Source organism: Flavobacterium sp. 21.1 (assembly GCF_057801535.1).
Genome location: NZ_JBYNXA010000004.1, coordinates 288,358 through 403,700, shown reverse-complemented (window position 1 = coordinate 403,700; position 115,343 = coordinate 288,358). Strand labels below are relative to the sequence as shown.

General features: G+C 39.4%; 106 protein-coding genes and 3 tRNA genes (1 of these 109 running past the window's edge). 55 read left to right on the top strand and 54 right to left on the bottom strand.

Annotated elements, in window-relative coordinates:
• The first annotated feature begins 110 nt into the window (after nucleotides 1-110).
• A complete protein-coding gene (meaB, locus tag AC3E9U_RS11235) occupies nucleotides 111-1,211 on the top strand; it encodes a methylmalonyl Co-A mutase-associated GTPase MeaB (RefSeq protein WP_488747001.1) in 1,101 nt (366 codons plus the stop codon).
• Nucleotides 1,212-1,287: 76 nt separating this feature from the next.
• Here the strand turns inward: meaB and AC3E9U_RS11230 are convergent, their stop codons facing one another.
• Nucleotides 1,288-1,515, bottom strand: coding sequence for a hypothetical protein (locus tag AC3E9U_RS11230; protein ID WP_488747000.1), 228 nt, complete (start codon nucleotides 1,513-1,515; stop codon nucleotides 1,288-1,290).
• Between the two features lie 153 nt (nucleotides 1,516-1,668).
• Nucleotides 1,669-3,048 carry an MATE family efflux transporter gene (locus tag AC3E9U_RS11225; protein ID WP_488746999.1) on the bottom strand — a complete coding sequence of 460 codons (1,380 nt, stop codon included), beginning with the start codon at nucleotides 3,046-3,048 and terminating at the stop codon, nucleotides 1,669-1,671.
• Between the two features lie 217 nt (nucleotides 3,049-3,265).
• Between AC3E9U_RS11225 and AC3E9U_RS11220 the strand changes: the two genes are divergently transcribed.
• Nucleotides 3,266-3,835: a hypothetical protein gene (locus tag AC3E9U_RS11220; protein ID WP_488746998.1), complete on the top strand. Its 570-nt coding sequence runs from the start codon at nucleotides 3,266-3,268 to the stop codon at nucleotides 3,833-3,835.
• A 9-nt stretch (nucleotides 3,836-3,844) separates the two neighbouring features.
• Here AC3E9U_RS11220 and AC3E9U_RS11215 read toward each other — a convergent pair whose 3' ends face one another.
• The gene (locus AC3E9U_RS11215; RefSeq protein WP_488746997.1) at nucleotides 3,845-4,720 is read right to left on the bottom strand and encodes a PPK2 family polyphosphate kinase; all 876 of its coding nucleotides are present in this window, start codon (nucleotides 4,718-4,720) and stop codon (nucleotides 3,845-3,847) included.
• Nucleotides 4,721-4,782: 62 nt separating this feature from the next.
• Here AC3E9U_RS11215 and AC3E9U_RS11210 point away from each other — a divergent pair, with 62 nt between their 5' ends.
• Complete coding sequence (locus tag AC3E9U_RS11210) at nucleotides 4,783-5,619, top strand: DUF6929 family protein (protein WP_488746996.1); 837 nt, start codon at nucleotides 4,783-4,785, stop codon at nucleotides 5,617-5,619.
• A 227-nt stretch (nucleotides 5,620-5,846) separates the two neighbouring features.
• Complete coding sequence (locus tag AC3E9U_RS11205; RefSeq protein ID WP_488746995.1) at nucleotides 5,847-6,335, top strand: YybH family protein; 489 nt, start codon at nucleotides 5,847-5,849, stop codon at nucleotides 6,333-6,335.
• Nucleotides 6,336-6,409: 74 nt separating this feature from the next.
• Here AC3E9U_RS11205 and AC3E9U_RS11200 read toward each other — a convergent pair whose 3' ends face one another.
• Both AC3E9U_RS11200 and AC3E9U_RS11195 read right to left on the bottom strand, forming a co-directional pair.
• Nucleotides 6,410-7,570, bottom strand: a complete 1,161-nt coding sequence (locus tag AC3E9U_RS11200; RefSeq protein WP_488746994.1) for a hypothetical protein — start codon at nucleotides 7,568-7,570, stop codon at nucleotides 6,410-6,412.
• A 254-nt stretch (nucleotides 7,571-7,824) separates the two neighbouring features.
• Nucleotides 7,825-11,307, bottom strand: coding sequence for a T9SS type A sorting domain-containing protein (locus tag AC3E9U_RS11195; protein WP_488746993.1), 3,483 nt, complete (start codon nucleotides 11,305-11,307; stop codon nucleotides 7,825-7,827).
• 562 nt (nucleotides 11,308-11,869) lie between these two features.
• Here AC3E9U_RS11195 and AC3E9U_RS11190 point away from each other — a divergent pair.
• Genes AC3E9U_RS11190 through AC3E9U_RS11180 form a run of 3 tightly spaced genes read left to right on the top strand, consistent with a single transcriptional unit; the run spans nucleotide 11,870 to nucleotide 15,503 of the window.
• Nucleotides 11,870-12,370: an RNA polymerase sigma factor gene (locus AC3E9U_RS11190; RefSeq protein WP_488746992.1), complete on the top strand. Its 501-nt coding sequence runs from the start codon at nucleotides 11,870-11,872 to the stop codon at nucleotides 12,368-12,370.
• A gap of 2 nt (nucleotides 12,371-12,372) precedes the next feature.
• Nucleotides 12,373-13,290: a hypothetical protein gene (locus AC3E9U_RS11185; RefSeq protein WP_488746991.1), complete on the top strand. Its 918-nt coding sequence runs from the start codon at nucleotides 12,373-12,375 to the stop codon at nucleotides 13,288-13,290.
• A 32-nt stretch (nucleotides 13,291-13,322) separates the two neighbouring features.
• Nucleotides 13,323-15,503, top strand: coding sequence for a vWA domain-containing protein (locus AC3E9U_RS11180; RefSeq protein ID WP_488746990.1), 2,181 nt, complete (start codon nucleotides 13,323-13,325; stop codon nucleotides 15,501-15,503).
• A gap of 64 nt (nucleotides 15,504-15,567) precedes the next feature.
• Here the strand turns inward: AC3E9U_RS11180 and AC3E9U_RS11175 are convergent, their stop codons facing one another.
• On the bottom strand, nucleotides 15,568-17,202 hold the full coding sequence (locus AC3E9U_RS11175) for an ABC-F family ATP-binding cassette domain-containing protein (protein WP_488746989.1): 1,635 nt from the start codon (nucleotides 17,200-17,202) through the stop codon (nucleotides 15,568-15,570).
• A 198-nt stretch (nucleotides 17,203-17,400) separates the two neighbouring features.
• Here AC3E9U_RS11175 and AC3E9U_RS11170 point away from each other — a divergent pair, with 198 nt between their 5' ends.
• Together AC3E9U_RS11170 and AC3E9U_RS11165 are read left to right on the top strand one after the other, a co-directional pair.
• On the top strand, nucleotides 17,401-18,555 hold the full coding sequence (locus AC3E9U_RS11170; RefSeq protein WP_488746988.1) for a DmpA family aminopeptidase: 1,155 nt from the start codon (nucleotides 17,401-17,403) through the stop codon (nucleotides 18,553-18,555).
• Between the two features lie 55 nt (nucleotides 18,556-18,610).
• On the top strand, nucleotides 18,611-19,048 hold the full coding sequence (locus AC3E9U_RS11165; protein WP_488746987.1) for an SRPBCC family protein: 438 nt from the start codon (nucleotides 18,611-18,613) through the stop codon (nucleotides 19,046-19,048).
• Between the two features lie 123 nt (nucleotides 19,049-19,171).
• Here the strand turns inward: AC3E9U_RS11165 and trxB are convergent, their stop codons facing one another.
• Nucleotides 19,172-20,155 carry a thioredoxin-disulfide reductase gene (trxB, locus tag AC3E9U_RS11160; RefSeq protein ID WP_488746986.1) on the bottom strand — a complete coding sequence of 328 codons (984 nt, stop codon included), beginning with the start codon at nucleotides 20,153-20,155 and terminating at the stop codon, nucleotides 19,172-19,174.
• A gap of 165 nt (nucleotides 20,156-20,320) precedes the next feature.
• On the opposite strand from trxB, the gene AC3E9U_RS11155 reads away from it, so the two are divergent.
• A tRNA-Pro gene (locus AC3E9U_RS11155) sits at nucleotides 20,321-20,395 on the top strand.
• A 339-nt stretch (nucleotides 20,396-20,734) separates the two neighbouring features.
• Here the strand turns inward: AC3E9U_RS11155 and AC3E9U_RS11150 are convergent.
• Nucleotides 20,735-22,351: an NAD-dependent malic enzyme gene (locus tag AC3E9U_RS11150; RefSeq protein WP_488746985.1), complete on the bottom strand. Its 1,617-nt coding sequence runs from the start codon at nucleotides 22,349-22,351 to the stop codon at nucleotides 20,735-20,737.
• Nucleotides 22,352-22,764: 413 nt separating this feature from the next.
• Here AC3E9U_RS11150 and udk point away from each other — a divergent pair, with 413 nt between their 5' ends.
• The 5 genes from udk (at nucleotide 22,765) to AC3E9U_RS11125 (ending at nucleotide 27,876) form a co-directional block, all read left to right on the top strand.
• The gene (gene udk, locus AC3E9U_RS11145; RefSeq protein ID WP_488746984.1) at nucleotides 22,765-23,373 is read left to right on the top strand and encodes a uridine kinase; all 609 of its coding nucleotides are present in this window, start codon (nucleotides 22,765-22,767) and stop codon (nucleotides 23,371-23,373) included.
• Between the two features lie 18 nt (nucleotides 23,374-23,391).
• Complete coding sequence (locus tag AC3E9U_RS11140) at nucleotides 23,392-23,733, top strand: FtsB family cell division protein (RefSeq protein ID WP_488746983.1); 342 nt, start codon at nucleotides 23,392-23,394, stop codon at nucleotides 23,731-23,733.
• Between the two features lie 15 nt (nucleotides 23,734-23,748).
• Nucleotides 23,749-25,113, top strand: a complete 1,365-nt coding sequence (locus AC3E9U_RS11135; RefSeq protein ID WP_488746982.1) for a methylmalonyl-CoA mutase subunit beta — start codon at nucleotides 23,749-23,751, stop codon at nucleotides 25,111-25,113.
• 239 nt (nucleotides 25,114-25,352) lie between these two features.
• Nucleotides 25,353-27,476, top strand: a complete 2,124-nt coding sequence (gene scpA, locus AC3E9U_RS11130; RefSeq protein ID WP_488746981.1) for a methylmalonyl-CoA mutase — start codon at nucleotides 25,353-25,355, stop codon at nucleotides 27,474-27,476.
• Nucleotides 27,477-27,489: 13 nt separating this feature from the next.
• On the top strand, nucleotides 27,490-27,876 hold the full coding sequence (locus AC3E9U_RS11125; protein WP_488746980.1) for a hypothetical protein: 387 nt from the start codon (nucleotides 27,490-27,492) through the stop codon (nucleotides 27,874-27,876).
• Here the strand turns inward: AC3E9U_RS11125 and AC3E9U_RS11120 are convergent.
• From AC3E9U_RS11120 to AC3E9U_RS11095, 6 genes are all read right to left on the bottom strand, one after another.
• A complete protein-coding gene (locus AC3E9U_RS11120) occupies nucleotides 27,873-28,034 on the bottom strand; it encodes a hypothetical protein (RefSeq protein WP_488746979.1) in 162 nt (53 codons plus the stop codon). The genes AC3E9U_RS11125 and AC3E9U_RS11120 overlap by 4 nt on opposite strands.
• A 119-nt stretch (nucleotides 28,035-28,153) precedes the next feature.
• A complete protein-coding gene (locus AC3E9U_RS11115; protein ID WP_488746978.1) occupies nucleotides 28,154-28,699 on the bottom strand; it encodes a 3'-5' exonuclease in 546 nt (181 codons plus the stop codon).
• A gap of 42 nt (nucleotides 28,700-28,741) precedes the next feature.
• Nucleotides 28,742-29,296 (bottom strand): hypothetical protein, encoded by a 555-nt coding sequence (locus tag AC3E9U_RS11110; RefSeq protein ID WP_488746977.1) that lies wholly within the window; start codon nucleotides 29,294-29,296, stop codon nucleotides 28,742-28,744.
• A 10-nt stretch (nucleotides 29,297-29,306) separates the two neighbouring features.
• Nucleotides 29,307-30,014, bottom strand: coding sequence for a peptide chain release factor H (gene prfH, locus AC3E9U_RS11105; RefSeq protein WP_488746976.1), 708 nt, complete (start codon nucleotides 30,012-30,014; stop codon nucleotides 29,307-29,309).
• Nucleotide 30,015: 1 nt separating this feature from the next.
• A complete protein-coding gene (locus tag AC3E9U_RS11100) occupies nucleotides 30,016-31,407 on the bottom strand; it encodes an RtcB family protein (RefSeq protein ID WP_488746975.1) in 1,392 nt (463 codons plus the stop codon).
• 820 nt (nucleotides 31,408-32,227) lie between these two features.
• On the bottom strand, nucleotides 32,228-33,811 hold the full coding sequence (locus AC3E9U_RS11095) for an arylsulfatase (RefSeq protein WP_488746974.1): 1,584 nt from the start codon (nucleotides 33,809-33,811) through the stop codon (nucleotides 32,228-32,230).
• Between the two features lie 446 nt (nucleotides 33,812-34,257).
• On the opposite strand from AC3E9U_RS11095, the gene AC3E9U_RS11090 reads away from it, so the two are divergent.
• Nucleotides 34,258-34,788, top strand: coding sequence for a GNAT family N-acetyltransferase (locus AC3E9U_RS11090; protein ID WP_488746973.1), 531 nt, complete (start codon nucleotides 34,258-34,260; stop codon nucleotides 34,786-34,788).
• A 126-nt stretch (nucleotides 34,789-34,914) separates the two neighbouring features.
• Here AC3E9U_RS11090 and AC3E9U_RS11085 read toward each other — a convergent pair whose 3' ends face one another.
• Both AC3E9U_RS11085 and AC3E9U_RS11080 read right to left on the bottom strand, forming a co-directional pair.
• Nucleotides 34,915-35,727, bottom strand: coding sequence for a class I SAM-dependent methyltransferase (locus tag AC3E9U_RS11085; protein ID WP_488746972.1), 813 nt, complete (start codon nucleotides 35,725-35,727; stop codon nucleotides 34,915-34,917).
• A gap of 149 nt (nucleotides 35,728-35,876) precedes the next feature.
• Nucleotides 35,877-36,197 (bottom strand): panthothenate synthetase, encoded by a 321-nt coding sequence (locus AC3E9U_RS11080; protein ID WP_488746971.1) that lies wholly within the window; start codon nucleotides 36,195-36,197, stop codon nucleotides 35,877-35,879.
• A gap of 145 nt (nucleotides 36,198-36,342) precedes the next feature.
• Here AC3E9U_RS11080 and AC3E9U_RS11075 point away from each other — a divergent pair, with 145 nt between their 5' ends.
• Nucleotides 36,343-37,470, top strand: coding sequence for a methionine aminotransferase (locus AC3E9U_RS11075; protein WP_488746970.1), 1,128 nt, complete (start codon nucleotides 36,343-36,345; stop codon nucleotides 37,468-37,470).
• Between the two features lie 52 nt (nucleotides 37,471-37,522).
• Here AC3E9U_RS11075 and AC3E9U_RS11070 read toward each other — a convergent pair whose 3' ends face one another.
• Nucleotides 37,523-40,531 carry a DUF2135 domain-containing protein gene (locus AC3E9U_RS11070; protein ID WP_488746969.1) on the bottom strand — a complete coding sequence of 1,003 codons (3,009 nt, stop codon included), beginning with the start codon at nucleotides 40,529-40,531 and terminating at the stop codon, nucleotides 37,523-37,525.
• A 206-nt stretch (nucleotides 40,532-40,737) separates the two neighbouring features.
• Between AC3E9U_RS11070 and AC3E9U_RS11065 the strand changes: the two genes are divergently transcribed.
• The 8 genes from AC3E9U_RS11065 to AC3E9U_RS11030 all read left to right on the top strand — a co-directional run bounded on the left by AC3E9U_RS11065 (nucleotide 40,738) and on the right by AC3E9U_RS11030 (nucleotide 47,893).
• Nucleotides 40,738-41,247: an SRPBCC family protein gene (locus tag AC3E9U_RS11065; protein ID WP_488746968.1), complete on the top strand. Its 510-nt coding sequence runs from the start codon at nucleotides 40,738-40,740 to the stop codon at nucleotides 41,245-41,247.
• 59 nt (nucleotides 41,248-41,306) lie between these two features.
• Entirely contained in the window at nucleotides 41,307-42,188 is an 882-nt protein-coding gene (locus AC3E9U_RS11060) for an SDR family oxidoreductase (RefSeq protein ID WP_488746967.1), read from the top strand.
• Nucleotides 42,189-42,510: 322 nt separating this feature from the next.
• Complete coding sequence (locus AC3E9U_RS11055; protein ID WP_488746966.1) at nucleotides 42,511-43,278, top strand: ParA family protein; 768 nt, start codon at nucleotides 42,511-42,513, stop codon at nucleotides 43,276-43,278.
• Between the two features lie 6 nt (nucleotides 43,279-43,284).
• Complete coding sequence (locus tag AC3E9U_RS11050; RefSeq protein WP_488746965.1) at nucleotides 43,285-44,184, top strand: ParB/RepB/Spo0J family partition protein; 900 nt, start codon at nucleotides 43,285-43,287, stop codon at nucleotides 44,182-44,184.
• Nucleotides 44,184-44,756: a DUF5683 domain-containing protein gene (locus AC3E9U_RS11045; protein ID WP_488746964.1), complete on the top strand. Its 573-nt coding sequence runs from the start codon at nucleotides 44,184-44,186 to the stop codon at nucleotides 44,754-44,756. Before AC3E9U_RS11050 ends, AC3E9U_RS11045 begins: the two co-directional genes overlap by 1 nt.
• Nucleotides 44,757-44,766: 10 nt before the next feature.
• Complete coding sequence (gene dapB / locus AC3E9U_RS11040) at nucleotides 44,767-45,468, top strand: 4-hydroxy-tetrahydrodipicolinate reductase (protein WP_488746963.1); 702 nt, start codon at nucleotides 44,767-44,769, stop codon at nucleotides 45,466-45,468.
• 42 nt (nucleotides 45,469-45,510) lie between these two features.
• Nucleotides 45,511-47,205: a signal peptidase I gene (gene lepB, locus AC3E9U_RS11035; RefSeq protein ID WP_488746962.1), complete on the top strand. Its 1,695-nt coding sequence runs from the start codon at nucleotides 45,511-45,513 to the stop codon at nucleotides 47,203-47,205.
• A 76-nt stretch (nucleotides 47,206-47,281) separates the two neighbouring features.
• Complete coding sequence (locus tag AC3E9U_RS11030) at nucleotides 47,282-47,893, top strand: WbqC family protein (RefSeq protein ID WP_488746961.1); 612 nt, start codon at nucleotides 47,282-47,284, stop codon at nucleotides 47,891-47,893.
• Here the strand turns inward: AC3E9U_RS11030 and AC3E9U_RS11025 are convergent, their stop codons facing one another.
• From AC3E9U_RS11025 to AC3E9U_RS11000, 6 genes are all read right to left on the bottom strand, one after another.
• Nucleotides 47,894-48,931: an endonuclease/exonuclease/phosphatase family protein gene (locus tag AC3E9U_RS11025; RefSeq protein ID WP_488746960.1), complete on the bottom strand. Its 1,038-nt coding sequence runs from the start codon at nucleotides 48,929-48,931 to the stop codon at nucleotides 47,894-47,896.
• A gap of 39 nt (nucleotides 48,932-48,970) precedes the next feature.
• Complete coding sequence (locus AC3E9U_RS11020) at nucleotides 48,971-49,843, bottom strand: rhomboid family intramembrane serine protease (RefSeq protein WP_488746959.1); 873 nt, start codon at nucleotides 49,841-49,843, stop codon at nucleotides 48,971-48,973.
• Nucleotides 49,844-49,887: 44 nt separating this feature from the next.
• Nucleotides 49,888-50,640 (bottom strand): rhomboid family intramembrane serine protease, encoded by a 753-nt coding sequence (locus AC3E9U_RS11015; RefSeq protein ID WP_488746958.1) that lies wholly within the window; start codon nucleotides 50,638-50,640, stop codon nucleotides 49,888-49,890.
• Nucleotides 50,637-52,529, bottom strand: a complete 1,893-nt coding sequence (gene mutL / locus AC3E9U_RS11010; protein ID WP_488746957.1) for a DNA mismatch repair endonuclease MutL — start codon at nucleotides 52,527-52,529, stop codon at nucleotides 50,637-50,639. The genes AC3E9U_RS11015 and mutL overlap by 4 nt, the downstream gene beginning before the upstream one ends.
• 189 nt (nucleotides 52,530-52,718) lie before the next feature.
• Entirely contained in the window at nucleotides 52,719-53,213 is a 495-nt protein-coding gene (gene ribH / locus AC3E9U_RS11005; RefSeq protein WP_488746956.1) for a 6,7-dimethyl-8-ribityllumazine synthase, read from the bottom strand.
• Between the two features lie 101 nt (nucleotides 53,214-53,314).
• Nucleotides 53,315-54,106, bottom strand: coding sequence for a tetratricopeptide repeat protein (locus AC3E9U_RS11000; protein WP_488746955.1), 792 nt, complete (start codon nucleotides 54,104-54,106; stop codon nucleotides 53,315-53,317).
• 136 nt (nucleotides 54,107-54,242) lie between these two features.
• Here AC3E9U_RS11000 and recF point away from each other — a divergent pair, with 136 nt between their 5' ends.
• The 7 genes from recF (at nucleotide 54,243) to AC3E9U_RS10965 (ending at nucleotide 60,563) form a co-directional block, all read left to right on the top strand.
• Nucleotides 54,243-55,322: a DNA replication/repair protein RecF gene (gene recF, locus AC3E9U_RS10995; RefSeq protein ID WP_488746954.1), complete on the top strand. Its 1,080-nt coding sequence runs from the start codon at nucleotides 54,243-54,245 to the stop codon at nucleotides 55,320-55,322.
• A gap of 26 nt (nucleotides 55,323-55,348) precedes the next feature.
• Nucleotides 55,349-56,044 (top strand): thioredoxin domain-containing protein, encoded by a 696-nt coding sequence (locus tag AC3E9U_RS10990; RefSeq protein WP_488746953.1) that lies wholly within the window; start codon nucleotides 55,349-55,351, stop codon nucleotides 56,042-56,044.
• A gap of 20 nt (nucleotides 56,045-56,064) precedes the next feature.
• Nucleotides 56,065-57,078, top strand: a complete 1,014-nt coding sequence (murB, locus tag AC3E9U_RS10985) for a UDP-N-acetylmuramate dehydrogenase (RefSeq protein WP_488746952.1) — start codon at nucleotides 56,065-56,067, stop codon at nucleotides 57,076-57,078.
• A gap of 78 nt (nucleotides 57,079-57,156) precedes the next feature.
• Nucleotides 57,157-57,780, top strand: a complete 624-nt coding sequence (locus tag AC3E9U_RS10980; RefSeq protein ID WP_488746951.1) for an FMN-binding negative transcriptional regulator — start codon at nucleotides 57,157-57,159, stop codon at nucleotides 57,778-57,780.
• A 127-nt stretch (nucleotides 57,781-57,907) separates the two neighbouring features.
• Nucleotides 57,908-59,014, top strand: a complete 1,107-nt coding sequence (locus AC3E9U_RS10975; RefSeq protein ID WP_488746950.1) for a glycosyltransferase — start codon at nucleotides 57,908-57,910, stop codon at nucleotides 59,012-59,014.
• Nucleotides 59,015-59,052: 38 nt separating this feature from the next.
• The gene (locus tag AC3E9U_RS10970) at nucleotides 59,053-59,571 is read left to right on the top strand and encodes an RNA polymerase sigma factor (protein ID WP_488747157.1); all 519 of its coding nucleotides are present in this window, start codon (nucleotides 59,053-59,055) and stop codon (nucleotides 59,569-59,571) included.
• A 167-nt stretch (nucleotides 59,572-59,738) separates the two neighbouring features.
• Nucleotides 59,739-60,563, top strand: a complete 825-nt coding sequence (locus AC3E9U_RS10965; RefSeq protein ID WP_488746949.1) for an energy transducer TonB — start codon at nucleotides 59,739-59,741, stop codon at nucleotides 60,561-60,563.
• 29 nt (nucleotides 60,564-60,592) lie between these two features.
• Here the strand turns inward: AC3E9U_RS10965 and nhaA are convergent, their stop codons facing one another.
• Nucleotides 60,593-61,753 carry a Na+/H+ antiporter NhaA gene (gene nhaA / locus AC3E9U_RS10960; RefSeq protein ID WP_488746948.1) on the bottom strand — a complete coding sequence of 387 codons (1,161 nt, stop codon included), beginning with the start codon at nucleotides 61,751-61,753 and terminating at the stop codon, nucleotides 60,593-60,595.
• A 154-nt stretch (nucleotides 61,754-61,907) separates the two neighbouring features.
• On the opposite strand from nhaA, the gene lipA reads away from it, so the two are divergent.
• Genes lipA through AC3E9U_RS10945 form a run of 3 tightly spaced genes read left to right on the top strand, consistent with a single transcriptional unit; the run spans nucleotide 61,908 to nucleotide 66,038 of the window.
• A complete protein-coding gene (gene lipA, locus AC3E9U_RS10955) occupies nucleotides 61,908-62,780 on the top strand; it encodes a lipoyl synthase (RefSeq protein ID WP_488746947.1) in 873 nt (290 codons plus the stop codon).
• 31 nt (nucleotides 62,781-62,811) lie between these two features.
• Nucleotides 62,812-63,810, top strand: a complete 999-nt coding sequence (gene gap / locus AC3E9U_RS10950; RefSeq protein WP_488746946.1) for a type I glyceraldehyde-3-phosphate dehydrogenase — start codon at nucleotides 62,812-62,814, stop codon at nucleotides 63,808-63,810.
• Nucleotides 63,811-63,842: 32 nt separating this feature from the next.
• Nucleotides 63,843-66,038 carry a tetratricopeptide repeat-containing hybrid sensor histidine kinase/response regulator gene (locus tag AC3E9U_RS10945; RefSeq protein WP_488746945.1) on the top strand — a complete coding sequence of 732 codons (2,196 nt, stop codon included), beginning with the start codon at nucleotides 63,843-63,845 and terminating at the stop codon, nucleotides 66,036-66,038.
• Here the strand turns inward: AC3E9U_RS10945 and AC3E9U_RS10940 are convergent.
• Nucleotides 66,025-66,837 carry a purine-nucleoside phosphorylase gene (locus tag AC3E9U_RS10940; RefSeq protein ID WP_488746944.1) on the bottom strand — a complete coding sequence of 271 codons (813 nt, stop codon included), beginning with the start codon at nucleotides 66,835-66,837 and terminating at the stop codon, nucleotides 66,025-66,027. The genes AC3E9U_RS10945 and AC3E9U_RS10940 overlap by 14 nt on opposite strands.
• Nucleotides 66,809-67,834 (bottom strand): tetraacyldisaccharide 4'-kinase, encoded by a 1,026-nt coding sequence (gene lpxK, locus AC3E9U_RS10935; RefSeq protein WP_488746943.1) that lies wholly within the window; start codon nucleotides 67,832-67,834, stop codon nucleotides 66,809-66,811. Before lpxK ends, AC3E9U_RS10940 begins: the two co-directional genes overlap by 29 nt.
• Before the next feature lie 82 nt (nucleotides 67,835-67,916).
• Between lpxK and AC3E9U_RS10930 the strand changes: the two genes are divergently transcribed.
• The 3 genes from AC3E9U_RS10930 to AC3E9U_RS10920 are packed head-to-tail and all read left to right on the top strand — an operon-like array spanning nucleotide 67,917 to nucleotide 70,682.
• Nucleotides 67,917-69,011 carry a Nif3-like dinuclear metal center hexameric protein gene (locus AC3E9U_RS10930; RefSeq protein ID WP_488746942.1) on the top strand — a complete coding sequence of 365 codons (1,095 nt, stop codon included), beginning with the start codon at nucleotides 67,917-67,919 and terminating at the stop codon, nucleotides 69,009-69,011.
• A 3-nt stretch (nucleotides 69,012-69,014) separates the two neighbouring features.
• Complete coding sequence (locus AC3E9U_RS10925) at nucleotides 69,015-69,794, top strand: zinc ribbon domain-containing protein (protein WP_488746941.1); 780 nt, start codon at nucleotides 69,015-69,017, stop codon at nucleotides 69,792-69,794.
• A 33-nt stretch (nucleotides 69,795-69,827) separates the two neighbouring features.
• A complete protein-coding gene (locus tag AC3E9U_RS10920; RefSeq protein WP_488746940.1) occupies nucleotides 69,828-70,682 on the top strand; it encodes an alpha/beta hydrolase in 855 nt (284 codons plus the stop codon).
• Nucleotides 70,683-70,684: 2 nt separating this feature from the next.
• On the opposite strand, the gene AC3E9U_RS10915 is transcribed toward AC3E9U_RS10920, so the two are convergent.
• Nucleotides 70,685-72,244 carry a S8/S53 family peptidase gene (locus tag AC3E9U_RS10915; RefSeq protein WP_488746939.1) on the bottom strand — a complete coding sequence of 520 codons (1,560 nt, stop codon included), beginning with the start codon at nucleotides 72,242-72,244 and terminating at the stop codon, nucleotides 70,685-70,687.
• A 195-nt stretch (nucleotides 72,245-72,439) separates the two neighbouring features.
• Here AC3E9U_RS10915 and rluF point away from each other — a divergent pair, with 195 nt between their 5' ends.
• The 6 genes from rluF to AC3E9U_RS10885 all read left to right on the top strand — a co-directional run bounded on the left by rluF (nucleotide 72,440) and on the right by AC3E9U_RS10885 (nucleotide 77,717).
• Nucleotides 72,440-73,261 carry a 23S rRNA pseudouridine(2604) synthase RluF gene (gene rluF, locus AC3E9U_RS10910; protein WP_488746938.1) on the top strand — a complete coding sequence of 274 codons (822 nt, stop codon included), beginning with the start codon at nucleotides 72,440-72,442 and terminating at the stop codon, nucleotides 73,259-73,261.
• 176 nt (nucleotides 73,262-73,437) lie between these two features.
• Nucleotides 73,438-74,217 (top strand): hypothetical protein, encoded by a 780-nt coding sequence (locus AC3E9U_RS10905; protein WP_488746937.1) that lies wholly within the window; start codon nucleotides 73,438-73,440, stop codon nucleotides 74,215-74,217.
• A gap of 549 nt (nucleotides 74,218-74,766) precedes the next feature.
• Nucleotides 74,767-74,985 (top strand): helix-turn-helix domain-containing protein, encoded by a 219-nt coding sequence (locus AC3E9U_RS10900; RefSeq protein ID WP_488746936.1) that lies wholly within the window; start codon nucleotides 74,767-74,769, stop codon nucleotides 74,983-74,985.
• Between the two features lie 151 nt (nucleotides 74,986-75,136).
• Nucleotides 75,137-75,946, top strand: a complete 810-nt coding sequence (locus tag AC3E9U_RS10895) for a hypothetical protein (RefSeq protein WP_488746935.1) — start codon at nucleotides 75,137-75,139, stop codon at nucleotides 75,944-75,946.
• 16 nt (nucleotides 75,947-75,962) lie between these two features.
• Nucleotides 75,963-76,805, top strand: a complete 843-nt coding sequence (locus AC3E9U_RS10890; RefSeq protein WP_488746934.1) for a hypothetical protein — start codon at nucleotides 75,963-75,965, stop codon at nucleotides 76,803-76,805.
• 78 nt (nucleotides 76,806-76,883) lie between these two features.
• Nucleotides 76,884-77,717, top strand: a complete 834-nt coding sequence (locus AC3E9U_RS10885) for a hypothetical protein (protein WP_488746933.1) — start codon at nucleotides 76,884-76,886, stop codon at nucleotides 77,715-77,717.
• 45 nt (nucleotides 77,718-77,762) lie between these two features.
• On the opposite strand, the gene AC3E9U_RS10880 is transcribed toward AC3E9U_RS10885, so the two are convergent.
• From AC3E9U_RS10880 to argS, 10 genes are all read right to left on the bottom strand, one after another.
• Nucleotides 77,763-78,254 (bottom strand): GNAT family N-acetyltransferase, encoded by a 492-nt coding sequence (locus AC3E9U_RS10880; RefSeq protein ID WP_488746932.1) that lies wholly within the window; start codon nucleotides 78,252-78,254, stop codon nucleotides 77,763-77,765.
• The gene (locus tag AC3E9U_RS10875) at nucleotides 78,255-79,136 is read right to left on the bottom strand and encodes a bifunctional 5,10-methylenetetrahydrofolate dehydrogenase/5,10-methenyltetrahydrofolate cyclohydrolase (protein ID WP_488746931.1); all 882 of its coding nucleotides are present in this window, start codon (nucleotides 79,134-79,136) and stop codon (nucleotides 78,255-78,257) included.
• A 63-nt stretch (nucleotides 79,137-79,199) separates the two neighbouring features.
• On the bottom strand, nucleotides 79,200-80,537 hold the full coding sequence (gene ffh / locus AC3E9U_RS10870; protein WP_488746930.1) for a signal recognition particle protein: 1,338 nt from the start codon (nucleotides 80,535-80,537) through the stop codon (nucleotides 79,200-79,202).
• A 122-nt stretch (nucleotides 80,538-80,659) separates the two neighbouring features.
• Entirely contained in the window at nucleotides 80,660-81,124 is a 465-nt protein-coding gene (locus AC3E9U_RS10865) for a hypothetical protein (RefSeq protein ID WP_488746929.1), read from the bottom strand.
• 195 nt (nucleotides 81,125-81,319) lie between these two features.
• The gene (locus AC3E9U_RS10860; protein WP_488746928.1) at nucleotides 81,320-81,511 is read right to left on the bottom strand and encodes a hypothetical protein; all 192 of its coding nucleotides are present in this window, start codon (nucleotides 81,509-81,511) and stop codon (nucleotides 81,320-81,322) included.
• Between the two features lie 69 nt (nucleotides 81,512-81,580).
• Nucleotides 81,581-81,916, bottom strand: coding sequence for a hypothetical protein (locus AC3E9U_RS10855; protein ID WP_488746927.1), 336 nt, complete (start codon nucleotides 81,914-81,916; stop codon nucleotides 81,581-81,583).
• Between the two features lie 64 nt (nucleotides 81,917-81,980).
• Nucleotides 81,981-83,666: an MBOAT family O-acyltransferase gene (locus tag AC3E9U_RS10850; protein ID WP_488746926.1), complete on the bottom strand. Its 1,686-nt coding sequence runs from the start codon at nucleotides 83,664-83,666 to the stop codon at nucleotides 81,981-81,983.
• A 4-nt stretch (nucleotides 83,667-83,670) separates the two neighbouring features.
• Nucleotides 83,671-85,092, bottom strand: a complete 1,422-nt coding sequence (locus tag AC3E9U_RS10845) for a GDSL-type esterase/lipase family protein (protein WP_488746925.1) — start codon at nucleotides 85,090-85,092, stop codon at nucleotides 83,671-83,673.
• Nucleotides 85,082-86,533 carry an SGNH/GDSL hydrolase family protein gene (locus AC3E9U_RS10840; RefSeq protein ID WP_488746924.1) on the bottom strand — a complete coding sequence of 484 codons (1,452 nt, stop codon included), beginning with the start codon at nucleotides 86,531-86,533 and terminating at the stop codon, nucleotides 85,082-85,084. Before AC3E9U_RS10840 ends, AC3E9U_RS10845 begins: the two co-directional genes overlap by 11 nt.
• A 113-nt stretch (nucleotides 86,534-86,646) precedes the next feature.
• On the bottom strand, nucleotides 86,647-88,422 hold the full coding sequence (argS, locus tag AC3E9U_RS10835) for an arginine--tRNA ligase (protein WP_488746923.1): 1,776 nt from the start codon (nucleotides 88,420-88,422) through the stop codon (nucleotides 86,647-86,649).
• 248 nt (nucleotides 88,423-88,670) lie between these two features.
• Between argS and AC3E9U_RS10830 the strand changes: the two genes are divergently transcribed.
• Nucleotides 88,671-91,163: a TonB-dependent receptor gene (locus tag AC3E9U_RS10830; RefSeq protein ID WP_488746922.1), complete on the top strand. Its 2,493-nt coding sequence runs from the start codon at nucleotides 88,671-88,673 to the stop codon at nucleotides 91,161-91,163.
• Between the two features lie 73 nt (nucleotides 91,164-91,236).
• On the opposite strand, the gene AC3E9U_RS10825 is transcribed toward AC3E9U_RS10830, so the two are convergent.
• Nucleotides 91,237-91,902 (bottom strand): sterol desaturase family protein, encoded by a 666-nt coding sequence (locus AC3E9U_RS10825; protein WP_488746921.1) that lies wholly within the window; start codon nucleotides 91,900-91,902, stop codon nucleotides 91,237-91,239.
• A 90-nt stretch (nucleotides 91,903-91,992) separates the two neighbouring features.
• Nucleotides 91,993-93,003: a 3-oxoacyl-ACP synthase III family protein gene (locus AC3E9U_RS10820; protein ID WP_488746920.1), complete on the bottom strand. Its 1,011-nt coding sequence runs from the start codon at nucleotides 93,001-93,003 to the stop codon at nucleotides 91,993-91,995.
• A gap of 187 nt (nucleotides 93,004-93,190) precedes the next feature.
• Between AC3E9U_RS10820 and AC3E9U_RS10815 the strand changes: the two genes are divergently transcribed.
• Nucleotides 93,191-95,605 carry a S9 family peptidase gene (locus AC3E9U_RS10815; RefSeq protein WP_488746919.1) on the top strand — a complete coding sequence of 805 codons (2,415 nt, stop codon included), beginning with the start codon at nucleotides 93,191-93,193 and terminating at the stop codon, nucleotides 95,603-95,605.
• 44 nt (nucleotides 95,606-95,649) lie between these two features.
• Here AC3E9U_RS10815 and AC3E9U_RS10810 read toward each other — a convergent pair whose 3' ends face one another.
• On the bottom strand, nucleotides 95,650-96,036 hold the full coding sequence (locus AC3E9U_RS10810) for a hypothetical protein (protein WP_488746918.1): 387 nt from the start codon (nucleotides 96,034-96,036) through the stop codon (nucleotides 95,650-95,652).
• Between the two features lie 2 nt (nucleotides 96,037-96,038).
• Nucleotides 96,039-96,983 carry an ABC transporter ATP-binding protein gene (locus AC3E9U_RS10805; RefSeq protein WP_488746917.1) on the bottom strand — a complete coding sequence of 315 codons (945 nt, stop codon included), beginning with the start codon at nucleotides 96,981-96,983 and terminating at the stop codon, nucleotides 96,039-96,041.
• Nucleotides 96,984-97,127: 144 nt separating this feature from the next.
• On the opposite strand from AC3E9U_RS10805, the gene AC3E9U_RS10800 reads away from it, so the two are divergent.
• Nucleotides 97,128-97,757, top strand: a complete 630-nt coding sequence (locus AC3E9U_RS10800) for a hypothetical protein (protein ID WP_488746916.1) — start codon at nucleotides 97,128-97,130, stop codon at nucleotides 97,755-97,757.
• 73 nt (nucleotides 97,758-97,830) lie between these two features.
• Here the strand turns inward: AC3E9U_RS10800 and AC3E9U_RS10795 are convergent, their stop codons facing one another.
• Together AC3E9U_RS10795 and AC3E9U_RS10790 are read right to left on the bottom strand one after the other, a co-directional pair.
• Nucleotides 97,831-98,517: a YiaD family glycine zipper/OmpA-like lipoprotein gene (locus AC3E9U_RS10795; RefSeq protein WP_488746915.1), complete on the bottom strand. Its 687-nt coding sequence runs from the start codon at nucleotides 98,515-98,517 to the stop codon at nucleotides 97,831-97,833.
• 18 nt (nucleotides 98,518-98,535) lie between these two features.
• On the bottom strand, nucleotides 98,536-99,042 hold the full coding sequence (locus AC3E9U_RS10790; protein ID WP_488746914.1) for a hypothetical protein: 507 nt from the start codon (nucleotides 99,040-99,042) through the stop codon (nucleotides 98,536-98,538).
• Nucleotides 99,043-99,198: 156 nt separating this feature from the next.
• Here AC3E9U_RS10790 and htpG point away from each other — a divergent pair, with 156 nt between their 5' ends.
• On the top strand, nucleotides 99,199-101,079 hold the full coding sequence (gene htpG / locus AC3E9U_RS10785) for a molecular chaperone HtpG (protein WP_488746913.1): 1,881 nt from the start codon (nucleotides 99,199-99,201) through the stop codon (nucleotides 101,077-101,079).
• Between the two features lie 36 nt (nucleotides 101,080-101,115).
• Here the strand turns inward: htpG and AC3E9U_RS10780 are convergent, their stop codons facing one another.
• Nucleotides 101,116-101,703 carry a murein L,D-transpeptidase catalytic domain-containing protein gene (locus AC3E9U_RS10780; protein WP_488746912.1) on the bottom strand — a complete coding sequence of 196 codons (588 nt, stop codon included), beginning with the start codon at nucleotides 101,701-101,703 and terminating at the stop codon, nucleotides 101,116-101,118.
• Between the two features lie 190 nt (nucleotides 101,704-101,893).
• Between AC3E9U_RS10780 and AC3E9U_RS10775 the strand changes: the two genes are divergently transcribed.
• The 5 genes from AC3E9U_RS10775 (at nucleotide 101,894) to AC3E9U_RS10755 (ending at nucleotide 106,740) form a co-directional block, all read left to right on the top strand.
• Nucleotides 101,894-102,787 (top strand): EamA family transporter, encoded by an 894-nt coding sequence (locus tag AC3E9U_RS10775; protein WP_488746911.1) that lies wholly within the window; start codon nucleotides 101,894-101,896, stop codon nucleotides 102,785-102,787.
• Between the two features lie 62 nt (nucleotides 102,788-102,849).
• Complete coding sequence (locus AC3E9U_RS10770) at nucleotides 102,850-103,449, top strand: alpha-ketoglutarate-dependent dioxygenase AlkB family protein (protein WP_488746910.1); 600 nt, start codon at nucleotides 102,850-102,852, stop codon at nucleotides 103,447-103,449.
• 151 nt (nucleotides 103,450-103,600) lie between these two features.
• Nucleotides 103,601-103,882, top strand: a complete 282-nt coding sequence (locus AC3E9U_RS10765) for a TIGR03643 family protein (protein ID WP_488746909.1) — start codon at nucleotides 103,601-103,603, stop codon at nucleotides 103,880-103,882.
• Nucleotides 103,883-103,978: 96 nt separating this feature from the next.
• On the top strand, nucleotides 103,979-105,838 hold the full coding sequence (locus AC3E9U_RS10760) for a M61 family metallopeptidase (RefSeq protein ID WP_488746908.1): 1,860 nt from the start codon (nucleotides 103,979-103,981) through the stop codon (nucleotides 105,836-105,838).
• Between the two features lie 179 nt (nucleotides 105,839-106,017).
• Nucleotides 106,018-106,740 (top strand): DUF4369 domain-containing protein, encoded by a 723-nt coding sequence (locus AC3E9U_RS10755; protein WP_488746907.1) that lies wholly within the window; start codon nucleotides 106,018-106,020, stop codon nucleotides 106,738-106,740.
• Between the two features lie 103 nt (nucleotides 106,741-106,843).
• On the opposite strand, the gene AC3E9U_RS10750 is transcribed toward AC3E9U_RS10755, so the two are convergent.
• The 7 genes from AC3E9U_RS10750 to idi form a co-directional block, all read right to left on the bottom strand.
• Nucleotides 106,844-106,917, bottom strand: a tRNA-Thr gene (locus AC3E9U_RS10750).
• Nucleotides 106,918-106,976: 59 nt separating this feature from the next.
• A tRNA-Thr gene (locus AC3E9U_RS10745) sits at nucleotides 106,977-107,050 on the bottom strand.
• 79 nt (nucleotides 107,051-107,129) lie between these two features.
• Entirely contained in the window at nucleotides 107,130-107,396 is a 267-nt protein-coding gene (locus AC3E9U_RS10740; protein ID WP_325202424.1) for a hypothetical protein, read from the bottom strand.
• A 55-nt stretch (nucleotides 107,397-107,451) separates the two neighbouring features.
• The gene (locus AC3E9U_RS10735) at nucleotides 107,452-108,423 is read right to left on the bottom strand and encodes a type I phosphomannose isomerase catalytic subunit (RefSeq protein WP_488746906.1); all 972 of its coding nucleotides are present in this window, start codon (nucleotides 108,421-108,423) and stop codon (nucleotides 107,452-107,454) included.
• Nucleotides 108,424-108,882 carry a peroxiredoxin gene (locus tag AC3E9U_RS10730; RefSeq protein WP_488746905.1) on the bottom strand — a complete coding sequence of 153 codons (459 nt, stop codon included), beginning with the start codon at nucleotides 108,880-108,882 and terminating at the stop codon, nucleotides 108,424-108,426.
• Nucleotides 108,882-109,292: a 6-pyruvoyl trahydropterin synthase family protein gene (locus AC3E9U_RS10725; RefSeq protein ID WP_488746904.1), complete on the bottom strand. Its 411-nt coding sequence runs from the start codon at nucleotides 109,290-109,292 to the stop codon at nucleotides 108,882-108,884. Before AC3E9U_RS10725 ends, AC3E9U_RS10730 begins: the two co-directional genes overlap by 1 nt.
• 35 nt (nucleotides 109,293-109,327) lie before the next feature.
• Complete coding sequence (gene idi / locus AC3E9U_RS10720; RefSeq protein WP_488747156.1) at nucleotides 109,328-109,855, bottom strand: isopentenyl-diphosphate Delta-isomerase; 528 nt, start codon at nucleotides 109,853-109,855, stop codon at nucleotides 109,328-109,330.
• Between the two features lie 110 nt (nucleotides 109,856-109,965).
• Here idi and AC3E9U_RS10715 point away from each other — a divergent pair, with 110 nt between their 5' ends.
• The gene (locus AC3E9U_RS10715; protein ID WP_488746903.1) at nucleotides 109,966-110,340 is read left to right on the top strand and encodes a VOC family protein; all 375 of its coding nucleotides are present in this window, start codon (nucleotides 109,966-109,968) and stop codon (nucleotides 110,338-110,340) included.
• 16 nt (nucleotides 110,341-110,356) lie between these two features.
• Here AC3E9U_RS10715 and AC3E9U_RS10710 read toward each other — a convergent pair whose 3' ends face one another.
• Nucleotides 110,357-111,919: an NAD(P)/FAD-dependent oxidoreductase gene (locus tag AC3E9U_RS10710; RefSeq protein WP_488746902.1), complete on the bottom strand. Its 1,563-nt coding sequence runs from the start codon at nucleotides 111,917-111,919 to the stop codon at nucleotides 110,357-110,359.
• A gap of 59 nt (nucleotides 111,920-111,978) precedes the next feature.
• Nucleotides 111,979-113,505, bottom strand: a complete 1,527-nt coding sequence (locus AC3E9U_RS10705) for a T9SS type A sorting domain-containing protein (RefSeq protein WP_488746901.1) — start codon at nucleotides 113,503-113,505, stop codon at nucleotides 111,979-111,981.
• A gap of 49 nt (nucleotides 113,506-113,554) precedes the next feature.
• On the opposite strand from AC3E9U_RS10705, the gene AC3E9U_RS10700 reads away from it, so the two are divergent.
• Nucleotides 113,555-113,791 (top strand): hypothetical protein, encoded by a 237-nt coding sequence (locus AC3E9U_RS10700; RefSeq protein WP_488746900.1) that lies wholly within the window; start codon nucleotides 113,555-113,557, stop codon nucleotides 113,789-113,791.
• A gap of 151 nt (nucleotides 113,792-113,942) precedes the next feature.
• On the opposite strand, the gene recQ is transcribed toward AC3E9U_RS10700, so the two are convergent.
• Nucleotides 113,943-115,343, bottom strand: partial view of a DNA helicase RecQ gene (recQ, locus tag AC3E9U_RS10695; RefSeq protein ID WP_488746899.1) — the 3' portion only. Its footprint extends 795 nt past the window's final position; 1,401 of the gene's 2,196 nt are visible here — the last part of the coding sequence; its start codon lies off the right edge, out of view; the stop codon is at nucleotides 113,943-113,945.

The window sequence follows — 115,343 nt, the reverse complement described above, 5'->3', positions numbered from 1 at the left end:
TTGTCTCTCTTTAAAATTGTAAAAAACAGTCACAGTAACTATCCATAAAATATACAATGTTTGAATATCCTTGAACATTGTGCACTTTTTCCTTAATTTTACTGCATTAATTGATTCCTGTGGCACTTAAAAAAACACATCCTTCGGCTTTAAAAGAAAATGACGGCATCGAACAACCGGAAAGCATCAGTGCTTCTTCTGTGGAGCATATTCAGCAATTCCGCAGAAAGCAACCGTCGGCCGAAGAATTGATCACCAACATACTGAAAAGCGATAAAGTAGCCTTGAGCCGTGCAATTACGTTAGTCGAAAGCACCAGTGCCGCGCATCTTGAAAAAGCTAATGAAGTCATCAAGGGCTGCTTGCCTCATGCCAATAATTCATTGCGAATTGGGATCACCGGTGTGCCTGGCGTTGGTAAAAGTACGTTTATCGAAGCCTTTGGAAAATACCTGACGTCTATCGGAAAGAAAGTCGCTGTTTTGGCGGTCGATCCCAGTAGTTCCATTTCGCATGGTAGTATTTTAGGCGATAAAACCCGTATGGAAGAACTGGTGAAGGATGAAAATGCTTATATCCGTCCGAGTGCTTCGGGTGAAAGTTTGGGTGGTGTGGCGCGAAAAACCCGTGAAGCCATTATCCTGTGTGAAGCCTGCGGATTTGATACTATCCTGATTGAAACCGTTGGTGTTGGGCAGAGCGAAACGGCGGTGCACAGTATGGTGGATTTCTTTTTACTTCTCAATCTGGCCGGAGCCGGTGATGAATTACAGGGTATCAAACGAGGTATCATGGAAATGGCCGATGCGATTGTGATCAACAAAGCGGATGGTGATAACATCAAGCGTGCCCGACTGGCGAAGGTCGATTTTAACCGTGCTTTACACCTCTTCCCTTTGAAAAGTTCGGGTTGGTCTCCGAAAGCGAATACCTGCAGTGCTTTGACAAATGAAGGCATTTCAGAGGTTTGGGAGACGATTACAGAGTATTTTACGTTAACAAAAGAAAACGGGTATTTTGATATAAGACGAAAAGACCAAAGTCATTATTGGATGCTGGAAACCATCAACGAGCAGCTGAAACTGAATTTCTACAATCATCCCGAAATCGAAAAACTGTTGGAGTCCACTAAAAAAGCGGTGCAGGATCATGAGATTTCGCCGTTTGCTGCTGCGCAGTTGCTTTTGAACGCTTATAAGAAGGGTCAGTGATCAGATAGCAGTTGGCAGAATGCACTTTATTAGACTGAAATCTGCTTTCTGAAATCTGCATTCTGCCATCTGGAAACTACTCTTCGTAACGTTTCATCTCCCTATCGTAAAACTCACCGGCCTGATTGATTAGTCTTTCCATTTCCGCTTCGATTTCCTCCTCTTCTTCTTCGTCTAATTCCTCTAAGAATTCAATTTCATCATCTTTTAAATTGATGACAAAACGAGGATAATCTAAGTGTATGATAAAAATATCGTCCGGGAAATCAGTGTTGTCTGCTAATACGAATTTTGGTAATTCCATATGTTTTGATTTTTTGATTATTTGAGAATTTGGTAATGTGACAATTTGAGGATTTGGTTATTTGATTATTGTTCAGCAAAGAAACGAATAAACAAATAAACTTTAAAAAACTCCTCTTCTAAAATGCTAAAACTTCCAATTACATCGAAATCGCTATCCGTGATTTTTCAATATCAGTTTATTGGACAACATGTTAAAACGGATGTACAAAAATAGGGCTGCCGAGGTTAATCCTGCTAAAAGTCCGATCCAGATTCCTACCGCTTTGAGTTCCGTATATAATCCGAGGTAAATTGAAATCGGAAACCCGATGATCCAATACGAAACAAAAGTAATATACATTGGTATTTTCACATCCTGTAAACCCCGTAAAGCCCCCAAAACCACAACTTGAACACCATCTGAAATCTGGAATATGGCCGCAATGATTATTAATTGGGAAGCGATGGAAATCACTTCCGCATTGTCTTTTAAATGGGCTAAATCGTGGGCATTCATAAACATTTCCGGTAAAAACTGATGGAATACCACGAAAATAAGGGCGAAAATCACCTGAACAATGATCGCCAGTAAAAATATCGAACGCGCTACGATTCGCAATCCTACAAAATCCTGCGATCCTTTAAAATTACCCACACGGACCATACCCGCTACACCAAATCCGGATACGAACATAAACGTAAACGTTGCTAAACTCAGTGCAATCTGATTTGCCGCCTGACTCGTTGTACCGACAACGCCTGAAAGCCAGACAGCTCCGGTGAACAAGGCTACTTCAAAGAACATCTGCATGGATGACGGTAAACCAAGATTCACAATTTTGTTTACAATATCCTTACGAAGTTCATCAAACGAAAACTGATGGAAGTAGGTCTGAAATCTCGCTTTATGTTTTAAAGAGAAATGAATGAAAATCAGCATCACGAAACGCGAAATCACCGTTCCGTACGCCGCGCCCAGCATTCCTAACTTTGGGAAGAACCAAAGTCCGTAAATCAGAACCACATTTAAAAACACATGGACGATGTTACAAAGCAGATTGGCCCACATGGCGACTTTCGTTTCCGATTTTCCGTCTGCAAATTGTTTATACCCCTGAAAAATGATCAACGGAATCAATGAAAAGGCAACGATATCCAAAAACGGTTTTGCCATTTCCACAACAGCTGCCGGCTGGCCCATATAGACAATCAGCGGTTTTGAAAAATAGATTATCGAGAATAATGCAATTCCTAAAATCGAACACAAAACCAGTCCGTGATGGAAAATAGTACGTTCTTTATCAACGTTTTTTTCACCGTCTGCTTCTGCAACCAAAGGCGTAATGGCCGTAGAAAATCCGATTCCGATCGACATGGCGATAAATACGAAACTGTTTGCCAAAGAAGCTGCTGCCAATTCCGTCGGGCCTAATTTTCCGACCATGATATTATCAACAATCCCCACTAAAGTATGGCCCAGCATCCCGAGAATAATTGGATAAGCCAACTTTAAATTATTAGAGAACTCCTTGGTGTAAACAGACAAACGCATTTTTTAAATTTTGCGCAAAGGTAAGGACTAGATTTTCGGAAAATGTTATCGAAAATTAAAAATTTAACTGATTTTTGATTTTTACGTAAAAATTTAAAAGTCAAAGCAATACGGTCGTCCAATTGGAAACTTCAACTATTTTAACATTTGCCAGTAAACTAAAAACCGGAATTTGCTGTTTTCATACTGAAAAATTAACCCCAAAAAATATTTCAGCATGAGAAATTTTCCCAAAATTCAAAATCTGCTTTTTATCTTTTTATTGCTTCTATTGACAATCGAAACAAAAGCACAAAATCAAGATGAAGAACCCCTAAACCCGCAATATCTGCGTCATTGGCGTCTTGGGTTCGGACTCAACGGCGGCATCCCCATCAGTGGAGACGGCTACAATTTCAGTTTAGGTGCAGACGCCAGATTGCAGTATGACATCACCACCAAAACGTCATTAGCTTTTACCAGCGGTTACAATCACTTATTCCGCCCCGGGAAAGATTCCGGTTTCATTCCTGCCAAATTAGGTTTTAAATCATTTTTAGGTAATCAGTATTATGTATTGGGGGAAGTCGGCGGCGCCTTTGGAGTCACGAAAGAATTAGGAAACTCTTTCTTATGGGCACCGGGAATGGGAATAGCCACCAAACACATCGACATCAGTCTGCGCTATGAAAACTACAATCAGTTTGATCTGGGACAAATTTCGTTGCGATTGGCCTATGGATACAGCTATAAAAAAATGAACAATCTTAAAAAGAAAAACGCTAAAAATAAAAAAACGCCTAAATAGGCGTTTTTTTTATTTCTTCAACTGATCCCGAAACATTGCGAAATTGGCTTTTACTTTTTCGTCGAGTTGCGGTTCTTTGATGTCGGTATACTGTTTCATTTCTTCCCAGATGATCTTCGCTACCATATAACGGGCCATTTCCTTATCATCAGAAGGAATCACGTACCAGGGCGCATGTGGTTTTGAGGTTTTATTGATCGCTTCTTCGTAAAATTTCATATAATCACCCCAACGTTCGCGCTCTTTCAGGTCGCCGGGAGAAAATTTCCAATGATGTTCCTCCTGCTCCAATCTTCTTAAGAGACGTTTGCGTTGTTCTTCTTTGCTCATGTGAAAATAGAACTTCAGGACGATGGTTCCGTTTTGCGTGATGTGTTTCTCGAAATTATTGATCTGCTCAAAGCGGTTTTCCCAAAATTCAGGCGTAATGTCTTCGACTTTTTCAATATCCGGCAGGTTTTCGTTTAAAATATATTCCGGATGAACGCGGGTCACTAAAACGTTTTCATAATGGGTACGGTTAAAAACCGCAAATTTCCCTTTTTCAGGTAAAGCCAGATAATGACGCCATAAATAATCGTGCTCCAGTTCCGTGGAATTCGGCGTTTTAAAACTATGCACTACTACACCGCGCGGATTGAATTCCTTAAAAACCTCGCGAATCAGGCTGTCTTTGCCCGAGGTATCCATTCCCTGCAGGCAGATCAGCACTCCATATCGGTTGTGGGCGTACATCGCGTCCTGCAGCTCGCTCAATTTGGCCTGGACTTTATCGAGCTTCTCTTCTTTTTCTTCATCGTCGATATGGGTCTGCAATACCGTCGGAAAATCATTGATTTGAAAAGGAACGGTAATTTTAAAATTGTCAGGATTAAATATTGCCATGCTTTTTTGGGTTTATGTACGTAAATATAATTATTTTTAGGAGCTTTTCCTAAAATCACAACATGCACAAATTCACATTAGAACTTCTGTTTCAAATCATAGGGATCGGTTCAGCTTCCGGACTTATCTATAAAAACGACTATTTATTCATCATTGGTGACAACAGCAGTTACCTGTACGAATACCAAATGACAAACAAGGAATTGGAGCGTCATCCGTTAACGGAGAATCCATCGGAAGCCATTCCCAAAAAAGACAAACCCGATTTCGAAGCCGTTACGGAATATGATGGAAAGATTTATGTTTTCGGTTCCGGATCCACGGCAAACAGAAACAAGATGGTGACGATGGACGCCCAATCAAAGAAAATCATCGCTACAACAGACTTGAGCGATCTGTATCTTGGCATGCAAACCTTTGCCGAACTACCTGAAAATGATCTCAACATTGAAGGCGCTGTTTACAATGGTACGGATTGGTTTTTGTTTAATCGAGGGAATGGTAGTAAAGGAAAAAACATCATTTTCACAGTTCAGGGAAAGAATCTTACTGAAGAGTTCAACATCATTGTAACCGAATTTAAACTCCCTAAAATAAAAGGAATACGGTCAAGTTTTACCGATGCTATTTTGGTCAAGGACAAAATCTATTTTTTAGCTACCGCAGAAAACACTACTTCTACCTACAAAGACGGAGAAGTTTTGGGCAATTTCATAGGTTGCATCGATTCGCAGAAAATGAAAATCGATTTCACTAAAAAAATTACCGAAACCCATAAATTTGAAGGTTTGGCACTCTGTCAGGAAACCGATAAAGACATTACATTTCTTCTTTGCGAGGACAATGACACGGGCGAATTAAAAACGTCGGTTCACAAACTGGTTCTGAAAAAAAACTGATTTTTAAAAAATATAAAAAAGGGGCTGCTTAATAAAGGGTCCCTTTTCTGTTCTTGCCTCTTCCTCCTTGTTTCTTTCTTCTCTTACTTTTCCTTTTCCCTTCATTCTCTATTCTCTTTCCTACACCAACACTTTAGCGGTATTAAATAAAATATTATATAATTTTTACTACAAACTGACTGATATTCTGATTTTTATAGTAACTTTAAGTGTTAAATCCTCTACTTATGAAAAACAAGACCATTAAAGGAGTGTTATTAGGAAGTATGCTAACCTTAATGTTTTCCTGTAATACCAAAAAAGAAGAAACCGCAGCACCGGTGGTTGACAAAGAACAAATCAAGAAAGAAATACAGGCAAAAGAAGATGAATTTGCCGCAACGTATAATGCCGGGGAACTTAAAGACATCGGTTATTATGCCGACGATGCGACAACTTTTTTTCAGAACAGACCTCCTTTAGTAGGTAAGCCCGCTATCGTAGATTTTTTAAAATCAGATTTAAAGGCTGGCAGTACTAACAAAATCTCATTTCAAACCAACGATGTTTTTGTATCCAACGACGGAAATCAGGTTGTGGAAGTTGGTTCCTATAAAGTAGTCGACTCAACTGACACCACTGTAAACAGCGGAAATTACATGAGCTTATTTGAAAAAAGAGACGGCAAATATGTATGTGTAAGAGACATGAGCGCTTCTGAAATGCCTTTAAAATAGCGATTACAAAGTAGGATAAATAAAAAGTGGGAGGCAATTGTTCTCCCACTTTTTATTTACGATATACCTTCAGATTATCTTCTGCGACCGCCACCGCCACCGCCTCGCATTCCGCCACCGCCACCGCCGCTAAAACCGCCGCCGCCATAGCTGCCGCTGCTTCTTGTGCGTCCTGAGCTCATATTACTCGATGATGGTCGGGATGAACCGGAAGACTGGCGTGTTGATGGTGATGCCCCTCCCATCGAAGAACGGTCTGATGTTCCTGCAGACGGACGGCTGGAACTTCTATCGGAAGTCCCGGCAGAAGGTCGATTGCCCCCCCGATCAGAAGTTCCGGCAGAAGGGCGATTGCCACCTCTATCATTAGTTCCAGCAGATGGACGATTGCCCCCTCGATCATTGGTTCCCGCTGAGGCGCGATTACCGGCCCTGTCACTTACTCCTTCGCTGTTTCGGTAACTTCCGTCACGGTTGTGTTGGGTCACTCTATTGGATGTATTTCTGTTACTGTTATAGTTATTAAAATTATTATTATTGATTACAACATTCGAATTGTGATAATACCCACCGTGATGATGGTGATAGTGATTGTTGGCGTAAATTCCCCAAGCCATTACTCTAAATGCAGCAAAATAAGGGGGATAATATCCGTAATAATAAGGCGGATAATAGGGCACATAGGCTGGCGAATAGACGTATTGCACGACTGGAGCCTGTTCAACCACCACGACGGTTGTTTGCTGTGCCTGCTGCTGTTCTTTTGTTGCGGGCTCTGCTCCTGTATAGCCGGGATTCGGTGTTTCTTTACCTTTGGGCTCCACAATATAATTCTTGCCGTATAACGCCTCGTCTCCGACAATCTGCATTGTAACCTTCCCTTCTTTATCTTTATCCAATAAAATTACGGCCACATCCTGTGTTTCGGATTCGCTGACAGCAACCTGAAGTATAAATGAAAAGGACTTATCTTTTTGTTTTGTAACTACTTTTATGAAATCTACTTTTTTATCCAGATCCAGATCCAGATTATTGATTTTGGTTTTTTCTTCGTTCAGGGATTTCTCAAAACCCTCAATGGTTTTTGATTTTTGAAAAAGATCTAAAACCGCATAAAGATCCAATCCGTCTCCCGGCAATCCCAAACTTTCCCCGCCTTCTTTATCCTGCGGATAAACGGATATACTCAGAAGACCAATCACAAAAAGAATGAATATGTGTTTCCAGTTTTTCATAAATAATCTGTTTTGGTTATGACTTATTTTTTTAAAGTTACAAAAAATACCTTAAACCTACTGAAAAACAGATACTTATTATTCTTCTATTTCTTACAAACCACAATAAAACGATAATAAGTACTTTTTTACAGTTATATAGCACTCCACAAATAATCCGCTACCATTCAACAAGCTACAGATAAACCATATTAAAAAGAAAACCCCCAGACAAATAGAATGTCTGAGGGTCTCCAAGTTACGTAATAAGGCTATTAGTTCACAATTAACTTCTTAACGTCAACCTGTTTTCCTTTTTGAATTTTAACCATATAAACACCTGTTTTTAAGTTGTTTTGGTTAAATTCGACAAAATTATCGTCTGCAGTTTTTTCTGCTACTTTTTGTCCTAAAATATCGAAAACAACAATTTCTGATCCGATTAAATCGTCTCCTACCACTGTAAAGTGTCCGTTAGATGGATTTGGATATACGTTGATTTCTTTTTTAGAAACGATATCATCAGTAGAAAGTAGTGTATTCACAGAGAAACTGTAATCAACTCCACCACCAAAATCAGGATTCAGTGTTTTAATAACAGTATTGGAAGCATCCAAAATTTTGATATAGCCCGTTCCCTGAGAGCTATTTGCCCACCACGATAATCCGTCTTTACCGGTATCATTCAGTCTCAAATGATAACAACCATTAGTTACCTGAGGCGACTGATATGTATAGGTGTAAGTCGTATTCGCGGTTGAAAAAGTTTTTGTATCAACTACGGCTCCACTGGAATTATAAAGCGTATAACTGTTCTGGAACGGTTGATTATTCGTTCTCAGTTGTATTTTAAATACAGATGGCATCACATCCGGTAAGCTGAATTTCGAAACTACCTGATTATTTCTGGCGTAACCATCAGCACCACCATTAGCAGCCGTAATTTTTACATTAAACTTGTTGTTTGTACTGTTAACCCCTACGGTCCACAAGTTATTTATTGGCAAAAGCACATCGGTAGAAGCCATAGAAGCTAACGAACCTGTCCAAGTGTACGTTTGATGTGCGGCAGCATTGTTAATCCAATACTCGATCGCAACAGACGTTAAAGTTGTGGCACCTGTATTTTTAAGGGTCACAATCGGTCTTTCACACATTGGGTTGATTCTTGAAAACTCAGTATTTGAGTTATTTGGCGCTTTTACCTGATCAATAGCAGCGTCTACTGTAAAGTTAGGTGCTCCATATCCCACAATTTGGTGTGTTACAATATAATTATAAGTACCTGAAGCATTAGAAGGGTTCGAAGTTCTATAGTCAAATGCCATTGTACTTCCTGCAGTAACGTTTGGAGTCAGGTCTTGCTCTTTCAATGTTGTTCTTTGTCCCGGACACCATCCCTGTCTGTCGTAAACCCATGTTCCTCCTTGTGGGTAAACTGGATTTTCAGAACAACTTGTTGAAATTGCCCAGTTATATCTCTCCACATTATTCAATAATATCTTGTGATAAACCTGACCTCCATTGGCCTGAAATTCACCTTCATTACCGTGACCAGTAATCGACGATTTCAGTTTAAACGAAGTTGCAGAAGGACTGAACTGATAGTTGTTTGTTGTAAATTTTGAACCATTGATGATATTCGCAATACTAACATTCCCCATACGGTACTGTCCTTGCCATACCTGATCGTACTGTACCACATTTCTTGGAGGTGTTCCTACGATAAATAAAAACTCCAAATCCATTTCTTCCTGCCACTTACCGCCGTTAACCACTAATTGCTTGTTCCCTTTTAGCAATTTCACGTAGTCAGACATGTCAAAGTACCATGATTTTCCGTTCGGACCTAAGTCCAATCCGTTACCATAAGGTGAAACAAACGACATAATCTCATTATAGAAAGGATATCTTTTGTAATAATCCAAATCTACTATAGCCAAAGTCCCTTCCGGTGTAACGGGAAGTGTGGTTACTAATGCACCCGTGTCCCCATTATAAACGTTTTCTGCAGTAGTATCAAACATGAAAGTCGTAGCCACTGTATTGATAACGTCATTTCTCATAGGCATTATACCTTCCATAGAAGTGATCGAATAACTTTTAACCGTTTTTTTGCTTCGCGGATAAGAAAAACGCGCTACCACATCAGTAACTGTTTGGTTGTAAGTTCCACGGTAAAAAGTAATATTTGGTAAAACAGAAGATTCTGTAAAAGTCGTTGTTAACTGATCCCCTCTTTCATAATCCCAGTTTAGGTTTGTTCCTTGAGATACTACTGCATTTTTAGTATCAGTTACAGTCTGCCCAGTCAGTTCATCTAATTTATAGTATGCCACTAAGCTCGAGTAGTTAGGGTGTGTATTATCGATTGTCTTATTTTTCCAGGCTGTTACAGTTGCTGCAGATAATTCTGTATTCCAAACGGATAATTCTCTGATACGACCCATGTAGTTATTATTATATACAGGAGTATATAATCTACCCAAAACAAAGTTCATGATGTTCATCACTTTTGTTTTGCCTGTACCGGTATGCCACAAAACACCATTTAAATAAATGTTCATCACACCAGTGGTAGTATTTTTAGTAAAAGTCCAATGATTCCAAACGTCTTTAATTACACTGGCTGAACCGTATGCTTTTTGTAGCCTGTCGAAAGTAGTTCCCACATAACCGCAATCAAAATAAACATCCGAATTCCAAGGCATGTGAATATTTAACTGTCGCTCATCGGTATTATTATTTGAATAACCATAAATAATACTGTTACTTACTGGCATTGCGCTATCTCCTTTAGTCCAGAAACTCACTGTTACCTGACTGTTGATCGTGTTGAAAAATTGCGTACCAATATCAACATATCCCCCACCGGCAACATTAATTGCAGCAATATTACTTGCCGTAAGCACTCTGTTTTCAGGATTTGTGAATCCTAAGAAGTCAATATTGGTTCCGTTTGTCCCGTTAGTAAAGGACATTTCGATAATGATATTGCTGGTTCCGTTCCAGTTAAACGGTGTATGAAACTGAATTCTGTTAGCACCGTTCACGAAAGTATAATCCCTGAAATACACATCGGTAAAACCTGTAAAGTCAAGTGCACTTGCCTGCATACTTGTGGCGGCGCTGCTCTTCATTTTTATTTTCAGGAATTTCGCAAGTCCTCCGGTATTAGATACATTCAGACTGATGGCATTAATATTACCCGCAGTAAATCCGGCAGCCGTTAATTGAGCTGCAGTAATAAGCATTTGTGATCTACCACTTTTCAGGTTAGTTTTAACCAAATTTGACATCAAAACACTTCCGGTCCCAACTTGGTATGCATTTTCAGAAATTGTAGAGTTCAACACCACATTCTTCTGAGTAAAATCGTAATGATCATAGGTTTGCTGAGAGGTGTAAGGGAAAGAAGTTCCTGTGAAACCTGTGATTGTGTAGTTAGGCTGTTTGAAAAGCACTTTTTCGATTTTCGAACTATCGCCAATAAACGTATTAACCGAGTAGTCCCATTCACCACAACCCGTCACACCGTCTTCCGGTCCATTTCTTACCGTTGCGTTTCGGCAACGAAGGTTGTATTTAAGAATGATTTTTTCAAAAGTCAAACTCGGGTTGTTCGGAAAACCAATCAGTGTATCCCGGCTAATGCTGTTGTGATTAAAAGCCTGCACCCTGATCGTGTCCCCAACACTTTGGGCACACATCAGATTCGCCTGAACCACAATGAATAAAAACAGTAATAATTTCTTCATAAATTAAACGATGTTAGTTGCTTTTTGATTTTGCATCAATATTAACAAAAAACAAGGTTTAAATTTTTCGAAACTACCTGAAAAACAGCATAGTTACACTTATTTAACAAAAAAACATGCAGCCGTTTTTTAACATAAAAAAAAGTTAGAATATCGATTTTAATTCACAAAAAAAATCTATTTTTTTAACATTTTTACACTTTTTTTCGTACAATTACGAATATTACAACAAAGTGATAGGTGATTTTTTTCCCGTAAATAATACATTACGTCCCAGAATTTAGAAAAAAAGAAGTCCGACAGCAAAAAACTATCGGTCAATTTTAACTATTTTAGACTGTTTATCTAGTAGCTCTCTTTTTCAATTTCCTTCAAACTTTCTATCTTCTGAATTCTTCCATTTTACTTAGACTCCACTCCATATTTCTTACAGCATTACACCCCCTGCAAAATAATTTCTTAAAAAAACAGTATCTTTTCCAACCTTTTCCCTTTTTTAGTCCTCTTTACCTATAAAGACCTTATTGTGATAGACGAAAAAATTTTAATTGCCTGTAAAAAAATGCACCGGGATGCCCAGCATAAGGTGTATGAGTTGATGGCACCCAAACTTTATCGCACCTGCAAACGGTATCTGAAAAAAGAGGAAGAAATAGAAGAGGTATTGGCCGATGCTTTCTACACTATCTTCACTAAAATGGAGCAACTGAAAGAATTAGGCGCATTTGAAGCTTGGGCCAGAAAAATTACCGTGAACCATTGCCTGCATCAACTTAAGCGCAATGTAAATTTTAATTTATATCTGGAGGACACAAAACTTGCACAGCAACCGGAAACCACAGCTGAAACCCAATTAGAAGAAGAAGACTTACTCAAATTGGTACAGCAACTTCCTGAAGGTTGTCAGGCTATTTTCAATCTTTTTGTTATTGAGGGCTATGGGCATAAAGAAATTGCCGAAATGCTCCAAATTTCAGAAGGCACCTCGAAATCACAATTGAATGTGGCTAAAACCAAATTGAAGGAATTAGTCAGCCGTCTTTATTACCAACAAGCACGTTAATCATGGAACAGGATAAATTATTCAATCAAATAAAAAAAGCTGCTGAAAATACTGAGCATAAAGACTTTCCGGCAATGGATAAGGTATGGATGCGTGTGGAAGATAAACTCGACCATACAATGCTGCAAAAACAAAAGAGTCGTTGGAAAAAAATTGCGGTTGGTGCCACAGTTTTGCTAACGGTAACTACAGGCTATCTTTTCTTCAAATGGAATACACCTGATAGTACGGAAAAAGAAACTATCGTTATAAAAGATTCATTGATCAAAACACCTTTAGATAAGGAAGCAACAGAAATCAACACACTTCACCCTACTACTATTAAACCTGAAGCAGAGCAACTTCCTGAAGAGAAAAAGATCATGGAAACAGCAACTGTCCGTGGTACCAATAGTCCGCGCGAAGCAATTAGCACGGTTACCACTACGGAAGCCCCTATTATACCTGAAAATCGAATAGAGATGGACAATTCGGGAAAATTAACAAAACCTAATACCGATAGCAAAACCATTTCCGTAAGTCCGAAGCAAAGTACGGCGGCTGGTTCACGAAAAGATCCGGATTTCTCAAATCTCCCTACCAAATCTGTACAACAAAAAGAGAATCCGTTGGTTGTAATTGACGGCAAAGCGGTAAAAAGTAAAACGCTTTCGAACATGAAGGATACCGATGTGGAATCTGTGGTGATTTTGGACAATCCTTTGTATATCATAAACGGAAGTTATTATACGGAACAGCAACTTTTCGGCCCTAACCCAACGAGTCCTTACTCGCCGCTGGACAAACAGGATATTGAAAACCTTACTGTACTGCAGAATGAAAAAGCTACTGCCATTTATGGCGAAAAGGGAAAAAACGGAGTCGTCATCATAACCACAAAAAACGGAAAACCGGCCAATCTTTCCGAGAAAAAGAAATAGCATTCCACATTTAATTTAAAAAAATCAGTATCATGGAAAAAATTAAAACATTTTCATTAGGCATCGCTATGCTTATAAGTTTCCTTGCTTTTGGACAGGAAAAAACGATTACAGGTAACGTTACAGAAGGAGGATTACCGCTGCCGGGCGTATCGGTCACGATAAAGAAAACAACACGTACTACCCAAACCGACAAGGATGGTAACTACAGCATTAAAGCAAAAACCGGAGAAATTTTAGTTTTCTCTTTTATCGGAATGAAAGACCAGTCAATTACGGTTGGCGTTTCAAACACTATCAATGTACAGATGATTGCCGAAACTACTACACTTGAAAGTGTTGTGGTTACATCTGTTGGTATTAAGAAAAGACAGGATCAGATCACGTCTTCTAACCAAGTGGTAAAAGCAAAAGAATTAACCCAGTCAGCCAATCCCAATGTGGTCCAGTCTTTAGCCGGTAAAGTTTCAGGATTACAAATTAACACAGTTAATAATGGGGTCAACAGTACAACCCGTATTGTTTTAAGAGGCAACCGCTCTATATCTGGAAACAATCAGGCCTTGATAGTTGTTAACGACCAGATTGTATCAGCCCAAACCCTTCAAAGTTTAAATCCGAAGTACGTCAAATCCACCAAAGTACTGAAATCGGCTCAAGGCGCGGCCTTATATGGCGACCTGGGCGTAAATGGGGTTATCGTTGTGAAAACCTTTAGAAATTTATCTAAAAAAGATCAGAAGGAATTGGAGGAACTTTTAAAAGCAGACAAGGAGAATCAGCAAACCATTCCTCCCGTTGTTGAACCTGACAATGAAGACTACGAATCTTTTACAGAAAATCCGTTTACCAGTCCGGTTACTGAAGCTTTATCGACTTTTTCCATTGATGTGGACAATGCTTCGTATACCAATATTCGCCGTTTTATAAACAACGGACAAAAAGTACCTAAAGATGCTGTTCGTGTGGAAGAAATGATCAATTTTTTCAAATACAGTTATCCGCAGCCGAAAAGCGAGCATCCGTTTTCGATCAATACAGAATACAGCGAGTGCCCCTGGAACGAAAATCATAAACTACTAAAAATTGGTTTACAAGGCAAAAACATCCCTACGGAAGCCCTACCCGCATCCAATTTGGTTTTTCTGATCGATGTTTCCGGATCAATGAGCGACCAAAACAAATTACCACTGTTGAAAGAATCCATGAAAGTATTAATAAACCAATTACGAAAAGAAGATAAAGTTGCCATGGTGGTTTATGCCGGAGCTGCAGGACTGGTCTTGCCTCCTACCAGCGGAGCGGAAAAGCAAACGATTATTGATGCCTTGGACAAATTACAAGCGGGCGGAAGTACGGCGGGCGGCGCCGGAATAGAGTTGGCCTATAAAACAGCTCAGGAGCATTTCATTAAAGGCGGAAATAATCGTGTAATTCTGGCAACGGACGGTGATTTTAATGTGGGTGCCTCATCGGATAAAGACATGGAAACACTTATCGAAGAAAAAAGAAAATCCGGGGTTTTCCTGACTTGTTTAGGCTACGGAATGGGCAATTACAAAGACAGCAAAATGGAAACGCTTGCGGATAAAGGCAACGGAAACTATGCTTATATCGATACCATTCAGGAAGCCAACCGTTTTTTGGGCAAAGAGTTTAAAGGAAATTTGTATGCCATAGCCAAAGATGTAAAAATCCAAATCGAATTCAATCCGAAGCACGTACAAAACTATCGCTTAATAGGTTACGAAAACCGAAAACTAAATGCCGAAGATTTCGTTAATGATGCTATCGACGCAGGAGAATTAGGAAGCGGACACACGGTAACGGCTTTGTATGAAATCATTCCAACGGGCGTAAAAGATGAATTCAACAAGGAAACCGCCGAATTAAAATACAGTAAAACACTTGTAGATTCAGACAAATATGCTGCCGAGTTGGCTACGGTAAAATTCCGATACAAAAAACCGGATGGTGAGAAAAGCACTGAAATAGTTCAGGTAATTGAAAACCAAGCCAACGCAATAAGCACTGCTTCCTCAGATTTTAAATTTGGCGCAGCCGTGGCATGGTTCGGGTTGAAACTGAGAGATTCCAAACTGGTATCCAAAAAAGCAACTTCTGATATAAAATCACTGGCTCTACAAGGAAAATTGAATGATATCGAGGGCTATCGGGCCGAGTTTATCAGATTAATAGAAGCGGTGAATTAGTTAAGGTAATTCACTAAATAAAAAAACCCGATAATTGTAATCGGGTTTTTTTATTGTTTTTATTTTATTTCTCAATCTCTTTCAAACTTTCCATCTTCTTGTGCGCTAAGAAACCTTTGATGTCTTCAAAATGCTCTTTCACACGTTTGTGTCCGAATTCGAACACTTTTTCTGCCAATCCGTCAAGGAAATCACGATCGTGGGAAACCAGAATCAATGTTCCGTCGAAATCCCTTAAAGCATCTTTGATGATATCTTTGGTTTTCATATCCAAGTGATTGGTCGGCTCATCCAGAATAAGAACATTCACAGGCTCCAACAACAATTTAATCATTGCCAAACGCGTTTTTTCTCCTCCGGAAAGCACTTTTACTTTCTTCTGAATATCATCACCTTTAAACATGAACGCTCCTAACAAATCTTTGATTTTTGTACGCACATCGCCTACTGCAATCTGATCAATGGTATCAAAAATAGACAGATCTCCGTCCAATAAAGAAGCTTGGTTCTGTGCAAAGTACCCGATTTGAGCATTATGCCCAATCTCTAATTTTCCGCCATTGAAATCAATCTCCTTCATGATAGCTTTGATCATGGTCGATTTTCCTTCACCGTTTTTACCAACAAATGCCACTTTTTGTCCGCGCTCGATCACCATACTCGCACTGTTGAACACCACATGATCTCCGTATGATTTTGATAACTCTTCAACCACAACAGGATATTGACCCGAACGAGGTGATGGCGGGAATTTTAGTTTAAGAGCCGACGTATCTAATTCGTCTACCTCAACAAGAACTAATTTTTCCAACATACGCACACGTGATTGCACTTGCTCCGTTTTTGAAAAAGTTCCTCTAAAACGCTCAATAAATGCCTGATTATCCGCAATAAATTTCTGCTGTTCGTCGTAGGCTTTCTGTTGGTGAATTCTTCGGTCTTGTCTTAAAACCAGATAATCAGAATACTTAGCTTTGTAATCATATATACGTCCCATTGTCACTTCAATGGTACGGTTCGTAATACTGTCAACGAAAGCACGGTCGTGGGAAATTACCATTACCGCTTTCGCCTGATTGATTAAGAAATCCTCCAACCACTGAATACTTTCCATATCCAGGTGATTCGTCGGCTCATCCAGTAAAATCAGATCCGGTTTTTTCAAAAGGATTTTCGCTAATTCAATACGCATTCTCCATCCTCCTGAAAACTCGGAGGTCGAACGGTTGAAATCTTCTCTTTCAAACCCTAAACCTTTCAGTACTTTCTCTACCTCAGCTTCGTAATTTACTTCTTCAATCGAATAATATTTCTCGCTCAACTCGGAAACACGCTCGATCAGTTTCATGTAATCGTCGCTTTCATAATCGGTACGGATGGTTAACTGCTCGTTGATGTTGTCAATCTCAGCCTTCATGTTCAACACATCAGCGAAAGCTTTTGATGTTTCCTCCATCACCGTACAATCATCTGCAGTTAACAAATGCTGAGGTAAGTAGGCAATTACCGCATCGCTTGGCGCCGAAATCCCACCACGGGTAGGTTTGTTTTCGCCGGCCACTATTTTTAAAAGTGTAGATTTTCCTGCACCATTTTTACCCATAAGGGCAATTTTATCATTTTCATTAATGGCAAAAGTCACCTCACTGAATAATGTGGTTCCTCCAAATTCTACGGCGATATCGTTTACTGTAATCATTGCTTCGTTTTGAAAGTTGAAATTCGTTTCATTTTTTGAAGCGGCAAAGATAACTGAATTTGAACACACTGCAATTTCAAAAGCATTTTCTTAACAGGACTTTCGCTTTCTTTTCGTTACATTGTAAGAATTAACAAACTTTTATCAATAAGGCTTCAATTTTTTAATTAAAATTGCTTGACATATCAAACATTTAAGATGAAACGATTTTTTATGACCTCAGCGCTTTTGCTATCCCTTATAGCGAATGCACAAACAAAACCCAGAGCAAGAGATTTAGGAGTTCCGTTTGATGGTACGACCGGAAAGAACAATGCTATTACCGATGTTCCCGGAATTGAAGTCGGCTACAAAACAATAATCGAAGGAGACGGAAAACTGGAACCGGGCAAAGGTCCGGTAAGAACCGGCGTAACCGTATTATTACCCAAAGGCAAAACCGCTAAAAGCTATCCGGTTGCCTGGTTCAATCTGAATGGCGATGGCGAAATGACGGGAATTCCCAATGTGGAAGATTATGGTTTAGGCTATGGTCCAATCGGAATTACTAATACTAATAGCGTAGGAACCGTTCGTGATGCGATTGGCGAATGGAGTTATAAAAAATTTTCCGAAGGCGGCTTCATTGATTTTTCGTTTGGCCTTCCTATTGTAGCAGAAACCTGGGATGGTATGCTAAATGACATCAATGGTTTTCATATTAAAAAAGAACATGTTTGGGACGCTTTGGATGCTTCCAAAAGCGGTCCGGTTCAGGAAGGCAATGTCGGTGGAGGAACAGGAATGGCTCTGTATCATTTTAAAGGCGGAAGCGGAACAGCATCAAGAACATTCAAAATTGACGGAAAGGAATATACTTTAGGGGTTTTCATTCAGGCGAATTTTGGAGGACGTCCGGATCTGATGGTCGCCGGAGTTCCCGTTGGTAAAGAAATTAAAGACTACAAACCGATATTCAACAATCAGAAAAGAAAGGATGGTTCGGCCATAGTTATTGTTGCGACCGATGCACCACTTACCCCAAGTCAGCTGAAACTGGTTGCCAAACGAGTAACCCATGGGATTGCGCGCACCGGGACTTTCTCCAACGATAGTTCGGGAGAAATCTTCCTGGCACTTTCAACCGCCGAACCGGTGACCAATGAAAAAGGCACTATGCAAACCTGGAACGTCCTGACTAAAGAGCAACTGAATCCTGTCTTTAAAGCGACCGTACAGGCTACCGAAGAAGCCATTATCAATACGCTCGTAGCGGCCGAAGACATGGAAGGCATCAACAACAACAAATTTTTCGCGTTGCCACATGATGTACTGCAGACTATTCTAAAAAAATACAATCGTCTTGCAAAATAGCCCTAGAATCTAATTATGATTTTGAGTAACTTTATAGTCCAAAAAATAGTTCATCATGAAAAAAATACATTTCTCTACCAGCATTAACGCCCCAAAAGAAAAAGTATGGCAAGTACTTTGGAATGACGACACTTATCCAAAATGGACCTCGGTTTTTGCCGAAGGCTCAAAAGCTGTTTCCGATTGGAAAGAAGGTTCCGGAATTCATTTTGTGAATGAGAACCACGATGGAATGTACAGTAAAATAGACAAACGTATTGACAATGAAATTATGAATTTCAAACACATCGGAAACGTAAAAAACGGAATCGAACAACCTTTGGATCCTGCTACGGAAAACTGGTCAGGCTCCAGCGAGAACTACACTTTGAAGGACGAAAACGGAGTAACGTCCCTTACTGTTGATATGGATATTCTTGAGGACTATGCCGATTATTTCAACGAAAAATTCCCATTGGCTCTGGATTTGGTTAAAAAAATGGCAGAAGAATAGCTAAGCAATGGCCTTAAAGTTGTAAAATAAAAACTCAAATAATAAAAAAAGCTTCAACAATGTTGAAGCTTTTTTTATTGTATTCCCCTTATCTGAATTCCTCTTTCAGAATTCATCAATAAGTTATTTTGATGAAGCAACTTCCACTGCAGAAGTCACATGTTCTTTAGCCGCTAAATAACGTTCCGCATCCAAAGCAGCCATACAGCCTGTTCCCGCAGCGGTTACAGCCTGACGATACACGTGATCGGCAGCATCACCACCTACAAATACACCCGGAACATTTGTTTTGGAAGTACCCGGTTCATTAATGATGTATCCGGTTTCATCCAACGTTAAATAATCCTTGAAGATATCGGTATTTGGATTGTGTCCGATGGCTACGAAAAATCCGGTTGCTGGGATTTCAGTGATTTCCCCAGTCGTTTTATTTTTAGCCAAAACACCCGTTACTACATTTCCGTCACCTAAAACTTCCTCAGTTTCCGTATGTAATAAGATTTCGATGTTCTCCGTTTTTCTAACACGATCTTCCATGATTTTTGAAGCACGGAAAACCTCGCTACGTACCAACATTGTAACCTTTTTACACATTTTAGATAGGTAGTGTGCCTCTTCGCAAGCACTGTCACCTGCTCCAACAATCACCACTTCCTGATTTCTGTAGAAGAAACCGTCGCAAACCGCACAGGCTGAAACACCACCACCCATTTGAAGATAATGTTGTTCTGACGGTAATCCTAAATATTTTGCAGAAGCTCCGGTTGAGATAATAACCGTATCACAGTGAATTTCTTTAGTATCGTTGATCCATACTTTATGAATGTCTCCGGAAAAATCAACTTTTGTAGCCCATCCGTCACGAACATCCGTTCCGAATCTTTTTGCCTGCTCCATTAACTGAACCATCATTTCAGGTCCGGTAATTCCTTCCGGATAGCCAGGGAAATTTTCTACTTCATTTGTGGTTGTTAACTGACCTCCAGGTTGTGTTCCCTGGTATAATACAGGATGCATACTGGCTCTGGCTGCATAAATTGCTGCAGTATAACCTGCCGGTCCCGAACCAATGATAAGACATTTGACTCTTTCTATAGTATCTGACATAATTTCTAATATAAATATTTTTATCTTGAAGCATACAAATGTAAGTTTTAATTAAAAAAGTTTTTCAAAAACGCATCAGATTTAACTATTTATAAATAATTTGAATTTATCCCTAAAATTATTTTGGAAATAAAATATTAGCACTATATTTGCACCACAATTACACGGGGTGTAGCGTAGCCCGGTCATCGCGCCTGGTTTGGGACCAGGAGGTCGCAGGTTCGAATCCTGCCACCCCGACAAACAAATCCTTTCAGCTTTGCTGAAGGGATTTTTTGTTTTTAAGAAAATTCAAGCTTGCTTGTAATTTTCCTGAAAACAAAAAAGACCAAGATTTCACAGAAATCTTAAAAGGGATTTGTTTAGCAACACCCCCAAACAGGATCATAGAATAATCCTGCCCCCATCAAACAAATCCTTTCTGTTTTTCAGAGCAGAAACCTTAAAAGATTTTTTTAGCAACAAACCCAAAATCAGGGTCATGGAATAATCCTGCCTTATTTTCTCAAATCCACAATTCAGAGGAAATTTTTTATTTATGATAATTCGAGAAAAAATCACCCCTCTTTTTTAAGCTTTCTATTTATAATCCGGTTCATACATTTTACTTTTGATAAAACCCCGGATATCTTTGGGCCTTTCAACATCCGCCAATCCGCTATTGAAAATTTCTTCAGCTATTTTTTCGGCTACATTTAATGAAACCTGCGCGATATTGTCGACATGCGGATAAATCAAACCTTTTTGAAAATCTTCATCGGATATTTGTTCCGCGACAGCTTCGGCGGCAACGATGAGCATCTCATCGGTAATTCTTTTGGCCTGGGTCGCAAATATTGCCAATCCCATTGCCGGAAAAATAAAAACATTATTGCCTTGTCCCGGCGTAAACGTTTTCCCTTCATACGTTACAGGAGCAAACGGACTTCCGCTGGCAAAAATCGCTTTCCCTTTACTCCACTTATAAGCCTCTTCAGCGGTACATTCGGAGTGAGATGTAGGATTCGAATACGGAAAAATAATCGGTTGTTCGTTTATCCGACTCATATTTTCAATGACCTGCTGGTTAAAAGCACCACCCACGGTACTTACCCCTACAATAGCCGTTGGTTTTATCTTAAGAACAGCATCAGCAAAATCAGTATAGGCTTCACTTTCATGCGCAAAAGCTTTTTGATGTTCCACCAAATCTGTTCGCGATTTCACAATCAATCCGTTAACATCAAACATCCAGATTCGCTCAAGCGCCTCTTCTTCGGTCAACCCGTCTTTTTTGAATTTTTGCACGAGCATATTCGCAATTCCGAAAGCAGCCGCACCGGCACCCAAAAACAGAAAACACTGTTCTTTGAACGATTTTTTCATAAGCCTACTAATCGCAATAAAACCTGCTGTGGCAATTGCTGCGGTTCCTTGTACATCATCATTGAAAGTACTGACTCTGTCACGATATTTCTCCAAAATACGAATGGCGTTCACCCCGGCAAAATCTTCCCATTGAATGCATATTTTCGGAAAAACTTCGTTTATGGCAACCACGAATGCCTCTATAAAATCATCATATTCTTTTCCTGTGACCCTCTTCTGTTTTATACCCGGATAAAGCGGATCTTTTAAAAACTCTTCATTATTAGTCCCCACATCCAATACGATGGGCAAAGTATGTTTCGGGGGCACTCCGGCACAACTGGTATAGAGGATCAGCTTACCAATGGGGATACCAATACCGAAAATCCCCAAATCACCAAGCCCGAGAATACGCTGGCCATCAGTAACCACAGCAAATCTGACATCAGCGGTATACCAATTTCTGAGTATTTCTTTGATCTGATCCTTTTGATTAATGGAAATATAAAGACCTCTCGGACGTCTTGCAATATGCCCAAATGCCTGACAGGCTTCTCCAACAGTCGGCGTATAAACCAAAGGCAGGTAAACTGACGGTTTGCTGGCAACAGTTCTGAAAAAAAGGGTTTCATTCGTGTCATACAAATTCATCAGATAAATATATTTATTAATCGGTTTTTCAAAATTGTTAAGCTGCATATGCACGCGCATCATTTGCGTTTCAATTGTCTCTACATTGTTTGGCAGCAAACCTTCCAAACCGAATTCCTGTCTTTCTTCCATTGAAAATGCGGCTCCCTTATTTTTTCCAGGGTTGCGCAACAATGAATAACCTCGGCTATTTCCCATTTTTGAATGATTTTAGTGATTATCAGTACGCCAAAAAAGAAATATTCTTCATGATAAATCTTAACTTAATCTTACACAATAAACGAAAAGGGGACTTTCGACAAAAAGACTTAAACAATTGATTTTTAAGTCATTTCAACACAGTAAATTTAACAATAATATTTTTCAATCGTAAGAAAATCCGTTTTTAATTATCAGAAAACAGACACAGCAAACGCAACAAATATTCAGCCTTAACCCCTAATAGCAACCTCAACAAATAGAGTTATAAAAAACATTTAAGATGCTCCAAAAAAGAGGACCTTGAATCCTTTCCTAATTCGGAAGGCATTTTTTGTCTTCATTCCGAAACTAGAATCGTTTTTCAATTGATAAATTCCTATTTTTGCCAAGACTAATTAACACATCACTTTATGCTGATTATTGGAATTGCTGGAGGTACAGGAAGCGGAAAAACAACCGTAGTACATCAAATCATGAATGAACTACCGGAAACCGAAGTGGGAATCATTTCCCAGGACTCCTACTACAAAGCCAATCCCGGTCTGAGTTTTGACGAACGTGCCTTAATCAATTTCGATCATCCAAGAGCCATCGACTTCGAATTATTAGTCACACATCTGAAAGAGCTGAAAGAAGGAAAAACCATCGAACAGCCGATTTATTCTTTCGTTACACACAACAGGACAGACGACACCATTGTAACCCATCCGAGAAAAGTAATGATTGTGGAAGGCATCCTGATTTTAGCAAATCCTGAATTACGCGATATGTTCGACATCAAGGTTTTTGTCCATGCGGATTCAGACGAACGTTTGATCCGTCGCTTAAAAAGGGATATCGCCGAACGCGGACGCGACATGGAAGAGGTTTTAAACCGATATCAGAACACACTTAAACCGATGCATCAGCAATTTATTGAGCCTACCAAGGCTTTTGCCGATATCATCATCCCGAACGACAAATACAACACCGTGGCCATCGATGTGGTTCGCGCCGTAATTAATCAGCGCATTGGTTAATTTTCATATATTTAGAAAATGAAAAAAGCATTTCAAAATTTAGCACTCAAATATCCTTTTCTGAAAATTTTCGGAAACCGATATGTATTGGTGTTGCTTTTTTTTACGATCTGGATGCTTTTTCTGGACAACTACTCCTATCTTGAACACCGAGTTTTGAATAAGGAGATCGATGAACTTGAAGACAATAAAGCTTACTATCAGGACGAAATCCGAAAGGATAACAGTAACATCAAAAAACTGAAAAATCCTGCGCAGGTAGAAAAATATGCTCGCGAGAAATACTACATGAAACGCGAGAACGAAGACATTTACATTATAGAATTTGAAGAGGAAGCATCTGCTGAAGGTGCGGAATAACTCAGAACACACATTATGAGCGACAAGCTGTTTACAGAATTTGAAGGTGTTTCTTCCAAGCAATGGAAAAACCAGATTCAATATGAATTAAAAGGTGCCGACTACAATGAAACCCTTGTTTGGGAAAGTCCGGAAGGAATTAAAGTACGCCCTTTTTACCATGCCGATGAAGAAATAAAATCATTTCCAGCCAATACCGAGGCAGCCAATTTCAAGATAGTTCAGGATATTTTTGTGCACGATTTGGACAAATCCATCGCAAGAGCATTGGACACCTTAAACCGTGGCGCCGAAAGCATTCGTTTCACGTTGGAAAATGAATCGGTTGACATTACCAAATTACTGACATCACTTCCCCTTGAAACAACTCCGGTTTACATTTCGATGCATTTCTTATCGGAAGATTTCATTAAGAAGATTGACGAAATTGCTTCCAACCATTCAGCTACGATTCATGTCTTAGCAGATCCTATCGGACAATTCGCTAAAGAAGGTAACTTATTTTCCAATGTGGAAGGTGATTTTGCCACTTTAAACAATCTGACGAAAAACTGCAAAAACATTTCGTTTTTAAGTATTGATGGAGGATTATACCAAAATGCCGGAGCCAATATGGTTCAGCAGTTAGCTTACACCTTAGCTCATTCCAATGAATATTTCAACCGTATTGCAAATTTCAACCAACCAGTTACCGTTCAGGTGGCCGTGGGAACGAATTATTTCTTTGAAATTGCCAAGTTGAGAGCTTTACGCCTACTATTTAACACATTAGCCAAAGAATACAGCAGTGAAATCAACTGTCATATAGTAGCAACACCAACCAAGCGCAACAAAACTTTATACGATTATAACGTAAACATGCTTCGTACCACTACAGAGTGTATGAGCGCTATTTTAGGCGGTGCCGATGCGGTTTCAAATTTAGCTTACGATGCCATTTATCACAAGGATAACGAATTTGGCGATCGTATTTCACGTAACCAATTGCTGGTTTTAAAACACGAAAGTTATTTCGATAAGGTAAATAATCCGGCAGACGGTGCGTATTATATCGAAACTTTGACCCAACAGTTAGCCGATAAAGCCTTATTGTTATTCAAAGATATCGAAGCTAATGGCGGTTTCATTACGCAATTGATCGAAGGAACCGTTCAGCGTAAAATCAAGGAAAGCGCTGAAAAAGAACAGGAATTGTTCGATAACGGAAAGGAAATCCTTTTGGGAACCAACAAATACCCAAACAAAGACGACCGCATGCACCATGAATTGGAATTGTTTCCGTTTGTAAAAACCAATCCGCGTAAAACCTTAATCATCCCAATTATCGAAAAACGATTGGCTGAAAAAATGGAACAGGAACGTTTGGAAACGGAAAAGTAATAATAAATGCAGATTTTATTCATCATTTCATGGGTATTATCTTTTGGATTTGCTGTTTTTGGAATTATATATTTTATCATCGGCATTACATATAAAAATTGGAGAAAAATATTGCTTTCATTATCTAGTATTATAATAAGTGTCTCGTGTTATTATTTACCTTATTATATTCTGATTGAAATGATATTAAAACCTTTCAAAAAATAGAAACTTTAATCTTTGCACTTTAGCGGAAACAAATGAGAAAAGACATTCAACATATAAAATTAGAAACTTCAGAAGTTAAAAGTTCGCAGTCGCATGACCAAAACTTTGTAACCGCTGAAGGCATCGAAGTAAAACAAACCTATTCCGAATCAGATTTGGAAGGTTTGGAGCATATTGGTTTCGGAGCCGGTTTTGCGCCGAATTTACGCGGACCGTACGCAACCATGTATGTACGCCGCCCTTGGACGGTTCGTCAATACGCAGGATTCTCCACCGCAACCGAAAGTAACGCATTCTATCGCCGTAACCTGGCCGCCGGACAAAAAGGATTATCCGTTGCATTCGACTTAGCAACGCACCGCGGATACGACTCGGATCACGAGCGCGTAGTGGGCGACGTTGGAAAAGCCGGAGTTGCTATCGACTCAGTAGAAGACATGAAAATCCTTTTCGATCAGATACCTCTGGGTGAAATGTCGGTTTCCATGACCATGAACGGTGCGGTATTGCCGATTATGGCATTTTACATCGTAGCTGCGGAAGAACAGGGCGTTGACGCAAAATTGCTTTCGGGTACGATCCAAAACGATATTTTGAAGGAGTTCATGGTGCGTAACACGTACATCTACCCTCCTACACCATCAATGAAAATCATCGCCGACATTTTTGACTACACCAGTAAAAAAATGCCGAAGTTCAACTCGATCTCGATTTCCGGTTACCACATGCAGGAAGCCGGTGCGACTGCTGACATCGAGTTGGCGTATACTTTAGCCGACGGATTGGAATACATCCGAACCGGGTTGGCAGCTGGAATGAAAATCGACGAGTTTGCTCCACGTTTATCATTCTTCTGGGCGATCGGAATGAACCATTTTATGGAGATTGCCAAGATGAGAGCCGGTCGTATGTTATGGGCAAAATTGCTGAAACAATTCAACCCACAAGATGAAAAATCATTAGCATTAAGAACACACTGCCAGACTTCCGGATGGAGTTTAACCGAGCAGGATCCTTTTAACAATGTGGCACGTACAGCCATTGAAGCAGCAGCAGCGGCTTTTGGAGGAACACAATCTCTACACACCAATGCATTGGATGAAGCCATCGCTTTACCAACCGATTTCTCAGCGCGTATTGCCAGAAACACCCAGATCTTTTTACAGGAAGAAACCAAAATCTGTAAAACCGTGGATCCTTGGGCGGGAAGTTACTACGTTGAAAGCCTAACTAAAGAAATCGCGGATAAAGCCTGGGCATTAATAGAAGAAGTGGAATCGTTAGGCGGTATGACCAAAGCAATCGAAGAAGGTATTCCGAAACTAAGAATTGAAGAAGCTGCAGCACGTAAACAGGCACGTATTGACAGCGGACAGGATATTATTGTTGGGGTGAACAAATTCCGTTTGGAAAAAGAAGACCCGTTACACATATTGGAAGTAGACAACCAAACCGTTCGAAGAGAACAGATTGAGCGTCTGGAAAACATAAAAGCGACCCGAAACACGCAAAAAGTACAGGAATGTTTAGCTAAACTAACGGCATGTGCGCAAGGCGGAGAAGGAAACTTATTGGATTTGGCGGTAGATGCAGCACGACACAGAGCCACTTTAGGTGAAATCAGTGATGCATTGGAAGCCGTTTTCGGAAGATATAAAGCACAAATCAGATCATTTAGCGGCGTGTACAGTAAAGAAATTAAAAACGACGACAGCTTTGAAAAAGCTAAGGCGTTGGCCGACGAATTCGCGAAAAAAGAAGGCCGTCGCCCTCGTATTATGATTGCAAAAATGGGTCAGGACGGACATGACCGTGGTGCAAAAGTAGTTGCTACCGGTTATGCCGATGTAGGTTTTGATGTGGACATTGGTCCGCTTTTCCAAACCCCATCCGAAGCAGCAAAACAAGCAGTGGAAAATGACGTACATATTTTAGGGGTTTCTTCCTTAGCCGCGGGACACAAAACGTTGGTTCCGCAAGTAATCGAAGAACTGAAAAAATACGGCCGTGAAGATATCATGGTAATTGTGGGCGGAGTAATTCCGGCGCAGGATTACCAGTATTTGTTTGACGCCGGCGCGGTTGCGGTTTTCGGACCGGGAACTAAGATCAGTGAAGCGGCCATTACTATTTTGGAGGTTTTATTGGAGGAGTAACAGGCATAATCAGATGAAAAAAATAGTTTTACTCCTAGTGTTTTTTGGCACATTAAATTTAAATGCACAAACAAATAAAACTGAAATAACCATTGAATCCGTTTCAAAAAACTGGGAATTCTTTGATTTAATTAATCCTAAGTTTTCGAAAGAAGAATATAGGGAAACTAAAGAAATGCTTGAAGGAACTCAAATTGAGTTTAGAAAAGACATGACCTGTACCTTTAATTTTGTACTTGAACTGGAAGGAACCTGGACATTGAATAAAAATGTAATTACCACAACGGACAGACGTGGTACCAACACTTGGACCATTCACAAAATCAGTCCCGACGAAATTACGATGTCAAGAAATGATGCCCAACAAAAACTTATTTTTAAGGCAAAAAAAAGTAATTAAAGACTAATAAATACAAAAAGAGCGGCACTTGCCGCTCTTTTTGTATTACGCTTTCCTAATTTATACATTTTCCATTGGCTAAGGAACACACCTAATAGCATCGTCATTTCTTCTTGTGTTAATCCTAATATATTTTTTAGCTCAGGTCGCTTTTTCATCTGTGACTTTTTTGAATTTTCTTACACATAGTCACAACTATTGTGCCTTTGGATTTAAAATCTGCTGGCCCTCGCGCTATGTATTCTAAAATAAAAAACCAGCCCTAAAGCTGGTTTTATTATTTCAAAATCGCTCTTAAAATCTTTGCGATATTCCTGGCATCATCTACTCCCCGGTGATGTGTGCCTTCCAATGGAATACCCAAATATTTTAGCGCTCCGTCCATTCCTAATTCGTGACCTAGTTTGTTTTTGAGCGCAAACAACGTTTTAACGTTAATGTGCGAAGGACCAAAAGGGTATGCCTTTTCTAAGGCCTGACATTGCTTTTGAAATTGCCTCAGATCATAAGCACCAAAACTCGCCCAGGCTCTGCTTTGCGTTTTGTAGTCATTTTTCAGTATCCGCAAAGCTTCATCAAAGGAAACTGCTTCTTGTTCGATCAGTTCCGGCGTTATCGTTGTTAACTCAGTACAAAACGGACTTATGGTAGAACGCTCCGGCTTTACTAAAATGCCCCGGTTATCTGTTATTTCACCTGTTTCGACATCCAGCAAACAAACGCCAACTTCAATAATATCACTAATCATACCTTCCGGTAATTTCCCTTCCCAACAAGTGGCTTCAATATCCACCACCACTATTTTATCTAATAATTTTGCCATTTTTCTAATTTTATTTTATACAATTTTAAAATTGTAGTTTTATTACTTCTTCTTTTTTTTACTCTTTTCCGACTTGGAAGATTTCTCCTTTTTGTCCTTGCTTTTTTTCTTGCCTTTCAACAAATCAAGTTTTTCTTTCAAACGTTTTTCCGCATTGTCGGTTTCGTATGAAGTGTCATTAGTAAAAGCTGCCAATTTCACTTCTTTGATTACTTTCAACGCTTCTTTAAACTTTCGCTGACTTTCCAAAAGCAAGGCTCTTTTCAACAAAATTTCCGCTTTGTTGATCCCTTTGATGGTCAAGGCGAAATCGATCAACTTTTCCGCTTCAGCTACATCTTCATTCAAAATCATAGTGTGAATGTAATGTACATATACTTCTAAAGCATGAATATCGATCCCGATCGCCTGTTGAAAATAATCTTTCGCCACTTCATAACGCTGCAATTGCTCGGAATACAAACGCCCGTACAAACACAAGGCGATAGTATTCTTTCCATCGTAGGACAATGCATAATCCAAGGATTCCACGGTTTCTTCCAAGGAATACGGATAATTATCCAAAGCCTGAAATAAGTATTTATCTATTGATTTCATATATTATATTTTAAGTCTGTAAGCAACCGTTCTTGATTGCCCCACGTAACTCATTTTTACTTTGCTGTCGTTCAGCTTTGTTTTTCTTTGTTTCTTTTTGTTTTTTGAAATCGGAACCTTCAAATGTTCTTATCGGATTTCCACGCTCAATTTGCATCTGGTTCATCCATTGTGATTGAAACTGATCTTTGATTTTCGAAAGCGATGCTTCCTGCAATTTGATCAGTAACCGCTCGGTCGCCAGTTTTTTATTCTGATGTTGTGAACGGGAATCCATACTTACAACACTCAAACCCGTTGGTAAATGCGTGGCCCGAATAGCCGAACTCACCTTGTTCACATGCTGTCCGCCCGCTCCTGAACTTCGCATCGCCTGATACTGAATGTCTTTTTCCGAAAAAACCATTTCCTTCGATCTTTCGATTTCAAAAATCCCGATGAACCAGTTTTTGCGTTTGTGAAACTTTCGGAACGAACTCTTCCCGATCCACTGAATGGTGCCGATCCAAGACGTTACAAACTCGTTTACATCTTTACCTTCCAATAAGACAATGGCCGATTCCACCGTACCGTTTTCCGAACCTGCTTCGTGTTGCAGGACATTTGCTTTCAGATTAAAAGCCGCCGCATCCTGCAACACTTTCTTAAGCACCTGAGCTACTACCCAAGTACATTCTGCAGGTCCTCTTCCAGAGGTTATTTGAATTATCTTTTCCATCCTATCGGTCCATTCTTACTATTTTCGGCGTAAACGTTCCCAAGACATCCACCAATTCTGTTTGAAGACTCATTACTTTATTGATGTCTTTGTAGGCCATTGGTGCTTCATCGATATTTCCGCCAATCAGTTGTACATCATGGTCTGTCAATACTTTATTGATCTGACTTTGCGTGAAGCTTGCTTTACACTTTGCCCTTGAGAACAAACGACCGGCGCCATGCGATGCAGAATTCAGACTGTCAACATTACCTTTACCCATCACTATAAATCCCGGAGCGGTCATCGAACCCGGAATGATTCCGAGTTGCCCTTCACCGGCCGGAGTTGCACCCTTGCGATGGACTATGCATTCCTTGCCGTCCACCATTTCTTTCCACGCAAAATTGTGATGGTTTTCAATGGTTACCACAATACGTTTACCCAAGGCTTTAGCGATTCTGCGGTGAATGTCTTCATGACACGCTTTGGCATAATCCCCAGCTAAATTCATAGCCAGCCAATATTCCTGCCCATCGTGTGTGTTCAGGTCCAACCATGCCAGATGCTGCACATTTTTAGGCAACGGACATTGTTTGGTAGCCAGATACGTGTAATGTTTCGCAATGTTAGCTCCAAATCCGCGAGAACCACTGTGTGACAAAACTGCCAGGTATTCTTTTGGTTCCAGTTTCCATTCCGGAAGCGGATTGTCCAGTTTTACGATTCCAAATTCCACAAAGTGATTGCCACCACCCGAAGTTCCTAATTGCTTATAAGCTTTGTCCAGCAATTGCTTTACTACCGGAATGTCTTTGAACTCGCTTCGGTAAAAAACCTCATGATCGGCTTTTATTTTGTGGGTTTCGGTCATGCCGAATTTCGTATGATCTTTCAAAATTGCCTGTAACTGATGGTCTTTCCCCTTCAGAAACGAGGCAGGTAAATCAAAAATCGACAAACTCATTCTGCAGCCAATATCTACTCCCACGCCATAGGGAATCACCGCATTGTCAGCCGCCAAAACCCCACCGATCGGTAAACCGTAACCGGAATGAGCGTCAGGCATTAAAGCGCCTTTCACTGCAATTGGCAACTTCAGTGCATCATACAATTGAAATTTCGCCTGTTCATCAATTTCATTTTCCCCGAAGATCGAAAAAGGAGCTCTAGTGTTGTTCAACTGATTGAATTTCACCTGAACCGGATTTACCAAGCCTTCCGCCACTTTGCCCCAGGTGCCGTGTCCTTTAAATTTTTCAGGATGCAGCAATACTTCTTTGGCTTCGGCTAAAATGCTTTCTTTCTTTTCTCTTTTTCGGTATCGGTTTACTTGCCCTAAGGCAATATTTATCGCATTATTTTTAGGGAAGCCCAATTTAATCAGGTCTTTCCCGGATAGTTTATTTCCCATGATTTTTTTAAATAATTTTTTAAACAGCCAATGGTAAAACCATGCGGCCGACTTTTCACTCGCTAGGAATGAAGTAAAATCGTTTCGGGAACTCTGTTTGAAGTGTCTAGAATAAACAAAAAAGCCCGAAACTAAATGTCTTCGGGCTTTCTCATATATTTTTGTTTATCTATGATTGCGTTAAGCCACGAAGAAGAGCCACACCAGTTCCAACTGATGATTTGCTTTGAGGTAATGATTTAAATACAAACATTTTTCTTCGTTTTTAATGGGTTATTAATTTCTGTTGCAAAGATTTATTTTTATTTTTCTATTTTCCAAATAGTTACGATAAAATCCTGCTATTTCGAATTAGTCTGAATAATCTTTCAACAGGAAAACCCTTGTATTTTCAATACTTAAGACCTTAAAAAAAAATTTATGAAAATTATTTATTTCGCAGTTAATTACGATATTTTACACTAATTTTTGGTTCAAAATTGTAAAATTCCCAAATATAACAACATAAATTATTTCAGTTTTATGATGTTTCTTGGTAGTATAACGTTTGATCATAAAAAAAGCAAAACTAGACCTTTTTATGGTTGTAGTTTTGCTTCTTCTTTTTACATGCACGTAATAGAAATCCGCGCTATCAGAGTGTTTAGATCACTATCCTCCTTTTCCGCTTTCAGAAAGTTTTCGCGTTACCTCATCCAGATTGAAACTTGCCGGCTTCTGAGGGAAACGCGCTCAGCATGCGGAACAACAAGATAAATGCACTTCGAGACCTGGTAAATCTCATTTAACACTACCGCACATTGACGGCTTTCATCTCAAATCAATTCTTGCCAGGTGATTTCATTAGTTGCTCCATTACAGCATCGAGATTAAAACTGGCCGGTTTTTGTCTAATTGGATAATCCTTAAAGGACTGCAGCCATTTTGCGACTATAGCCTGAGAAGGTACAATGAGAAAGGCGCGGTCTGCCATCCACTTTTCGTACTCAAAAGATTCGGGGCCTCTTTCAAACGGGTCCGATCTTAAATTATATATACGGGCGCCCCGTAATCGATCGAAATCCTCGAGCCAAACGCCAAGGCCTGTATGATTCTGCTCGATAAAGCCAATCTTCCACATACCGACCCTGATCGCAAAGAGATCGCCATCATCACTCCAATACAAAAATTCTTTACGGGGCGATTCCTTTACCTCCCCTTTAAAGAAAGGGACTAGATTGTAACCATCGAGGTGCACTTTAAAAGTTTTATTGCCCACTTTCATTCCTTTGAGTGTTTTTTCAACAACATCAGGATTACCGGCTGCCGCCAAAAAAGTAGGAAGCAAATCTTCATGAGCGCACATATCATTAACAATAGTTCCCAGTTTTATGACACCGGGCCAGCGGATTAGGCAGGGTGTGCGGTAAGCGCCTTCCCAATTAGTAGCTTTTTCGCCTCTGAACGGAGTACTTCCCCCATCGGGCCAACTCATCACCTCGGCTCCGTTATCAGTACCATACACTACAATTGTATTGTCTGCGATTCCTAATTCATCCAGTTTTTTCAAAAGCTCCCCAACCATTGCGTCATGTTCAACCATTCCGTCAGGATAAACCCCTAAACCGGTTTTCCCCTCCGACTCTTTTTTTAAATGTGTAAAAATGTGCATCCGGGTAGAATTAAACCATATGAAGAAAGGTTTGTCAGCCTGTTTCTGTTTATCCATAAAATTCTTGGTAGCCGCAAGAAACTCTTCATCTACGGTTTCCATTCTTTTTCGGGTAAGCGGACCGGTATCTTCAATCTTACCTCCTGCATAAGAATGGATCACACCACGAGGTCCAAATTTTTTTTTGAATTCCGGATTTTTTGGATAATCAGGATTCTCAGGTTCTTCTTCCGCGTTAAGGTGGTACAGGTTTCCGAAAAACTCATCGAAACCGTGATTAGTCGGCAGAAATTCATCCTTATCACCAAGGTGGTTCTTACCAAATTGCCCGGTTGCATACCCCTGTCCTTTCAAATACTCCGCAATGGTTGGATCTTGAGGACTTAAACCGATATCCGCGCCTGGCAAGCCAACTTTGGTAAGTCCGGTACGGATAGGAGACTGTCCCGTAATAAAAGCGGCTCGACCTGCAGTACAGCTTTGCTGTCCATACCAGTCGGTAAAAATGGCGCCTTCTTTTCCGATGCGGTCAATATTGGGTGTTTTATACCCCATGATTCCCATGTTGTAGGCGCTGACATTAAACCATCCGATATCATCGCCCCAAATGACAAGAATATTCGGTTTTTTCTGCTGTGAAAAAGAATTGTTCCACAGAAAGCAACACATGCTTAGGAGCAGTATCACCTTAAAATCATTGCTTTTTTCGGCACAACCATGCGAAAAAACAGCCCTAGATGTACATTTTTCCATTTGCTTTAATTTTAAATGACAAATTAATTAAGCATATAGGCGGAATTAAATAAATCTGGGGCTGTTCTGTTTAAATTATTTCTGACTGTTTTATTGGAAGTCTTGATAGTCTACTGTCAGAATTGACACTTCCTGGCTTAATAGTTTACCTTACACAGCCAAGCATCTCACTGGCTTAGGTACTTTTTGCAAATGAATTGAAAGGATTGAGGGGCGAGATAATGCTAGCGAACCTTTTCATGGGAATTGAATTTAAAAAACCCCTTAAAGGTACAAAATAATATTTTTCCTATTAAGAATTAATTAACTTATTATCAGTTGGTTATAATTTTTTTGAATCGTTTTTAGAAAGCTAAAATTGACTATAGTAAAAGACAAAATCCGATAACGCATTCTTTTTATATTTGCAAAAGAACTTCAATAGTGTGCTTACCTAAAAACAAACCATGGAGATCAGAATCCGACAAGAAAACCCTAATGATTACCCAAAAGTCTTCAAACTCATTGAAGCTGCCTTCCGAACTATGGAATACAGTGATCACAGAGAACATTTTTTAGTGGAGCGGTTGCGAAAGTCGGATGCGTTTATTCCCGAACTCGCTCTTGTAGCAGAAATCGACAACGAAATCGTCGGGCATATTTTACTGACCAAACTGCGTATTGAAAACCAAAACGAATCTTTCGAATCCCTGGCACTGGCACCGGTTTCGGTAAAACCTGAATTTCAAGGAAAAGGGATTGGTTCCCAATTAATCATCAAAAGTCATGAGGTTGCTAAACGATTAGGATATAAGTCCGTCATTCTGTTGGGTCATGAAAGCTTTTACCCTAGATTTGGGTATGAACACACCAGCAAATATAGCATTAAAATGCCCTTTGATGTTCCCGAACAAAACTGTATGATCGTTTCACTATCTGAAAACGGACTGCTTGGAATAAGTGGCGAAGTGAAGTACCCCAAGGAGTTTTTCGAATAATAAGCTTATTTTCTTTCCATCGGACATCATAAAAAATTGTCCCCATACAAAGTATGGGGATTTAGCACTTCAAAATTGTAACTTTTTAAAAAAATATTTTTTTTTATCACAGCGCATCCTATTAAATCAACATTGAACCGTAACCTTCAGAAAAGTGGCCGGAATTGACATCGAATTTGCATCAGCACTTTTATTTTGAGCTTTAAAAAGGCCTTCCAATTCGCTCTGCAATGCATCACTTTTACCATCGTTAGCGGCAGCTTCGTACGCATTCATCGTCGGACCGTAATAGTTTCTGAACGTCTCTAAAAACTGTACTGGAGAATAAGGCGCTTCAAACACAAATGTTTCCTTGCTGAAACTGATGTTCTCTTTTGGGATTCCGGCGGCCACAAAGCGCTCCACCACATTATCTTCGACACCCCAGAGCATCGGACTTATAAATCCTTCCGGTGGTGGTGGCGTATAAGCCGAACAGGTTTTCAGGATTTGCGCTACCAGAGTCGGATCACCCGGTATCCAGTTTCCCATTATTATTTTGCCTCCGCGACGGGTAACCCGAACCATTTCCTTCGCCACATCGAAAGGCTTAGGCGCAAACATAGCACCGAATATGGTCATGGTGAGATCGAAACTGTTATCCTTCAGATCCTGTAAATCACAGGCGTCACCTTCCTGAAACTTACAGTTGGTAAGCCCTTCCGCCTCCACCCTTCTGTTTCCGGCTGCCACCAGATTGGAAGCGATATCAACACCGAGCACATTCGCCCCTGTCTTAGCTGCAGGAATCGCAGTGGTCCCGTCGCCGCAACCTAAATCTAAAACATCCATTCCGCCGTAAATACCGATCTGGTCTACTAATTTCTTTCCGCTGTCACGCATGGTTGCTGCGAGTTGCGTAAAATCACCTTTTTCCCATAGTGCTTTGTTTGCATTCATAATCGACTGTTTTTTTTGAATTATTTTTATATCCTTTTGAGGTTACTTCATCTTTGGGGCATAAACAATTCATCCCAACAGTTTGACCCATACGGAAAACCCGTATTTTGAAATCAAACTATTGGGGTAAGTGGCTAAATGTGCTTAAATTACAGTAAATGAACATCATACCATTTAGCGGCTAATTTGTCAAGATCGGCTTTCATTAAATCATCCGGAGTCATGACGGGCTTGAATTCACAAGCGGCTTCAAAATTGAGGAACCACGGCTCGGCTACGACCGGAATCATGGAGGCATCTGAAATCTCGACAATCATTGTGGCGGCCCGATTACCTTCTATTTCGGTAAAATGAATGCTTTCCGGCTTAATCTCTTCAATGATACGGCCTAAAATTTCACCTGCTTTACCACTTCGCACCAGGGAGTTAAACGGCTCGATCGGCAGAATAACGTTTACTAACATTTTCATGATTTCAGAATTTAAAGATTTACCTATTAAAGTTACAAAAAAAATAAAAGACAGAAACTACTTAAAAAACTCAAAATCACTAAAATAAAATAACCGCAAAAGATACCGGAAAAATTAAACTATTTTTACGGTTCAAAATTCAATTATGTCGAAATTACCTAATGTAACCGCGAGCATTTTTTCGGTTATGTCACAACTCGCGAACCAACACGGAGCTATTAATTTATCGCAAGGATTCCCGAATTTTCCCGTAGACGAACAGCTTTTGAAAATATCGGAGCGTATACTTCAAGGAAACATCCACCAATATACTCCGATGGCAGGTTTACCTTCTTTGTTGGAAAAAATTGCCGGTCTAATACAACAACACTATCAGCGAGAACTTAACAGCTCCACAGAAATATTGGTTACAGCCGGTGCAACGCAGGGACTTTATACCGCGATAAATACGTTTGTGAACATTGGGGAAGAAGTGATTCTGTTGGATCCGAGTTACGACAGTTATGAACCGTCGGTGCTTATGGCCGGAGGTGTACCGGTCCGAATTTCATTGAATGATGATTATTCACCCGATTTTAACCATATCGAAGCCGCACTTTCCTCAAAAACAAAGATGATCATCATTAATAATCCGCATAACCCAACTGGAAGAATCTGGACGAATGCCGAATTTGAAGCGTTGGAAACACTATTGGAAAAACATCCGCAGGTTTTGGTTTTGGGGGATGAAGTCTATGAATTCATATCGTTTTCGCACCCGCATATTTCTTTTCATATGCGTCCGAAATTAATGGACCGGACCATTATTGCTTCGTCTTTCGGAAAGTCATTGCATGTGACCGGTTGGAAAGTTGGTTATCTTATCGCGCCAGAAAAACTGATGGCCGAGATCAAGAAAGTGCATCAGTTTTTGGTTTTCAGCGTGAACAGTGTCTCTCAAAATGTGATTGCGGAATATCTGGATATCGTCGATTTGAATGCGATTGCCCAAATGTATCTGCAAAAGAGAAATTTGTTCCGCGAATTGATTAAGGACAGCCATTTTGAATTGCTGCCCTGTGAGGGCACCTATTTTCAGTTGGCAAGCTACAAAAATATCAGCAACCAAAATGATGTCGATTTTTCAAGGGAGCTGATCACAAAACACGGTGTAGCTGCGATTCCGTTATCTGTTTTTTACCAGGACGGCACCGACAAAAACGTGCTCCGCTTTTGTTTTGCCAAAACTGATGAGACGCTTATTGCAGCAGCTGAAAGACTTAACAACATTTAGATTATAAACAAAAAGCCGGTCAATGACCGGCTTTTTGTCTGTTTGCAACATTTTAATCTAGTATGATTTCAGCTAAGTTTTCCTTTTGCTTCACTTTTCCAAGTTGAATGGTCTGTAATCGGCGCTCCGTTTTTCCTTTTTTATCGGTAATGTAAATTTCCACCATTACGGTTGCAGGACCTCTCTCGGTGAGCGCCGTTTCTCCGTAAAAATTTGTTTTGATCAGGTATTTCCCTTTGACACTGTTACGCAAAAGATATTGCTCCGGACCATAACCTCTTGTAAAATCTTTAGAAAATCTCGCACCGGCCTCAGTCGTTTTTTTCGAATAATAACATTCTTCTCCGGTGGGTTCTATTACATGTAAGTCGATATCGGTATCCATCTCATTCCAGTTCAGGATGATCCTTAAATCAACCGGCATCTTAGTGCCGTATTTACTTTCCAAATCCTTGTTTTTGACTTCTTTGTGCTCGGCCAGCATTCGATTGATATCCATAAGAATAATATCTTCAATGCCTTCGTAATGCCCCCTCATTTCTTCATAATAACTGCAATCAAGAGCCTTTACCAGGGTATCAAAAGCTTCCTGATATCTTTTATTGTCTTCCAGCGTCAACGCCAAATCCCTGTAGCTTTGAGGTTCATGTTCTCTCCATTTTGCAACTTTTTGGGCTACAAACAAAGCGTCTTCGTAGGCTCCCCACTGACGCAACTGGTAGATCAACGATTTGTACAGCTGGTGATTTTCCAGACTTAAATCGGCGATGTTGCTCAAAATCAATATCCCTTTTTGTTTGTCCCCGGCATTATAAAAATAATTGGCTACGTCGAAATAAAAACTCGGATTATTCAACTGCTCCTCTCTTAATTCCAGATACAACTCATATTTTTTCTCTTTCGGGGCGGCATCCAAAGCTTTTAAATAAACTCTGTCCGGGTTCCAGGACTTGGTTTTTATCTGATTTAGATCTCTGTTGATTATTCTTCCGGAAGAAAGTGTATCGGCAACAGCATTAGAGGTTCGCGTTGCATTTGCGGTTTCGACCTGAAGCCCGGGAACTTTTCCTGCCAAGGATTGCACGAGATTCGGACTCCTGTCTTCTTCGATTACTTCAACTGCTTTTTCTCCTTCCCCCGTCGGCTGATCTATTATTATTTCTGCGTCTTTATCTCCCCTAACATTTCGGTTTGGTGCAGTAACAGCGACTTTTCTTCCTTTTACGCGTGATCCCTTTCCTTTTTTCGAGGTCGCACTTGAAGTTGTAGAAGCCACTTTTGGAGTTGCGTATTTAACATCCTTACTCCACCAATTCGTAAGTCTATCATAATACATATCGATATTCTTCCAGTTGCTGATTTTTGCTGTTTGGGCGGTTTCCCCTCTCTGCTTCATCAGAACGTCGTACTGTTCCCTTAATTCCTGCGGAGGCATGATATCGTATAAAATATAATCATTGAGACTTTCCAAAACGATCAGTGAAGTATTTCCGGTAACCAAGCCATATCTTTTGCCTAAAAGCTCTATCTCCACGGCATTCTTTTTGGGCTGAATTTCCAGATCAGCTAACTTTTTCTGTGCCCAAATCCTTTCGATATTTGTCGGTTGTGAATTTGAATTGCCTTCAGCATTGATCACTATTTTTTTCTCAAGAACAGGTTTATCGGAATAGCCAAACAGCAGTACAATTTCATTTTTGGATTTTAGTGAGATCCCTGAAACGCTGAAATTTCCTGATACAGAAGTCCCTGCCATCGGATAAGTTTCCACTACCGAATAATTTTCTTTGATCCCCAAGAACTTTAAGTTCTGATACAATAATTTATCCAGGGCTTTTTCAGCATTCAATTGATTCAGATTGATAAAACTGCCTCCGGATTGCATTGCGGCGTACTTCAGAAAAGAAAAATCAGATGAAACGAGCGAACTTATCGTATAAACAGGTTTTTTGGTTTTCTGAATAGTACTTTCGCTTAATGAGGAAAGGCCATCTGTAAAAAACAGGTATTCATCCTGTTCCGAAAAGTTCAGTTTGGAAAAACGCGTACCACCGTCGTATTTCACATTTTTTAAGGCGGATTTCAAAGCCGACCAATCGCCGTTAACAACCGTATATTCTTTTTCTTTTTCAAAAGAATAATTAAGCAGATATAAGGTTACAGCAGTATTTTTGATTTCTTTGAAATAGGCATCCAACACCTCAAATTCTTTTTCTGAATCCCTGTTTTTACAGCTTAAGGAATTATCCCAGATCAATCCTATGGAAGCCGGGTTTTTCTTTTTCAGTTTGTTCCCTTCCACTACAGTCGTAGCATAAAAATAATATTGGCCGTCAACCGATTGCACATAGGCATTCGGGATTTCACTTTGGATTGGGATTTTGATCAACAGCTTTTCCGAAGGTTTATAACTGCTCATCTTATAGGAGGTGCGATACGTTTTTTCTCCTGGCACTTCAAGAATTTTATCTTTGGAAAAAGTTTTTTTCCCTTCGTTGATAATCAATGGCTTTGCATCGCCGGCAGAGACATTTATACTGATTTCAAATTTATCCAGCGCAAACGGGTATTTACTTACCAGCTGATAGGCCAGATTGTTTTGATCATATCCGGACAACTCCTGTTCGAACCCGATTAAGACAACTCGTTCTTTATTTGGGGAAATCGGATAGATGCGTGTTCTGAAATTATTCCCGTCGACTTTTTCCAATAAGCCGGGATCCACCCTTTTGTGCTGAATCGCCTCAAATACTTGTTTCCCTTTACTTTTATTAACAGGAACCGCTTCCCTCATTTTACCGTTGATATCGATCGCATAGCGGGAAACAGATACTCCTTCCGGCAATGGGAACAATAATTCTCCTTCCATATCCCTCGAACCCGAATTGACAAAATGCATTTCAGTGGTGGTATATGCGATATTACCAACGATATCAACATTTACGATCATCTGACTCATTTTCACTTTAACAGAATCCTGTCCCTTCACATTCAGTTGCGGACTTTGGGCTTGGGCAATAAAGGCAGCCAAAAACAATAAAACAAAAATTACTTTCTTCATACTTATTTTAAAAAAAATGGAAAACCTTTACTCTTATACAGTTAGGTATTGCTGGGGTCAATTGGAAAAAGGTGGGAAAAATTACAATTTCTTGTTTATAAATGTAACAGTTTAACAAAAAAACGAAAAATTCAGTCTAAAATTACATCTTGTTAAAATTTTATTAATTTTTTTATTATCTTTAGTTATATCAAACATTTATAACTATGTCGCACCACAATCTTTATATTGACAACAAGCTTGTCATATCGAGAGATTTTAAGGCCCCTAAAAATCTCGTTTTTAAAGCATGGTCGGAAGCAGAACGATTTGAACAGTGGTGGGGGCCCTCCGGTTTTTCAACCAATGTGATAAATTTTGATTTCCGTCCGCAAGGTATTTGCCATTACTGCATTGAATCGCCTGATTCGCTTAAAATGTGGGGACGGTTCATTTACAAAGAAATCCTACCCAACAAAAAAATAGAATTCCTCAATTGCTTTTCAGATGAAAATGCGGGAGTGATCCGTGCGCCTTTCAGTGAATCATGGCCCTTGGAAATGTTTAACATCATGACCCTTGAGGAAGAGAACGGCATAACAACCGTAACCTTGCTGATAGCACCTTACAACGCATCGGACTTGGAAATAAAAACCTTTGGGGATAATCACGAAAATATGGAATTGGGCTTCAAAGGCACTTTTGACCGTCTGGAAGATTATCTTCTGAAAAACTAAGGACTTACTATGCAAGCATAGTATTTTTGTTTATATTTACGATTCTAAAAAACCAACCTATGAATTTTTCAGCAAAAATGCTGCGCGATAACGCGTTGGCAGATAAAGTGATTGTTGTAACCGGAGGCGGAAGCGGTCTGGGGAAAGCAATGACAAAATATTTTATGGAATTGGGAGCAAAAGTAGCCATCACATCCCGTGATTTGGAAAAATTGCAGACCACCGCCCAAGAATTAGAATCGGAAACCGGAGGAAAATGCCTAGCCGTTCAGTGTGATGTCCGTCATTATGATCAGGTGGAAGCCATGTTGGCCGAAGTTTTAAAAGCTTATCAAAAAGTAGATGTATTAGTCAACAATGCAGCCGGAAATTTCATCTCTCCTACCGAACGTTTGTCGGCCAACGCCTGGGATACGATTATCGACATCGTTCTGAAAGGCTCAAAAAACTGTACTCTTGCTTTTGGAAAACACTGGATCGCAGCAAAACAAACAAACAACACTGTGCTGAATATTGTCACTACGTATTCATGGACCGGATCTGCTTATGTGGTTCCAAGTGCAACCGCAAAAGCCGGAGTACTTGCCATGACCAGAAGTTTGGCAGTAGAATGGGCAAAATACGGCATCCGTATGAATGCTATTGCGCCGGGTCCGTTCCCTACCAAAGGAGCCTGGGACCGATTATTGCCGGGCGACTTAAAAGAGAAATTCGATTTAGCCAAAAAAGTGCCGTTGAAGCGAGTTGGCGACCATCAGGAACTGGCCAATCTGGCTGCCTATCTGGTTTCTGATTTTTCCGCCTATGTTAACGGTGAAGTAGTTACGATCGACGGAGGCGAATGGTTACAAGGTGCCGGACAATTCAATTTACTGGAGCAGGTTCCTAACGAATTATGGGATATGCTTGAAATGATGATCAAGTCGAAAGGAAGTAAGTAGTAGTGGTCGGATAGCAGAAGGCAATTGACAGAAAACAGAAATACAGAGTCCAATTAAAGAAATTTAGTTGGGCTTTTGTTTTTTAGAAAAATCACTTTGATGACACAAATAGCCGCAGTAGTAATTAAAATGGATCTTCACCCTTCTTCCCACTGCTTACTCCCTTCTGTTTACCTGTTGCTGCCACCTGAACACTGACCACTGAATACTGCAAACTGCCTTCTGCCATCTGATTTCTAAACTTTCAGATATTGTTAACAAATAACATTTTCATAAACCATAATAAATTGTATTTTTACGCTTCAAAATTTGAAAAGAAAAAATGGGTAAAATCATTGCTATTGCCAATCAAAAAGGTGGCGTTGGAAAAACTACAACTTCGGTTAATTTAGCCGCTTCCTTAGGTGTTCTGGAAAAGAAAGTACTATTAATAGATGCTGATCCTCAGGCAAATGCCTCATCAGGATTAGGAATTGACGTGGAAAGTGTGGAAATAGGGACTTATCAGATTCTCGAACACAGCAATACACCCGACGAGGCAACAATCGAATGCACGGCTCCGAACGTTTCGGTGATTCCGGCACACATTGACCTGGTTGCTATCGAAATTGAACTGGTAGATAAGGAAAACCGCGAGTACATGCTGAAACAGGCATTAAACAGCGTAAAAGACAAATACGATTATATCATCATTGATTGCGCTCCTTCTTTGGGTTTACTTACGTTGAACGCCTTAACAGCTGCCGATTCGGTTGTGATTCCGATTCAGTGCGAGTATTTTGCATTGGAAGGTCTTGGTAAATTACTGAACACAATCAAAAGTGTGCAGAAAATCCACAATCCGGAACTGGACATCGAAGGTTTATTGCTAACTATGTACGATTCACGTTTGCGTTTATCGAATCAGGTGGTGGAAGAAGTTCAGAAACACTTCAACAACATGGTTTTTGATACCATCATCCAAAGAAACATCAAGTTGAGTGAGGCACCAAGTTTCGGCGAAAGCATCATTAATTATGACGCTACCAGTAAAGGCGCAACCAATTATCTAAACTTGGCAGAGGAAATAATCAAGAAAAACAGCAACTAATATTTTATGACAAAAGCGGTAAAAAAACAGGCATTAGGAAGAGGATTATCGGCGTTATTAAAAGATCCGGAAAACGATATTCAATCGGTTGAGGATAAAAATGCAGACAAAGTTGTCGGAAATATTATTGAACTTGACATTGAAGCGATTGAAATCAATCCGTTTCAGCCCCGAACCAATTTCAACGAAGAATCACTTCAGGAATTGGCTTCGTCCATCAGAGAATTAGGTGTAATCCAGCCGATTACGGTTAGAAAAACCGATTTCAACAAATATCAGTTGATTTCCGGAGAGCGTCGTTTGCGTGCTTCGAAATTGATCGGTTTAAAAACGGTTCCTGCTTATATCCGTCTTGCTAACGACAATGATTCGTTGGTTATGGCTTTGGTGGAAAATATCCAGAGACATGACTTAGACCCTATCGAAATCGCTTTGTCTTACCAAAGACTAATTGACGAAATTCAACTGACTCAGGAACAAATGAGTGACCGTGTTGGTAAAAAACGTTCAACGATCGCTAATTACCTGCGTTTATTAAAATTAGATCCGATTATCCAAACCGGTATTCGCGACGGATTTATCACTATGGGTCACGGTCGTGCCATCATCAATGTGGAAGATCACGATATACAAACCGATATCTATCAGAAAATCGTAAGCCAGAATCTATCTGTTCGCGAAACTGAGGCATTGGTTAAAGCTTACCATGACAGTCTGAAACCGGCTCCTGCAAAAACACAGAAAGGAACTTCTTTTGAAGTCGACGTTATGAAGCAAAGAAGCATTACGGATTTCTTCGGCGCAAAAGTAGATGTGAAAGTGACCGCCAACGGAAAAGGAAAAATAACCATTCCGTTCCATTCTGAAGAAGATTTCAACAGGATTTTAAAATTAATCAACGGATAGTGAATAAGTTACTGATCATATTCTTTTTCACACTGTTCTTTACATCACAAACAGTTCTTTCTCAAACCGAAGCTCCGTTACTGATTACAAAGGACTCTGTTAAAACGGGTAAAATTGATGTTCTAGCCCCTGCGAAAGCTGCTTTTTACTCGGCATTGGTTCCGGGAATGGGACAGGTTTACAATAAAAAATACTGGAAAGTTCCCATTATCTATGCCGGACTGGCAACGAGTGTCTATTTTTATATAGACAACAATAGAAAATATCAGAATTTCCGGGACGAATACAAAGACAGGCTAAACGGCACATCGCATTATCAGGATGATGATACTTACTTCGGGCCATTAGACAACAACCGTTTGATTGAAGGACAGAAATTCTACCGTAGAAACCGCGACTTATCGGCTTTCATTACCATTGCCATTTATGTCTTAAACATCGTGGACGCCAACGTTGACGCGCATTTGATGCAATTCAACGTAAACGAGAATCTTACACTTCGTCCTGATTTATATCAAAACGAAATCAATTACAAACACAATGTCGGTCTGACATTAAATTATAATTTCTAATCGAAATATCATGAAAATTGCACTTTTAGGCTACGGAAGAATGGGTAAAGTAATCGAACGCATTGCTTTGGAAAGAGGTCACGAAATCGTACTGCGAAAAGACCACGGTGACACCTATGAGGGATTAGAAAAAGCGGATGTTGCTATCGATTTTAGTGTTCCTACTGCTGCCGTGAGTAACATTTCAACTTGTTTCGCTACTAATGTACCAATTGTATCCGGGACTACAGGTTGGCTGGAACAGTATGACGAAATGGTGTCATTGTGTAAAGAGAAAAACGGGGCTTTTATATATGGTTCCAATTTCAGTTTAGGAGTGAATATCTTCTTCGAATTGAACAATTATCTGGCAAAAATGATGGCAAATCTGGAAGACTACAAAGTTTCCATGGAAGAAATCCATCATACGCAGAAACTTGATGCACCTAGTGGAACGGCAATCAGTCTGGCGGAAGGAATTATCGGTAATTCAAACTATTCCTCTTGGACAATGGAACAGCCGAACACCGACCAAATCCATATTGAAGCCAAAAGAATTGAAAACATACCGGGAACGCACAGTGTTTTTTATGACTCTGCTGTAGACCAGATTGAAATAAAACATACGGCACACAGTCGCGAAGGTTTTGCCTTAGGAGCTGTTGTGGCTGCCGAATGGATAAACGGTAAAAAAGGTGTTTTCACCATGAAAGACGTTTTGAATTTAAAATAAGATTTGACAATAAAATAACCAAACCAACTAATACAGGAGATTATGACATTATTACAATGGTTTATCTTTTTCTTGATCGTACAGCTTGTACATTTTGCAGGAACATGGAAATTATATGAAAAAGCAGGACGCAAATCCTGGGAAGCAGCCATTCCGGTTTATAATGCCATTGTTTTGATGAAAATCATCGATCGCCCGACCTGGTGGACTATTTTATTATTTATCCCTATTGTAAACCTGATCATGTTTCCGGTGGTTTGGGTGGAAACATTAAGAGCTTTCGGAAAAAAATCGGATATAGATACAGCCTTAGGTGTATTAACACTTGGTTTTTATATCTATTATGTTAACTATACGCAGAATGTAACGCATATCCCTGAAAAAAATAAGATAAAGAAAGAAAACACGGTAAGTTCATTGCTTTTTGCATTGATTGTGGCAACACTGGTTCACACTTATTTTATTCAACCGTTTACGATTCCTTCCTCATCCCTTGAAAAATCATTATTAATTGGAGATTTCTTATTCGTAAGTAAATTTCACTACGGCGCAAGAACTCCAATGACTGCGATCGCAGCACCCATGGTACATGACACGATTCCATTTATCAAAACTAAATCGTATTTGTATCGTCCGCAATTACCTTCGTTCCGATTCCCGGGTATTTCCAAAGTGGAGCGAAATGATATTGTGGTATTTAACTGGCCAATGGATACGGTTTATCAGTTTTTTGATAAAAAAATGGGAAGAGCTGAAAAACCAATCGATAAAAAATCAAATTACGTTAAACGTTGTGTAGGTATTCCTGGTGACAGTCTGTCCATTAAAGACGGATTTATTTACATCAACGGAAAAGAATCCGTATTACCGGAAAGAGCAAAACCTCAGTTCATGCATACTGTATATGCCAAAAAGGGGGTAAATATGGAACTTATCAAGAATACCGGCTCAACGGAGTTCACCCGAAAATACATCATCAAACCTACCAGTCAGGATCAATTAGACGCTGTACATCCTTATTTAACCGATGGTGTTCAAAATGCAGACCATTCACTCACTGTAACTACAAGCGGAGGCGGTATACCTGTTAATGTAACCTCTAAAATCGGTTTGTATGCTCAGGAAATTTACGACACCTCTGCAGAAGTAAACCTAACGTTAAAAGGTGCCGAAGAATTGAGAAACAGCAAGGCTTTTGATTCTATTGTTCGCATAATTCTTCCAAAAGGTGCTAATGGAAAAGATTGCTTCCCTCACACTAAAGACTGGAGCATCGACAATTACGGTCCGATTTACATCCCTGAAGCAGGTAAAAAAGTTGCACTTAACAAAGAAACGCTACCGTTTTACAAATACATCATCACCGAATACGAGCACAATGACTTAAAAGTAAATGGTGATGAAATCCGTATCAATGGTCAGGTGACCAATAGTTATACGTTCAAACAGAATTACTACTGGATGATGGGAGACAACCGTCACCGTTCCGAAGATGCCCGCTATTGGGGATATGTACCGGAAGACCACATTGTCGGAAAACCTGTATTTATCTGGATGAGTTTGGATCAGGACGTCCCTGCGAGCAAACTGATTGATAAAATCCGTTGGGAAAGATTATTTACGACAGTAGGTGGCGATGGCCAACCGGTTTCGTATTTCAAATACTTCCTGATTGTTCTTGCAGGATGGTTCGGTTACAGTTTTTTCAGAAAAAGACAGGCTAAGAAAAAAGCATAAGAAAATATAGCCGATAGTTTTGCAGTACTTCACATTACTGCAAAACTATTTTTATATATAACAGAATTATTTCGTCATGAACATCCTAATACATCCTACCTATTTCCCATCCATCAGTCATTTTGCTGCAATGGTAAAAGCAGAAACGATTACGTTTGAAATGGAAGATAATTTCCAAAAGCAAACCAACCGTAACAGGATGTATATTTATTCGCCAAACGGGATTCAGTTGTTGAATATCCCCGTAAAACATGCACCCATCCCTCATCAGAAATTTAAAGATGTCCGCATCGAGAATGACTTCGATTGGCAGAAAAACCACTTCAAATCGCTGGAAGCCGCTTATCGTACCTCTCCTTTTTTTGAATATTTCGAGGATGATATCCGACCAATTTTTGAAAAGAAACATGAGTTCATGATGGACTTAAACTTTCAGACCATAGAAATTATTACTGAATGTCTGGGAGCTAAATTCAACTTTGAAAAAACAACGGAATACTTCCACGATGCCAACGGTTTAACCGATTTCAGAACGCTGGTCAACGGAAAGAAAGATGGCTCCGTTTTCGAACCTTACACACAGGTTTTTGAAGAAAAACACGGTTTTTTAAACAACTTAAGTATTTTGGATCTGTTGTTTAATGAAGGTCGATATGCGATGGATTATATGAGGAACCAGAGTATTTAATTACTCTTCCTTTTTTAACATAAGACGCGTTGTAATCGGAAAGTGATCTGAATTGACGAAATTGTCAAAATTCTTAAAATTCTTTACCTCAAAAGCTTTATCCACTAGGATATAATCGATTCGGGCCGGATAGAATTCATAATCATACGTTTTTCCAAAACCTTCACCCGCTTCTTCAAAAGCATCTTTCATACCGCCTTTAATGTTACGGTAAACGTACGAAAAAGCACTGTTGTTCATATCGCCACAGATAATCTTAGGATAATTACAATCGGCTTCGTGTTCTTTTATTAATTCGGACTGTGCCTGCTGTTCCGCAAAAGCTTCACTCATACGGCGGAAAATCTTCTTGGACTTCGCCTCATCGATCTTTTCATGAATATCCGGACTGATCTTCGTGGATTGCAAATGCATGCTGTATACGCGAATAGTATCCCGTCGCATTTTAATATCAGCAAAAATTACATTGTTATCGGACCCCGGAAAATCAATTTCTCCTTTGTCGATTATCGGAAATTTGGAAAAAATAGCCTGACCCGTATGGATGTTATCGCCCTGCATCAGGATGTACTTATACTTGTAGCCTCCTAAATCTATTTTGACTGATGTGGTATATTCCTGAATACACAAAACATCCGGATCCTGAGATGCGATAAAATCGGCAATATCTTCGGGAATATTCTGTTTGCTCATCCATTCAAAAACATTGAAAAGACGGACATTATAACTCATGACCGAGAAATCATTATCCTCCACAATCAGGTCTTTGCCTGAAAATTTATAGAATTTATTGAAGAATGTGATTCCTATTAACAAAACAATTGCCGAAATAAAAACCTGTTTCTTCAACTGAATGCCCCAATAAATCACAAATACAATATTGAGTATCAGCATCAGGGGCAATATCAGTGTCAACACCGATAAAAACGGAAACATTTTTGGCGCTAAGAAAGGCAATAAATAGGCTACTAAAGTCGATACCGTTAAAACGATATTGAGAAAAAAACCTATTTTATTTATCCACGATAATTTTTTCATTAAACAATCACCTGACTATGACAGCCTATTAAACAAGTATTACTTATTATCCCCTACTTTAAACAAAAAATCTTTTTCCTCTTTTGTCAGACTATCATATCCTGATTTACTGATCTTATCCAGGATCTCATCAATTTTCTTTTGAGTAGTACTGCTTTTCTCAACCGTTGTTGTTCTGTTGGATTGATATTGAGGACTTGAATTTTTATGAACTTTTTTAAAAGGCGTTGCTTTTTTTGTTGAGAACAAAGAAACAAAATAATCAATGACGTTCGACACTATTTTACTCAAATCAGTCCCTCGTTGCAATGTTTTAATGTATAGAAAGCCAAAAAGTGACCCACCCATATGGGCCAGATGCCCTCCCGTATTGTTAATCGGAACCTGTATCAGATCCAGAATAATCAAAACCAGAGCTATATGCCACAGTTTCACATTTCCGATTAGCAACAAACGGATTTCAGAAAAAGGTGCATAGGTGGCCGACGCTATCAATATAGCCATAATCGCACCGGAAGCACCTACGAGCGGATAATTACCATGTAGGAACAGGTTCGTAGTCACAAACACCAATCCTGCAAAAATACCTCCCAGCAAATACAAGCCGAAAAATTGTTTTTGGGTAAAATAGGTCAGAAATAATCGGCTGGTAAAATTCAGAACGATCATATTGAATAATAAATGCCAGAAATCGGCATGAAGAAACGCGTAGGTAATGAAGGTCCAGGGTTTCAGAATGGCAAATTCAAAATTTGACCATAAGCAAAGCCACGTCTTCAATAACTCAAAAAACGACGGGAAAAAAGATTGCACGACAAAAAAAGGCAAAGCAATCCCTACATTCCAGAAAATAAGTTTCTGGGTGATGTCTCCTGTTCTATATTGTAACTTAAAGTCGTCTAAAATATTCATCCGTAAATGTATGTTTTAAGAATTACTTTGTTGATTGCTTACAGTTAATTCCATCGATTATTGTTAAATTGGTTTTTCTTCCAGTAGGCCATCATGATAAATCCGATGATTGCTCCCCCGATATGAGCAAAATGTGCGATTCCGGTACCGCCTCCAAAAATTGAATTCCCTTTTACTCCCAGGAACAAATCCAGCAGCAACAATCCGGGAACAAAATATTTTGCCTTAACCGGAATCGGTAAAAAGATCATAGCAAGACCTGCATTTGGAAACATAAACGCAAAAGCAACCAAAAGTCCGTAAATAGCTCCGGAAGCACCTAACATTCTACCATTATAAATGTCAAAAATGGTTTGTAAATCACTTTTTCTTATCAATTCTTCATTATATGAAATAGAGCCGGTATTCAAAAAGGAAGTTATTTCAGCGGGTTTTAATCCGGAATTAACCAATGAATCATAAACAGAATGAAAGCTGTAATAATTTATGACATTATGAAGAATCATGGCTCCCAAACCACATGAAATATAGAAAAACAAAAATTTCTTCGCGCCCCAAAAATGCTCCAAAGCACTTCCGAAAGAATACAGGGCAAACATATTAAACAAGATATGTATGAAAGTCGGAAACGGAGCATGCATAAACATATGGGTTACCACTTGCCATACCTTGAAATTTGGATTTTCAAAGTAAAACATTGGTAAATAGTCCAAAGTCGCAGGGACAAAAATAGTACCCACGTAAAGAAGTACGTTTATTATAATTAACTGCTTAACAGTTTCGGTCATGTTCATCATATCGCAAAACGTTTGTCTAGATCTTCCACACCCATGGTAATGAAAGTAGGTTTATTAAAAGGAGAAACATTAGGATCCTTGCAGGCAAATAGCGAGTTCACAATGTTTTCCTGTTCTTTTTCAGTTAAATAAGTCCCTGTTTTTACAGAAAGACTTCGTGCCATCGATTTCGCAATCCGATCACTCTGACTGAAACTGCTTTCCGGAAGATCGCCTTCCAGATCACGGATCAGTTCTTCTAAAAGACCTCTCACTTCACTTTCTGAAACATTTACCGGCAGACCGGAAATAACAAGAATTTCAGTAGTCAAGGCATCAAACACAAAGCCTGTATTTTCCAGCGAAGGACGAAGTTCCTTGATCATCGTCATTTCCAACTGTGAGAAATGCAATTCCAAAGGAAAAAGCAATTGTTGGCTTGCCGCATGGTGCACAGTAATATTCGTCAGAAACTGTTCATATAAAATACGTTGATGTGCTCTTTCCTGATATAAAATCATCATTCCGGATTTAATCGGGCTGACAATATATTTTTTCTGAATCTGATATGTACGGTTGCCTGTAGATTCAATTTCTTTATCATCAAAAAGAGAGCCCGTTACTTCTTCGCTCTCAAATTGGATTTCACTGACGTCAATTTCTTCGGTAGCGGTTTTTAATCCGACATAAAGGCTTTCCCAACTCGAATTGCTTTGTTGTTTCTTATATCCCGAATTAAAGCTCGATCCAAACGAATGGGATCCTCCTCCAGAAGATGCAAACGATTTCACCGGTGCCTCATCAGCAAACGGATTAAAATTGGCATCCACCTGGATCAAAGGTGTTTCGCTTTCTTTTTCTCTGTAATCGTACGGAATATCCAAAGACGAATCCCTTTCGAAATCCAGAATCGGAGCGACATTGAATTGCCCCAAACTGTGTTTGATCGAAGAGCGTAAAATAGCATACATCGCCTGATCGTCATCAAACTTGATTTCCGTCTTGGTCGGATGGATATTGATATCTATCGTATGCGGAGGCACATCGAGGTATAAAAAATAACTCGGTTGACTTCCGTCTTTCAGTAAACCTTCATAAGCCGCCATGATCGCATGATGCAGGTACGGACTTTTAATAAATCGGTCGTTAACAAAGAAAAACTGTTCACCGCGATTCTTCTTCGCAAATTCCGGCTTCCCGACAAATCCCTGGATTCCCATTATTTCGGTACTTTCCGTAACCGGAACCAGTTTTTCATTGGTCTTGCCTCCAAAAACATTTACGATACGCTGACGCAGATTGGATTGCGGCAAATTAAACATTTCACTGCCGTTATGATAAAGCATGAAATGAATATTAGGATGCGCCAACGCCACGCGTTCAAAATCATCTACGATATGACGAAACTCCACCGTATCGGATTTAAGGAAATTGCGTCGTGCCGGTATATTGAAAAATAAATTTTTTACGGAAAATGAAGTTCCTCGGGGCAACACAGCAACATCCTGAGAAACAAACTTACTGCCTTCAATTACAATGTGAGTTCCTAACTCTTCCTGATCCTGCTTGGTTTTCAGTTCCACATGCGCAATCGCCGCTATGGATGCTAATGCTTCTCCACGAAAACCTTTGGTATGCAGGGAAAACAAGTCCTCTGCCTGACGGATTTTAGAGGTCGCGTGGCGCTCGAAACACAAGCGCGCATCGGTCACCGACATCCCTTTTCCGTTATCAATTACCTGAATCAAGGTCTTACCTGCATCTTTTACGATGAGCTTAATTTCGGTAGCACCTGCATCGACCGCGTTTTCCACCAGTTCTTTTACCACGGAAGCAGGTCGTTGAACAACTTCTCCGGCAGCAATCTGGTTCGCAACGTGATCGGGTAGTAATTGAATTATACTTGACATTGAAATTAAATAAGTTATGAACAGGGATTTTAAAAGAACCCCCTGTTGACAAATTTAAGCAAAAGGTTTTTGTTATTCTAGCCAACAGAATCATAAAAAACAAAAAAAACCTACTCTTTCGAATAGGTTTTTTTACTATCTTTTAGTCTGCTTTTTATCTGCAAAACAGACAAGCAACAGAATTCTTCTTTATTGCGCTGTTTTTCTTCTCAAATCAGCCATTTTGATTGCCGCAATAGCTGCTTCCGTACCTTTATTACCATGAGCACCTCCACTTCTGTCAATAGACTGTTGCTCATTATTATCGGTTAAGACACAGAAAATAACGGGCACGTCGGTCTGAACGTTCAGATCTTTGATTCCCTGAGTTACTCCCTCGCATACGAATTCGAAATGCATGGTTTCGCCCTTGATCACGCAGCCAATTGTGATAACACAATCCACTTCCTGCGTTACGATCATGCGTTGCGCTCCGTAAACCAACTCGAAACTGCCGGGTACATTCCATCGGATGATGTTTTCGGGAAGCGTTCCGCAGTCTAAAAGCGCCGCTTCTGCACCGGAATACAATCCTTCGGTGATTTTATCGTTCCATTCCGAAACAACAATCCCAAACCGAAAATCTTTCGCGTTTGGGATTGTGTTTTTATCGTATTCTGATAAATTTTTATTTGCTGTTGCCATATTTAAATTTAGAATTTAGAAGTTGGAAATTAGAAATTACATTTAGTTAAACCGAAGCATTCTTCAAGTTTCTGAATTCTAATTTCTGAATTCTAATCTCATTACTCAACCATTGCAATCATTGCGTCAATCGTAGCACCTTCCTGAGAAGTTTCGTATTGCTCTTTAATCTGAGTAAAGAATTTCAAAGCTTCTGCTTTTTTACCCATTTCCATACATAACTGACCTGCTTTGTATAAATATCTCGGTGTAGTAAAATCATTGATATTAGCATCAGCCGCTTTTTGATACTGACTTAACGCATCTTCTTTCTTACCTAATTCAGAGAAAGCATCTCCGATAGCTCCGATAGAAATCGCTTTTAAGAACATATCGTCTGATTTGAACTGCTCTAACTGCTCAACTGCTTCTTTGAATTTACCTGTGTTCAGATAAGACATACCTGCATAATAATGAGCAAGATTAGCCGCTTTAGTCCCTGAATAGTTTTCAGCAATTCCGATGAAACCTAATTTCCCGTCACCACCTTTTAAAGCAAGGTTGTATAAAGAATCAGTAGCGGTTTGTCCGTCAACTGCCTGCTGGAAATACTGCTGCGCCTGGAACATTTCGTTTGCCGCGTCATTTTCTTTTGGCTCAACAACGAATTTATCGTATAACAAATATCCCGCTGCTACAACTGCAATCGCACCTACAACACCGAAAATATATTTTTGGTTTTTAGCAACCCAGTCCTCAAGCTTGTTAGCACTTTGATCCAAAGTATTAAATACGCCAGCCGTTGCACTGTCTTCCTCTTTAACAGTATCTAATACATCAACATCAACTTGTTCTTCAACTGCTTCGTCTTTTGGTTTTGGAGCTTTATACCCTCTCTTGTTATATGTTGCCATCTATTTTTAATTTAATGAACGGCAAAAATAAAATTTTTATTCATATATGAAAATCCTTTTTGTCGATATTTTTCAATAATTTGCACCCACCTTAAAAAAGGTTTTATTTTTTTCTGAAAATAATCTCGGATTTCAAGTGTACCTAAAACAACTTTCCCTCTTCAATTACAAGAATATTGCCGAAGCCACCTTTGACTTCGATGCAAAAATCAATTGCTTTGTCGGGAAAAACGGCATCGGAAAGACCAACATCCTTGATGCTATTTACCATTTAGCCTACGGAAAAAGCTATTTTAACCCGTTAGCAGTTCAGAACATAAAGCATGGTGAAGAGTTTTTTGTTGTGGACGGCGTCTTCGAAAAGGACCAACGCGATGAACAAATCGTGTGCAGCTTAAAAAAAGGACAGAAAAAAATCCTGAAACGAAACAACAAACCGTACGAACGTTTTTCGGAACACATCGGATTCATACCTTTAGTAATCATCTCCCCTTCTGATCAGGATCTAATTATTGAAGGAAGCGAAACCCGAAGAAAGTTCATCGACAGCGTAATTTCACAACTCGACAGCACGTATCTTCAGCAACTGATCCAATACCAGAAAATCATTTCGCAACGCAATGCCTTGTTAAAATATTTCGCGGCAAACCAGACTTTTGAAACCGATACGCTTTCTATTTACAATGAGCAGCTAGACGGCCTCGGAACATCAATATTTGAAAAAAGAAAGCAGTTTCTGGAAGATTTTATTCCGATTTTCAACCAGCATCATCAGGCCATAACCAACTCGGCCGAAACGGTTCAGATCATATACCAAAGTCAGCTTTCTGAAAAACCGCTTTTGAAACTTTTCGAAGAAAACCTGACCAAAGACCGCGTGCTGCAATACACCAGCGTCGGCATCCATAAAGACGATCTTTCATTTGAAATCGATCAGTTTCCGATCAAGAAATTCGGATCCCAAGGACAGCAGAAATCATTTCTTATTGCGTTAAAATTGGCACAATTCGAATTCATCAAAAAACAAAGCGGTGTCCTACCCATATTATTATTCGACGATATTTTCGATAAACTGGACGAAACCCGTGTGAGCAAAATAGTAGAGATGGTTAACAGGGATACGTTCGGACAATTGTTCATTTCCGACACCCATCCGGAACGAACCGAAAACATCGTAAAATCGACCCATCAGTCCTATAAATTATTTAATTTGTAATTTTGTATAATAAATACCACTGTAAAATGAAAACAATAAAAATTCTATCAATACTCACGATTGCTTTATTTTTCAGCAACTGCAGTAAAGGTCAAAACGCAGAAACCATTTCCGTTGCCGATTTTGAATCAAAATTAAAAGCTACGGAAAATGCACAATTACTGGATGTAAGAACCGTTGGCGAGTATAGTGAAGGCCATCTGGACCAATCGAAAAACATCGACTGGAACGGAAATTCTTTTGAAACCGAAGTTCAGAAATTAGACAAATCAAAACCGGTTTTTGTTTACTGCCTGGTTGGAGGCCGAAGCAAAAAAGCGGCTGACAAACTAACAACGATGGGCTTTAAAACTGTTTACAACATGGATGGCGGTTATATGAAATGGAGCGAGGCACATCCAAAAAACCAAGTAAAAGCTGACACCGGAATGACGAAATCCGATTACGAGAAATTAATCGCTTCCGACAAATTGGTTGTCATTGATTTCTATGCTGAATGGTGCGGTCCTTGTAAAAAAATGGCGCCTTATCTTTCTAAAATGGAAAAAGAATACCAGGGTAAAGCCAAAATCATTCGTGTGGATGCCGACAAAAACAAAGCACTTTTCAACGGATTAGGCTATACTGAACTTCCCGTAGTTATCGTTTTTAAAGACGGAAAAGAAACCTGGAAGAAAAACGGATTTGTAGCGGAAGAAGAATTAAAAGCCCAACTAAAATAACTTTTACGCCAAAAGCATTCATGGAAATCAAACACAATTTTTCGCTTAAGAACTATAACACCTTTGGTATCGAGGCCAAGGCAAAATCATTTGTTGAAGTTACCAATACCGATGCGTTAGCCCAGATCCTGAAAGAATACCAGAACGAAAAACTATTTATTTTGGGAGGCGGAAGCAACATGCTTTTAACTCAGGATATTGACGCTTTAGTGATTCACATCAATCTGAAAGGTCGTAAAATTGTCAAAGAAGATGATGATTTTGTTTGGGTGCAGGGAAATGCGGGCGAAAATTGGCATGAATTTGTGTTATGGAATCTGGATCAGAACTTTGGCGGCATTGAAAATATGTCGTTGATTCCCGGAAATGTAGGCACCACTCCTATCCAGAATATTGGCGCGTACGGCGCTGAAATCAAAGACACTTTTGTTTCCTGTGAAGCCATGCGAATGGACACTCAGGAAATTGAAACATTTACCAATGCGGAATGCAAATTCGGCTACCGTGAAAGTATTTTCAAAAACGAAGTGAAGAACAAATATGTTATCACTTCTGTCGTTTACAAACTGACAAAGAAAGATCATAAAATCAATACGTCTTATGGCGCCATTGACCATGAATTGGCAAAACATAACATTACCAATCCTACCATTCAGCAAGTGAGTAATGCCGTGATCGCGATCCGTCAGAGCAAATTACCGGATCCTAAAGAACTAGGCAACAGCGGCAGTTTCTTCAAAAACCCGATTGTTTCAAAAGAAATATACGAAAAAGCACATGCCCAATTTCCGGATATGCCCCATTATAACATTTCGGAAACGGAAGTTAAAGTTCCTGCTGGCTGGCTGATCGAACAGGCCGGTTTTAAAGGGAAACGTTTTGGAGATGCAGGCGTACATACTTTACAGGCCTTGGTTTTAGTAAATTATGGAAACGCAACGGGTCAGGAAATTTTAAATGTTTCTAAAGACATTCAGAAAACTATTTTAGACAAATACGGAATTGCTATTGAAGCAGAAGTAAATATTATATAGAAAGCAGAAGGCAGAAAGCTTAGAGCAGGTATTACTGAGCACTGAATACTGACCACTGAACACTAACAACTACTTACCATGTATATCCCTGATTTACACAAAAACGAAAACCCGGAAGAGATCAAAAGTTTTTTAAAGAAAAACAGTTTCGGTATTCTGGTAAATCAGACCGAAGGAAAACTTTGGGGAACGCACATTCCGTTGGAATTAGAGATTAATGCACAAGGAAAAGAGGTTTTGTTCGGACATCTTTCCAAAGAAAATCCGCAATGGCAGTCCTTTGAAAATAACAATGAGATTCTGGCAATATTCTCTGGTCCGCACAGTTACATATCTTCATCCTGGTATGATCACGAGAATGTTCCAACCTGGAACTATATCGCCGTTCACGTTTACGGAAAAACCCGAATCATTGAAGGAGAAGAAATGCTTTTTGCTTTGAAGAAACTCGTCGACAAATACGAAAGCAATTCAAAAAATCCGGTCAAAATTGAAAATCTGTCGGAAGAAACCATGAAACAGACCAATGGATTTGTGGCTTTTGAAATTGAAATAACAGAAATTCAGGCGGTTAAAAAACTATCGCAAAACCGCGATGATAAAAACCACACCTACATTATTTCGGAATTAGAAAAAAGTGAGGACCAAAACGCCCGAACCATCGCATGTGAAATGGCTCGAGAACGCAAACAGCAACAATAACTTTCTTTGCAATTTCCAATTCCGCCAACTGTTAACAAATCGTAATAAAACTGTACTAGCGAATTAGAGTTTCCTAAACACTTTTTCATAAATTTGCTGCTCAATTTAACATCGATTCAGATTTTCCATGCTGCAAATTTTACTTTACATTTTTATCGGAATCATTGCCATTCAACTTTTTTACTACCTGATCGTTTTTGGAAAGTTTGCATTTGCCAAAACCCAAAAAGTCACTCCGAAACGCATTCCAATTTCGGTAATTGTATGCGCAAAAAATGAAGCGGAAAACGTAAAAAACTTCATCCCGCTTTTAGTAGAGCAGAATTACTCTGATTATGAAATTGTACTTATTGACGACGCTTCAAGCGACGAAACCCTTGAAATTTTTGAAGCTTACGAACGTCAGTATTCAAATGTAAAATTGGTCAAAGTACAAAACAACGAAGCGTTTTGGGGCAATAAGAAATTCGCATTAACATTGGGAATTAAAGCTGCTTCCAAAGAATATCTTCTTTTTACGGATGCCGATTGTTATCCGACATCAAAAGACTGGATCCTAAACATGAGCGCGCAATTCACCATGCACAAAACGATCGTTTTGGGTTATGGCGCTTACGAAAAAATCAAAGGTTCCTTCCTGAACAAAATCATCCGTTTTGAAACCATGCTAACGGCCACACAATATTTTTCTTGGGCAAAAATGGGCAGACCATATATGGGTGTCGGAAGAAATTTAGCCTACAAACGGGAAGAGTTTTTCAGGGTCAACGGATTCATCGATCATATGAGCGTACGTTCCGGTGATGATGACCTGTTCGTCAATCAGGCCTCTAAAGCCAGCAATACGACGGTTTGTTATACGCCGGAGAGTTTTACGGTTTCGGAACCAAAACTGACCTGGAAAGACTGGTTCCGTCAAAAAAGACGTCATGTTTCAACTGCCAAATTGTATAAAGGTTTTGATAAATTTCAGTTGACACTATATTATTTAAGTCAGCTAATTTTCATTCTTCTGGCTATAGTACTGCTTGCCTTCCGATTCCAATGGATGATTGTGGGAGGATTGGTTGTTTTCAGATACATCTTCGCATGGACTACTTTAGGTTATGCTGCCGGGAAACTTAAAGAAAAAGATACTATGTATTGGTTCCCCGTAATCGAATTTATACTCATTTTCACACAACTGAACGTTTTCTTTACTAATTTAGTTTCAAAACCCAACCATTGGAAATAACATCGGAAATCATACAGAAAAACATTGAAAAGGCTAAAATGGGAGACCAGGTAGCCTTTACTTTTTTATTGGATTTTTTTTGGAATGAAGTGTACGGATTCATGCTGAAACGCACTGAAAACGAAACCGACACCGAAGACATTACCATTGAAACTTTCGCGAAAGCATTTGACAAAATTTCGACATACAACCCGGAATTCGGTTTCAACACCTGGTTGATTGCCATTGCTAAAAACGTTCATATCGACATGCTTCGCAAGAAAAAATCCTCATTATTTGTAGATTTCAATAACGAAGAAGACCGTCAGGCTTATGATGTAGCCGACTCTACACCGAGCGTTGAAGATGAAATCATCAAAGAACAAAATTTGGCACGACTGCTTTTGTTCATAAAAGAATTGAAACCTGCATACCAAGAAGTAATACAATTGCGTTATTTCCAGGAAATGAGTTATCAGGAAATTGCCGACGAACTCGACGAACCCTTAAACAATGTAAAAATCAAACTTTTACGTGCAAAAAAACTTTTAGCAGAGATCATTCAGCAAAAACACTAGAACACTGATTTTCATTCAACAAAATCCAAACAACACTCACTTATCTTTGTTGTAAATGTTAAAATGTAGAAATTTTTAATTTTTTTTAACATTTCAAATACTATGATTGCATAGTTTTCGTTATTAAATAAAACAAAAGATTTAATTAACCTTAAAAACTATTTATCATGTCCAAAATCAACATTTACGAAACCGGTTGGCTAAACATGGTTTTCGAAGGTAGAAACAAAGCCTATGGCGCTTACCAATTACGAGCTGAAAATCCAAAAACAACGGTAAAAGCACTTTGCTCCGCATTGCTGTTATTAGGAGGAATAGCTGTAACTCCGACAATCATCAGTTACCTTAAACCGGGAGAAGCGGTTGTAATTACACCAAAACTAAAACCGGACCCAACGATTCACATTACTGAAGTAAATTTACCGAAAGAGAAAATTAAGCTGGAAGAACCCGCTGCTACGGAACCTTTAATTGATGAAAAAGTTCTAAAGCGCGTTGAGATGAAACCGGTTAAGAAAGAGAATGCAACTCAGGAAAATATCGCAACTAACAACGAGCTGGAAAAAGCTAAAATCGGTTCTGAAAATCATGAAGGTGCAGCAACCACCAGTAACATTACTACTCCGCCGATTGTCACCAACACTGCAGGAACAGGAAGCGCTAATCCGAATACAATCGAAATGCCGACCGCATTGGAAGTACAACCCCAATATCCGGGTGGAATAGGTGCTTTTCTCAATGCTGTAGGCAACAAATTCAAAACGCCGGAAGTAGACGACAATGTCAAATCTTTAAAAGTGATGGTGTATTTTGTAATCGAAAAAGACGGAACACTTTCAAACATCAGAGTAACGAGAGATCCGGGCTATAATCTTGGAAAAGAAGCTACCCGAGTATTACAAAGCATGAATGTAAAATGGTCTCCGGGTTATAAAAACGGACAACCTGTAAGAACTGCTTACAACCTACCAATCACGGTTAACATTCAGTAACAAAAAGCAAAACTCAGGTTTTGCTTTTTTTATGCTTCATTTTCAACAGTTCCGCTCTTTTTAAGTATACTGCTTAGAAAAACAAAACCTACAACTCCTGCCACCAGTGACGAAATCATAATCGCGATTTTAGAAATGGTAACGACTTCGGTGTTTGATTTAAATGCCAACAACGTAATGAAGATCGACATGGTAAAACCGATGCCTGCCATAAAACCGGCAGCTAAAATGTGTTTCCATTGCAATCCATTCGGCAAAGTACACCAGCCAAAAGCTACCGCCAAAAAGCAAAAGAATAAAATTCCGATTGGTTTTCCGGCTACCAATCCAAGAAAAATACCGATACTGTTCTCATGTACCAACCCTTCAACCCAACCGTTTTCAATGAATATAGCTGTATTTGCCAACGCGAAAACCGGCAGAATAAAAAAAGTTACCGGCTTATGCAGAAAATGCTGCATTTTACAAGATATGTTATTTTCGCTTCCGTCTCCAAAAGGAATTACAAAAGCCAGCAAAACACCCGAAATTGTAGCATGAATACCGGAATTCAGCATAAAATACCACATCCCGATTCCTCCAACTACATAAGGCCACCAAAGTTTTATTTTCATTCGGTTAAAAACAAACAACACACCCATGATTCCCAAAGCCATTGCGAGATTAAAAAATGAAAGATGGTCGGTATAAAAGAAAGCGATGACCAAAATGGCGCCTAAATCATCAATTACGGCCAATGCGGTCAAAAACACTTTTAAAGGCATCGGCACCCTATTTCCCAGCAAAGACAAAACCCCCAACGCAAAAGCGATATCTGTAGCCATAGGGATTCCCGCACCGGATTGGGTTGAAGTTCCGAAATTGAGCACCATGTAAATCCCGGCAGGCACCAACATTCCTCCCACTGCTGCAATTATCGGAAAAAGAGCATTTTTAATTTTGGACAATTCACCAATATAGACTTCGCGTTCCAGCTCCAATCCGATGAGTAAAAAGAAGATGGTCATCAGTCCGTCGTTTATCCAATGCTCAAGTGAATGATGTCCGATCTGAAATTCCCACAGCTGTTCATAACTGTTTCTAAGCAGCGAATTCGCTAACACCAGGGAAACAAAAGTACACGCAATTAAAACAACACCGGAAGCTTTTTCTTTTTCAAAAAACTCGGTAAACATTCGGGTTACTTTCATCTAATTTGGACGCCTAAAGTGATTATCCGCTAAAATACCACTTTTTATCGGATTAGAAAACCCATAAAACCCTCATCCCTTACCTATTAAAAATGCGTTAAACCGCTCGTCAGATTAACAACAATGCTTATCTTTGCTACAAATTTTTGAGAAGATGAACACGGTTTTAGAATCCAACATTGTTCCGACAGGAAAACCGAAATGGTTACGCGTAAAGTTACCTACAGGTAAAAAGTATACCGAATTAAGAGGATTGGTTGACAAATACAAACTGAATACGATCTGTACTTCGGGAAGTTGTCCTAATATGGGTGAATGCTGGGGAGACGGAACCGCAACGTTTATGATTCTTGGAAATGTCTGTACGCGTTCGTGCGGATTTTGCGGTGTAAAAACCGGAAGACCGGAAACGGTGGATTGGGATGAACCGGAAAAAGTAGCCCGTTCCATCAAAATCATGAACATCAAACACGCCGTAATAACCAGTGTGGACCGTGACGATATTAAAGATATGGGTTCCATCATTTGGGCGGAAACGGTAAAAGCCATACGAAGAATGAATCCTGAAACCACTTTGGAAACCTTAATCCCGGATTTCCAGGGCGTAGAAAGAAACATTGACCGTATCGTTGAAGTTAGTCCGGAAGTAGTTTCACACAACATGGAAACCGTTCGTCGTTTAACCCGAGAGGTTCGTATCCAGGCGAAATATGACAGAAGTTTAGCCGTTTTAAAATATTTAAAAGATCAGGGCATCCGAAGAACAAAATCAGGGATAATGCTTGGTCTTGGCGAAACCGAAGAAGAAGTGATCCAGACCATGAAAGATCTGCGCGAGGCGAATGTTGATATCGTAACTATCGGTCAGTATTTACAGCCAAGCAAAAAACATTTGCCGGTTAAGGAATTCATTACACCGGAACAATTTCAAAAATACGAGCAGATCGGAAAAGAACTAGGCTTCCGTCACGTAGAAAGCGGCGCTTTGGTTCGTTCCTCTTACCATGCTCAGAAACATATTCTTTAGAATTACGAATTAAAAATTACGAATTACAAATTTGAAAACACGAATTGCCATCAATGGTTTTGGTCGAATCGGAAGAAATTTGTTCCGATTGCTTTTAAATCACCCTACAATTGAGGTGGTTGCCATTAATGACATTGCCGATGTAAAAACAATGGCTCATTTGGCAAAATACGACAGTATTCATGGAGTTTTGCCTGGCACAGTAACTGCAACTGACAATGCGATCATCGTTGACGGAAAGTCGTTTTTATTCTTTAATGAGAAGAAAATTTCAGACCTCAACTGGGGTGATTTAAATATAGATTTTGTTGTTGAATCGACCGGCAAACACAAAACTTACGAGGATATAAGTCAGCATATTTCTGCTGGTGCAAAAAGAGTGATTCTTTCCGCTCCGTCAGAAACAGAACTGATAAAAACAGTGGTTTTAGGAGTAAATGAACACATTCTTGACGGTACCGAACATATCGTGTCGAATGCAAGCTGTACCACCAACAATGCGGCACCAATGATTAAAGTCATTGAGGAATTATGCGGCATTGAACAGGCTTACATCACTACAGTTCACTCTTATACAACGGACCAGAGTCTGCACGATCAGCCCCACAAAGACTTACGAAGAGCACGAGGCGCCTCGCAATCCATTGTCCCGACAACCACAGGAGCAGCCAAAGCCATTACAAAAATCTTCCCTCATCTGGAAGGCAAAATGGGGGGTTGCGGAATCAGAGTTCCCGTTCCTGACGGTTCATTAACAGACATCACTTTCAATGTAAAAAGAGAGGTTTCGATTTCGGAAATCAACAACGCTTTTAAAAAAGCAGCTGAAAACGAACTAAAAAACATCCTTGACTATACGGAAGACCCTATCGTTTCCGTCGACATCTTAGGAAACCCTCATTCCTGTCTTTTTGATGCCCAACTGACTTCCGTGATTGACAAAATGGTAAAAGTGGTAGGGTGGTATGATAATGAAATCGGCTATTCTTCACGATTAATTGACCTCATTAGTTTTATTTCTAAGAAATAATTCACTAAATTTATGCGAATTTCAGGCATAATATGAAGCATCTATTCATTTTACTCTTTTTATTAATAGGAAAGCTGTATGGCTTTGCGCAAGAGAAAAATGCAACTACCAAAGTTGACAGTGTCCCGTATTACCTTGAAGTTTCGAATTTCCACAAGAGTAGTTTCGATTATGACAAAGCGCTTCTGTATGCCAGAAAAGCTAAACAATATTCAATTAAAAACAAACTTCAGCGAGAATTGGCCGACAGCCATCTTTCTATCGGAAGTATTTACAGTGAGCTGGACAGGCAGGATGAAGCCATCGAAAATTACATCCGAAGCGTAACCATTTACAACAATTTAGATGCTTCCTCGAACAGCGCGTTTTGTTATTACGGACTGGGATTAAGTTATTTGAAAAAGAAGAATTTGGGCCTGGCAGAAAATTACTTCAATAAAGCATTGGCAGAATACAAAACTGTAAATATTCCCGAAGCCACAGATTTGATTGATCTGCAGAAAGGGATCATTGAAAAACACAAAGGAAACAGAGATGGAGCGGTAAAAAAATTCAAAGCCATCATATCGAAAAACGATCCGTTAATGATTCCGGAAGCAAAAGTAGAAGCCTATTTTGAATTGGCCGAAACGGAAGCCAATACCAATCCGCAATCGGCTATTACCAATCTGGAAAAAGCCTATAAAATCTCAAAAGAAGGCAACAATACCAATCAGAAATTAAGGATTCTTAAACGCTTAAGCACTCTTTCTGAAGCCACAGACAACATCATTAAATCACACACTTATTTAAAAGAATTCACTGCCTTACGCGATTCTCTTTTTAACATCCGGACAAGGACAGCCGACGTACCTGCCTATGAACGCTATATCGCGACGGAACAGTTAAAAGCCATTGACAAAACAAATCGCGAGAACAAAGCACAGGAAAAATCCATTAAATTCTCTAAACTGATCAGTATTCTTAGTATAGCTTTGATATCGATTTTATCGCTTCTGAGCCTTTCGCTGTATAAAAACAATATCATAAGGACCAAAACGAACCAACTTCTGAAAGACAAAAATCAGGAGCTTGAAATTGAAAAAGAAAGAGCTGAAAGAGCCTCCAAAGCCAGAGCTGAATTCCTTTCTACGGTGAGTCATGAATTGCGAACTCCATTAAACGCAATCAACGGAATTACCCACATCCTGATTGACGACGATCCGAAACCAAGCCAGATGAATTATCTTAATTCGTTGAAGTTCTCCGGAAATTATCTTCTGACTTTCATCAATGATATCCTCGAAATCAACCGCGTTGAATCAGATGTAGTTGAAGTGGAAAGCATCGACTTTGACTTAAGGGATTTACTTGAAAATATCGTAGGATCTTTCTCAGAAATTGCCAACAAAAACAAAACGGTTTATCATCTTGAAATTGACGAGAAAATACCTTCTACTTTAATTGGCGACCCTACAAAACTGTCTCAGATTTTCATCAATCTGATCAATAACGCCATTAAATTTACAACGAACGGAAATGTTTGGGTTTCTGCCATTGTTAAAAAAGAAAAAGCAAATTCCGTTAAACTGCATTTTGAAGTACGCGATACAGGAATTGGAATTCCCAAAGACCGCCTCGAAACCATTTTTGACAGTTTCACCCAGGGTTCCGTTGAAATCAACCGAAAATATGGCGGTACCGGACTTGGACTTGCGATTGTAAAAAGACTGGTTAACTTGTTAGGCGGCAAGATAAAACTGGACAGCGAAGAAGGTAAAGGATCACGATTTTATTTCGATGTTTCCTTCAACATAAGCAGCAATAAGATCGAGAAGAAAGCAGCACCTTTCTACGACGAGAGTTTATTGGTCAACAAAAAAATACTTTTGGTTGAAGACAACAAAATCAACCAAATGATCACCCAGAAAATGCTGGAAAGAAAACAAATGCACTGTCATATAATCGAAAACGGCGAAGATGCAGTAGAGCATATGCGTGACAACGCTTACGATTTGGTTTTGATGGATGTCCACCTTCCAGGCATCAACGGCACCATAGCCACAGAACATATCCGAAAATTCAATCAGGAAACGCCCATTATCGCTTTAACAGCAATTTCATTAGACGAAAACAAAGAAATGCTGCTTTCGTTTGGAATGAACGACGTAATCACCAAGCCATTTGATCCTGAGAAATTCTACGAAGTTATCGCAATGACCATCAATCAGAATATCAATACTGTATAATCATATTTTTGATTAAACTTCTAACTTTGGGTTCCGCTTTTTTTGCCGCTTCCAAAACTTCAGCATGAGTTATTGTTCCGATACTCGCCTCATCACCCATATCTGTGATCACTGAAACACCAAAGGTTTCCAAATTCATATGACGGGCGACAATAACTTCGGGAACTGTAGACATTCCAACACAATCACACCCGAAAGTTTTCACCATTTTATATTCGGCTAACGTCTCAAAGGTTGGTCCTTGCAATCCCAGATATACGCCTTCCTGAACTTCAATTCCTAATGCTGCTGCAATTTCTTTGGCTTTAGCAATCATTTTTAGACTGTACGGTTCGCTCATGTTTACAAAACGTGGCCCGAAACGCTCGTCATTTTTACCGCGAAGCGGATGTTCCGGCATCATATTCACGTGGTCGTTGATCAAAACCACCGAACCCACCTTATAATTCGGATTCACTCCGCCTGAAGCGTTGGAAACAATAAGCTTATTAACTCCTAAATATTTCATTACACGCACCGGGAAGGTAACCTGTTTCATATCATAACCCTCATAAAAATGAAAACGTCCCTGCATGGCAACCACTTTTTTACCTTCAATGGTCCCAAAAACCAAAGCACCTTTATGACCGTCGACAGTAGAAACCGGAAAATTAGGAATCTCGTTATAGGGCAACGTATGCTCAATCTGCATATCATTTGTAAATCCACCCAAACCGGAACCTAAAATCACACCGTATTCCGGGGTAAAACCTGTAACTTTATTTATATAACTAACTGTTTCCTGTACTTGTTCCCACATAATGCTTAATTGTTTTATCAAAATCCGACTGAGCACTTATAAACGAGCTCTTTATCGGCAAATAATATAATTGTTCTTTCGCTATTTTTCCTTTTAGACGGACAAAATCCTTTTCAGTGGTAATGATGATATTGCCATTCGCTTTTGTTCGGATGTCTTCTAAATCCTGTTGTGTAAAATCGTGATGATCCGAAAATACCATCGTTGCAGATTTCGCAGCCTGCAAATGTGCAAAAAAAGGCTCCGGTTTTGCAATACCGGCTAAAATTAATTTTTCTGAATTCTTAATTTCTTCAATTGAAAGCTTACCTTCTTCCGAAAATACGTGCGTATCATAATCTATAAAAGTAAAAAAGACTTGCTGATATTTCAAAGGTTTCAGTCTTGATTTAATAGCTTCCTGTTGCTCCGTAGTTATTTGCGGAGGGCATTTGGTAACCACTATCACATTGGCGCGTTTCGCTCCACTCCTGCTCTCTCTTAGATTTCCGGCTGGCAATATTAAATCATCGCAGTACAAATCACCGTACGCAGTCAGCAAGATGTAAAAACCAGCCTTGACCATGCGGTGCTGAAAAGCATCATCTAATAAAATGATCTCAGGCGGATTCTGCTGTGACCGCAATTGAGTAATTCCATTAACCCTGTTAGCATCTACAGCAACCTTTATTTCCGGGAATTTCTGATGAAACTGATAAGGCTCATCACCCAAAATTTCAGCGTTTGAAGCATCATTTGCCAAAACAAAACCTTCTGATTTTCTTTTATATCCTCTGCTTAATGTAGCAATTTTGTGGTTTTCAGAAAGCAGCCGGATCAAATACTCGATCTGCGGCGTCTTCCCTGTCCCGCCCACACTTAAATTCCCAACAGCAATAACAGGTACATCAAATGACGCTGATTTGAAAATGCCCTTATCAAACAAAAAATTACGTATTGAAGTAACAATTCCGTACAAAACGGAGAACGGAAGGAGTATTTTACGGAGAAAATTCATAACACGAATGTAGCTATTTTTTATCTTTTTGAAAAAAGTTATCGGTTTATTCGTTACTTTGTTATTCAGAAAATTAGTTCAGATGAAGATAGCAGAAATACTTTCCGTTTTGGAAGAAATGGCTCCTTTGGCCTATGCCGAAGATTTTGACAACGTCGGACTGTTAGTTGGTGATGCCAATTCCGAAGTGTCGGGCGTCCTGGTTTGCCATGATGCTTTAGAATCCGTGATAGATGAAGCCATTGCAAAAAAATGCAACCTGGTTGTCTGTTTCCACCCTATTCTCTTTTCCGGACTGAAGAAAATTACCGGTAAAAATTATGTAGAACGTGCGGTTATCAAAGCCATTAAAAATGATATTGCGATTTATGCCGTTCACACCGCATTAGACAACCACAAACAGGGCGTCAATAAAATTTTCTGCAATGCATTAGGTTTGACCAATACTAAAATTCTGGTTCCGAAACAAAATTTCATCCAGAAAATGGTTACCTATACGATTCCGGAAAATGTTGAAGAATTGCGCAATGCCTTATTTGATGCCGGTGCGGGAAAAATCGGAAATTATGAAGACTGTAGTTTCAACTCAAAAGGCCTCGGAACCTACATGGGAAATGAAGACAGTAATCCGCAGGTTGGTGAGCGTTTTGAATTTGTGGAAAATGAGGAAATTAAAATCGAGGTCACATTCGAGAAACATTTACAGGGAAAAATCCTGAAAGCACTTTTCCAAAACCACGTTTATGAAGAAGTGGCTTATGAAATCTATAATCTGGAAAACCCGCATCAGAATATCGGTTTGGGAATGATCGGTGAACTGCCTCAGGAAATGAAAGAATCCGATTTCCTTCAATTTGTACAGGAAAAAATGGATTGCGGCGGTATTCGCCACAGTCAGTTTTTAAACAAACCGATCAAAAAAGTAGCAGTTTTAGGAGGCTCAGGCAGTTTTGCCATTAAAAATGCCATTGCTTCGGAGGCAGACGCTTTTCTGACGGCGGATCTGAAATACCATCAGTTTTATGAAGCCGAAAACAAGCTCTTATTAGCTGATATAGGACATTTTGAAAGTGAAAGATTTACAAAAAATTATATAGTTGATTATCTTACGAAAAAAATTAGTAATTTTGCAATCATTTTATCGCAAGAAAACACAAATCCAGTTAAGTACTTTTAAAATATGGCAAACATCAAAGAACTAAGTGTAGAAGAAAAATTAAGAGCTCTTTATGATTTACAGCTAATCGATTCAAGAATCGATGAGATCAGAAATGTTAGAGGAGAACTACCTCTTGAAGTGGAAGATTTAGAAGATGAAGTTGCTGGATTAAGCACTCGTTTAGACAAATTAAAAAGCGATTTGGAGACGATCGAAGAGCAGATCAAAGAAAAGAAAAATGCTATCGAAGGTCATAAAGAATCGATTAAAAAATACTCTCAACAGCAAAAAGAAGTTCGCAACAACAGAGAATTCAACGCTTTAACAAAAGAAGTTGAGTTTCAGGAGTTGGAAATCCAATTGGCTGAGAAGCACATTCGTGAAATGAAAGCTTCTATCGAACACAAAAAAGTGGTTTTAGCCGAAACTAAAGAAAGATTAGACGCTAAACAAAGTCACCTGAAACACAAGAAAGCAGAATTGAGTGATATCATGGCTGAAACTGAAAAAGAGGAGAACTTCTTATCAGGCAAATCAGTGGAATTCCGTGACCAAATCGAAGAGCGTTTATTAAGTGCATATGACAGAATCAGAACCAGCGTAAGAAACGGTTTGGCAGTTGTATCTATTGAGCGTGGCGCTTCTGCAGGTTCATTCTTTACAATCCCGCCTCAGACGCAGATGGAAATCGCTTCCAGAAAGAAAATCATCACCGATGAGCATAGTGGAAGAATTTTGGTTGACAGTGCGTTGGCTGATGAAGAAAAAGACAAAATTCAGCAATTATTTGCAAAATTATAAGTAACTTAAAGTCTCCTAACGGAGACTTTTTTTATGGAACTCCTAAACAAAATAGCATACTTTACTCTAACTAAATCCATCGGGTTATATATTAACCTGCTGAGTTATGTTTATCCAAATAAAGCAGCTGGTTTAGCCTATAAATACTTTACAGAACCACGGGAAGGCAAGTTACTTCCCAATGCTATTCCCGATATTCTAAAAGAGGCAGATCACGAAATACTCATTCATGAAGAACACAGTATCCAAACCTACACCTGGAAAGGCAACGAAACAAAAATTTTATTGGTTCATGGCTGGGAAAGCAATTCAGCTCGCTGGGAGCAATTCATCAACTTCCTCCGAAAATTACAAATAACGGTTATTGCATTGGACGGTCCTGGTCAGGGATTATCGAGCGGAATTGAATTCAACATTCCGCAATATGCCAAACATGTCAATGCTATAGTTGAACGATTTCAACCGCAGTACATTATCGGACATTCAATGGGCGGAGCCACCTGTTTGTATTATCACTTCAAATACAACAATCCGATTTTGCAGAAAATGGTTATTTTGGGCGCCCCAAGCGAATTTGAGATACTATTGACGAATTACAAAAAAACCATTAGTCTCAACAACAAAACCTTTCAGTTGCTGACCGAGAAATTCACTGAGCGGTTCAATATACATCCCTCGGAGTTTTCAGGGAAAAAATTCGCATCTACCTTCAACTTAAAAGGATTGATTGCACACGATATTGATGATGATGTTGTTGCTTTTAATGAAGGAAAGGAAATCGCTAATGCCTGGAAATCATCCAAATTTATCGAAACAAAAGGTTTAGGACACAGTTTACACGATGAAAATCTTTATCAGCAGATCAACCTCTTTCTGTTCGAGGAGTAAGATCAGCGTTTTATGATCTTTTTCGAAAGTGATTTTTTCCCATCAGTCACTCTGACGAAATACACACCTTTAGGTAACTGCTCAACATTATATTCGTTATGGCCGGATTGTAGCGGCGCTTCCATAATTTTCTGACCAACAGTTGTAAAAATCTCCAATTTTGAAGTATTCCCAGCCGATTGCGAACTGATAATCTTCAATTTATCAGCTACAGGATTTGGAAACACAGTAAAAACAAGCGTCTCATTTTCGACAACACTAAGATTCTGATTAATTTGTAAGATAGCAGCCTGCATATCAGGTAGCGGACCAATATTGCCCGCAACACCGGTACCTTGCGGAATGCCGGTAGACTGTAATAAAGTACGCATCTCTTGAGAGTTCATATACATACCGGTAAGACCATGATAATACGACTGAAGCACAACCACGCATGAAGCAACCATTGGAGTTGCAGAACTTGTCCCTGCAAAATTGGTATATCCTTGGTTAAAGTCACCGCCTATCATTACTAAATCACCGTATCCGCAAGTACGGACATTCGCTGCCCATCCCTGCACATCAACTCGGGACCCATATGTACCGTATGACATTCTGTTATGTCCGATGTTATCGGTTCCGGCTCCAACGATGATCGCACCTGAATTCCCGCGGCTCATATAAGACGCATAATATCCCGAATCCAGATTCTGATTTCCGTTGGCAGCGGCTTCAACAATGATTATTCCGGCATCGGAAGCTGCTTTGGTTAAATCCCAGACTACATTATCGAATTCAGCAGGAACATAATTACCGCCCTGACCGTACGCCTGCATTTCGAAAACAATAACATCTCCGGCCATAGAAGCGGCAACTGCCCGGGTAACAGCATTAATACGATTGTAACCGGATTGCTGCCATTCCGGGAAAAGTACCATTTCTGTTGCTTCATAGGCCATTCCCGAGACTCCATACGATCCTTTATCAGCATACATGATTCCGAAAACCGAGGTACCGTGTTCTGTATAAGAGGGTGTGGCACTGGTCGAAATATTCATACCAGGGGCAATAAAGGCATTGCAATCGATTAATTCTTCGTGGTTTTTATTAAAGCCGTATTCCACATCTCGTATTCGGATTCCGGCGCCGGCAAGACCAAGTCCCCAGGCGTAATACATATTTACTCCGGGATTTATATCCAAAAAAGTCTGATCCGCTTCGTAACTAAGTGTACTCGGAGCAATATCGTTGGGGGGTGGAACTGGCTTCAATGGCATTAAACAGCAATAATCAACCACCTGCAATTCTTCCAGACGGGTGGCCAAATCCATCAACCGTTCATTGGAAGGATCAGCAATAGTAACTTTTAGAACATTGCGCAATTTCAGTACCGATTTGCCATCATGCCCATTTTGTCTGGCTGCTGTAAAAAGTTCTTCTGCTTTTTCATCGGAAATCAAAATCCCTTTTTGAAAAAGCATCCCATATTCATCCGTGACACTCTTAATTTCAGGTATCTGAAAAAGAACACTGGTATAGTTTTCATCAGTAAAAACTACAGATTCCGCAAAGGAAATATACAACTCGTGTTGTTGGGTATCGGGTGCTAAATGAAATTCCCCCTTTCTGTTTTGGGCGAATAGAAATGCATTAAAAAAAAGAAATAAGAGTATTGCTTTCCTCAATTAGCTAACGAATTAAGTTTCAAATATATAAAAAAGTTAGTCCACAATAAAACTAAGAACGTCTAATATTCAAATAAGTACTATTTTTGCAGCATGGAAGAAAACAAAACACGTATTAATAAATTCCTTTCGGAAACAGGCTATTGCTCGAGAAGAGAGGCCGATAGATTATTGGAGGAAGGACGCATCACCATCAACGGAGTAGTACCTGAAATGGGCACAAAAGTGTCCCTTGATGATGAGATCCGTGTGGATGGGAAACTGATTCGTGAAAAAACCTCAAAACCCATTTATTTAGCTTTCAACAAACCGGTAGGTATTGAATGTACGACCAACCAAAACGTAAAAAACAACATTGTTGACTATATCAATTATCCGAAACGTATTTTTCCGATCGGTCGATTGGACAAAGCCAGTGAAGGACTGATCTTCATGACGGATGACGGAGATATCGTAAACAAGATTCTGCGTGCCCGTAACAATCACGAAAAAGAGTACGTGGTTACGGTGAACAAACCAATCACCGACCGATTTATTCAACGAATGGGCAATGGCGTTCCGATTTTGAACACCGTAACCAAGAAATGTAAAGTAGAACAAATCAGTAAGTTTGTGTTTCGAATTATACTGACGCAGGGCTTAAACCGTCAGATTCGTCGTATGTGTGATTATTTAGGGTATGAAGTTACCGCCCTGAAGCGCATTAGGATCATCAATATTTCGTTAGATGTTGCCATCGGACGTTATCGTGATTTAACCGATGCCGAGATTCTCGAACTCAATCAACTTATCGAACCTTCCAGCAAAACCGAGGAAGCAAGTTTGCCTAAAGTGGAAACAAAAAGACCGGTTAATCGTGAATCCGGCACACCTTCCGCACGAAGAACCAACTACAGAAATCCTAAAAAGGACTAAAATATTCAACCAAATAGCTGTCGAAGCCACAAAAACAACAATGGATTTACTAAGAGGCATGATTAGATTTTCATGCCTCTTTTTTTTGTTTGACAATTCTCATAAAAATATAACACAACATTACCTACAAAAACATTTTTTATTATTTTTGGTTTACTAACCCAAAAACTCAACCAATGGACGCTTCTCCCCAATCACAAAGCCCTTTGGAGCTAAAAAGACATTCCGTAAGCGAGACAGGCCATGCAAAAAATGTAGCCAATTTCCAGAACCTGATTTCACTTTGTGAAGGATTTGCAGCAACATATAATCCATCTAATGATCGTTTGAAAATTGTACAGCTGAAAACCGCACATGAAGCGGCCGTTGAAAAAATCAATAACGTCAGGATTCACAAAACGAATTTCGACAATCACACCAACCTGCGCCGAAGTGCTTTTGAAGATTTAAAACCTTTAGCCACAAGGATTATCAATGCTTTCATTGTATCCGGAGCCGACAAAATGACCGTTGAAGATGCTAAAGCAATAAATAAAAAAATACAAGGGGTGCCTTCGAGCAAATCAGTTAACACACAAATGGGAGATTCGACTCAAACAAAAACCATTTCAGCCTCCCAACAGTCCTATGATAAAAAAATTGACCATTTGGCCAACCTGATCGAATTACTGTCCCAAAGCCGGATCTATAATCCAAATGAACAAGAACTGAAAATAGTTTCGCTTCAGGCAAAACTTTCAGATCTGCAAACCAAAAATCGAAACTTATCAGAAAGTTATGCGCTGTACAGCAATGCATTGATTCAGCGAAACAAGGAATTATACAATTCTTTGACCGGACTTGTTCAGACCGCCAAACAGGTAAAACTTTATATTAAAAGCATTTACGGTGCGTCCAGCGGTCAATATAGATTGGTGCGCCGCCTGGAATTTAAAATACGTACAGAAGACCAATAATTTATATAGAACTTCCGTATTCAAAATACACTACGTAAAGGAAGTTCTATTTTTTCTTATGAAAAGAATACTATTTAAATTGTTGCTATTACTTTTTCGTTTGTCCCATAAATTTTCACTTTCGTCCCATAAAATCTTCCAACAGGAATCCATAATAAAGCCCTGGTCACTACAATTTTTTTCGATGTTATTTTAAATTAAAGTAATGGACTTTATAGTTTTTCCGTTGGCTAGAATAAAAAAGACATAAACATTCGTCATGAACCCTTTTTCAACGAATGAAAAGCCGCGGGAACACCTTTGTTTTCAATAGATAACACACAAATCATCTACGCAAATTACCATGCGATTTTTATTATATATTTATAAGAAGAAACGCATAAAAAAAGATTTTATTGATGAAATATCCCACAGATATGTTAAAAATTCTGCAGATGATTTTTAACAAATCACAATAGGTTTATTAAATTCATGCTTTTCGAAAGGGTATTTCACAAATAACACAAATATGTATCGAAACTTTTTGGAAAAAAATTGCAATTTTAGCGAATGTTACAGAATAAACAGAAGGAAATTGTAAAATCGATAGGGGAAAAAATACGAGAGCGCAGATTAGAGCTACACCTATCGCAGGAAAATTTATCAATTGATGCTAACATTCCCAGAAATCAGGTTGGCAGAATTGAACGTGGAGAAATCAATACTACAGTTACGACCCTTGAAAAAATTTGCAAAGTTTTAAGGATGGAAATCAGAGAACTATTTTAACACCCGCACCAAAACATCGTCAATCAATTTGACAAAAAATTAAGCAACGCTTATTCATTTCATTTTTTAAACTTTTCAAGTTCTAGAAAAACAGCCCCGGTTTTTTAGCATTCTGAAATTCAAATTATTTCTAATCTAAAATTCTACGCTTATGCGAAAACTTCTACTCTTATTGTTTTGCTGCAACCTCTATGCCCAGGTTGGCATCGGAACACAGGCCCCGAATGAAGATGCAATGCTTGAAGTTGTTAGTTCAGACAAAGGTATCTTGCTACCAAGAGTTTCTCTTCAAAGTACAAATTTGTCCGCTCCGATGACAAACCATGTCAGCGGGATGCTGGTTTATAATACCGCAATGTCCGGATCCGGAAGAACAACGGTTTACCCCGGTTTGTATTATAATAACGGACAGCATTGGACACGCTTAAATCCTAATACTGTCAAAATAGGTGAACTGAAGCACAGTTTTGCCACTGCCGACCACAATGGCTGGTATTTATTGGATGGCAGAGCAAAATCAAGTTTACCGGCTAATGCTCAGACAAATGCAACGGCCGTTGGCATTGCCGCAAATCTTCCGGACGGAGCCGATAGGTTTCTGAAAGCCAAAAACGGAGCTGATGTCGTGGGATCATCAGCAGGAAATGCAACATTCACCATTTCTCAGAACAATTTGCCCAACATTAATTTCACGGGAACAACTAACTCGTCTGGCTTGCACCATCACGATATGGACAGCTATATCGGAACTGAAAACATCGGGCTTTTATCTACCACTATTCTTACTCTGTTTTACACCGCATCAGTTGCAAAAGAAACCGTCACTTCAGATTTAAACATTACCCAAGCCACGGGAAACCACACGCATACGGTAAGTTTTAATTCCGGGGGAAGCAGTACACCGATAAACAGAACACCTAATTACTTAGCCACAAACATCTTTATCTACTTAGGAAACTAACCAAAACTTAATGACTATGATAAATAAAATTACACTTCTGTTTTTTTTATTCGGGTCCGGTTTGCTTTATTCCCAAGTGGGCATAGGCACATCCACTCCAAATGACGATGCTGTTTTGGAAATCAACAGTAACTCACAGGCCGTTCTGATCACCAGAATAGCGCTGACAGGCACTACAAATCCAATGCCTTTAACAGCCCATAAAGCCGGTATGATCGTATACAATACTGCTTTCGCGGGAGCTGGAGATACTGCTGTATTTGAAGGTTTTTATTATAATGACGGAAATCAATGGATTCGATTGGAACCACTGTCCACCGCCGTTGGTGATATAAAGCACAGCCTACTTACCCAAGATCATAATGGCTGGTATAAGCTTGACGGAAGAACAACAGCATCGTTACCTTCGGTTGCGGCTTCAAATGCAGCCTCGATTGGGTTTGGAGCAACCATTCCTGATGCAACGGATAAATTTCTAAAAGGAAAATCATCATCTGAAGCATTGAAGTCGGTTGGCGGAAACAATTCCGTTACCTTAACCCAGGCTAATTTACCAAACATTACTTTTAACGGGACAGCGAATACAGCCGGTAATCACACCCATGAATATGCCGATAAATATCATGGAACGCCGGAAAATTTAAATCTTGTTACAGGTTTACTGGGAATTCTGAGTGGTGTCATACTGAACATACTGAACAACGACGTAGGGTCTAATGTCGTATCATCAACAACATCGACTTCCTCTACAAGCGGAAACCACAGTCATACGGCAACAGTAAGTACCGGTGGAAGCGCTACCCCTTTAAGCAACGTCTCGCACTTAGTAACAAACACCTTCGTTTATTTGGGAGAGTAATAAGCGATTGTGCCCCATTGCTCTCAAATCTTTTGAGATAAATTAACCTGCGTCACAACCTAACAAAACTCAGTTGATATGAAAAAAATAGCCTCGCTTTTAGTCCTTTTTTTCTGTTATCCAATGATAGCACAGAATGTAGGCGTAAATACGGCAAGTCCGGATACAAATGCTGCTTTAGACATTTTCAGCACTTCTAAAGGAGTCATCCTTACTAAACTGCCTTTAGTTTCTACTGATAATCCCGCACCACTTTCAAATCATGTGGAAGGAATGACCACTTATAACACGACCAAATCGGGTACAAATACGGCAGTTTCGGTATATGAAGGACTGTATTACAATGATGGTGAAAAATGGAACCAAATGGGGCCTAACACCTTAATGATCGGCGACATTAAGCATTCGCTGCATTCTTCAGACCATAAGGGTTGGTTTCTTTTAGACGGGAGAAGCATCAACACGCTTCCTACTGTGGCAAGATACAACGCAACAGCCGTTGGCATAGTAACAAATCTCCCAAATGTTGCCGATAAATTCATTAAAACCAACAAAGGAACGGAAACTCAGGGAAGTAGTGCCGGAAGCAATACAATAACCTTAACTCAGGCCAACTTACCAAACATTAGCTACACGACCACAACCGGATCGAACGGAACGCACAGCCACTCGTATACGGACTCCTATAACGGAGCAAAAACCCTGGGATTAGCTACGAATGTTTTACCATTGGTTCCTTTGATCAGTGAAACTGTCGGAACCAACGATGTTCTGCCGGGCAACTTATATGCATCTGGCGACGACGGATCTCACTCCCATACGGTAACAGTTCCTTCAGGAGGTTCAGATGTTTCGATAAATGCTACGCCTCAGCATATTGTAACAAACGTTTTTATTTACTTAGGCGAATGATTTAAAATAAAAAACCCAAGACTGAATATCTTGGGTTTTGTTTTTTTATAAAGGTTTTTCCATGACAAAATCTTCCATGAGATAGCCCTGTCCTATTTCGATATCCTCCTGATGGATAATTTCGAAACCAAGTCGTTTGTAGAATTCCTGAGCGCTGTTATAGCGGTTTACATTGAGAAAAACATGTGAGTTTCCGCAGCTAAGCGCTGCTTTTTCCACTTCCGATAAAAGCAATTTCCCTAAACCTTTTCCCTGTGTCTCAGGCAATACATAAATTTTATGCAGCTTTGTTTTTCCGGTGTCATTACAATTTACTTCGTAAGCCGCGAACCCGTAAAAAATTCCGTCTTCTTCGGCCAATAAAAAAACATGCTGCTTCGCCATTTGTTCTTCCAAAGCCGGAATGGCATAGAAATTCTCTAACATATAATCCAACTGGGCTTCGGAAAGTATTTCTTCATAAGCAACCGGCCAGATTTTATACGCTAAATCTCTGACAATGTGAAGTTGACTTCTATCAGCAACGAATACACGCATTTATTTTCCCATTTTTTGTTCTCTTGCCAATAAGGTATTTTTCATTAACATGGCAATGGTCATAGGCCCAACTCCACCCGGAACCGGCGTAATATAAGAGGCCTTTTTTGATACATTTTCAAAATCAACGTCTCCGGTGATAACATAACCTTTCGGGTTCTCCTCGTCCGCTACACGGGTAATTCCCACGTCAATTACGACTACATCATCTTTAACCATTTCAGCTTTCAGATAGTTTGGCACTCCTAAAGCAGTAATGATGATATCAGCCTGACTTGTGATTTGAGTAATATTCTTAGTGTGACTGTGCGTTAAAGTTACCGTTGAATTTCCAGGGAAACCTTTACGTCCCATCAAAATACTCATCGGGCGGCCTACGATATGACTTCTTCCGATAACCACGGTATGCTTTCCTTTTGTTTCCACATTATAACGCTCCAACAGCTCTAAAATACCGAAAGGTGTAGCAGGAATGAAGGTACTCATATCCAACGCCATTTTTCCGAAGTTTTCAGGGTGGAAACCATCTACATCTTTACTTGGATCGATCGCCATAAGCACTTTCTGCTCATCGATCTGATCCGGCAACGGCAATTGAACAATAAATCCGTCGATATTGTCATCCTCGTTCAATTCTTTGATTTTCTTCAATAACTCCGTTTCTGAAGTAGTACTTGGCATTTTAACCAAAGTTGATTCAAATCCAACGCGCTCACACGCTTTTACCTTACTTCCAACATACGTCAAACTTGCTCCGTCATTACCTACAATGATAGCTGCCAAATGAGGTACTTTTTCTCCTTTGGCTTTCATTTTCTGAACTTCGGCCGCAATCTCGATCTTAATATCTTCAGCCGTTTTTTTTCCGTCTAGTAATTGCATTCTATTTCTGTTGTGTTTATATTCTAAAAAAAGAAGACGCGATTGCTCACGTCTTTAGTTGTTTTATCTCATTCCTTTCATTCCGCCCATCATGCGCATAAGGTTTTTACCTCCTGCTCCCTGCATCATCTTCATCATTTTGCTCATTTGGTCGAACTGTTTCAGTAATTGATTTACCTGTTGGATATCGGTTCCGGATCCTTTTGCGATTCTTAATTTACGTTTTGCATCCAACATGGCAGGTTTAGTTCTTTCTGCCGGTGTCATCGAATAAATGATCGCTTCAATATGTTTAAACGCGTCGTCTTCAATCTCAACGTCTTTTAACGCTTTTCCTGCACCCGGGATCATTCCGACTAAATCTTTCATGTTACCCATTTTCTTCACTTGCTGGATTTGCGTTAGGAAATCGTCAAAACCAAATTCGTTTTTAGCGATTTTCTTCTGTAATTTACGCGCTTCTTCTTCGTCGTATTGCTCCTGAGCCCTTTCTACTAAGGAAACAACGTCTCCCATTCCCAAGATACGTTCTGCCATACGTGCCGGGTAGAAAATGTCAATCGCTTCCATTTTCTCACCGGTACCGATGAATTTAATTGGCTTATCAACAACAGATTTGATGGAAATTGCAGCTCCACCACGAGTATCACCATCTAATTTGGTTAATACAACCCCGTCAAAATTTAATCTGTCATTAAATGCTTTTGCAGTATTCACAGCATCCTGTCCCGTCATGGAATCCACTACGAATAATGTTTCCTGAGGCTGGATTGCTTTATGAACGTTTGCGATTTCGGTCATCATCTCTTCATCAACCGCCAAACGACCGGCTGTATCAACGATTACCACGTTAAACCCGTTTGCTTTTGCGTGTTTGATCGCATTCTCTGCAATGGAAACCGCATTTTTATTTTCAGGCTCTGAATAAACTTCAACACCAATCTGCTCTCCAACTACATGCAACTGATTGATCGCCGCCGGACGGTAAATATCACAGGCAACTAAAAGCGGTTTTTTTCCTTTTTTGGTTTTAAGGAAATTCGCCAGCTTTCCGGAGAAAGTGGTTTTACCCGAACCTTGTAAACCAGACATCAAAATCACGGAAGGATTTCCTGAAAGATTGATTCCCGTAGCATCACCACCCATCAATTCAGTCAACTCGTCTTTTACAAGTTTCACCATCAACTGTCCTGGTTGTAAGGTTGTTAATACATCCTGACCAATGGCTTTATCTTTTACACGGGTTGTAAAATCTTTGGCAATCTTAAAGTTAACGTCGGCATCAAGTAAAGCACGACGTACTTCTTTCAAAGTATCCGCTACGTTTACCTCGGTGATTTTTCCGTGCCCTTTTAATATATGGAAGGCTTTGTCGAGTTTATCGCTTAAATTATCAAACATGATAGTTTTTGTTTAATGAGGTGCAAAGATAATATAAAGTCACAAAGGTGCAAAGTCACAGAGGTGCAAAGTTTTAACTTCCGCCCAATAAAAAAAACCAGCTTTCACACTGGTTCTCTTTCTTAATTCTTTTCGAAAGTCAGAAAATCGGTTCCTCCTCCTCCTCCGCTAACATCTGTTAAGCGAATTTTAGTAGTGGTATACTCCAACACTTCCCAGTCGTCTGATAAATCCTCAAAATCCGGAGGAGCAGCAAAACCTACATTAAAATGTACATCATCCGGATTATCATCACCGCTGTTGCTGTCAGTTACAGACCATGTCCCTGTATAAGCATTAGACCCATTTGTCGCGGTTAAAACACTACTTGCACCAAATGTAAAATTGTATCCCGTAAAATGAGCTGTTTCATCTGTATCCGAATCGAAGAAATAGGTTATTCTCCATGTTCCGGAAGAAACCGCATTTCTAATATTATTTATGGTCTGACTATTGTTTGAAGATGAACTGCTATCATCGTTATCCGTACAACCCATTGTGATTGCAAACAGACAAACTGCTACCGAAAGACTAAATATTTTTTTCATATTATTGATTTTTAATATACTGCATAAATTTACTGCTTTTTAATGAAAGAAATTACACAAAAAACAGCTTATCCTTTTTTGCAGATACACTGTTGGCTGTGTTCTTTACAATGTGGACTTGATTTTAAAAAACCTTTCCTCTGAAAAATAAAAAAGCCCCGACAAATCGGGGCTTCCATATCATAATTTAAAAAATTATGCTTTTTTAGCTGCACAACAAGATTTTTTCTCTCCTGCTGCACATGCTTTTTTCTCGTCTTTAGAGCAAGCTTCTTTTTTAGTAGTTGCTTCCTTTTTAGCCGGTCCAGCTTGTTTTTTCTCCTGAGCAGTTACATTCATTGATACTGTAAATAATGCTACTGCTAAAATTGCTACGATGTTTTTCATAATGTTTATATTTTTAAAATTTAAGTATTTATTGTTTTTTCTTTGTTTTCTGATTGATGTTTCGTTTGTTTAAGAATTCATTTCAGGCGGATGCCAGAATGTATTGTAATATTTAGGTATAAACGTTTTTTCGTAAATTAACTTCTCCTGCTTTTCATCTTCAAAAATCACAGGGATTGAAATGTTCTGAATTTGCTCTACAATGAACTGTCCTGCAGAAAAATTAATATTCAAAACACACTTTTCTTTTTGACAACCCTCCGGCATTTCATCACGGCTGCAGCAACCTCCACCTTCATTCATGGCCATACAACTTTCCGGAAAATAAGACTTCACCACGCGCAACGTAGGAACTCCGATCAGAAGTACAAAGTAAAAGGTTAGTATAGAGGTCAATAATTTCATCGATTCAAATATAAAAATAAATTTGAATTACGAAACTTGTTAAAATCCTATATTTTTCTTAAAATTAAAACTGGAAGTAAATAAAAGGTTGCGGCCCCGCAGAAGCAGTGGCATAAACCAACCAATATACCAATCCTAAAAGTATCGCTTTGAAAATAATTGGCAATGCTTTGAAAATACCCTGCATACGTTCTACGATTTTTTCAGGAAGATAATGCCAGGCAAATCCAATTGCCATTAAGATGAAGACGTTTTTATATCCCTGAGCAACAATCTGCCATTGTTCCCAATCAAAAGTTACGTTTCCGATGTTGTTGATCAGTTCCAATGCAGTTGTAAAATCTTTTGCGCGAAAGAAAATCCAACAAAACGTTACAAAATGAAGTGTAAGCAATACAGAAATAACCATCCAGATATAACCGAAAAACGATTTCTTATCCTCTTTTTTGGAAGGGAAAAATTCCAAAATAATCTTATGAACTGCCAAAGCCATTCCATGTAAAGCACCCCAAATGATGAAACGCAGACTCGCTCCGTGCCACAGCCCTCCCAACAACATGGTGGTCATCAGATTGACATTGGTGAATAAAGTACGTTCTCTTTCTTTAGACAATAAACAAGTCAGCACAAAAAGTAACGTCGACGAAACAGCAACAATCAAAGGAATATTACTGGTAGGTGCCTGTGTAATTCCCCACACAATCAATCCGAAGAAAAACACGGCCGGAAACAAAAATCCGGCAAAGGTACCGTTACGGTTACCTCCTACGGAAATATATAAAAAGTCTTTTAACCAAGTTGACAAGGAGATATGCCATCTTCTCCAGAATTCGGTAATCGAAGCCGACTGATATGGCGTTCTGAAGTTGGTTGGCAATTTAAATCCAAGCAACAAAGCCACTCCGATCGCCATATCCGAATATCCTGAGAAATCACAGTAGATCTGAATCGCATAACCATAGGAAGCCATCAGATTTTCAAACGCCGTATAAGCGGAAGGTGCATCAAAAACACGATCCACGAAATTGATAGAGATATAATCAGAAATAACCGTTTTCTTAATCAATCCGCCAATAATCAACAAAAAGGCTCTGTTGATATCGTCTTCGGTTACATTTAATTTCTGATAAATCTGCGGAAGGAAGTCTTTCGCACGTACAATCGGACCAGCCACCAACTGCGGAAAAAACGACACGAAAAACAAGTAATCAACATAATTTTTCGTTGGCTCGATCTCTTTGCGGTAAATTTCAATGATATAACTTATCGACTGAAACGTATAAAACGAAATCCCAACCGGAAGAATGATTTTCTGAAACTCAAAGTGACCGTCGGAAAGCGAGTTATAGGTATCAATAATAAAATTGGTGTACTTGAAATAGCCCAAAAAGCTCAAATTCAGCACCACACTGAAGGCCAGACATAATTTCTTATTTAATACGCTTTGGGTGCGGTGCACAAGGTTACCCAAATTATAATCTACAACAGAAGAACCTAATAATAATAAAAAGAAAATCCCGCTAGATTTATAGTAGAAAAAAAGCGAAAACAGGATTACATAGACTAATCTTGGGTAAAATGTATTTTTTAGTGTAATGTACAGTGAATAGAATACTAAAAAAAGACCCAAAAAAAGACCGGTATTGAACAAAATCGGCTCTTTCGGATTATAAACAAACCAATTCTGAACGGTTTCTGCGTTTATTGATGTAAAAAGTGAGGCAATATTTTGGGTAAACCACTCCTGCATAGTATTATTTCTTCTTTATTGCTTTAAAATTTTCGTACGCGTCTAACAGTGCCTGACTGAAAAGCGCGCCTTGCTTTTCATACCCCGATTTCGTGTAATGCACCTTATCCCCCGACATTAATCCCTGACGATAATTGCGGTTCACTCCATACATTCCGCCCATAATGGCAAACAGATCCCATGCGGCATGATTAACCGTGGAAGCCTGTGTATTGATCGCACGCGCATAATCATCAGCAAAATGATTCAGGGAACGACGATATAACAAGGAAGGCGGTGTAGACATAACTAAAACCTCAACATTAGGGTTTTTAGCTCTGATACTCGAAAGGAGCATATTCAACTGGTTCATATAATCCTGAACCGGCATTTTGTCGAATGTCTCATTCGTTCCCAAAGAAACTATTATCAAATCGGCTTCCAGGGAAGGAACCTGATCAAAAAATAGTGGCGTTTTGTTATAATCCGATGCTTTAGCTCCGTTTACACCAATGGCGCTATAGGTAATTCCCGGTTCGTTTCTTTCGAAAACCAGGCCGCTAAGTGCAAAGTTTGAAGCATTCTTATTTGGAATAAGATAAATTTTATCCATCAACGTTTCCGAATAAAACGAATGTGAGTTAGTTTCCTCCGTCAACGTAAGCGGAATAAACTCGGAACGTTTCACATTCCTTTTCTGCATTTCGTTCGTTGGGATTTTTAGTGTTTTACCGGCACGGATCTTATCGGATTTCAGTCCGTTCGTCTTTTTCAACTGCGCTACGGACACATTGTATTTATCTGCAATAGTGGAAATCGCTTCTCCATTTTTGATCTTGTGGACTATCTTCTTCGGCACAGTCGATTCCAACACGATGGTTTTCGAACTCGTAGCCACATCAAATTGAGGAGCATTATTTGGCGTAACAATTTTCAGCGTATTGAACTGATAATTATTGTCCTTAACATTTATTTCAAGAGCAAAACTTTTATTTTTTGTAGTCAAAGCAAAACCGCTCACACCAACCGGACTTCCGTTTTTCTCTTTGGTAATTTTGTGCGTGTTCCAATCACCATTGGAGGAATATCGGATAAAATAACTTCCGTTGGTGTGCGCCAGATTGTGCGGAAAAGAAAATCCTAAACCACCGTTTCCGAATTTCTCCTGAAGATTTTTCCGGATAACACCGGTAAACAAATCCGCCTGAATGTGTGAGTCTCCGATATGAACCACCCGAACTTTACCCGTTTTAGTAGTTTCGAGCACATATAACTTTTCGAAAAACGTATCTAAAGCTTTCGTATTGGAAATGGCATTTTCACCATAGCTCACCTTCTCCTCCATTCCCAACGTGTCAACCTCCACCATAGTAGAATCAACCACCTGAGCGGCTACCGTTGCTGAAAAAAGCAACCCGAAGAAAATCATGAAAAGTTTATTCCACATGAACACTGTCTGTTTTTACCATTACACTGTCAATTTTCACAACCGGCGCTGCCTGTTTTCTCTTGGCACGCAAACGCTTGAATTGCTCATAGCCACTATACACCTGATTGTAAATCATACTAGAAATCTTCTTTGCTCCGCGATAGTTAAAATGCGTGTAGTCTTTATTAGCAGAAGCCGGAACTTCTTCCACCCATTTCACCATCGAACCGTCGCCGCCCATCAAAGTATATAAATTCACATAACCGGCCTGTGCCTGAATAGCGTATTTCTTCTGTGCTTTTGTTAATGGAACGACGGCCGAATCCGTTTTCATTTCCATTTCGTATTTTGTTCCTTTATCCGCAGTCGACACAACTAAAATAGCAACACCGGGGAAACATTCCTTTAAGTGATCCACTACTTTTTTCATGCGTTTCTCGTACCAGGTATAGTTTAGGGAACCGTAATTCAAGACGTTTGTTCCATAATGCAGAACGATTAAATCGTAGCCCAATTTCTCATGGAACTGACGCATTACCGCCGTATTGAAAGTTGAAATCGGCAAACCGGAATTTCCTCTGTTTGAGAAATTATCCACGTGAACCCCTCTTCCGTCATCGAAATTCAATCCATATACCGGAATAGAATCCGCTTTGATGAAATCCAGTTTCAAATCCTTAGTCGTCTTTCCTACAACTAAAGTGTTCACCAATTTGTTCGGAGAAAGTTTCTTGTAAATAGTATCCTTGCCGACTTTAAAAGCAATTTTTCCGTTTCTGTTATTCGATTTTCCGTAGAAAAGCGTAGGATTATATAATTCGGATAAATTCTGAAGTTTGCTTGCTTTGTATTTTACCCATTCCACATTAGCCGTATCGTTGGCGAAAAACACGTGACCATTTACTCCGAATGGACTCCGTGGCTTTTTCACATTCAGATACGATTGTGTTTTCCAGTTTCCTGAGAATTCGTGTTTGATGGAATTACGCGAACCGGCCGATTCAGAAGTGATGTTCACAAAACCAACACCTTGCCCGCCAAACTTGCTTTGGAAATTCGAACGAAAATCCTGAACAATCATATCGCCATCGGTCATGGAATCGCCGAAATAAGCGATACGGACATTCCCTTCGTGATTGGTTTCCAATTGATATAGTTTTTCATAAAACTGAACCAAATGCTGAAATCCTTTATAGTCCTCAAATTTTTCATCCGGAAACGTGATTCCGTCCACAGCCGTAAAAGAAATTGGCTGATTGGAAAGCGTATCGCCGTCCGCAGCATCTTTATCTTCTTCTAAAGCTTCCAGCAACAAACTGTCAATAACCACATTTTTGGAATTGACCGTGCTTTCCGAAAAGAGTTTCTTTGGCAAAACCGATTTAAAAACAATAAATACCGCTATGGAAGCCGCAAAAATTGCTAATGATTGAAGGAAATATGATTTGTTTTGGTTCATTTTATTTTTATGAGGGAAAAGTTAAAAGGGATAAGGGAATTGCGAAACTTAGGCCTGAAATTTTTCTTTTTCTTTTCCCTTTTCTCTTAACACTGTTCTCTTGTCTCTTTTTTTTACATTCTATCCGGCACCGCAATTCCCATCAAAGCGAAAGCCGATTTAATGACTTCACCTACTTTCTTTGACAATTGTACGCGGAAAATCTTCTTCATTTGATCTTCTTCACCCAAAATAGAAACCGTCTGATAGAACGAATTGTATTCTCTTACTAAATCATACGTATAATTCGCTATCAATGCCGGACTGTGGTGTTTGGCTGCGTCCTGAATTACCACAGCGAATTCTTCCACCATTTTAAGCAATTCTTTCTCTTTTTCATGGATTTCAACTACCACATCAGTATTCAGATCGAAATCGGTTTTTCTTAAAATCGATTGGATACGCGCATAGGTATACTGAATGAACGGACCTGTATTCCCAGCAAAATCAACCGATTCTTCCGGATTGAACATCATTCCTTTCTTAGGATCTACCTTCAGCATGAAATATTTTAAAGCACCTAATCCAATGGTCTTATATAATTTAGACTTCTCTTCTTCAGAGTAACCTTCTAATTTTCCTAATTCTTCGGATATCGCTTTAGAAGTTACCACCATTTCTTCGATCAGATCATCGGCATCAACAACGGTCCCTTCACGTGATTTCATTTTTCCTGATGGCAATTCCACCATTCCGTATGATAAATGATATAAACTTTCAGCCCAGTCGAAGCCTAATTTCTTCAAGATCAGGAACAATACTTTAAAGTGATAATCCTGCTCGTTACCAACCGTGTAGACCATTCCTCCTACATCCGGATTATCTTTTACACGTTGGATTGCAGTTCCGATATCCTGTGTCATGTAAACAGCCGTACCATCAGAACGCAATACGATCTTTCTGTCTAAACCATCTTCCGTTAAATCAATCCAAACCGAACCGTCCGGATCCCTTTCGAAAATACCTTTCTCTAAACCGAATTGCACCACTTCTTTTCCTAATAAATAGGTATTGCTTTCGTAATAGTAAGAATCAAAATCTACACCCAAATCGTTATAAGTAACGGCGAAACCATTGTATACCCACTGATTCATCGTTTTCCAAAGCGAAACCACTTCCGGTTTTCCGGCTTCCCAATCCAAAAGCATTTGTTGTGCTTCCAGAATCATCGGCGCTTGCTTTTTAGCTTCCTCCTCCGATTTACCTTCTGCCATCAAAGCGTTGATTTCAGATTTATAGGCTTTATCAAATTCTACATAATATTTACCAACCAGTTTATCACCTTTCAAACCTGAAGTTTCCGGCGTTTCTCCGTTTCCGAATTTCTGCCAGGCCAACATCGATTTACAAATGTGGATTCCTCTGTCGTTGATAATTTGGGTCTTGTATACTTTTTTCCCAGACGCTTTGATGATCTCGGCTACGGAATACCCCAAAAGAATATTTCTCACGTGACCTAAATGCAACGGCTTGTTTGTGTTTGGTGAAGCAAATTCAACCATGATCGCCTTCGCATCTTCTTTCGGAGCTACAAAACCGTAATTGGGGATATTTTTGATTCCGTTGAAAAAATTCAGATAATAGGCATCGGAAATTACGATGTTCAAAAATCCGGAAACCACATTAAAACGAGCTACTTCCGCGACATTTACCACAAGGTACTCGCCTATTTTGTTTCCTAATTCAACCGGATTGCTTTTTACCAGTTTCAAAAGCGGAAAAATCACCACGGTTATGTCGCCTTCAAATTCCCTGCGGGTGGCCTGAAATTCCACTCTTTCCAGTGTCACATCAAATACATCCTGAACCGCTTTTTGGATTTTTTCCGTAAGAATTTGTTGAAGCATCATATTTTTTGAATTTTTAAGGATGCAAAGATACGTTTAATTGGAGAATTTGAAAATTCGAAAATCAGAAATTTCAACCTTGAAATTCAGCACTTTGTCGAAAAATAATCACAAATAAACTTTTTTTTCCGAAATATTTGTAACAAAAACGCACTTTCGGAGTCTACTACAGGTATTCTGTAGAAGCAATTCTGCAGCAAAAAAATGCGCATAAATAATTAATTACAACAATCATCAATCACGTCAAAAGTATGAAATTCAAATTATTCCTAGTTTGTTTCCTGACTGCCGTCAGCACAGTATTTGCCCAGGCTCCTGTTGCTGCTGTCGGAAGTGTATCGGGAAAAGTAATCGACAAAGCCACAAAAGAACCGATCGGATATGCTTCCGTTTCAGTAAAAGAAGGCGCCAAAGTAATAACCGGAGCGGTGACTCAGGAAAACGGAACTTTTCACATTCCCAATCTGGAATTAAAAAGCTATACCTTAGAAGTACAATTTATCGGATACAAAACGTTTGTAAAACCGTTCACCTTAAGCAGTGCTGACAAATCGATTGATTTCGGAACGATTGTCTTAGAGTCGGAAGCTAAAGAATTAGAAGGCGTTAACATTGTGGCGGAACGTTCTAACATCGTACAGAAAATTGACCGAAAAGTGGTGAATGTCGGAAAGGATTTAATTGCATCGGGAACTACTGCATCCGAAATCATGAACAATATTCCGACCGTTAGCATCGATCCTCAGACAAAAGAGTTAAGTCTTAGAGGAAATACGAATGTTCGTGTTTTAATTGACGGGAAACCATCCAATATTGAAGCATCTCAGCTATTGCAGCAGATTCCTTCGTCTTCGATCAAACAAATCGAATTAATCACCAGTCCGTCAGCAAAATACAACCCGGAAGGAATGAGTGGTATCATCAATATTATTTTACATAAGAACACCAATAACGGCTTCAACGGGACTATTAATGCCGGTGTTACCTTTGGTGCAACCCCGAAAACAAACACCGCTTTAAATCTGAATTACAGAGTCGGAAAAGTGAATTTCTACTCTAATTATGGATACAACCACGGTATCAACGCAAACCACGGTTGGGTAAACAGCGCCAATCCGGGACAGGAAAATTTACAGAATTTCGAATTCAGAAACTTAGGTAACTCGCACGTTTTAAAGTTGGGAATGGATTATTACATTAACGACAAAAACACTTTGTCAGTTTACTCCAATCAAAACTTTGCCCATACGGACGGTTACGGAAAAACCACGGTTGATTATTTTGCTGCTGTTAACAATGACACTTACCAGCATTTTGACAATGAAAACGAAAACAAAACGCAAACCTATGACCTTGCTTACAAACACGAATTTGATAAAAAAGGGGCAAGCATAGAATTTCAGGGGAACTATTCTAAAACCAAAAACAGCGAGGATACCAACTACGACAACAATTCCCATCAGACGGACGGTACTTTGTTTTCCGATTCATTCGCAACAAACGTGATCGACGGTGTTACTGATTATGCGCAGTTCAACATTGACTACGTAAATCCGCTTTCAGAATCCTTAAAAATGGAATTAGGGGCCGAAAGCCGAATCCAAACAACTGAAAGCGATTTCATCTCTACTGAAGATGGTAACAGATACGTTCCGCCAGCCACGTTCACTAAAGATTCCAATTACGATTTTACATTTGACAGAAATATCCATGCGGTTTACACTAATTTCAGTAAACAGTGGAATGAAAAATGGAGTTCACAAATCGGTTTAAGAGCTGAATATTATGAAATCAACGGAGATTTCCACCGAGTGGATAACAATTTCGATTCGGCTGCACTTCCCCCAAGCTCTACGGATTCTCAGGATGATAATGTAACGGATGATATTTTTACAGTTTATCCTTCGGCATTCATTAATTATGCACCGGATCAGAAGAATTCATTTAACTTTAACTATTCAAGACGCGTTGACCGTCCAAGTATTGGCCAGTTAAGCCCAATCAGAGAATGGACAACTCCGTTGATGGAATCAAGAGGAAATCCGACTTTGGAACCGCAATTCACCAACTCGATCGAAGTAAATTATACCAGAAATACAAAAATAGGTTCTATTACTTCAGGAGTTTTCTACAGAAGAATCAACAACGAAATTTCGAGAGTTGTGTACAATGATCCTAATAATGTGGACAGAAAGATTCTTTCTTATGACAATTTTGACAACAACAATGCATACGGTGTTGAAGCTTCCGCTAACCTGAAATTCACCACATGGTGGGCTGCCAATGTTAGTGCAGACGGTTATTTCAAAACAGTTAAAGGAACGGTTCAGAATGCGATTACCAGCGAACTGGAAAATGCGCAGGCTGATGTAACTACTTTCAATACCCGTGTCAACAATACATTCACAGCAACAAAGGACATACGCTTCCAATTGTTCGGAATGTATCGCGGAGAAGACTTAAGCTTACAATTCAAGCGCCAGGCGATGTGGAAAGCTGATTTTGGTATGACTTACAATGTGATGAAAGGAATGGGAACATTTACTTTACGCTTCAATGACATTTTCGACACTATGCATTTTGGCTTTGACGGAAATATCCCTTACAGACAGTACGGTGAGTTCTATTGGGAAAACCAAACCGTTTATGTAGGATTCAACTATATGTTCGGAGGTGGCAAAAACAGAGCTTTACAACGCAAACAACGTGACGCCAACGAAACTCAGGGTGGCGGAATGTTCTAAAAATGAGTTTTTAGTTTTTCAATTTTATATTGCAAAAAAAACCTCGGTATTGTCAACCGAGGTTTTTTGTTTTTTATTTATCGAATTTTAAGGCATCTGCTTTTTCGGTATCTTCTTTGTGTTTCTTCAGATCAAAAGTAGTTCCGAAAACTTTATCCCAAAATGTATTGCTTACTCCGTATCCCAAATGTTCATTTCTGTAATGGTGCATCTGGTGGTTACGCCATAAAGGTCTCATAAATTCAAAAGGCGGTTCGATAGCGTGAATAGCATAATGCATGGATGCATATAACAGATAACCAAACATGAACCCCGGAAAAAATGCCCAATTGTAGTCCCATAAGATAAGGTAATGCAGTCCGAACAATACTGACGACAAGATCAGACTCGGAACCGGAGGCATAAACAAACGTGTTTTATCCTTCGGATATTCATGGTGATTTCCGTGCATTACATAAGCCACTTTTTTCATTCGGATGTTCTCGCTCACCACATGAAAAAGATAACGGTGCGCAATGTATTCGAAAAAAGTCCAGTATAACATCCCGCCTACAAAAAGACCTGCAGTTAACAAACCTGACAAACCATAAACGGTATGGGCCCGGAAAATCAAATAGCCCAATATCGGAATATACATGCTCCATATCAATATCGGATTGCCTTTTGTAAGCATCTCCAGATACTTGTTCTCGAATAATCTTGCCTGACCTTCGTTGAAAACTACTACTCTTCTTGCCATTTTATTGCCACTTTAAAATTAGTACTCTAAATTTAAAAATAATTTTTAAAAAAAAACAATGAAAAGTCAGTGAATTAACACAAAAATAAATTACCAGCGAATAATTGCACTTCCCCAGGTAAATCCGCTGCCAAAGGCAGCCAGAACAACCAAATCGCCATCTTTGATCTTTCCTTTTTCCCAAGCTTCGGTCAAGGCGATCGGAATGGAAGCCGCCGTTGTATTTCCGTATTTCTGAATGTTGTTGTAAACCTGATCGTCAGACAGTTTGAATTTCTGTTGAATGAATTGTGAAATTCGCAGATTCGCCTGATGTGGTATCAGCATATTGATATCGGAAACCTGAAGATTATTGGCTTGTAATCCTTCGTTGATCACCTCACTGAAACGGACCACAGCGTTTTTAAATACGAATTGCCCGTTCATGTATGGAAAATAACTTTCATCATCCGGGTTATTATCGGCTAAAATATCGGTCACCCAGCGTTTTCCCATTCCCGGTGCGACCAATACCAGTTCTTCGGCATGCTCTCCTTCCGAATGTAAATGTGTGGATAAGATTCCTTTTCCTTCTTCTTCCGTTCGGCTTAAAACCGCAGCTCCGGCTCCATCTCCAAAAATCACGGAAACGCCACGACCGCGCGTGGTCATATCCAATCCAGTGGAGTGTACTTCGGAACCGATAACCAGAATATTTTTGTACATACCGGTTTTAATGAATTGATCAGCGACTGAAATGGCGTATACAAATCCCGAACACTGATTTCTAACATCCAGCGCACCAACAGTTCGTAATCCTAAATCACGCTGCACCGTAACACCCGGTCCAGGAAAATAATAATCCGGACTCAGCGTCGCGAAGATCACGAAATCGATGTCTTCTTTGATAACTCCGGAACGCTCAATAGCAATGGTTGCTGCCTTCACTCCCATCGAGGTCGTTGTATCTTCACCTCTTATGATGTGACGACGCTCCTGAATCCCGGTTCGTTCCTGAATCCATTCGTCGTTGGTATCCATTATTTTAGACAGCTGATCGTTGGTAACAACATTATCCGGGACATAATAACCTAAGCCCGTTATTTTTGAGTGGTATGTCATTTTAGCTTTTTATTAAAAATACAACTACAAATTTAAACATTATCAATCCAGAATGGCTGTTCGGATTACTTTTTTCGATGTTTGAAGTTTACACCCGATAAATCTTTCTTTTTTAACACCGTTTTCGCTGATTTCTTATTCGCTTGTAGTATTTTAGAGCCACAAAAAATCCTTTAAACCAATATTTATGAAATTATTTTATAACTCGGTGTTTCTCTTACTATTGGGAAGTTCGTTGTTCGCGCAGGAAAACCTGAAGTATCAGAAACCTTCCAAAGAAATTTTAGCGTTGGCAGACTACGAAAGAGCACCATCGGTAAACATGGACACCAAAAAAGAGTGGATGATTTTAACCTATCGCAATACCTACAAAAATCTGGACGATCTGAATCAGGAGGAAATGCGATTGGGCGGTTTACGAATCAATCCGACAACCAACATATCAAGTACTGTTACTTACATCAATAATCTGAAGGTACGTCGCATAAAAGACAAAAATGAAATTCAGGTTACCGGCTTGCCTGAAAATGCGAAAATCACCAACATTTCCTGGTCACCGGACGAAAAGAAAATCGCTTTTACGCATACCACAAATTCCGGTGTGGAACTTTGGATTTTAGACATCGCTTCGGCAAAGGCTTGGAAACTCACTTCCGGTACGCTGAATGCAAACATGGGCAACCCTATAAACTGGTACCGCGACGGACAAAACCTTCTGGTAAAAATGCTGGTCCCGAATCGTCCGGCTTTGATCGACCCTAAAAAAGATTTACCTTCAGGCCCGATTACTTCCAACAGTGAAGGGAAGGTTTCCCAAAACAGAACCTTTCAGGATCTACTTAAAAACAAAACCGATGAAACCAACTTTGAAACGCTTGTTCGTTCCGAATTGTATAAAATTGATCTGAACGGAAAGGCTGAATTATTCAAAAAAGCCGACCTGTATGCCGGTGAAAGCTTCTCTCCTGACGGGAATTACCTTATGATTTCTACCCTTCAGAAACCTTTTTCCTATATTGTACCTTTGAGCCGCTTCCCTCAAAAAACAGTTGTTTACGACAAATTCGGAAACGAAATTAAAATCGTGAATGAAGTTCCGCTGAACGAAATTATGCCAAAAGGTTTCATGGCTGTTCGTACCGGAAAAAGAAGTATGGGATGGAGAAACGACACTCCGGCTACCCTATACTATGTAGAAGCATTGGACGGTGGTGATCCCGCAAATAAAGTGGATTTCAGAGATGAAGTTTTTCTTTGGAATGCTCCTTTCTCTTCCATGCCGACTTCATTGGTAAAAACACCGCAACGCTTTGAAGGTATTACTTGGGGAAATGATAAAATTGCTATCGTTTATGATGGCTGGTATGACACCCGAAATACGAAAACCTATCTAATTAACCCATCAAATCCGGCTGAAACGCCAAAAGTAATTTCCGATAGAAATTCACAGGACATCTATTCGGATCCGGGGAATTTTGAAACCCGAAAAAATGATTATAACAGACAGGTCCTTGCCTTGGAAGGTGATGCTGCTTACCTGGTGGGAGACGGTTTTACAAAAGAGGGTCAGTTTCCGTTCATTGATGAATTCAACGTTAAAACTTTGAAATCAAAACGTTTGTATCAGTCGGCGTTCAAAAACAAAAAAGAAGACATTCTATCCATTGAAGATTACAAAAAAGGACTTGTTTTGGTTCAGATACAATCCCCAAGCGAATTCCCGAATTATTATTTCCGTGATATTAAGTCTAAAGATAAAATCACACCGATAACTACGTTCAAAAATCCGTTTGAAAGCATCAAGAACGTTTATAAAGAAGTAATCAAGTACAAACGTAAAGACGGTGTGGAACTTTCAGGAACGTTATACCTTCCGGCGAATTATGACCGAAAAACGAAAAAAGAAAAACTTCCTCTACTGATCTGGGCCTATCCTGCTGAATTTAAAGACAAAAATTCAGCCGGGCAATCTAACCAAAACCCGAACGAATTTACATTTCCGAACTACGGTTCTTTCGTTTACTGGGTAACCAAAGGATATGCAGTATTGGATGACGCTTCTTTCCCAATTATCGGCGAAGGCAAAACAGAACCAAACGATACTTTTGTGATGCAATTGGTTGCCAATGCCGAAGCAGCGATTGATGCTGTGGACAATCTGGGTTACATCAACCGTAAAAAAGTGGCTGTCGGCGGACACTCTTACGGTGCTTTCATGACGGCAAATTTACTGACCCATTCCAATTTATTCGCCTGTGGAATTGCACGCAGCGGCGCGTACAACCGAACACTTACGCCTTTCGGATTCCAAAGCGAGCAAAGAAATTATTGGGAAGCATCAGGCATCTATAATGAAATGTCTCCTTTCATGAACGCGGAAAAAATGAAAACACCTTTGTTGCTTGTTCATGGTGAAGCGGATAACAATCCGGGAACTTTCACTTTACAGACCGAACGTTATTTCCAGGCATTGAAAGGATTGGGCGCACCGGCAAGGATGTTGATCTTGCCAAAAGAAGCACACGGATATGCTGCCAAAGAGAACATTTTCCATTTGTTATGGGAAGAAGATCAGTTTTTGGAAAAATACCTGAAAAATTAAATAGTAAACAAAACCCCGAACTGATCAGTCCGGGGTTTTTAATTTTATGATAAACGATTTTTGATCATTCTCATTTTCTGATTGCGTTCCATCGAAAAAGTAGCTGTTTTACTGTCGATGTACTCATAAATCTTTAAAGCCTTTCGGCCAGTATCATCAGAATTGATTTTCGATAAAATATCGGCGAACAATTCAAGATTTCCGGGACTGAAATAGTCATTTTGAAGCACAAATGGAATTACCTCATCGAGCTTAAGTTTTTCAATTTCCTCCAGATTAAAACCGAGGGTTTCCTTTAAATCGGCACTAATTTGTGAAACCGTTTCCAAAATCATTCCATCGGAACCTCCATCTTTTAATTTTTCAAGCAACTTTCCGAGAAAAAATCCCAACTGGTTTATCTGTTTCGATAATAGATCTTCTTTTGCCATGATCAGCTCATCATTAAAGTAACTTCCTCGTTAATTTCCAACTCAACTTCGTGTTCGAAAAAAATCACTTTACGGTCGGAAACCGCTTTAATCAAATAATGACTTCCTTTATAATAACACTGTCTGACCATTGCCTTTAAAAACCCGTTTTCCACCACTTTTAACTGATGCGGATACAAAAACAGGGGTTTATCCTCATCAACATCATCAACCAGTTGTGACAGTTGCAGTTCATTAACTTCACCAAAAAGCGAAGCCACATACTTACTTTCAGGATTATCATAAATGGTTGCCGATGCGCCTCTTGCCACAATTTTACCATTTCTCAGAACAACCGTTTCATCTGAAAAGGAAAGTGCATCCACGCTATCGTGTGTGGCAATGATAACGGTAATTTCTTTAGATTTCAAATAGGCGAATAAATTTCGTCGCAGGGCATTTTTCCTGAAATTATCAATATGGCTGAACGGCTCATCCAACAACAAAACTTCAGGTTCTAATGCTAAAACTTTGGCTAAGGCAACGCGTTGTTGTTGTCCGCCACTAAGGTATTTTGCTTTTACATCCGCAAATTCGGTCATCTCAACAATTTCCAATAGTTCCTGAATACGCTGTTTCTTCTCGTTTGGAAAAAAATTCGAAAGGTATTTGCCGACATTTTCAGCAACCGTTATATAAGGCATCAGGTCAAAATCCTGCGCCAGATATTTCATAAAAGGCATTCCGGGCACTAAGTTGAATTTCGGGCCCAAAACTTCTGTTTCATTCCAAAAAATATGACCTTCATCTAAATCATGCAGACCATAGATCAATTTTAAAAGCGTACTTTTTCCGCAACCACTTTCACCTAAAACTGCCACATTTTTACCTTTTGGCACTGTAAAGGCGATGTTATGAATGATTTTTTTTTCAGTATATCCGAAGGAAATGGTTTTAACCTGTAGCATTGTTTCTTATTAGTCCGGCAAATTTAATTCCTATTGAATTATATCTGAATTTATTGCGCGTATTTTTTTAAACAAATAGTAATCAATATTTAAAAGTTTATTTCTATTATTGCAGACAATTTAACCTAAAAATCCTACCAATGCATGAATCTACTAACTAAAAAACTGACGTTAGCGTTATTGCTATGCTCGTCTTTTACTTTTGGTCAACGTGTATATAACAATATGTCGGTCGATGCCAATTATGGTATTTCAGGTGTAAAAGATCCGGGACTAAGCGATTTTTCTCATTTTGACATAGGTTTACGATATATGTTTGGCGATACCTGGGGAATAAAACTGGATTATGGGATGGACAAATTCAGAACACAGGAATCACCAACGGAAATGGGTATTGATGCATCCCGAATCTCAATACAGGCAGCTTGTAATCTTACCAACTTATTGGACAACAGAAGTTATTTTTATAATGAGACGTTCAATATCCTGACCCACGCCGGTGCCGGATATTCTATGCAGAAATCAGTAACTATCCCTCAAGGCGGAACAGATGAAATCGGACATGTTATCTTCGGGATCAATCCGCAATATTCTATTTTCGAAGATTTGGCAGTCGGCGTTGACGTTACCGGAATAATCCATTTTTCGCAGCATTATTGGTTTGACGGAAATTACACTTACAAAGATCCGGTTTACAACGGAACGCCAAATGCAACCAGCACTTTTATTTATAATGTAACCTTGGGATTATCGTATACTTTCGGAGGAAGATAAACATAAAAAAATAAGCATAAAAAAAAATCCCGATTGAATCGGGATTTTTTTTATGCTATACAGACAGGAATTATTAATTACCAGCTTCTTTTTTAGCTTCCTGAATCATTTTTTCATTGGCTGTAATGGCGAATTCTACGCGTCGGTTCATGCTTTGCCCTTCTTTGGTATCATTCGACGCAATCGGCTGCTCCATTCCCATTCCTTTGGTAACGAATCTTCCCTGAGCCAATCCTTTAGAAATCAGGTATGCTTTTACAGACTCCGCTCTTCTTTGAGATAAGGTTAAATTATACTCTTTTGAACCAACATTATCAGTAAATCCGAAAATTTGGATATTTGTCTCGTTGTATTCTTTAAAAACAGGGATCAACTTATCCAGATTCGCCTGTGCCTTAGCGGTCAAAGATGATTTGTTTGTGTCAAATCGGATGGCATCTTCTTTCAAAGTAATATGGATAGCTTCTCCCACTCTTTCTACGTCTGCGCTTGGTAAAGCTTCATCAATGGCACGGGCCTGTTTGTCCATTTTATTACCAATGATCGCTCCGGTCCCACCACCTACGGCAGCTCCAATGGCAGCTCCCCAGGCAGCACTGTTCTTTCCTCCTACCAATGCACCTACACCGGCTCCTAAAAGTGCTCCGCCCACAGCGCCATATGCTGCGCCTTTTTGCGTGTTATTTGCCGTCTTACACCCTGTAAACATCGTGCTGACTACTAACAGCAGCGCTAATGCCGTAATTTTATATGTCTTCATCTTATTCTGTTTTTATGATTAGTTTCTTTGGAAATAATAAGTCACATTTTTCTTCTGTCCGGCAACATCCATAACATCTACCAATTCAAAGGATTTATCCGTTGCGTTTTGGAATTTTGAATAATACCCCTGTGTTTGGTTTTTGGCTTTCTGACCTTCACCGATGAATTTCAAACCAAACTGACCTTCTTTACTCACCTGCCATTTGATCGCAGAAGTAAAAGACTGACAAGCCGAATTATTTAAAGTAACCGTACCGGTATTGTTATTCTGAATAAAATTCCACGTACTGCCTTCAAAACACTTTGGATCTGCAATTCCAAAGGCATTTACCTTGATGTAACCGCTTCCCGGAAAATCCACACGCACAATTTTCCAGTTTCCGTTAAGATTTTTCTCCGATTTTGTATCCAGTTTAACTGCATTGGATGCATGTGTGGTAGCCGGTTTTTCAGCACTGCTTTTTCCTGACTTACAGCTTATTGTCAATGCTAATGCACAAATCAAAAGACCTATTTTTCTCATACCTACTTGTTTTAATATATGGAACCTAAATTACGAAAAAAACTTAAAAACCGAGTAATTTTCTTAAAATTAAGCCAAATGTCATTTTGACAGACACCGAGTAATGGTACGCAATTTGTAAAATCAAAATGGAAAAATTTAAAACATACCATACCCATGACAACAGGAAAAATTAATGTATCGGTTGAAAACATCTTCCCGTTAATCAAAAAGTTCTTATATAGCGATCATGAGATCTTTCTGCGCGAATTAGTTTCAAATGCTACGGATGCGACTTTAAAACTAAAGCATCTGACCAGCATCGGCGAAGCAAAAGTTGAATACGGGAACCCGATCATTGAAGTAAAAATTGACAAAGAAGGCAAAAAACTGCACATCATTGACCAAGGACTTGGGATGACTGCCGATGAAGTGGAAAAATACATCAATCAGGTAGCTTTTTCGGGTGCGGAAGAATTCCTTGAAAAATATAAGGATTCGGCTAAAGACAGTGGTATCATCGGACATTTCGGTTTAGGATTTTATTCGGCTTTCATGGTAGCAGAAAAAGTGGAAATCATTACCAAATCCTATAAAGATGAACCGGCAGCGCACTGGACCTGTGATGGAAGCCCGGAATTCACTTTGGAACCGGCTGACAAAACAACACGCGGAACCGAAATCATCCTTCATATCGCCGAAGATTCGCTGGAGTTTTTAGAAGATTTCAAAATCCGCGAACTGCTTACCAAATACAACAAATTTATGCCGGTGCCGATTAAATTCGGAACGCGAAAAGAACCAAAAGCTTACGGTGTTGGCGAAGAAGAAGCCATGGAAGAGCTTGAAGTGGACAATATCATCAACAATCCTTCTCCGGCCTGGACAAAACAGCCTTCGGAATTAAATGATGATGATTACAAGAATTTCTACCGCGAATTGTATCCGATGCAGTTTGAGGAGCCTTTATTCAACATTCATCTTAATGTAGATTACCCGTTCAACTTAACTGGTATTTTGTATTTCCCGAAAATGTCGGCCGATCTGCAAATCCAGAAAGATAAGATCCAATTATACCAGAACCAGGTATATGTTACCGACAATGTAGAAGGTATCGTGCCTGAATTCCTTACGATGCTTAAAGGAGTTATCGATTCTCCGGATATCCCGCTAAATGTGTCTCGTTCTTATTTACAGGCAGACGGTGCGGTTAAGAAAATTTCGAATTACATCACCCGTAAAGTAGCCGATAAATTAAAATCGTTATTCACTGAAAACAGAGAGGATTTCGAGAAAAAATGGAATGACATCAAAATCGTTTTGGAATACGGAATGTTATCAGAGCCTAAATTCTATGAAAAAGCAGGCGCCTTTGCATTATACCCGACGGTAAGCAAAAACTATTATACGTTAGAGGAATTAAAAGAGCTTGTAAAAGACAACCAAACTGACAAAGACGGTAAGCTGATTTTATTATATGCTTCTAACAATGATGCACAACACAGTTATGTTGAAGCCGCGGAAGCAAAAGGATATGAAGTACTTTTATTGGATTCCCCAATTGTTTCGCACTTGATCCAGAAACTGGAAAGCGACAATGAAAACCTTCAGTTTGTACGTGTGGATTCGGATCATGTTGATAGTCTGATCAAGAAAGAAGACAGTCCGATTTCAAAACTTTCAGAAGAAGAACAGACAACTTTAAAAACAGCTGTTGAAGGCATCGTTCCGGCAACAACGTACACAGTACAACTGGAAGCGTTAGACAGTAAAGCGGCACCGTTCATGATTACGCAACCGGAATTCATGCGCCGTATGAAAGAAATGAGTCAGACCGGTGGCGGAGGTATGTTCGGCATGGGCAACTTCCCTGAAATGTACAATCTTGTAGTGAATACGAATTCGGATTTGGCAACGTCCATCTTAAACGAAAAAGACAAACCGATGCAGGAAAACCTTGTAAAACAAGCGCTGGATTTGGCAAAATTGTCACAAGGACTATTAAAAGGCGAAGATCTGACCGCTTTTGTAAAACGAAGTTTTGATTTGATCAAATAAAAAAGAAAAGAAACCCGCAATAACCTTGCGGGTTTCTTATTCTATGATCCAGAGCAAAACGGGCTTATCTGAGGCCTTGAGCTTTTTATCCAATTTACCCATAAAAGCATCCGATACTGCCGGACATCCCCAGCTAAGCGGACTGTAATCCGGAAATATTTCTTCATTGGCAACAGCCTCCCATGAGTGAAGAACGACTACTCTTTCCACGGCGCTTTTATTAGACGGTTCCAGTCCTTCCAACCAATACTTGATCTTGATACCCCAAACACTGGTATCCCTTCTTCCGATTTTATATTTCCCCTTCATCGAACAGTGGCTATCGGTTTTAACATCAAATTTCGCCGCAGCATATTTAGTCTGATTGGATTCAAAAACATCGCACGAACCGTGGGTCACCAGATTGCGGTCAACAATTTCACCCTTCTTGAAATCGTAGATAAAAAACCTGTTCTTTCCCGAATGGATATTGAAATCAAGTAAAAAATAATACTGATCATTAAATCCTTTTTCTTTGCAGTATTTAAGGGCCGTCGAATGATAGTCCGCATAATTCTTATTAACTTTAGCGGAATTATTACAGCAGATCGCCATCAAAAAAAGAAGTAAAACAGGATGTTTCATGATATTTCCAAGTGAAGGGTTAGTCAACTCTACAATAACAAAATTTTGAGAATTTTAGTATAATCAACCTTACAAAAAAACAACTCATTATTCAAACTTAACTTAAACACAAAATTCAGATTTCATACAAAAACATTGCAAAATGTGACAAATCGAGTATATTTACCGGCTTTTTAAATTTTGAAAAAATATGTTCGGAAACAGAATTATTAAAGGAGTCTTTTTAGTGGGTCTAGGCGCCACAAGTTATGGCATGCTGGCGACATTTGTAAAATTAGCTTACAAGGAAAACTACACCACGGCTGAAGTAACCTCTTCACAATTCATCCTGGGAATACTGGGCATTTTGCTGATCAATTTCTTTCAAAAAGCAAAAAAAGGAAATGATGTGATAAAAGCTTCCGGTCGAAATATTTTTCATTTGATGCTTGCCGGTACTTCCATGGGAATGACCAGTGTCTTCTATTATCTGGCCGTAAAATACATTCCGGTTTCAATCGGGATTGTTTTGTTAATGCAAAGTGTGTGGATGGGCGTTTTATTAGAATGGCTGCTTGACAAAAAAGCGCCATCACTGCAAAAAGCAGCATCCGTTTTTATTGTATTAATCGGAACGGTTTTAGCGACCAATTTAATCAATGCCGAGATCGAGCTTGACTGGCGTGGTATCTTATGGGGAATGCTCGCCGCGGCCTCTTTCACTACAACCATGTTTACTGCCAACCGAATTGCTACGGGTATTTCATCGGCTCAGCGCAGCCTGTATATGCTTTTAGGCGGTGCCGTTATTGTTTTCGGATTCGCAATGGCAACTCAGGTCACGCCTTTTAATTTTGAAATCTTCGTAAAATGGGGTATTGTATTATCGCTTTTCGGCACTATTATTCCGCCGATGTTAATGAATGCAGGGTTTCCGAATACGGGCATCGGCTTGGGGAGTATTGTCTCTTCTTTGGAATTACCTGTTTCAGTAATGATGGCCTATTTCATTTTAAGCGAATCCGTAATTCTTACTCAATGGATCGGAATCTTACTCATTATTACAGCAATAATCATAATGAATGTGAATTTTAAAAAAAACTAACACCTTTGGATTTTTGAAGATACAGACGGTGAAGATATCATCGCTTTTTTTATTTTTGAAATATGACTTTATTTCCATCTGATAAAATTGTTTTCCATCTGCCCGATGCCGAAATCGAGTACTACCCGAATTTCTTTTCGGAGGCTGAAGCAAACGAGATCTTTCAGCAGCTCTTAACCGGGATTCCGTGGCAGCAGGATGACATTACCATTTTCGGAAAAACATATTCGCAGCCCAGATTAACTTCTTTTTTCGGAAATGAAGGCAAGCCTTATTCCTACTCCAACATTACGATGCAGCCTCATGAATGGAATCCCCTTTTATTTATGATAAAATCCAAATTGGAAAAAACCACGGAAAAATCGTTTTCTTCCGTCTTACTGAACCTATACCGCGATGGTAAAGACAGTAACGGCTGGCATGCCGATAATGAAAAAGAATTAGGTCAGAATCCCATTATCGCTTCGGTAAGTTTCGGGGAAAAAAGAGTTTTTCAGCTAAAACATAATAGCATAAAAGAAGCTAAACAAAATATCTTATTGGAAAACGGAAGTCTGCTACTTATGAAAGGCCCTACGCAACACTACTGGAAGCATCAGATTCCCAAAACATCAAAACCAATAAATCCCCGAATAAACCTTACCTTTAGAACGATTTTATAACACAAAACGCAAATTAAAATCTCTTTTCGAGGCAATTTTTAAAAATTCGAAAAAAATAATTCCCAGTTATCTACAAATACTTTTTTTTACTAATATTGAGTATTGAACCGTTAAACATTTTTAAACTTTTATTGTATTAATTTTTCATCTGATGAAAAAAAGTAAAATTTCAGAGATGGACAACGAGACTTTAAATCGTCTTGTTACCATGGCACAAGAGGAAAAAAAACCTTTTGAAGTTATTAAAGAAGAATTTGGGATTTCAGAAAATGATGTTACTGAACTGATGCGGAAAAAATTATCAAAAGACAATTTCGAATTATGGAAGAAGAAAGTCACTGCGAATAAACCAAAACCAAAACCTCAAAAATTCAACGATCTTGAGGACGACGATTTAGACAGCAAATATTATTTTAAAAATAAAATGGACTAAGAAAATCTCCCGCGTAAAGGGAGATTTTTTATTTCAGCAATTTTTGTAACAAAAACAGCATCTCAACTACCTATTTAATATCAAAAAACATAAATAATGAAAAAAATTATTTGCACATTGGCATTAGCCGCCTTCATGTTAAGCTTTAAAGCGGCTGCTCAAAGCACTGAAAAAATAAATGACGTTAAAGTCGCTGTCGATCTGGTAAACGTTAAAGATGATAAAGTGATGGTTACCATCACACCTCCTGCTTTCACTACCGAAACGGTAACGTTCCACATCCCTAAAACTGTTCCGGGAACGTATTCTGCGGACAATTACGGAAGATTCATAGACGATGTAAAAGCATTTGATAAAAAAGGAAATGCGTTGGCAATCACTAAAACGGATGAAAATTCGTGGACGATATCCAATGCAAAAAAAATCAGCAAAGTAACTTACCTTGTTAATGATTCATTTGATACGGAAACTTCTGGCGGTATTGGCGGGAAAGATGTTTTTTCTCCGGCAGGAACCAACATTGCGGCCGGCGAAAACTTCATGTTAAACACGCACGGATTTGTTGGATATTTTGAAGGAAAATCCGAATTACCATATAAAGTTACAATTTCGCACCCGGCTAATTTATGGGGTGCAACCTCTTTAACCGACACGAATCCAAGTGCAGACACAGATGTTTTCACCACTTCCCGTTATGCTGAATTGGTTGACCATCCGATAATGTACTCCAAACCGGATTACACGACCTTCAAGGTTGATGATATGGAAATCCTGATCAACGTCTATTCTCCCAACAGCACTTATAAAGCTGCCGATATCGCTCCGGCAATGGAAACCATGATGCGCGCTCAGAAAAAATTCTTAGGACCTGTGAATTCTACTAAAAAATACAGCGTCTTATTGTACTTGTCGGACATGAAAAAGAACGACGCAAAAGGATTTGGCGCATTGGAGCACACGACATCAACAACGGTTGTTATGCCGGAAATGATGCCAAAAGCAGCCTTGTTGGAGCAATTGAAAGATGTGGTTTCACATGAGTTCTTCCACATTGTAACGCCGCTTACCGTGCATTCGAATGAAATCCAGTACTTCGATTTCAACAATCCGAAAATGTCTGAGCATTTATGGATGTATGAAGGAGTTACCGAATATTTCGCTAATCTTTTCCAGGTAAATCAAGGTTTGATTTCCGAAGAAGAGTTTTACAACAGAATGGTTGATAAAATCGAGCAGTCCAAACGTTTTAACGAAAAGATGCCTTTTACAACCATGAGTAAAAACATCCTTGACAAAGAGTATAAAGACTCTTACTATAATGTTTATCTGAAAGGAGCCTTAATTGCGATGTGTATCGACATTCAAATGAGAGAAAGCAGCAATGGAGAAAAAGGTATTTTGGATCTGATGCACGCTTTATCATCGGAATACGGAAGTAAAAAACCATTCAATGATAATGAATTGTTTGCCAAAATCACTTCATTAACCTATCCTGCCGTTGGTGAATTCCTTAAAACGTATGTTTCCGGGGAAACACCAATCCCTTACGACAAATATTTTGCCAAAATGGGAGTAACAAATGCAAAAGTTAAAAAAGCAGGAAATCCTTTCATTAAAGGTCAAACTACACCATATATTACCGTAGATCCAAGCACAAAAGAAATCAAAATCCTTCCGGAGGGCGAATTAAACAAATTCATGACGACACTTGGCTTGAAAAATGATGACACCATTTTAGCAGTGAACGACACCAATTACAATCTGGACAATATCTACGATTTAATTATGGTAAGCTCTGATTGGAAAGAGGGCGATACTATAACTGTAAAAATCAAACGTGCCGGTAAAGAGCAGGTCTTAAAAGGAAAGGTTGCCCTGCCGATGGACGAAGTAGAAGGATACCAGGCCACTGATAACAGCAAAACTAAATTAAAAGAAAGCTGGTTGAAAGGATAATAAATTCCTTTCCAGGACACTAAAATCCCTGACATACATTATTTGTCAGGGTTTTTTATTTGCAGGACAAAGACAGGAAAGACGATTTATTTGATTCCACGCATCCAAGACCCTGCAAACGTTAATTTATAAGCGTTTCAATTTATTTTCTTTACTTTGCAGCGATTAAATAAAAAAGAATGAAAAAAATACTGATTGCAGCTTTTGCCCTTTCGGCATTGGTTGCCTGCGATAAAAAAGAAAGTGAAACAGGTCTGCAGCTTTCCGGAAAAGTGGATGGATTAAAACAAGGAAAATTATACATTCAGCATATAGTTGACACCTCTTTGGTCACTTTAGACAGCATAATCATAAAAGGCGATTCCAACTTTAAAAGCGAAATCCAGATTAGCGAACCCGAAATGCTATATCTGTCCCTGGACCGTGGTGTTTCCAAATCGGCGGATAACATATTACCTTTTTTTGCTGAGCCAGGCAACATGACCATAGAAACTACCTTGAAAGAATTCTATTCAAAAGCAAAAGTAACCGGTTCAAAAAATAACGACCTGTACAATGATTTCAAAAAAATCAGAATGCGTTATAACGACGAACAAAACAAAACATTCAGTCTTTCGTTATTGGCAAAAAAAGAACACAATACACAAAAAGAGGATAGTTTAAATCAGCGTGCCGACAAATTAACGTTGAGAAGTTATCTGGACGCCATTAATTTTGCCGTTAACAACGGAAAATATGAAGTGGCACCTTATATTGCTTTAACCGAAATCTATGATGCCAACATGAAGTATCTGGATACCATTCATAAATCAATGTCTCCGGAAGTAGCAAAATCCAAATACGGAAAACAGCTTACCACTTTCATCATGGAAAGAAAGAAACTGGAACAGACACAGAATTAATACAAAATAAAAAAGCGGCCTTAAAGTCGCTTTTTTTATTTATCATGTTAACTTATCAAATTGGCTAAAAACAAAAAAGGTTTCCGTTTCCGAAAACCTTTTGAGCCGATGGAGGGACTCGAACCCACGACCTGCTGATTACAAATCAGCTGCTCTAGCCAGCTGAGCTACACCGGCAACTATATTGTTGCTTTATGTTTCATGAAATAACCACAATTACTGCGGTAAAAAAATTGAGCCGATGGAGGGACTCGAACCCACGACCTGCTGATTACAAATCAGCTGCTCTAGCCAGCTGAGCTACACCGGCGTCTCAATTCGCTTGCAAATATAGTGGAGTTTTTGAAACTTCCAAACTGTTATCTGCACTTTTTCATGATTTTTTCAGACTACAATTTGTTGATTTTTTCAACCAATTGAGTAGCAATAACTTCCAAATCTTTATTAACTTGTTTCAAATGTGCTTTTTTATTTTCCACATTCTTTTGGTTCACTTTGGTGATCAAACCGTCGAAAGAAGTGATAGCCTCATCAATCAATGCATCAGTTTCAGCAGTTGGTTTTCCTGTTGTAGTCATCTCGTGGATGTAAACCGCTTCAATAATATCTCCCAACACGAAGTTGATGTCTTTTTTTAAGTTTCTTACGCTTGCCATTTTATTTTATTTAAAATTTCGTTTGCAAAATTACAATTATTCTTCAGATAATAGGTTAAGAAATAAATATTTCTAACAGGGTTGCAGAACCAACCAATTCAAAATCAGTAAGTGCTGCAGGCAATAAAACCGTATCGCCCAATTTAAATTTAAATTCCGAGCCGGAATCAATTACAACAGAAAAATCACCTTCTGTACAAACAAGTACCGTAAATGAATTTCCATTTTTAATCATATTCATTTTTCCGTTAAGCGGAATCACATTAGTTGTAAAATAAGGACAATCAACCGCATTATTACTTTGATTTCGCGTTGTTTTATAGTTTCGTCGCGCTTCAACAACATCATAAGTAATTGCCTCTATAGCCTGATCAATATGCAATTCTCTTAAATTCCCGTTAGCATCCGTTCTGTCCCAATCATAAATACGGTAAGTAATATCAGAGGTCTGCTGAATTTCCGCGATTACGGTACCGGCGCCGATAGCATGAATGGTTCCTGTTTCCAAAAAGAAAATATCTCCTTTCTGAACCGGGATTTCTTTCAGAATAGACGGTAGTGTTTTATTTTCCAAATGTTTCAGATACTCATCCGGAGAGGCTTTTTCTTTAAAACCCACAATGATTCTTGCATCCGGTTCCGCCTGAACCACATACCACATTTCTGTCTTTCCAAAGGAATTATGTCTTTTTTGAGCCAACTCATCATTAGGATGCAGCTGGATTGATAAATCTTCTTTGGCATCCAAAAATTTAAACAGTAAAGGAAATTCGGTTCCAAACTGTCTGTAAACATTTGTCCCAACTATCTCTTCCGGAAATTTTGAAATCAAATCGTTGAATGACATTCCGGAATAACCTCCGTTGGATACAATACTGACATCCCCTGAAACCGTAGACAATTCCCAACTTTCACCTATGGTTTCTGTCGGAATCGTTTTATTCAGAAGGGAACTGAGTTTTGTTCCGCCCCAAATTCTGTCTTTTAAAATTGGTTTAAAAACCAAGGGATATATATCAAATTTCATTTACATCAGACTTTTTACCATTTCCACCACCTTAGGGAAATGACTTTCAGCATTCATACTGTCAAAAACCATGCGAACAATTCCTTCTTTATCAACAACATAAGTCACTCGCCCCGGAAGTAGCCCCAATAAATTGGTAGGCACTCCAAAAAGTTTTCGCAGACTTTTATCCTCATCGGAAAGCAGCGTAAAAGGAAGTTTGTATTTCTTTTCAAACTCCTTATGTGATTTCACACTATCTCCGCTAATGCCTATAACTGTAGCTCCCATTTCGGTGAACTCTTCATATTTGTCACGAAAAAAACATGCTTGTCTCGTGCAGCCCGGCGTATCATCCTTCGGATAGAAATAGATCACCAGCACTTTTTTATGCAACACAGAAGCGATGTAAAAATCATGCCCGTTTTGATCTTTTGCACCGAATAACGGCAGCTTATCTCCTACTTTAATCTCATTCATTATTCGCCTGAATAGGTTACAAAATTACGCGGAGTTTCATATAAAACAACCTTTAAGTCATTTTCGGTCGTAATTCGCTTTCGGATCAGATTCCAAATCACTACCACAATATTCTCCGCTGTAGGATTAAGTTCCTGAAATTCAACCACATCAAGGTTAAGGTTTTTATGATCAAAACGTGATTCGACTTCCTCATAAATAATATCAGCCAAATCCTTGATATCCATCACATATCCCGTTTCCGGATTAATTTTTCCGGTAACACTCACAATCAACTCATAATTATGACCATGAAAATTTGGATTATTACATTTGCCAAAAACACGCTCGTTCAGCTCATCCGACCAATCTTTGCGATACAGTCGGTGTGCGGCGTTAAAATGTGCTTTTCGGCTGACAGTTACTCTCATTTAAATTTTGAAATTAGAATTCCGAAATTAGAATTTTAAAGTTTATGATCTTCAAGGAAATGATAAAATTCATCGAATATGATTTTGAACCAAACCGTATAAATATCCGGATTTTGTAACATATCCTCTTTTATGGCTTCTATCGACATCCATTTCCAGTCTTCCACTTCTTCTCCATTTATTTTTGGTGCTTCATTGTAATAGCCGATCATCACATGATCCAATTCGTGCTCGGTCAGACCATTGTCAAAAGGCGCTTTATATATGAAGGAAAAAAGCTCTTTTAGCTCGGTAGTGAATCCCATTTCCTCAAACAAACGGCGTGTTCCCGCCTGAATATTAGATTCCCCTTCCCGCTGATGGCTACAACAGGTATTAGTCCATAATAACGGAGAGTGATATTTCTGATGTGCACGCTGCTGAAGCATTATCTCGTTCTTATCATTTAACACAAATACGGAAAATGCCCTGTGAAGCAATGCTTTTTCATGCGCCTCCAACTTTGGCATCAAACCGATCTGCTCATCATTTTCGTTGACTAATATTACGCGTTCTTCCACGATCAATGTATATGTTTGGTCAAAAATACAAAAAAAGAAATGGTTTCATATAAAGCCATTCCAGTTAATCTGTCAATTCGTTATATTTGAGTTTAGAAAGATAAACCATCACTATGACAATGCAAAAAAACTGGACAAACTGGTTTGAAATACCAGTAAGCGACTTTGAACGGGCCAAAAAATTTTATGAAACGATTTTTGACACTCAAATTGACGATGTAGATTTCGGTCCGCTACGAATGGGAATTTTTCCACATCGGGAAACGGGATGCTCTCTTTGCTATAAAGAAGAATTTTACACCCCTGGAGCCAATGGTCCAGTCGTATACATGAATGCCAATCCTGATTTACAAACCGTTTTAGACAAAATGGAAAGTGCCGGCGGAAAAATTATTGTCCCTAAAAAACAAATTTCTCCCGAATATGGCTATATGGCTATTTTTATCGATAGCGAAGGTAACCGAATGGCTTTACACTCCTCCGAATAATATTTTTTATTTGGTATTACAAATTTAAGACTTCAGCTATTTTCAAAGCGCATTTTTCTCCGTCGATCGCAGCCGAGATAATTCCTCCCGCATAACCTGCACCTTCACCACACGGATACAATCCTTTTATCTCAAGGTGCTCTAAAGTTGTGTTATCTCTCGGAATACGAACCGGTGAAGAAGTTCTGCTTTCCGGTGCGTGCAGAATAGCTTCATTTGTATAATAACCTTTCATGGATTTCCCGAACTGAACAAAACCTTCCCTCATAATCTGTGTTAGAAAACCGGGAAACACTTGCCCTAGTTCTACGGAAGTCGTTCCAGGCACGTATGAAGTCTTAGGAATATCTTTTGAAACTTTGCTTTGCGTAAAATCAACCATGCGCTGTGCCGGTACTTTTTGGGTTTCTCCGGCCAAATGCCATGCCTTTTGCTCGATGGCTTTTTGAAATTCCATTCCCGCCAATGCTCCAAATTTTGCGAACGGTCTAAAATCTTCCAGTTTCAATTCCACCACAATTCCCGAATTGGCGGTAGCCTGATCACGCTTCGACGGCGACCAGCCATTGGTTACCACTTCACCCGGACTGGTAGCACAAGGCGCAATGACCCCACCCGGACACATGCAAAACGAATACATACCGCGTCCGTTTACCTGCTTTACAATAGAATAAGGCGCCGGAGGTAAAAAGTCCCCGCGGAAATCGCAGGAATACTGTATGGAATCGATCAGACTTTGGGGATGCTCAGCACGAACTCCTAAAGCAAAGGGTTTCGCTTCAATCAAAATCTTCTTCCTATCTAACAATTCAAAAATATCTCGTGCGGAATGTCCTGTAGCCAAAATCAACTTCTTCGCTTCGATAACAGTACCATTTTGTGTCACCACCCCTTGGACTTCACTATTTTTTAACAAAATGTCGGTCACACGGGTTTCAAACAAAACCTGACCACCGCATTCGATAATTTTCTCTCGGATATCCTGAATAATCTGTGGCAATTTATTGGTTCCGATGTGCGGATGTGCATCAACCATGATATCCGGAGTGGCTCCGAAGGCAACCAGCAAGGCTAAAATCCGGTCAACATCGCCTCTTTTTTTCGAACGTGTGTATAGCTTCCCGTCGGAATAAGTCCCTGCCCCACCTTCACCGAAGCAGTAATTGGAATCTTCATTCACAATGTGATCCACGTTAATCGCTTTCAAATCCCTGCGACGGCCACGCACATCTTTTCCTCTTTCAAGCACAATCGGTTTTAAACCCAGCTCTATCAATTGCAAAGCAGCAAATAAACCCGCAGGTCCCGCCCCAACAACAATCACTTCCTGAGCATTGGCCACGTTTTTATAATCCGGAAGCTCTATTTTACTTTCAACAATTGATTCGCCCTGAAAAAAAACATCCACTTTCAAGTTGATCTTAATCGCTTTCTGACGGGCATCAATAGAACGCTTCACTACCGAAACATACATAATTTCCGAAGAAGAAACATGCATTAGCTTAGCTAGGTGTTCATTTAACAAAGCTGTATTAGCCGCCACTTCCGGCGCTACCTGTATTTGAAGTTCTCTTGGCATTAATTCTGTTTTGGTTTGCAAACATAAAAAAAGACCTTTAAATAAGGTCTTTTATTCTTTTATTTCTTGATCAATTTTGAAGTAAACTCTCCTTCACTAGTTTTAATCTTGATCAGATATAAGCCCTGATTCAAATCCTGAATATCATATTCATTCTGAAAATTATCTTTAAAAGATTTCACTAATTGGCCATTGACACTGTAAACTTCGACTGCTATAACATCTTGTGTTTCTTTTATAGCTAAATTGAATTTAGTATCAGCAGGATTAGGATAAACGGTGAATTGATTTCTTTCAAATGTCACATTTCCTAAAGCAACACCCACTTCAAGATAATCTGCCAGTCCGTTAGCATTGGTATCATCATCCAGAGGATTAAAATTCCCATTATAATCTTCATTACGGGTTGGCACTCCGTCTCCATCATCGTCATTATCCAAGTAATTCAGAATAGAGTCATTATCAGTATCCAGACCTGTTCTACCATGACGACCAGCTACATATTCATATTGCGTAAGCACGATATCTCCATCATCATCGTTATCGGTAAAATTAGGAATCCCGTCATTATCCGTATCGTCATTTGACAAATTAGTATCGCCATTTAAGTCTTCAGAAGCTGTCGTTACCGTATCCAAATCAAAATCATTGGAACAGTTCACTACTCTTAGATTTACTTCTCTTATATCAGAGCCGTTTCGAGCATAAATCTTCTGATAATCGGCAACAGTATTTGTAAAATTCAATCCTGCAATGGCGTTTGTATTGCTTTGCGCGTCAGACAAAGAACTGTAAAAGTTGACATTTGAAGGATTTGACGAGTTTATACCTTGCTGTGCAACATTCAAATTGAATACGCCTATTCCATCACTTGTATCATCACAAATTGTATAATTATATGGATTTACCGATGCCCCTGTTAAAGGAACATATCTCCATCCCTGATTATGGACTTCCCATTGTCCTCTATTGTGGCTCGCAAAACCATTCGCTCCCGTAGCGTCGATTATACCTGAAACCGCCATTCCGCTATTCCAACTAGCACAAATAGGCTTATCCTTAATTTGAACGTCTACAAAATTAAAAGTTTCATGTAAAACCATCTGAAAGTTACTACGCAAAGTTGTGCATCCATAATGAGGCTGATTATTAAACATTACGATTAACTTTCTATAAGGTGCCGCCCCTACCACTGAAGTAGTGATTGAGCCTACATTACTGGAATTATTCATATCATGAAAAGCACCCAACACCGCATTTTTGACCGGAAAAGAAGTATTTGGCACCGAATAAGAACTAACCCATGGAGCACCAGATCCCGGCGCCACGGCGTTGCCGAAAACTATACAGCCATTTGTACTGATAACATAGGAATTATAATCTATTCCAAAAAAATTAAAATTAAAAGGTATTGAAAAACTCCCGATATAACTGTCGTCTGTAGTTGCTACAGTAGCCGGATTAGACAAAGCATACATCTGGTGTGGAATCTGATTAACGCTATATGGCGTTTGCGCGTCTACCGTTGTAAACAGATTCATACATAAAACCAACGCAAGAATTTGTTTAAAGTAATTTTTCATCATAGGGTTTACGTTTTATATTTGCATCAAATATACTCATTACAAAGTAATTATGCAACGTAAGATAAAACTTATATGGGATTTCCGAGGACCTGGTGCCGCAAAAACTGCAGAACACCATGAAATCCATTTAAAAGAATACATTGAGATAGAAAAATTACCGATTACCATCACAGGATTTCAGATCATAAACGAGATGTATGCGATTGCTTACATCGTAGTGACCGATGAACACATGATTCAGTTGAGAGATGCATTAAAACCACATCGGGGAGAGCTTTATCAGTAGACAGCAGCAGTGGTCAGGCTGCAGACTGCAGAAGGCAGGAAGCAGAATACAGAAAAAGTAATCCGTGTTCAGACAGTTAAAAAAATCCCCGGCTGAATTTTCAACCGGGGATTTTTTTATTTTATCATTTCTGCCTTCTGCCTTCTGCAGACTAATTCGCTACTTCGCTAATAAACTTGATACGCATCAGTCTTAGTTCTTCGGTATCGTAATCACCTTCAAACTCGTCAAGCGCATCCTGTATTTTATCGGAATGTGATTCCATGAAGTAGTCGTGGATTTCTTCCTGTTGGTCTTCATCCAGAATATCATCCAACCAATAATTGATATTTAGTTTTGTACCGGAATAAACAATCTGTTCCATTTCCTTCAGCAGCGTATCCATGTCAATTCCTTTGGATTTTGCAATATCGTCCAATGGCAACTTTCTGTCAATATTCTGAATGATGTACAACTTCAGCGCCGAATTAGCTCCGGTGGATTTCACCACCAAATCATCCGGACGCACAATATCATTATCTTCCACATATCGGGCGATTAGTTCAACGAATTCCTTGCCGTATTTTTTAGCTTTTCCTTCGCCAACGCCGTGAACATTACTCAACTCGTCAATGGAAATCGGATATTTCAAAGCCATGTCTTCCAAAGAAGGCTCCTGGAAAACCACAAACGGCGGCACTCCCAGCTTTTTGGCTACTTTTTTGCGCAATTCCATCAACATACCCATCAATGCTTCATCAGCTGTTCCGGATGATTTCGCAGATGTTACAATTGCTTCGTCTTCCGATTCGCTGTACTCATGGTCTTCCGACATCATGAAAGAATACGGTTTTTTGATGAAATCCTCGCCTTTTTTGGTCAGCTTTAAAACACCATAGGTCTCAATATCTTTGGAAAGCAAACCATCTACTAATACCTGACGGATCAACGCCATCCAGTATTTTTCGTCGTGGTCTTTTCCTTTAGCGAAGAATTTTTGGTTATCTGTTTTATGAGCTTTTATAGTAGCATTGATTTTTCCGATAAGGGTAAAAATCACTTCCTTTGATTTGTATAACTCTTTCGTGTCCCGAACCGTTTCCAAAAGCGTCACCACCTGATCCTGTGCTTCGACTTTTTTCTTCGGACTGCGGACATTATCATCCATGTCGGCTCCTTCACCATTCAAATCGTCAAATTCTTCACCGAAATAATGCAGCAAGAATTTGCGGCGCGACATTGAAGTCTCTGCATAAGCCACTACTTCCTGTAGCAAAGCAAATCCGATTTCCTGCTCGGCCACCGGTTTTCCGGCCATGAATTTTTCAAGCTTCTCGATATCCTTGTAAGAATAATAAGCCAAACAGTGTCCTTCTCCTCCATCACGGCCCGCTCTACCGGTTTCCTGATAGTAACTTTCCAACGATTTCGGAATGTCATGATGAATCACAAAACGAACATCCGGCTTGTCAATTCCCATACCGAAGGCAATGGTAGCCACTACAACTTCCACATCTTCCATAAGGAACATATCCTGATGCTTTGCACGTGTTTTGGCATCCAGTCCCGCATG

What these genes read in the sequence shown, in the direction of transcription:
- AC3E9U_RS11230 (WP_488747000.1), bottom strand. Translation starts at nt 1,515, where the DNA reads ATGGAATTACCAAAATTCGTATTAGCAGACAACACTGATTTCCCGGAC.
- AC3E9U_RS11225 (WP_488746999.1), bottom strand. Translation starts at nt 3,048, where the DNA reads ATGCGTTTGTCTGTTTACACCAAGGAGTTCTCTAATAATTTAAAGTTG.
- AC3E9U_RS11220 (WP_488746998.1), top strand. Translation starts at nt 3,266, where the DNA reads ATGAGAAATTTTCCCAAAATTCAAAATCTGCTTTTTATCTTTTTATTG.
- AC3E9U_RS11215 (WP_488746997.1), bottom strand. Translation starts at nt 4,720, where the DNA reads ATGGCAATATTTAATCCTGACAATTTTAAAATTACCGTTCCTTTTCAA.
- AC3E9U_RS11210 (WP_488746996.1), top strand. Translation starts at nt 4,783, where the DNA reads ATGCACAAATTCACATTAGAACTTCTGTTTCAAATCATAGGGATCGGT.
- AC3E9U_RS11205 (WP_488746995.1), top strand. Translation starts at nt 5,847, where the DNA reads ATGAAAAACAAGACCATTAAAGGAGTGTTATTAGGAAGTATGCTAACC.
- AC3E9U_RS11200 (WP_488746994.1), bottom strand. Translation starts at nt 7,570, where the DNA reads ATGAAAAACTGGAAACACATATTCATTCTTTTTGTGATTGGTCTTCTG.
- AC3E9U_RS11195 (WP_488746993.1), bottom strand. Translation starts at nt 11,307, where the DNA reads ATGAAGAAATTATTACTGTTTTTATTCATTGTGGTTCAGGCGAATCTG.
- AC3E9U_RS11190 (WP_488746992.1), top strand. Translation starts at nt 11,870, where the DNA reads ATGCACCGGGATGCCCAGCATAAGGTGTATGAGTTGATGGCACCCAAA.
- AC3E9U_RS11185 (WP_488746991.1), top strand. Translation starts at nt 12,373, where the DNA reads ATGGAACAGGATAAATTATTCAATCAAATAAAAAAAGCTGCTGAAAAT.
- AC3E9U_RS11180 (WP_488746990.1), top strand. Translation starts at nt 13,323, where the DNA reads ATGGAAAAAATTAAAACATTTTCATTAGGCATCGCTATGCTTATAAGT.
- AC3E9U_RS11175 (WP_488746989.1), bottom strand. Translation starts at nt 17,202, where the DNA reads ATGATTACAGTAAACGATATCGCCGTAGAATTTGGAGGAACCACATTA.
- AC3E9U_RS11170 (WP_488746988.1), top strand. Translation starts at nt 17,401, where the DNA reads ATGAAACGATTTTTTATGACCTCAGCGCTTTTGCTATCCCTTATAGCG.
- AC3E9U_RS11165 (WP_488746987.1), top strand. Translation starts at nt 18,611, where the DNA reads ATGAAAAAAATACATTTCTCTACCAGCATTAACGCCCCAAAAGAAAAA.
- trxB (WP_488746986.1), bottom strand. Translation starts at nt 20,155, where the DNA reads ATGTCAGATACTATAGAAAGAGTCAAATGTCTTATCATTGGTTCGGGA.
- AC3E9U_RS11150 (WP_488746985.1), bottom strand. Translation starts at nt 22,351, where the DNA reads ATGGGAAATAGCCGAGGTTATTCATTGTTGCGCAACCCTGGAAAAAAT.
- udk (WP_488746984.1), top strand. Translation starts at nt 22,765, where the DNA reads ATGCTGATTATTGGAATTGCTGGAGGTACAGGAAGCGGAAAAACAACC.
- AC3E9U_RS11140 (WP_488746983.1), top strand. Translation starts at nt 23,392, where the DNA reads ATGAAAAAAGCATTTCAAAATTTAGCACTCAAATATCCTTTTCTGAAA.
- AC3E9U_RS11135 (WP_488746982.1), top strand. Translation starts at nt 23,749, where the DNA reads ATGAGCGACAAGCTGTTTACAGAATTTGAAGGTGTTTCTTCCAAGCAA.
- scpA (WP_488746981.1), top strand. Translation starts at nt 25,353, where the DNA reads ATGAGAAAAGACATTCAACATATAAAATTAGAAACTTCAGAAGTTAAA.
- AC3E9U_RS11125 (WP_488746980.1), top strand. Translation starts at nt 27,490, where the DNA reads ATGAAAAAAATAGTTTTACTCCTAGTGTTTTTTGGCACATTAAATTTA.
- AC3E9U_RS11120 (WP_488746979.1), bottom strand. Translation starts at nt 28,034, where the DNA reads ATGAAAAAGCGACCTGAGCTAAAAAATATATTAGGATTAACACAAGAA.
- AC3E9U_RS11115 (WP_488746978.1), bottom strand. Translation starts at nt 28,699, where the DNA reads ATGGCAAAATTATTAGATAAAATAGTGGTGGTGGATATTGAAGCCACT.
- AC3E9U_RS11110 (WP_488746977.1), bottom strand. Translation starts at nt 29,296, where the DNA reads ATGAAATCAATAGATAAATACTTATTTCAGGCTTTGGATAATTATCCG.
- prfH (WP_488746976.1), bottom strand. Translation starts at nt 30,014, where the DNA reads ATGGAAAAGATAATTCAAATAACCTCTGGAAGAGGACCTGCAGAATGT.
- AC3E9U_RS11100 (WP_488746975.1), bottom strand. Translation starts at nt 31,407, where the DNA reads ATGGGAAATAAACTATCCGGGAAAGACCTGATTAAATTGGGCTTCCCT.
- AC3E9U_RS11095 (WP_488746974.1), bottom strand. Translation starts at nt 33,811, where the DNA reads ATGGAAAAATGTACATCTAGGGCTGTTTTTTCGCATGGTTGTGCCGAA.
- AC3E9U_RS11090 (WP_488746973.1), top strand. Translation starts at nt 34,258, where the DNA reads ATGGAGATCAGAATCCGACAAGAAAACCCTAATGATTACCCAAAAGTC.
- AC3E9U_RS11085 (WP_488746972.1), bottom strand. Translation starts at nt 35,727, where the DNA reads ATGAATGCAAACAAAGCACTATGGGAAAAAGGTGATTTTACGCAACTC.
- AC3E9U_RS11080 (WP_488746971.1), bottom strand. Translation starts at nt 36,197, where the DNA reads ATGAAAATGTTAGTAAACGTTATTCTGCCGATCGAGCCGTTTAACTCC.
- AC3E9U_RS11075 (WP_488746970.1), top strand. Translation starts at nt 36,343, where the DNA reads ATGTCGAAATTACCTAATGTAACCGCGAGCATTTTTTCGGTTATGTCA.
- AC3E9U_RS11070 (WP_488746969.1), bottom strand. Translation starts at nt 40,531, where the DNA reads ATGAAGAAAGTAATTTTTGTTTTATTGTTTTTGGCTGCCTTTATTGCC.
- AC3E9U_RS11065 (WP_488746968.1), top strand. Translation starts at nt 40,738, where the DNA reads ATGTCGCACCACAATCTTTATATTGACAACAAGCTTGTCATATCGAGA.
- AC3E9U_RS11060 (WP_488746967.1), top strand. Translation starts at nt 41,307, where the DNA reads ATGAATTTTTCAGCAAAAATGCTGCGCGATAACGCGTTGGCAGATAAA.
- AC3E9U_RS11055 (WP_488746966.1), top strand. Translation starts at nt 42,511, where the DNA reads ATGGGTAAAATCATTGCTATTGCCAATCAAAAAGGTGGCGTTGGAAAA.
- AC3E9U_RS11050 (WP_488746965.1), top strand. Translation starts at nt 43,285, where the DNA reads ATGACAAAAGCGGTAAAAAAACAGGCATTAGGAAGAGGATTATCGGCG.
- dapB (WP_488746963.1), top strand. Translation starts at nt 44,767, where the DNA reads ATGAAAATTGCACTTTTAGGCTACGGAAGAATGGGTAAAGTAATCGAA.
- lepB (WP_488746962.1), top strand. Translation starts at nt 45,511, where the DNA reads ATGACATTATTACAATGGTTTATCTTTTTCTTGATCGTACAGCTTGTA.
- AC3E9U_RS11030 (WP_488746961.1), top strand. Translation starts at nt 47,282, where the DNA reads ATGAACATCCTAATACATCCTACCTATTTCCCATCCATCAGTCATTTT.
- AC3E9U_RS11025 (WP_488746960.1), bottom strand. Translation starts at nt 48,931, where the DNA reads ATGAAAAAATTATCGTGGATAAATAAAATAGGTTTTTTTCTCAATATC.
- AC3E9U_RS11020 (WP_488746959.1), bottom strand. Translation starts at nt 49,843, where the DNA reads ATGAATATTTTAGACGACTTTAAGTTACAATATAGAACAGGAGACATC.
- AC3E9U_RS11015 (WP_488746958.1), bottom strand. Translation starts at nt 50,640, where the DNA reads ATGATGAACATGACCGAAACTGTTAAGCAGTTAATTATAATAAACGTA.
- mutL (WP_488746957.1), bottom strand. Translation starts at nt 52,529, where the DNA reads ATGTCAAGTATAATTCAATTACTACCCGATCACGTTGCGAACCAGATT.
- ribH (WP_488746956.1), bottom strand. Translation starts at nt 53,213, where the DNA reads ATGGCAACAGCAAATAAAAATTTATCAGAATACGATAAAAACACAATC.
- AC3E9U_RS11000 (WP_488746955.1), bottom strand. Translation starts at nt 54,106, where the DNA reads ATGGCAACATATAACAAGAGAGGGTATAAAGCTCCAAAACCAAAAGAC.
- AC3E9U_RS10990 (WP_488746953.1), top strand. Translation starts at nt 55,349, where the DNA reads ATGAAAACAATAAAAATTCTATCAATACTCACGATTGCTTTATTTTTC.
- murB (WP_488746952.1), top strand. Translation starts at nt 56,065, where the DNA reads ATGGAAATCAAACACAATTTTTCGCTTAAGAACTATAACACCTTTGGT.
- AC3E9U_RS10980 (WP_488746951.1), top strand. Translation starts at nt 57,157, where the DNA reads ATGTATATCCCTGATTTACACAAAAACGAAAACCCGGAAGAGATCAAA.
- AC3E9U_RS10975 (WP_488746950.1), top strand. Translation starts at nt 57,908, where the DNA reads ATGCTGCAAATTTTACTTTACATTTTTATCGGAATCATTGCCATTCAA.
- AC3E9U_RS10970 (WP_488747157.1), top strand. Translation starts at nt 59,053, where the DNA reads ATGGGAGACCAGGTAGCCTTTACTTTTTTATTGGATTTTTTTTGGAAT.
- AC3E9U_RS10965 (WP_488746949.1), top strand. Translation starts at nt 59,739, where the DNA reads ATGTCCAAAATCAACATTTACGAAACCGGTTGGCTAAACATGGTTTTC.
- nhaA (WP_488746948.1), bottom strand. Translation starts at nt 61,753, where the DNA reads ATGAAAGTAACCCGAATGTTTACCGAGTTTTTTGAAAAAGAAAAAGCT.
- lipA (WP_488746947.1), top strand. Translation starts at nt 61,908, where the DNA reads ATGAACACGGTTTTAGAATCCAACATTGTTCCGACAGGAAAACCGAAA.
- AC3E9U_RS10945 (WP_488746945.1), top strand. Translation starts at nt 63,843, where the DNA reads ATGAAGCATCTATTCATTTTACTCTTTTTATTAATAGGAAAGCTGTAT.
- AC3E9U_RS10940 (WP_488746944.1), bottom strand. Translation starts at nt 66,837, where the DNA reads ATGTGGGAACAAGTACAGGAAACAGTTAGTTATATAAATAAAGTTACA.
- lpxK (WP_488746943.1), bottom strand. Translation starts at nt 67,834, where the DNA reads ATGAATTTTCTCCGTAAAATACTCCTTCCGTTCTCCGTTTTGTACGGA.
- AC3E9U_RS10930 (WP_488746942.1), top strand. Translation starts at nt 67,917, where the DNA reads ATGAAGATAGCAGAAATACTTTCCGTTTTGGAAGAAATGGCTCCTTTG.
- AC3E9U_RS10925 (WP_488746941.1), top strand. Translation starts at nt 69,015, where the DNA reads ATGGCAAACATCAAAGAACTAAGTGTAGAAGAAAAATTAAGAGCTCTT.
- AC3E9U_RS10920 (WP_488746940.1), top strand. Translation starts at nt 69,828, where the DNA reads ATGGAACTCCTAAACAAAATAGCATACTTTACTCTAACTAAATCCATC.
- rluF (WP_488746938.1), top strand. Translation starts at nt 72,440, where the DNA reads ATGGAAGAAAACAAAACACGTATTAATAAATTCCTTTCGGAAACAGGC.
- AC3E9U_RS10905 (WP_488746937.1), top strand. Translation starts at nt 73,438, where the DNA reads ATGGACGCTTCTCCCCAATCACAAAGCCCTTTGGAGCTAAAAAGACAT.
- AC3E9U_RS10900 (WP_488746936.1), top strand. Translation starts at nt 74,767, where the DNA reads ATGTTACAGAATAAACAGAAGGAAATTGTAAAATCGATAGGGGAAAAA.
- AC3E9U_RS10895 (WP_488746935.1), top strand. Translation starts at nt 75,137, where the DNA reads ATGCGAAAACTTCTACTCTTATTGTTTTGCTGCAACCTCTATGCCCAG.
- AC3E9U_RS10890 (WP_488746934.1), top strand. Translation starts at nt 75,963, where the DNA reads ATGATAAATAAAATTACACTTCTGTTTTTTTTATTCGGGTCCGGTTTG.
- AC3E9U_RS10885 (WP_488746933.1), top strand. Translation starts at nt 76,884, where the DNA reads ATGAAAAAAATAGCCTCGCTTTTAGTCCTTTTTTTCTGTTATCCAATG.
- AC3E9U_RS10880 (WP_488746932.1), bottom strand. Translation starts at nt 78,254, where the DNA reads ATGCGTGTATTCGTTGCTGATAGAAGTCAACTTCACATTGTCAGAGAT.
- AC3E9U_RS10875 (WP_488746931.1), bottom strand. Translation starts at nt 79,136, where the DNA reads ATGCAATTACTAGACGGAAAAAAAACGGCTGAAGATATTAAGATCGAG.
- ffh (WP_488746930.1), bottom strand. Translation starts at nt 80,537, where the DNA reads ATGTTTGATAATTTAAGCGATAAACTCGACAAAGCCTTCCATATATTA.
- AC3E9U_RS10865 (WP_488746929.1), bottom strand. Translation starts at nt 81,124, where the DNA reads ATGAAAAAAATATTTAGTCTTTCGGTAGCAGTTTGTCTGTTTGCAATC.
- AC3E9U_RS10860 (WP_488746928.1), bottom strand. Translation starts at nt 81,511, where the DNA reads ATGAAAAACATCGTAGCAATTTTAGCAGTAGCATTATTTACAGTATCA.
- AC3E9U_RS10855 (WP_488746927.1), bottom strand. Translation starts at nt 81,916, where the DNA reads ATGAAATTATTGACCTCTATACTAACCTTTTACTTTGTACTTCTGATC.
- AC3E9U_RS10850 (WP_488746926.1), bottom strand. Translation starts at nt 83,666, where the DNA reads ATGCAGGAGTGGTTTACCCAAAATATTGCCTCACTTTTTACATCAATA.
- AC3E9U_RS10845 (WP_488746925.1), bottom strand. Translation starts at nt 85,092, where the DNA reads ATGTGGAATAAACTTTTCATGATTTTCTTCGGGTTGCTTTTTTCAGCA.
- AC3E9U_RS10840 (WP_488746924.1), bottom strand. Translation starts at nt 86,533, where the DNA reads ATGAACCAAAACAAATCATATTTCCTTCAATCATTAGCAATTTTTGCG.
- argS (WP_488746923.1), bottom strand. Translation starts at nt 88,422, where the DNA reads ATGATGCTTCAACAAATTCTTACGGAAAAAATCCAAAAAGCGGTTCAG.
- AC3E9U_RS10830 (WP_488746922.1), top strand. Translation starts at nt 88,671, where the DNA reads ATGAAATTCAAATTATTCCTAGTTTGTTTCCTGACTGCCGTCAGCACA.
- AC3E9U_RS10825 (WP_488746921.1), bottom strand. Translation starts at nt 91,902, where the DNA reads ATGGCAAGAAGAGTAGTAGTTTTCAACGAAGGTCAGGCAAGATTATTC.
- AC3E9U_RS10820 (WP_488746920.1), bottom strand. Translation starts at nt 93,003, where the DNA reads ATGACATACCACTCAAAAATAACGGGCTTAGGTTATTATGTCCCGGAT.
- AC3E9U_RS10815 (WP_488746919.1), top strand. Translation starts at nt 93,191, where the DNA reads ATGAAATTATTTTATAACTCGGTGTTTCTCTTACTATTGGGAAGTTCG.
- AC3E9U_RS10810 (WP_488746918.1), bottom strand. Translation starts at nt 96,036, where the DNA reads ATGGCAAAAGAAGATCTATTATCGAAACAGATAAACCAGTTGGGATTT.
- AC3E9U_RS10805 (WP_488746917.1), bottom strand. Translation starts at nt 96,983, where the DNA reads ATGCTACAGGTTAAAACCATTTCCTTCGGATATACTGAAAAAAAAATC.
- AC3E9U_RS10800 (WP_488746916.1), top strand. Translation starts at nt 97,128, where the DNA reads ATGAATCTACTAACTAAAAAACTGACGTTAGCGTTATTGCTATGCTCG.
- AC3E9U_RS10795 (WP_488746915.1), bottom strand. Translation starts at nt 98,517, where the DNA reads ATGAAGACATATAAAATTACGGCATTAGCGCTGCTGTTAGTAGTCAGC.
- AC3E9U_RS10790 (WP_488746914.1), bottom strand. Translation starts at nt 99,042, where the DNA reads ATGAGAAAAATAGGTCTTTTGATTTGTGCATTAGCATTGACAATAAGC.
- htpG (WP_488746913.1), top strand. Translation starts at nt 99,199, where the DNA reads ATGACAACAGGAAAAATTAATGTATCGGTTGAAAACATCTTCCCGTTA.
- AC3E9U_RS10780 (WP_488746912.1), bottom strand. Translation starts at nt 101,703, where the DNA reads ATGAAACATCCTGTTTTACTTCTTTTTTTGATGGCGATCTGCTGTAAT.
- AC3E9U_RS10775 (WP_488746911.1), top strand. Translation starts at nt 101,894, where the DNA reads ATGTTCGGAAACAGAATTATTAAAGGAGTCTTTTTAGTGGGTCTAGGC.
- AC3E9U_RS10770 (WP_488746910.1), top strand. Translation starts at nt 102,850, where the DNA reads ATGACTTTATTTCCATCTGATAAAATTGTTTTCCATCTGCCCGATGCC.
- AC3E9U_RS10765 (WP_488746909.1), top strand. Translation starts at nt 103,601, where the DNA reads ATGAAAAAAAGTAAAATTTCAGAGATGGACAACGAGACTTTAAATCGT.
- AC3E9U_RS10760 (WP_488746908.1), top strand. Translation starts at nt 103,979, where the DNA reads ATGAAAAAAATTATTTGCACATTGGCATTAGCCGCCTTCATGTTAAGC.
- AC3E9U_RS10755 (WP_488746907.1), top strand. Translation starts at nt 106,018, where the DNA reads ATGAAAAAAATACTGATTGCAGCTTTTGCCCTTTCGGCATTGGTTGCC.
- AC3E9U_RS10740 (WP_325202424.1), bottom strand. Translation starts at nt 107,396, where the DNA reads ATGGCAAGCGTAAGAAACTTAAAAAAAGACATCAACTTCGTGTTGGGA.
- AC3E9U_RS10735 (WP_488746906.1), bottom strand. Translation starts at nt 108,423, where the DNA reads ATGAAATTTGATATATATCCCTTGGTTTTTAAACCAATTTTAAAAGAC.
- AC3E9U_RS10730 (WP_488746905.1), bottom strand. Translation starts at nt 108,882, where the DNA reads ATGAATGAGATTAAAGTAGGAGATAAGCTGCCGTTATTCGGTGCAAAA.
- AC3E9U_RS10725 (WP_488746904.1), bottom strand. Translation starts at nt 109,292, where the DNA reads ATGAGAGTAACTGTCAGCCGAAAAGCACATTTTAACGCCGCACACCGA.
- AC3E9U_RS10715 (WP_488746903.1), top strand. Translation starts at nt 109,966, where the DNA reads ATGACAATGCAAAAAAACTGGACAAACTGGTTTGAAATACCAGTAAGC.
- AC3E9U_RS10710 (WP_488746902.1), bottom strand. Translation starts at nt 111,919, where the DNA reads ATGCCAAGAGAACTTCAAATACAGGTAGCGCCGGAAGTGGCGGCTAAT.
- AC3E9U_RS10705 (WP_488746901.1), bottom strand. Translation starts at nt 113,505, where the DNA reads ATGATGAAAAATTACTTTAAACAAATTCTTGCGTTGGTTTTATGTATG.
- AC3E9U_RS10700 (WP_488746900.1), top strand. Translation starts at nt 113,555, where the DNA reads ATGCAACGTAAGATAAAACTTATATGGGATTTCCGAGGACCTGGTGCC.